This window comes from Chloracidobacterium sp. (assembly GCA_016715795.1).
In the GTDB taxonomy this organism is placed as follows: domain Bacteria; phylum Acidobacteriota; class Blastocatellia; order Pyrinomonadales; family Pyrinomonadaceae; genus OLB17.
On the sequence record JADJXP010000001.1, the window covers coordinates 57,143 to 172,485 of the forward strand.

Genomic DNA, 115,343 nt, shown 5'->3' on the forward strand with positions numbered 1-115,343 from the left:
GATCGATCTGACATTTGCTGTCGGTAATGGCCGGATCGAGGTGACCGTGACCAATCGCGGCCTACGGCTCGCAGATACTCAGGCGGCCGCGGCAAATGACGACGACCGTCGCGGATGGGGCCTCAAGCTCATGCGTTCGCTGATGGATGACGTCAGGATAGAGCCGACTGACGACGGGACCCGCATCGTCATGGCAAAGTCATTTGTCCCTGAATGATCACTACCGCAAATAAAACTCTTTCCGTCGTGCAAAATTTGTGCTATAACAATATCGAATCGCTCCTATAAGCAATGGCGATTCCAGGCATCCTGATCGGCCGAACCACGATCAAAATGCTGTCGGTTCAAAAGGCGGAACAAGATGGCCGAAAATCTGGTATATTAGTAAGATCATTGCCGCTATCGGCAATGGCCCGCCCTAAAGGAAACCAGCACCCATGACGAGAGCCTTCGAGACAATAAGATATCTGCTTGTCACCGCGATCCTGCTTGCGCCCTGCATTGCAAGTGCTCAGGAGCGTCCGCCGCTGCTGCAGGATATTCAGGTCAGGAAGGAAACTTCGGGGCCGCAGGCTTCGGCAACGCCATATGTCAAAAAGACCGGCAGTGCCGTGCCCATTCCAATGCCGGGCAGCAGCATTCGCACGGCATTCCCTGCCCTTGCCGAGGTTCAGATACCTGGTTATTCCGGCGTCCTCGTCGAATCGCTGGACGGTGGTGTGGTCATTGAGAGCAATGCGGCACTTGCCTTTAACCCTGCGTCGAACGTCAAGATCGCGACCGCCTATGCCGTTCTAAAGACGTTTGGACCGGAATTTCGATTTATTACGAACGTTTACACCGACGGCGTGATCGACCGCCAGACAGGAACGCTCAACGGCAACCTCTACGTTTCGGGCAAGGACCCCGTATTTGGCTACCAGCACGCCGTCACGCTGGCACACGAACTCAATAAAATGGGCATTCTCACCGTTGCCGGTGATCTGATCGTGACGGACAATTTCGCGATGAACTACTCGGCGTCGCCCCAGACTTCGGCACAGGCCTTGTATGCGACGATGGAGGCCTCGGCACGCACGCCCGCAGCGACCAAGGTCTGGCTGAATCACCTTTCGTATTCAGGTAAGTTTGCCCAGGTCCGCGGCGTGCCGAGCGTGACTTTTGGCGGGGCCGCATACGTCCAGCCGATCGCGAGCAACCTGACGCATCTCTTCACGCACGAGTCGGCGCCGATCCGCGAGATCCTAAAGGCCACGCTCTGCTATTCGAATAACTTCCTTTCTGAGCGGCTGGGTGATCTTGTCGGCGGCCCGTTTGCAGTTGCGCGGCTTGTTCACCTGAACGCAGGCGTGCCGGCGGAGGAATTTTCGCTTGCGACCTCCAGCGGGCTGGGCCACAATCGCGTTACACCCAACGCGATGATGAAACTGCTCCGTGCGCTTCGCAAGGACCTTGCCTGGTACAAGATGACCTTTGCCGATATCATGCCGGTCGCGGGCGTTGACGTGGGAACGCTCGAGGAACGGTTTGATGGCGATTTCTCGCGCGGCAGCGTCGTCGGCAAGACCGGCACAATGGCCAACACCGACGGCGGGGTCAGCGCCCTCGCTGGCGAGGTCAATACGCGTAACGGCCGGCTGTTGTTCGTCATCTTCAACCAGCGCGGCAGCGTTCCGCGATTCCGTGCTTTTCAGAATTCCTTTGTCTCGCTTGTTCAGGGCCAATTCGGCGGTGCCGTCTCGATGGCTTACAAAGCGATGCCCCTCGAAACGCGCCTCGCCCGTTCTCGCGTGAGCTACCCGAACGCCCGCCGCAGGAACGAGGAATAACCCCTAGTCTGTTAGCTTTCGATAGAGTTGTACAAGTTGATCTCCGCAGCGTCGCCACGTAAATTCTGCAGCGCGCGAGCGGGCCGCATCAGCATCAAAATCGGCATTGAGCGCGGCATCAATGCCCTCCGCCATTGACTCGATCGAGAATGGATCGGCCTCTACGGCCGTTCCGCCCGCGATCTCAGGCGCAGCCCCACGGTTACCAATTAGAACAGGCAGGCCATAGGACATCGCCTCTAAAATGGGCCGTCCAAAACCTTCGTAATAAGTGGGAAAGACAAAGGCCGCGGCGTTACGATACAGCGCGGCAAGCCTCGTTTGGCTTACGGAGTCCGTTAATACCACCGACGAACCGAGTTGTTCGCCGCACGCACGTATCTGTTCGCTTCCCATCGACATCGGCCCCACAAGCACAAGCTTTAGGCCACGCCGAGCTTGTGATCGCTCAAAGGCCCGGATCAAACCCAACAGGTTCTTTCGGATCGAGATCACACCTACAAAAAGCAGATACCCCTGCGGTCGAAGCCCCGATTCGGCGATCGCATCCTTATCTTGCTCGGTCTCTACGGCCGGAGGTTCAATGCCCTGATAAACGACGCTGACTCTCGAAGGCTCTACCGACAGCAGGCTCGACAGGTCTCTTTTCGTCGTTTCGCTCACCGCGATAATGTGGTCGGCCTTGTCACACATTCGCTCTAGCACACGGTGTTGTTTCTCGCGAAACGCTGCGCTTGTGAATCCCGGAATGTCGTTCTCCGGCAGAAAGATCGCAACGTCATGTACCGTCGCAATATTTATCTTTCGCGGCTTGTAGAGGAACTTATTGTCGGTCGAATGAGTGATAACCGCCTCACCGACCCGTGCCAGTGACGGATGCAAGTATGCAGTCGAGCCGGAGACAACGGCGGAGTGTAACTCGGACCTTTTGAAGGGCTTGGTAACGTGAAACGCTCGAACAGAGACTTCGTCAGGCCGGCGCGAAAGCTCTGCAAAAATGCCCTCAGTATAAAGCTGCACACCCGACCGCACGCGCGAGGCCAACGCCGACACGTCAAGGGCTATCGGTATCGGCCCTTTCATGCTGTCCGCCTGAGCAGAGATCTCGACCATCAGCTTATCAAGCTCATAAACAAAGCGATCTTTGTTACGTTGAATAATCACCGATATGACCGCTCATGTCCATTCACCATTTGCTGAATGAACATTCATTCAGTTATAATTTCTTCGTTTCCAGCCACCTCATTGCTGGATGGATCATTTATGACAAATACCGGAAATGCAGCAGCGCTAAAGGACGGCCAACCGGCCGGAGAGGGCAAATTGACTATTGCGATGGCGGCCGTGCTCGGTGCAGGTACAATGGGAGCTGGTATCGCGGCGCACTTGGCAAACGCGGGAATTCAGACGTTGCTGCTCGACATTGCCCCGTCCGAGCTCACACCGGATGAGGCCGCTAAAGGCCTGTCTCTCGAATCGTCGCTGGTGCGAAACCGCATCGTCAATTCCCTGTTCGATGCGGCAAAGAAACTAAAGCCCGCACCGTTCATGCATGGCGACAATGCTCGGCTGATCACGACGGGCAACTTCACCGACGACATCGCAAAACTCAAGGAATGCGACCTCGTGATCGAGGCCGTCGTCGAGAATCTCGACATCAAGCACAAGCTCTTTGCCGAGGTCGAAAAGAACCGCAAGCCGGGGGCCGTGATCGCCTCGAACACCAGCGGCATTCCGATCGATGCCATCGCCGGCCCCTTTTCGGACGATTTTAAGCGGCATTTCGTCGGCATTCATTTCTTTAATCCGCCGCGCTACATGAAGCTCGTCGAAGTGATCCCAGGCACGGCAACCAGTGGCGAGATCGCGTGTAAAATATCCGGCTTTCTCGACCAGCGGCTTGGCAAGGGCGTTGTTCCGGCAAAGGACCGGCCGAACTTTATCGCTAATCGCATCGGCACTTTCGGAATGATGGCGACCGTTCACGAGATGCTCGAGATGGGCTTTACGCCGACCGAGATCGACCAGATCACGGGAAAAGCGATCGGCCATGCGTCATCGGCGACATTCCGCACTTCGGATCTTGTCGGACTCGACGTGCTGGTTCACGTCAATAAAAATCTCTACCCGGCCGTCCCCGACGACGAGGACCGCGATGTGTTTCTCGTGCCCGACGTCATTAACACGATGCTCGAGAAAAAGATGCTCGGTGACAAAACGCAGGGTGGATTTTACAAGAAATCAAAAGACGCCGAGGGCAATCGCCAGATCCTCGAACTCGATCTAGAAACATTCGGATACAAGCCCCAGCAGAAGAGCAAATTCCCCTCGCTCGATGCGGCAAAGGCTATCGAGGACACCGACAAACGTATCAATAAACTCGTCTGGGGCGACGACCGTGTGGCGGATTTTCTTTGGAAAACAATGTCACGCACGTTTCGCTATTCAGCCAACCGCATCCCTGAGATCGCCGATACGGTTGTCGAGATCGACAATGCGATCAAGTGGGGCTTTGGCTGGACGATCGGCGTTTTTGAATCGTGGGATGCGATAGGCGTCGTCGAATCCATCGAACGAATGAAGGCCGAGGGCCAGGCCGTTCCTGCGAATATCGAAAAGATGCTCGCATCAGGAGCGACATCGTTCTACAAACGGGAGAACGGCGAGACGAGTTTTTACGATCTCAACGAGGGCGCATACAAACCTGTTCCCAAACGCCCCGGCGTCACGATCCTCAAAGATGTGAAGGAACGCACCGGTACGATCAAGACGAATCCCGGCGCATCGCTCATCGACCTCGGCGATGGCGTCGCGTGCCTCGAGTTTCATTCAAAGATGAATTCGATCGGCGGCGATACGGTGCAGATGATGAACTTCGCGATCGATGAGGTCGAGCGGAACTTCGCCGGTCTCGTCGTCGGCAATCAGGGCGGGAATTTCTCGGCCGGAGCCAACATCATGATGCTCCTGCTTGCCGCCCAGGAAGAGGAATGGGACGACATCAACATGATGGTCGCCGCTCTGCAAAACTCCGTGATGCGGCTCAGGTATTCACAAAAGCCCGTCGTTACGGCCCCGTACGGCCTCACGCTCGGCGGCGGCTGTGAGATCGCCATGCACGGTAACAAAGTTCGCGCGGCGGCGGAAACTTACATCGGCCTCGTCGAGGTCGGCGTCGGCGTCATCCCGGCGGGCGGCGGCACAAAGGAGATGACCATGCGGGCAATGGATGCATGGGCAAAGGCTCCCGATTCCGATCCGCTGCAGTTCCTCAAGAAAACGTTCGAGACGGTTGGCATGGGCAAGGTCGCGACGAGTGCTCAGGAAGGACGAGCGTTCGGCTTTCTACGCGATAGCGATGCGATCTCGATGAACGGTGACCGGCTCATTCAGGATGCGAAACAGGTGGTGCTGAATCTCGACGCCGCCGGCTGGGTCGCGCCCGTCGAGCGGACCGACATCACGGTCCTCGGCGAGGCGGCCGAGTCCGCGCTGAAGCTCGCCCTGCATATGATGAAACGCGGCGGCTACATCTCTGACCATGACGAACTGATCGGCCGAAAGCTCGCTCACATCATGGCAGGCGGCACGATCAACCATCGAACGCAGGTGACAGAGCGTTACCTGCTCGATCTCGAACGCGAGGCTTTCGTCTCCTTATGCGGCGAGCGAAAAACGCAAGAACGCATCGCTGCTATGCTCAAGACCGGCAAGCCGCTGCGCAATTAGTCTTCTTTGCGGCTTTGCGGGAACCTCTTTATTTCCCGCAAAGCCGCAAAGACCGCGAAGGAAGAAAGAAGGTGGAAATGGACGAACGCTGCACCTGGCCAAAAAATGACCTCGCGATCAAGTATCACGACGAGGAATGGGGCGTGCCGTGTCATGACGACGCGAAGCTCTTTGAATTCATCATCCTCGAGGGTGCGCAGGCCGGGCTGAGTTGGGACACGATCCTGCGGAAACGCGAGAACTATCGCAAGGCGTTCGACGGCTTTGATGTCCAGAAGGTCGCGCGATACACGGACAAACGGATCGAAAAACTGCTGCTCGATCCCGGCATCATTCGCAACCGGCAAAAGGTCGCGGCGGCGGTGAAGAATGCAAAGGCGTTTATCGCGATACAAAGGGAATTCGGCTCGTTCGACAAGTACATCTGGGCGTTTATTGGCAACAAACCGATCGTGAACCGCTGCAAGGTCGATACCGACATCGCGGCAAAGACTGAGATGTCCGACCGCATCAGCGCGGACCTCAAGAAACGCGGCTTTTCATTCGTCGGCTCGACCATCATCTACGCCCATATGCAGGCGACGGGAATGGTCAACGATCACCTAACAGATTGTTTTCGACATAAGGAGTGCCGATAGTGTCTGAAATGGCCGAGGATATCGAAATAGAAGATCCGTATGCGGACGGCGACTTTCTTCCGTTACGGAGCGACGAACAATGGTTCAAATACGAAATGCTGAGTCTGGTTTACGCATTGACCGTTGACACGTCGCGCTCGCCCGAGGAACTGAAGAATCTGGCCATTGTAAGGCTCGCACTTGAACGTCTTCCCCGGACGACACCCGCAGTGCATATGGAGATGGGCATCGTTTTGGAGAATGGCGGCGAGATGAGTTACACCAATTTATCGATCAGCGAGGAGCGGATGAGCATCTCTGTAGGCGGCTATGTGCGAGGGGATTTTGGGGGTGACAGCTACAGCACCACATTATTTGAATGCGAATCGAACGGGTTTCGCGACGGGTCGTTGGATCCTTACGAGATCGGCTCATGGCAAGCCCAGACGCAAGAACTGATTAACCTTGGAGCCCGACTTTCACTAGGCGATTGCGGCGAAGAAAGCGAGATCGAATGGGAAAGCGAGTTCGATGAAGATCAATTCGAGGTTCTGGAAGAGAAGATTCAACGATGGGAAGAACAAACATGAAAGAAGCAGTAATAGTATCAGCCGTTCGAACGGCTGTCGGAAAAGCCCCAAAAGGCACGCTTAGGAATACGCGTTCGGACGAATTGGGCGCGGCGGCCATTAGGGAATCGGTTGCGCACTCAGGAATTGAAGCCTCGATGATCGACGACGTCATTATGGGCTGCGCGTTTCCCGAGGCGGAGCAGGGTATGAACGTCGCTCGGACGGCAATGATAGCGGCGGGCTTGCCGGTCGAGACTTCGGCGATGACGGTGAACCGGTATTGCTCGTCGGGTTTGCAGACGATCGCGCTTGCGGCTGATCGTGTTGCGACGGGCGGCGCGGATGTGATCGTTGCGGGCGGGCTTGAGACGATGTCGATGATACCGATGGGCGGTAACGTATTCCGGCCGAATCCGGCGCTCACCGACACGTATCCCGATTACTACCTAAACATGGGCCTGACGGCCGAGAATCTTGCGCGCAAATACGAGATCACTCGTGAACAGGCAGACGAATTCTCGATGCAGTCGCACCACAAGGCCGCCGCCGCGATAGCAGCGGGTAATTTCAAGGACGAGATCGTCCCCGTGAATGTCTTTGTCGATGAGTTTGATGAAAAAGGCCGTGTTCGCCGCAAAGAAGTCGTTTTCGCGCAGGACGAAGGCGTCCGCGCCGACACCTCGATGGAAGGTTTGGCGAAGCTCAAGCCTGCGTTTCATGCGGCCGGGACCGTAACCGCCGGTAACTCTTCGCAAATGTCCGACGGGGCCGCCGCGGCCGTTGTAATGTCTGCAGATAAAGCCAAAGAACTCGGCGTCACACCGCTGGCGCGTTTCGTCTCGTTCGCCACCGCCGGCTGCCTGCCCGAGGAAATGGGCATCGGCCCGGTCTATGCCATTCCAAAGGCGCTCAAGCTCGCGGACCTAACGCTCGATCAGATCGACGTGATCGAGCTGAACGAAGCCTTCGCCGCCCAGGGCCTGTCAGTAATGAAACTCCTCGAAATGGACCCGAGCAAGGTGAACGTCAACGGCGGAGCAGTCGCCCTCGGTCATCCGTTGGGCTGCACGGGAGCAAAGCTCACTGCGACGATATTACAGGAACTAAAACGCCGCAACGCCCGCTACGGCATGGTCACCATGTGCGTCGGCGGCGGCATGGGCGCCGCTGGGATTTTTGAGAGGATTTGAACCGCAGAGACGCGGAGATGCAGAGAGGAAAGGACAACCAAAAGAGGTGAAGTAGCCATTGATCGCGACGGATGAAGGCAGAGATATTGGTTTCGGTTTTCTCTGCGTCTTCTCGTCTCTGCGGTAAAAAAAACGATATGGAAACGCAAATGGAAAAGGAATACATGAAAGGCGGCGAGTTTTTGATCGCCGAGACGACTGAGATCTTTACACCCGAAGACCTCTCAGAAGAGCAGCGGATGATCGGCGAGACGACGAAGGAATTTGTTGATAATGAGGTCGCGCCGCAACTACCGGCGATGGAGCAGCACGCCTGGGAGGTCGCTCGCGACCTAGTGCGTAAGGGTGGCGAACTTGGCCTGCTCGGCGCGACTATTCCGGAGGAATATGGCGGGCTGGCCTTGGACCAAACCTCCGGCGTCGTTATCGCCGAGATGGTGGGACGCGGCGGCGGGTTTGGCACGACATTCGGGGCACAGACGTCGATCGGCGTGCTGCCGATACTTTATTTTGGCTCCGAGGAGCTAAAGAAGCGCTGGATACCGCCGATCGTTTCGGGTGAGATAGTGACAGCGTACTGCCTGACCGAGAGCGGCTCCGGCTCGGATGCACAGGCAGCAAAAACAACGGCCAAACTCACTGAGGACGGCGAATATTACATTCTCAACGGCGAGAAGATGTTCATCTCGAACGGCAGCTTTGCTGACGTTTACATTGTCTTTGCAAAGGTCGACGGCGAAAAGGATAAGTTCTCCGCTTTTGTCGTTGAACGCAGCGACTCCTGTCGCCCCGGTGCCGAGGAACACAAGATGGGCATCAAATCGTCCTCGACCACGCCGCTGATCCTGAGCGATTGCAAGGTTCCGGCGACAAACCTCATCGGGAATATCGGCGACGGCGCCAAGATCGCGTTCAATATCCTGAATGTCGGCAGATTCAAGCTTGGCGCATCGGTCACCGGCGGAGCGAAGCTCGCTATTCACGAGACGGTTCGTTACGCGAATGAGCGGCAGCAGTTCAATAAACCTATCTCCGGTTTTGGAGCGATCAAGCACAAGCTTGCCGAGATGGCGATCCGCACGTGGGTCTCGGAATCGATCACCTACCGAACCGTCGGCATGATCGATGCCCTGATCGGCGACGGTGCCGACAACGCCAAAAAGATGCAGTCGATCGAGGAATACGCCGTCGAATCGTCGATTAACAAGGTCGCGTGTTCAGAAGCTCTCGATTACGTCGTTGACGAGATGGTCCAGATCTACGGCGGCTATGGCTATTCCGCCGATTATCCTGCGGAAAAGGCGTATCGCGACTCGCGAATCAACCGTATCTTCGAGGGCACGAACGAGATCAACCGAATGCTCATTCCCGGCCAGTTGATGAAGCGGGCGATGAAGGGCAAGCTCGGCTTGCTGCAAGCCGCTCAGGCTTTGCAGGACGAGATACTGAATCCGCAGATGTCGTTTGATGAGGACACGGGTTTACTTGCCGCCGAAACGAAACTCGCGGCAAACGCCAAGAAGATCGCCCTAATGGTGCTCGGCACCGCGGCCCAAAAATACATGATGGGCCTCGCCGAACAGCAGGAAGTCCTTCTCAACTGTGCCGACATCATAATGGACGCCTATCAGATGGAATCGGCGATCCTGCGGGCCAGAAAGCTTGCAGATGCAAACGGAGAAGAGGCCGCTGCGAGACAGGTAGATATGGCCGCCGTCTTTTGCAACGATGCCATTCAGCGGATCGAGATGAAGGCTCGCAACACGCTCGCCGCCATCGCCGAGGGCGACGAAGGGCGGACGCTATTGGTCGCGCTAAAGCGCTTTACCAAGAACAATTCACCGATCAATACGATTGCCGCCCGCCAGCGGATCGCCGACGTGCTGATCGAGGCGAATACGTACCCGTTTTGACGGTAGATCGTTAGCGGAGATCAGCCGACGGCTCAGTAGCAGCGACTCGTGGAGTGAACGATTTGGTCTATCCGGCCGCCAAGCTACCGATCAGGTAAAGAGCACTGAGTATGAAAACCGGGAGCAGGTTCAGTGCTATTCCAAGACCGGGAAATAGGTTCGTTCGGCTCCTGCTGAGTAGGCCGATTACCCCAAGGATCAGGCCGACAAGGTGTCCGATCACGGGGATGAAAAAGAAGATCACCGTGTAGATCACGATTGCCATTCCCATGCCGCTCAGGTCGGTCATGCCGCGAGACTCGGCAATGAAAAGATCAGCTAGTACTCGATTTGTGCCGTCAAGATAGAATACCAAGTAGAACGCGGCGCCAAAATAGACCCAGATCGCGAGAGCGATCAGACACGATGCCTGTCCTAATAGAGAATGGTGCTTCATGCATTACCAAGTTAAGTCACCGATGCGATCAGGTCAACCGACCTGCTAGAATCCGAGTGAACTCAAATGCTTAAGAATCCGATCCACGAACTCACGCTCTTCTTCGATATGGAATGGGTCCCCGATGCGACCGGTGCCCGACGGCTCTTTGACCTTGCAGACGACGTTGCCGAGCTCGATGCAATGCAGGCGCTTTGGGAACATTCATCCCATTACGACGCCGACAAGAATCCGCGGCCGTTCCTCAAATACATGTTCTCCCGGGTCGTCTCAATCGCGTTTCTCTCTCGCAAGTCATACTACAACACGAACAACGAACGCGTGATCGAATTTGGCCTGAATTCGTTTCCTGCACTTCCATTGGAAGAAACACCACCGACCGAGGCCGAGATCATCGAGCGGTTTCTCTATTCCGTAGGCAAACGCAAGCCGCAGTTAGTCGGCTATAATTCAGCCGAATCTGATATGCAGGTGCTCATTCAGAGGGGCATGATCAATGAGATATCTGCTCCGGCGATCTGCTCGCGTCCTGATAAGCCCTGGGAGGGCATAGACTATTTCAGGCGATGGGATAACGAGGACCATCTCGACCTGTTGAAACTCTTTTCTTCTCGCGACATGACACCGAGGCTCGACGAACTCGCGAAACTGTGCGGCTTTCCGGGTAAGATCGACGTAAAAGGCGATCAGGTCACCGACCTCTGGCTCGCCGGCGATCTGACAAAGATCGTCGAATACAATCAGATCGATGTCCTAAATACCTATCTAGTCTGGCTTCGGGTCGTTCGCTTCTGCGGAAAGCTCGGGGATGAAGAGTACTTTGAGGAACAAGAGCTGTTTCGTGAGTTCCTTGAGGCCGAATCGCAAAAGCCGGAAAAGGCCTTTATCGCAGCATTCCTGGAGAAATGGCAGTAAGCGGCAGCGTCAAAAAAAGGTTTGACAAATGCGCGCGCGGATGTTTAACTTCCTTAAGCGCAACTCTTTACGCGCCATTTTCTGATAAATGGGTTAAGGGGAGCACATCGCTTAAGTCCTCAGACCGGAATATCCCAAGAACACCTGCATGGAACTCAACCGTATCTATACAGAGAACTGCATCGAGACGCTTGAACGGATGTCGGATGACTTTCTGGATATGACTCTGTGCTCGCCGCCGTATGACGATCTGCGGGCCTACAACGGTTACGATTTGCCCCTCGACACGCTTATTCACTTGCTTTACCAAAAGACCAAACCGGGTGGTGTGGTGGTGTGGGTGATAGGCGATAAGACACAGAAAGGCAGCGAATCGCTCAGTAGTTTTAGGCAGGCGATCAAGTTCGTCGAGGTCGGCGGATTCAAGCTTTGGGATACGATGCTCTACGTCAAAAACAACCCGATACCGAGCGATTGCGGCAAGCGCTACCGGCAGTCGTTTGAGTATATGTTCTGCTTCTCAAAAGGAACGCCGAAAACGTTCAACCCGATAAAGGAACCAACAAAATCAGCGGGCAAAAAGATAAAGGCGTTTCGTATCACTCAGGGCGGCCGCGGTAATTGCCCTGACGAGGATATTGGACGTGAGATAAAAGCCGAGCGTAAGGCAAGCAACATCTTTACCTACAACGTAGGCACTTCGTCTGCTACGGATCGCATAGCTTTCCGACACCCGGCGATCTTCCCTGAGCGGCTTGCAGAAGATCAGATCGCAACGTGGACCGACGAGGGCGATATTGTCTATGACTGCTTTATGGGAAGCGGAACGACGGCAAAGGCCGCCGGCGACCTTGGGCGGAGCTGGATCGGCTCTGAGATCTCACCTGAGTACGTCGATATTGCTCATAAGCGTCTCGCGGGCATCGATCAGACTCAAGATTCCCTTGTCCATGCATCCCTCGCCTTTACAAAGATTTCGAATCTTGCTGATCCTACCGGTCGGAACGGCCGTCGACCCATGGATCTGTAAACTATCCGATCAAGGAATAACAACCAAAATCGCGTCTGAAGCGTCTACTAGTTATAAGGCCTTCTGCCTGATCTTATTGGTATGAAAAGAGGTTTGTTCATCGCTCTTGCCCTGTTGTTTGCGTCGACGACGCTCATCGGTCAGCCAAAGCCGATTGAAAAGGAAGCCCCCTCGCCGGCTAGCTTGCCGCCCGCATTCGAGGCGCGCTACGAAGGCGGGATCTTTGGCTCTGCCGGTAAGGAAACTGGCCTGTTAAAGTTTGACGACACCAATCTCCGTGTCGTTTTCTACAAAAAGAGCGGCACCGAGATGTTTGCCATACCGTACGATTCGCTGATCGTGGTCTATCCTGACTCAAAAGAAGGAATCACAAGGACCGGCAATGTCGCCAGTCGTCTGCCGGTGCCCGGGGCCGGGCTCTTTGGCTTGATGACCAAGAAAACGAAGTATCTTGTGCTGAATTTCAATGATCCGGACATCGAGGCAGCCGGAACCGCGAACTTCAAGTTTGATGAAAAGGACGACCTGCTGCTATTCATCAACGCCCTTGGCACAAAAGCTAAGATGACGCAGCGGGGCGATGCCTATTATCGGCCTAAGAGGCGAGATGTCTTCTAATTCAAGTCACCGAAGCGATGCTGTAGTATTGCCGCAGCAGTGATCGCTGCCGTTTCAGCACGAAGAATGCGCCCGCCGAGCGTCACCAGTATTGCATTGACCGACCGCGCGAGATCCAATTCAGATGCAGACCATCCACCGGCCGGGCCGACCACAACGGTTAGCGGTTTGCTTTCGAGCTTTTCAGGAAATCTTCCACCACCGCTCTCGGTGAATACGATCACTGTCTGATCAACGCCGAGAAGAAGGTCGGCGATGGACCGCGGTTCTCGAATCTCCATCAACTTCGCCCGGCCCGATTGTTTGCTGGCCTCAAGGATGACGCGTTTCCAGCGGCCGAGTTTCTTGGCCAGATCCTTGACCTTAACATCGCTTCGTTCCGTTTCGAGAGGCACAAGCCTCGTGATGCCTAGCTCGACGGCTTTCTGGATCACTAGTTCAAACTTATCACCCTTCAGTATCGCCACAGCCAGGGTCAGGTCGAGAGGAGATTCAGCCGCGGTCGGGGCGGCCGCCTCGATGATCGTCAGGCCGGCCTCCCTCTTCTCTATCGTGTCGATACGGCAACGCATCTCTCGGCCTTCGCCATCGATCACGTAGACCTCATCACCGATCCGCAACCGCAACACGTCACGCATGTGGCGCGTCTCGTCCTCACCGAGCGTGACCGTGCCATTTCTAACACTCGAAGCAGGTGCAAAGAACCTTCGCATCAGATGTGTCCGAACTTTTCCTTGAATTGCTGTGACCGCTGTCGCAACGTCACCCAACTCTCAAACACCTCGGGCGTTTGGAGCCATATCCTCAGCCACTCCGCTATCTCAGCGTGAATGAGCCTCGTAACGGTATCGGCCCGAGGACGATCTGCCTCGGCCTTTGCTGCATCCTTACTGCTCATGACCTCGGAGCGGATCGCTTGTAACCCGTGACGATCGTTATCCCTGAGCAACTTGAGCCTGAGGTTCTCGAGCCTCTTGAGCGAAGTCAGCGTCGACCTCAGATCATTGAACTTCAAAGAGCCTAGAAGGGCAGCATCGCGGCGTTGTCCCCCGGCGCGATCCGCGTACAACCTCATTACTTCGGCGTGGCGAAGATGAGCTCCCTCGTCGGCCAAGACTCGCGCCGTTATCATCGGCGAATCGACCGCCGCCTGTCCATAGCGATCCGCAACAACGACCTCGATGGCCTCGATCTCAGTTGCACCGACGCTTTCGCAATCGAGCTTTTCCCAAACCTCAATGATCAGGTCGGTCTTGCTTCGGGCCTTCCACTCCATGTTCGCGAGATAAATTCCGTCGAAGAATGGTCCTTCGGGTCGCCGACTATCGCAACCCGGCCACCACATTCTCGGACAATGTCCCTTTCCGGCACGCTGTCCTCATCATAATCCGTACCCTTCGCATGGATATCGGGGCGAATGCTACGTATCAGTGTCTCTGCCGTTGGCTGGTCGAAGACCGTCACAAGATCGACACACCCAAGAGCAGCGATCAATTCGGCACGCTCAGCCTCCGGCATGAACGGGCGGCCTTCACCCTTTAGCGCCCGCGCCTGTCGATCAGAGTTAATACCAACAATCAAGACGTCTCCTAACTTCTTTGCTTCAGTAAGATACCTGACGTGGCCGACGTGTAGTAGATCAAAGCAGCCGTTAGCAAGCACGATCGTCTCACCGGTCGCCTTTGCGGCAGTTGTCAGTTCGACAAGCTCATCGATGCCAACGATCGGTGCAGTATCCTTCGGCATAGCCTATTTCGCCGCCAGCGAACTGGCGATACGGTTGAGTGAGCCGGCAAGCTCCTCGGCCGATACGCTCGCTGTCCCTTTCTTCATTACGACCAGGCCTCCGGCATGATTCGCGACTTTCGCCGACTGAACAAAGTCCAGGCCCGATGCCAAGCCTAGCGCGTATGTCGCAATGACCGTATCACCCGCGCCCGTGACGTCGACGGGCTCTTTTGAACCGACAGCTTCGATATGCTGCGGCTCAGTGCCTTTCTCAAACAGCGTCATACCTTGATTACCGTTGGTCACCAGCAAGGCCCGCATGCCAAGCCGATCGCAGAGTTCCGTGCAGTCTCGGTCATTGAAATCCGGGCCAAGGACGGCCTCTACCTCTTCACGATTCGGCGTTGCGCTAGTTGCGCCAGTGAACTGCGACAGACGACGTCGTGAATCAACGATCACCGGAATAGCATGCTCGGAAGCCATACTCTTGGCCATCTCAAAGGCATCACGGGACACTGAACCGCATCCGTAGTCGGAGACCACGATCGCGTCGGCGGCTGAGATCACCGTCCGCAGGTTCTCGACCAATGTCGCGGCAGCATCAGCCGGGAGAGGACTCTCACCTTCGTAATCGATCCTTAGGATTTGTTGCCTGGGTGCATAGTTTTGGGCCGCAAGAACACGAACCTTGGTCGTTGTGGTCATTCCTTCTACCGTCACGAGCCGATCGGTGACGACGCCGGCAGCATCAAGCCGTTCCCTGAGGACCGTTCCGTTAACGTCATTGCCGATCGCTCCGATCAGAATGGCTTTGCCGCCTAAGGATGCGACATTTGCGGCCGCGTTTGCCGCGGCACCTGGAACCGTCATCGTTGACTCGTGTTTAAGAATGAAAACCGGGGCCTCCCGCGAGACCCGCGAGATCCTCCCGCCCAGGAACTGGTCAGCTACCGGATCACCGAGGATAAGGATAGTTTTCCCAATAAAGCCGTCGATCATCTGTCCTCAAACTACCTGTCACAGCCGCTAAACAAAAATGGTTGAAGGCAACGGCCTCCAACCATCTTACTAAAGACCCGAAACCGTTCGATCAATGAGTGTCGTAGCTCGCGACCGGATAGTCGTTCGGCGAGCCCCACTGCGCGGCATTAAAGCTGCCGTCAGAACTCTTGAGGTAGTAGAACGAGCCGACCGAGTCGCGCCACACCGCAACGTCCGTCTTGCCATCGCCGTCGTAATCGCCCTGAACATTAAGATCAGTTCCTGTCGTGCCAAAGAAGTTGATCTGCGGCTGGCCGTCCGAACTGCGAAGGATATACCAAACGAGTTGAGCTGCCGGTGTCGCGCCCTCGCGAACGACCGCAACATCCGTCTTGCCGTCGCCGTCATAATCGCCCGGGATCACAAGGTCATTACTAAATCCCCAAGGCACCTGCATCAGACCGCCGTCCGAACTGCGGAGAGCATAGAATGTCGCCTGGCTGGTCGGGTTTGCACCGGGACGCTGGACCGTCAGGTCAAATTTCCCGTCGCCGTCATAATCACCCGGAGCCGTATAATCGGTAGCTACGCCCCACTGGGCCGCCGTGAATCCGCCATCGGAACTCCGCGAGATATACCAAAAAAGCAGTCCGTTTGACCGGCGCACGACCGCAACATCGGTCTTGCCGTCGCCGTCGTAGTCACGGGCAACAGGTTCGTCGCCGGTCACACCGAACGAGTAACCGACAAATGTCCCATTACTGCTGTTGAGGCGGTACCAGGCACCATCAGTATCCCGCCAAACCGAGATGTCGCCCTTCCCATCGCCGTCATAATCGCCCGGCGTCATAAAATCGGTGCTGCCGTTGCCGAACTGCGTTGCGGTAAAGCCGCCGCCGCTCTTGTTGATATACCAGACGCTGTTGCTCGGGCGAAAGACCAGGAAATCGGCCTTGTTGTCCGCATCGAAATCCAACGCCTTTCTCAGCGAGACCTGAGAAATACCCGGAAGCGTCGCCAGCAGTGAAAAGACCGAAAGGGCGGCAATGTGAGCTCCCTTGGTGATGTACTTTCTCATCGTAATAATCCTTCTTAAAACATTCATCGAACGGGTGGCACCCTGATCAGTGCCCTGACTGACAAGTATCCTAAAATATACCACGTACTGACAAACTAGCGCAATAAAAAGCTATTACCGCTCGATTGTCAAAAACCCCAATAAAATCACGGGTTCCCGGCTTTTCAAGATCTAGTGGCTTAGACGCTGCTGCTAAGAAAAAGGTTGAAAAACCTCGCCACTCATCCAATTAAATTTCGCGCCTGTCGGACCGTGATCGTCTGGCCGCCAACTACGATCGTTCCGGTTCGAACGATCGTCGGGTTGACCGTAACCCTGAATATCACCTGACTCGATCCGCTCGCGGTGTCACTGCTCATCACCTTTAGCCATGAAGACGAACTCCTGACCGTATAGTCGCAGTTTATAGGAGCGGCCACGTCCATCGTAAACACGCCGCCCTTTGTCGGCACATTTATCAACTTGCTGTCAGGGGTATAGCTGCAGACCGTCTGGTTTCGCAACGCCCTGTCGACATTGATCCGGCCGTTTGTCCTGATAGGCGTTGATGTCCAACCGCTCAATTGGTCAACGGTATTCATAAGTGTCGCCTTTAGTGACGCCGGCGACAACGAAGGATTATATGCCGAGAGCAGTGCAGCAGCGCCGGTCACGTGCGGTGTCGCCATCGATGTTCCGCTCATCGTCCCGTAGCTCGAATTCGATCCCCATGTCGTACTGAGAATCCCGGATCCCGGTGCCGCAACATCTACGCTTGTGGCTCCCCAGTTAGAGAATCCTGACCTGATATCGCTCTGATTGCTGGACGCCACCGCAATAATGCTTGGGCTCGTGTAGCTCGCAGGAAATGAAGGGGCCGCCTCGATATCACGCGAGTCATTACCAGCCGCAAACACGTTCAGAATGCCGGCAGCTCCCATTGCGTCAATGCCGTCCTTGGTCGCCTGATCGTAACCGCAAGCCTCGTCGCACCCACCGTACGAGTTATTTGTGACGCGAATATTGACACCACGCAGTTTCATCATGCGGATGTAATTGTATGCATTGACGAGCATTGCCGACGTGCTGCCGTAACCGTCGTTGTCATAGATCTTGATCGTCATGATCTTGACCGACCAATTGATCCCGGTCACGCCAAGGAGGTTGTTGCCAACCGCGCCGATGGTCCCTGCGGTGTGGGTGCCGTGACCGTGCTCGTCGGCGGGATTTCCGTCATTAAAGAAGAAATCCGCCCCATAAACATCATCGATATAGCCGCTCGCATCGTCATCGATCCCGTTATTCGGTATCTCGTCAGGATTGGTCCACAAATTTGGAACGAGATCCTCATGGGTAAGCCGAGTTCCCGTATCAATATCGGCCACCACCACTGCCGAACTTCCCGTTGTAAGGTCCCATGCCGACGGGGCAGAGATCTTTGTAAGGCCGTACATGCCGGCCGCATTAAACTGCGCATCGTTCGGCGTTACGAGTAGCGAATAGTAAAAATTGGGCTGTGCATACGCAACACCCTCAATTGCTCGATACCTCGCCTCACCGTCGGCAACCGACAGCCCTGCCGGAAGCCTCACCCGCTGCCAGCCGAGGTCGCCAAGGGTTTCGAGCACCGTCGCTCCGACCATGCGATTAGCGGCGGTGGCAGACCGGGAAGCCGTTCCCTCTGAAAATTTGACAAGAAGTTCGCCCGGAACGAACTTTGACGCGTTCTGGGCCGCAGCATTAGCGACAAAAACCGATGCGAGAGCGCCAGCTGTCAGCATCATACGTCGAATGTTCGCGATCGCGCGCTCCATGTTCATACCGTGCTCCGGAACCGGGTATAAAGACAACAGTAACGGGTGGGGCGGCTAGAGGGATTCGAACCCTCGACATCCTGAACCACAATCAGGCGCTCTAACCACTGAACTATAGCCGCCACATTTCAAATTCGCCCCCGGCAGGACTCGAACCTGCGACCCACAGCTTAGAAGGCTGTTGCTCTATCCGGCTGAGCTACGGGAGCATGCCAAAAAGCAATCTTTAATCTTATCGGCCCGCACGCTTATAGTCAAACAAAATCCTGGTCCGGCGAGAAGGCGCCGTTCCGGAACATAACGGAACGCAACATTCTCGACGGAACGGCCTTAACTCGTTTGTTCAGTCCACTTAGGACTACTATCGATCTTCCGGCGGTCCGGGCGTTCCGCTCGTGTTCCACTGCCCTGTGGAACGCTGTAACTGTTGCAACTAAATACAGTTAGAACCCGTTTCTTGGGTGTGTTCCGTGAATTTCGCGCAAAAACGCGATCTGTCGACAATTCGTCGGACGCTACTATGTCAAACACCTAAAATGGGTGTTGCAAAGATAGCACGGCTATGCACAAAAGTCAAGTGGTTTCTTCTCTGCAGCCTCGCGACTTAGAGGGAGGAATCAGGATGAAGCCCTACCCTTCGATGCCGTTTCGCTCTCGCCGATCTTGGCGAGCATCGCTTCGAAAACCTCACTCAGATCGAGTTCACTGGTATCAATGACAACTGCATCATCGGCAATGGTAAGCGGTGAATCCTCACGCGAGACGTCGCGTTCGTCGCGTTCGTTTATTTCGGCGAGAGTGTTTTCGTATGTCGAGACGCGGCCCTTTGCCTGGTCTTCGAGATAACGTCGCCGCGCACGGGCCTCGGGCGTGGCGGTGAGAAAGAACTTGATGTCGGCGTTCGGAAAAACGACGCTCCCGATGTCGCGGCCCTCGAGCACGCAGCCCGACTTCGACGATAGCCCGATCTCGCGCTGATGCTCGACCATGATCCGACGGACATCCGAGATGGTTGATACCACTGAAGCGGCTTGGGCGGCATCAAGCGTGCGGATCTCGACCGAAACGTCCTCACCGTCGAGGAGGACCTTCATCGCGTCGGGCTCCCCCACAAGTTCGATCTTTACGCTATCTGCGATCACAGCGATCCGATCGATATCGCGAAACGGCACATTCGCCCGTCTCACAGCCAGGGCAACGGCACGATACATCGCACCCGTGTCGAGATAGAGCAGGCCAAGTTTCTTGGCGATCATTTTGCCGAGCGTCGATTTGCCCGCTCCGCTGGGGCCGTCGATGGCGATTATCATTGGCTGGTAGTTTATCAGAAGTGCACCAAGCGAAAAAAATGCTTGACATGGGCGTGGCTCTTGCTTAAAGTATGCATATACATTGCAAAGGGGAAACAAATATGTCAGTCAAACCAATACCTGACGGCTATGAGGGCATCACGCCGTATCTTATCTGCAGAAATGCCGGGGCCGCGATCGATTTTTACAAGCGCGCATTCGGGGCGGAAGAGCTTTTTCGCATCGGTGAAGGCGACTCGGTTGGCCACGCAGAGTTGAAGATCGGCAACTCGATCATTATGCTTGCGGACGAGTTCCCGCAAATGAATGCACTCAGCCCCGAGACTATAGGTGGTTCATCGGTAAGCCTTTACATTTATGTCGAGGACGTCGATACATTCACCGGCAAGGCCATCGCCGAAGGGCTAGAGGTTATAAAACCGGTCGCCGACCAGTTCTATGGTGACCGCTCGGGCCATTTCAAGGATCCGTTCGGCCACCTATGGGGATTCGCAACACACGTCGAGGACCTAACGCCCGAACAACTAGACGAACGGGCCAAAGCGGCACACGGCGAATAAACTCACCGCGGAACCCCGCGCGGTCAAGGACTAAGGTTCAGCTCTGAGTATTTCGCCCTTACTGACGTTCTGGCACCTGCAGCGTAATGAATACCGGTGCCTGGTGATATTTTTTATCGCTGGCACCGGTCACTTTTTTGACCTCTTTGGTGCGGTAGTTCATTAGGTAGATATCGTAGCGCCCCGTCGCGGTGTCGCGGCTGTCGAACGCCAGCCACTCGCCATCGGGCGACCAGTCATGCCAGCCGGCGTCTTGTTTGCCGTCGGTAAGCCGCCACTGATTTTTACCGTCGGGAGTCACGGCAAAGATGCTCTGGCCGCCGCCTTGATTTGACTGGTAGGTAATGAACTTGTGCTTGGCGTTCCAATGCGGCGGGCCGACCTTGTAGCCGCCGTCTTTTGCCAGCGGATCGCCGGCCGGATACGTCGTCAGCTTGCGGCGATTGGTGCCGTCGGCATCCATTATGTAGAGTTCCTCGATCTCGCTGCGGTCGGTGCGGTTCTTTTTGTAGACGTAAATTATCCGCTTTCCGTCCGGTGAAAAACTCGGATCGCGAAACGCCGCTGCAGGCTCGTTCGTCAATTGGCGATAGTGCCCGGTCTCGCGATCAACGATGAACAGCTGATACCTCGCCCGCGTATCGATCCGGCCCGCGACGACCAATTCCCTGCCGGCGTTCCGGCTGCCCATCCACGAATCCTCAAGCTGGAGGTTTGTGACCTTTCGCGGATTCGAACCGTCTATTTCGGATTCGTAGAGGAAGTAACACCTACGACACGCGCCGCGGTCGCTGATGAATCGTAGCTTTCCGGGAATCGAACTGTAAGTCCATGCAACGTCCCTATTGTTTGTGACGTTCCGCATCCCGGAGCCGTCGAGCCCAATGGTGTAGACCTCGTAATCATCGGCCTTCTGGTCCTCGAGGACGTTGAACGCGATCTTAAGGCCGGACGGCTGGGCGGCGGTTTCAAGCACGGACAGGAACGCGATTGCCAGGGCTAGGGCTAGGCATTTTTTCATATTCTTAGTGACATCTCGCATGCGACTGTTTCAATAGGTCGACCAATTCACCGTCAAAACGACTCGCGTCGGTAGCGACGACCATGTGCGATATCCGCGGCATCGGGCCGGTTAGTTTCGCCTTTTCGACCTTTTCGTCAAACGGCCGGTCGCCGAGGTCGAGGCCGATGCGAAGCTCGGCTTTTTTGACATTCACGGCGCCGAATTCACGGTTTTCGAGGACTGATACATATGTCTTCTTAGGCAAGAACGTGGCATTCGGAAAGTTTTTACCGATGAACGCCACAAACTCGTCGTACAACGTCCGCATATCAGCAGCTTTTGCGAATTGATCGTCGAGCAGGCTGTCCGTGCTCTGATAGACGAGCTTGCCGCCATTCGCGTGAATACCAGCGAGCAGCGAGGCATTCATGTGGCCAAAACCGTGGTTTTCCTTGAGCCAAGCGATGATCTCGTTGCGCTTTTTGGTGCCGCAGGTGTCAATCGATTTCATCCATGCCGCGAGATTGCTGCCGGTCGAGGCTTCGAGGCCGTCGACAAACTCTTTTTCAAATTCACCTGATGTTTTCTGTGCCATTTCTTATCTCCTGAAGTGTCAGTAGCCCGCACGTAAGTAAGGGCTCGAGTTTCGTTTGTTGAGCCCTTGCTCACGTGCGGGCTACTGACACGATCATCTCCAGATACCTAAGATAAATCCTATCACCGCAAAATACGCGACCATATAGCCGCAATTGATCGCGATGTATCTGAACGACCGCTGCTCAAAGAGCGCGATGATGACGAACATCCCCACAACCCAGACCGCGGCGAGCAGTCCGGCCGCGACGCCCCATTGCCACGTCGTGCCCGGCGCGGCGAGGAAGAATGCCAGATTGTACGACATCACGTAGGCTATCAGGAACGCCAGGCCAAAGTTCTTGAGCGGGTTGGCCTTAGCAAGCTGCTCGTCGGTCAGGCCGTTCTCGATCTGCCACGATCTCGCGAACATAAGAGGGGACCACCAGACGCCGCCGATGACAAGGCTCATCACGGCACAAACCAGCACGGCGATGTGATTGATGTAAAAGTTTTCCATAATGTGACCATGCTAAAGGTCACGCGGATCGGGAGTATTGGAAAAAATTTACCTGTTCTGCCTCTGCGTACTCGGCGTCCTCTGCGTTTCGAATTCGAATGACGATACTCAACGCAGAGGCCGCAGAGAACGCAGAGTATCAAAGGTAGTTAGCCAACAGGGACGTAATTCTGGTAATGCGTGTGGATCGTCGCGTAGTGTTCGGGCGTGAAGCCGGAGAAGTGTTTGAAATCGTTGATGAAGTGCGACTGATCGTAAAAGCCGCATTCGAGGGCGATTTGGCCCCAGTCGAGGTCGGGGCGGTCGTCGATCGTCTTCACAGCTTTTTGAAAGCGCATGATCTTGAGGTAGGCCTTTGGTGTGACGCCGACCGCCCGGCGAAAGATGTCGGTGAAGTGTTTCTGGGAATAACCGATTTGATGGTTCATTCGGGCGATGCTGAGAGCGTCCGGCCGCTCGGTCATCTCGCTGATCGCAAATGCCACGCACGGGTCGATCGCGAGTTGCGACTGGAATTCGCTCAGCAGGAAATTCTCGACGATGCAAAAGCGCGTATCGATGTCGGACGTCGCAAGCAGCCTTTCTCTCAGCAAACCAAAATCCGTGCCCCACACGAGGTCGGCATCGACGACGCTGTCGGCGATCTCCTGCATTGGGAATGGAAAAAACGACGCGGCCATTCCCTTTTTGAACGAAATGACCATCATCTCCGACTTGTTGCCCGCCGGTATCGTGATCGGCTCGGTCCTCAGGCCTGACGCCCACACGCGGTTGCAGGCCTGGATCTCTTTGAGGCTGTGATTGTCGTAGATGAACTGCGGCGCGTCGTGAAAATCGATGAGTATCTCGGTGTCGCCATTCGGCAGAAAGCGGTCAAAGTTGTGTTGGTGCTGCACGTCGTCAAAATAGATCATCGCAGCGATGAATCTATCGAGCGGCGGTCGCGGGATGTGCATTCGGAAGATCATTCGGGTTCGATCTTTTCAACTCGACGTTCGTGGCGGCCGCCTTCGAAATGGGCACCGAACCAAGCCTTTAGTATCTCATGCACGTCGTTGTCAGAGAGGAACCTTGCAGGCAATGCGAGCACGTTTGCGTTGTTATGTTCACGGGCGAGGCTTGCGATCTCGGGGCTCCACGCGACTGCAGCGCGAATGCCGTGGACCTTGTTCGCGGCGATGGCCATTCCCGTACCTGAGCCGCACAGCAACAAGCCCTGATCGTATTCACCCGATGCAACGGCCTGAGCGGCCTTTCTTGCGAAATCAGGATAATCGACCGACTCGCACGAATCTGTGCCCATGTCGGAATAATCGACACCGAGTTCATGGAGGGTCTTTTTGACCTTTTCTTTTTCCTCGTAACCGGCGTGGTCGGCAGCAAGTGCGATCTTCATAGCGTGATTCGAGCTTGATCCATTCTAACCCAAATTGACAGATCTGGCCTGCCCTTGCATGCCAAAAACTTGGGTTACGCCGTCAAACGGCTTATAATCTGGCTATTGATGCCAAGGGTTTCTTTAAGAGGTCTGGTCTCGTATATTTTGCCTCTCGTGTTTTTCGTAGGCACGGTCGCCGCGCAAGACTTTCTCCCGGACCTGGTAAGACGCATAAAGCCCTCAGCCGTCGCGATCGAGACGTTTGATCCGCACGGCAATACCGTTTCCCGCGGAAGCGGCTTCTTTATCGCCACGGACCGTGTTATCACTAATCGCCACGTTATCGAACGCTCGACACGAGCTGAGGTCCATCTGCTCGACGGCAAGAAATTTCCTGTCCGTGGCGTGATCGCCGTGGATGGCGAAGGTGATCTCGCACTGCTCCAGGTCGATGTACCTCGCGATCTGGCCGTGCCGCTGCCGATCGTGCGGGCCGTCCCGCAGGAAGGTGAGTCCATCGTCGTTATAGGCAATCCATTCGGCCTTGAAGGTTCGGTCTCTAACGGTATCGTCTCAGCGGTCCGCGAAATATCGGGTTATGGCAAGATCATCCAGATCACGGCATCGATCTCGCCCGGGTCATCCGGCTCGCCGGTAGTAAATATGGGCGGCCAGGTGATCGGCGTGGCATCGCTGCAGGCCGCCGAGGGGCAGAACCTTAACTTTGCCGTGCCTGCTGAGCGAATCCTTCAGCTTCGCATCAGCGATGTGCAGAGTTTTTCTTCGTTAGCCGCCGAGACACAGAAAAACAAGCGCTCCGCGGCCGAACGGCTTTACTCGCAGGGCCTCGCCCAATTATCTCGCGATGACTACAATCGGGCAGCCGGCTATTTTGAAAAGGCGGTCGAGATCGATCCAAATTATGCAGAGGCTTGGTATCAGGCGGGCTACTGCTATGGTGTCCTTGGCCGCCATCAGGACTCGCTGCGGGCCACAAAACAAGCCGCGAAGCTTCGCCCCGAGTGGGCCGAGGCACACATGAATATCGGGGCATCAAGTTATGCCCTCGGGCAATTCAAGGAGGCTGCTGACGCCTATAGGCAAGCCGTCAGACTCGACGAGAGCAACGCCGAAACACAGTACGCATTGGGCATGACACTCGGCAAGCTCAATCGCACGGACGAAGAGATACTCGCCTATCGGCGGGCGATCGCACTGCGGCCCGATCATGCAAATTCCATAGAGAAGCTCGGCTTAGCACTCTTCAAACAGCGTCGCTATGCCGAGTCCGTGGCCTATTTTGAACAGCTGAAAGCCTACCGGCCGGACGCCAAGACCTACAACGCTCTGGGCGAGAGTAACTTCGAGGCCGGCAAGGTCGATGAGAGTGTCGAGGCATTCAATAATGCCCTCAGCTACAACCCCGACCTTGAGAAAGCCCGCTACAACCTCGGACGTGCGTATCTTAAGCTCGGCAACCGCGAGATGGCCCAGGTCCAATACGAAATACTGCGAAACTCGCGTTCCGAGTGGGCCGACCGCCTGCTGGTCCTCATCAATCCTTAGATGGAACTAACCTTTGCAATTACAGGAGCATCCGGCAGCATCTATGCTCATCGAACGCTGCAGTTGCTTGCCGCCAGCGGAGTTGTCGAAACTATCAACCTCATTCTATCTTCGACTGCCGCTACAGTTGCCCAGGTCGAGATGGGCATAAACCTGAAGGACGCCAATGCCGAGCGGATCAACGAATGGCTCGGGCTCGACCGGGATTCGAAACTGATCAGGCTATGGCGGCTCGATAATCTCGCCGCGAAGCCATCGTCCGGTTCAAACAGGCAGGCAGGCATGATGATCGTCCCGTGCTCGATGGGCACACTTGGAGCTATTGCGTCGGGCGCGGGCACAAACCTGATCCACAGGGCGGCGGACGTGTGCCTAAAGGAGGGCCGCAAACTCCTCGTCGTGCCGCGTGAGACACCGTATAATGCCATCCATCTTGAAAACATGCTCCGGTTAAGCCATGCCGGTGCCTGCATTTTGCCGGCCAGCCCTGGCTTTTATCACCGACCGCACACGATCGACGAACTGGTTGAGCATTTATGCTTCCGCATCCTTGACCAGTTCGATATTCCACACTCCAAGAAACTGCAATGGACCGGTGAAGAGGTGAAATGACCGATACCGTCGAACGCTTCTCGAACCGCGTCGAGAATTACGTCAAGTACCGGCCCGGATACCCGAGGGAGATACTCGCCTACCTTGCTGAGAAAGCGGGCCTTACGTCCGAGTCGGTCATCGCGGATGTAGGCTGCGGCACGGGCATCTCGGCCCGGCTCTTTCTCTCGAATGGCAGCACCGTCTACGGTATCGAGCCAAACGCCGCGATGCGTGCGGCTGCAATGCAACAGCTAGGCGATTTCGCGGCGTTTAGTCTGATAGACGGCACAGCGGATGCGACCAAACTGGCTGATGCATCGGTCGATCTCGTCGTGGCAGCACAGGCTTTCCATTGGTTCGATCCTGAGCCGACGCGACGAGAATGGTTGAGGATATTGCGGCCGGGCGGCCGGATCGTCCTGATCTGGAACGAACGTCAACTTGATACGACACCGTTCCTGATCGAATACGAGGCGTTCCTACTCAAATACGCGACCGATTATTCAAAGGTCCGCCATGAGAATGTCGATGCGCTGCGGCTTAACGAATTTTTCGACGGTGAATATCTCGCGGCTACTTTCGCAAACATTCAGGTCTTCGATCTCGAAGGCCTAAGGGGCCGAATGCTGTCGTCATCATACATGCCGGCCGAGGATGACGAGGCATTTTCGGCGATGAATGCAGAATTGCGGTCTTTGTTTGCCAAACACGCTGAAAACGGTAGAATAAATCTTCTTTACGACACGAATGTGTTCGTTTCGGCGACCTGAAGTATGACCACAACCGACGCTCCCGCCATCCGCACAATTACCGTTGCGCATTCGCCCGATTCGGACGATGCGTTTATGTTCTATGGGCTGGCGACGGGCAAGCTAGCGACAGACGGACTCAAATTCGAGCACACGCTAAAGGACATTCAATCACTGAATCACGATGCTCGAAACGGCGTCTTTGACGTAACGGCGATCTCATTCCACGCCTATGCTTACGTTGCCGACAAGTATGCCCTGCTGCCGCACGGGGCCTCGATAGGCGATAAATACGGGCCGATTGTAGTCTCGAAAGAGCCGCGAGATGCCGGCGAGATCGGCCAGATGAAGATCGCCGTGCCGGGCGAATTGACCAGCGCATATCTCGCGTTGCGGATCTATAACAAGGATTTTCAGCACATCGTAGTGCCGTTTGACGAGATCATCGACGCGGTGCAGAGCGGGATCGTCGACGCAGGCCTGCTTATCCACGAAGGCCAGCTATTCTATAACCAGCTAGGCCTCGACAAGGTGCTCGATCTCGGGGAATGGTGGCACGATAAGACGGGCCTGCCGCTGCCTATGGGCGGCAACGTGATCCGCCGCGATCTGGGCAAAGACCTGATGCAGCAGGTCTCAAAACATCTGCTAAACTCGATCCAGTACTCGATGGACAATCGCGAGGACGCGCTCGCCTATGCGATGCAGTTCGCCCGCGACATGCAGCCCGAACTCGCCGACCGCTTCGTCGCGATGTGGGTCAACGACCTCACACTCGACTACGGGATGCGTGGCCGCAAAGCCGTCAAACGCCTCCTCGACGAAGGCCACAAAGCCGGTATCATCCCCCACAAAGTCAAGGTCGAATTCGCGGATTAGCGGCCGTTCTGTATCGACAAACACACCGTTTGTATCGACAAAACTAGTCGGTTGTATCGACAATTTTCCCTGCCGGGCGGGCGAAATGGCCGTTACCGTGCGCGACGATGCTTTGGCCGGTACGATGGTGAATCGCCATTTTTGTCAGGTGGAACCACACCGAAAAAAGGGGATGGTGTCTTAGTTCGGGCTTATTCGTGCATTCGTGGCTTATCTTCCGGATGTGCAATTAGACACGAATGCACGAATCAAGACATTATGCAGCGAGTTGCAGACTTGACACGTTGGGCGTTATGTGATATTCTCCTTTGAGAATTGGAGAGCATAAAATGATAAGTTCGGAATGGAACTGGGTCGAATTTACCGAGGCGCCTGTCCGCGAATCCAGCCGCGACAAGATATATGCGTCGCTGAACGAGCGCGGCAATTTTCTGCTTAACCGAAAGGGCTACGATGAGTTGGAGCGGCCCGCGGCCGTTGTCCTGCTTATTGACGTGCAGCGGAGCGCAATCGGCATCCGCCCGGCCGCGCCTGGGGCGGTAAATGCTATCAAGGTGCGAAAAAAAGGAATAGCCGACAACTGGCTCGTCCACGCCTGGCGGTTTGTGCGAAAGCACGACATCCGTATTAAGGGCACCGTCAAATTCCCCACCGCCCGCATCGAACACGGCGTCCTCATCCTCGAACTAAAATACCGCGTCCCCGTAAGCTACAAAGCCGGCACGAAGTGAACCGTTCGTCGGAGCGCAGACATGCGACCGAAACGCAAAGTCAAAATGATTCAACGCATCGGAACCCGGGCACCCTGCCCGCACGTGACGTTCGTAATTTTGAACGCGGATCGAGCGGATCGAGCGGATGAGGACGGGTAAGAAATAGAGTTCATATCCGGCTTTTTCTGCCCGATCCGCATAGTCTGCGTTCAAATGTGTAGCGAGCACACGCGGGTAGAGATGCCGCGTTCCGACACGACGGGTGCACTCTCCCTGACGGCCGCGGTGCGGACGTGAAAGCGGCAGGTGCGGTATACTTGCTGAGTAGGGCGCAGATCGCATTCCATTGGGCCATTCGATCTGTTGACACACCAGCAAAGATGAGAATTTCCCGGCTATCTTCCCGACCATCGTTGACCGTAAGCTCCTTGGTTACTGCGCTTTTCGGCGTGGCTTTGATGATCGGTGCGGCGATCATTACCGGGTCATCGGCCGACGCTGCGGACGGCCTTACATCACGCTTGGGCGAGACGGGACCGACGCCGACGCCGTCGTGCACGCCGTTTGGCTTTAGTGAAGGCTTTGAAAGCGGCTTGCCGTTGACGGGACCGTTCCCGACGCACGCGCCGCCGGGGTCATCGCTGATGCTCGCTTCTGGCATGTGGCATGCGTTGAACAATAGCTTACCAATAGGTGAAGTGGGCGTTTTTGGCAGCCAGACGTCGGTGTTTCCGCCGCATTCGGGGCTGATATTTGCGGGGATGAATTTTCGCAACGGCTCGGGGCTGGCAGCGATCGATACATACCTGATGAGTCCCGTTGTGACGTTCAAGAATGGCGATTCGATCACATTCTGGACACGAACGGTCGCGACCCCGGCATTTCCAGATCGGATGCGGCTCCTGCTTAGCACCAACGGGGCGAGCACCGCCGCCGCGGATTTTTCGACCGTTCTGCTCAGCGTAAACGAGAGCCTGACGACGGCCGGATATCCAAGCGACTGGACACAGTTTACGGTGACGATATTTGGCCTCGGCGGGCCGACATTAGGTAGATTCGCGTTCAATTACAACGTGCCGAATGGCGGCCCTCTCGGAACCAATTCGGACTTTATCGGGATCGACGACGTGGTCCTCACACAGCCAGTAATTTGCCCCACACCAACTCCGACACCGACACCGACGCCAACTCCGACACCGACACCGAGTCCTTCTCCGAGCCCAAGTCCGAGTGTGTCGCCGACGCCTTTGTATACGCGGGGTGACTATGATGGCGACAACAAGACGGACACTACCGTGTGGAGGCCGACAGCGTTTGCTCCGAATCTGAGTGCGTTCTACACGCAGTTTTCGGGCAATGGGAGCTTCTTTGGCATACAGTTTGGGAATACGGGCGATGTTGCGATCGCGGGTGACTTTGATGCCGATAATAAAACGGATTTTGGCGTGTCAAGGTTTACGACGGCCGATGGCGTCGATCTGATCTATCTCGAAAGCTCGACAAACACGGCAAAGTTCCCTGTCTGGGGCAACACCGGAGACATCTTCGTCTCAGGCGATTATGACGGTGACAAGAAGACAGACGTGATGGCATGGCGTCCAAGTGACGGGACTTGGTATATCGTCAATTCATCAGGTGCGAATGGCGGCTTTACGTTTATCACGCACGGCCAGAACGGCGACAAGCCGTATGCTATGGACACGGACGGCGACGGCAAGGCCAATCTTGTGTATTTCCGCCCGTCAACCGGCGATTGGGTGGTGCGCAACAACGACGGGAGCAGCACGACAACGAACTTCGGCCTGCCGGCGGACATACCAGTGCCGGCTGACTACGACGGCGACAACAAGGACGACTTCGCTGTATTCCGTGACGGGCTGTGGATCGTCAAGAGAAGCTCTGACGGCCAGGTGCAGTTCGATCCGTTCGGAACAACGGGCGACATCCCTGTCCCGGGCGACTACGACGCGGACAACAAATACGACCGAGCCGTCTATCGCGGCGGCATCTGGCACATGCTCCGCTCGACGCAAGGCTACACCGGCGTCCAGTTCGGTGCCCCGACCGATACGCCTATGCCGAAGGCTTATATACCGTAAGGAAATTAGCCGCGGATCACGCGGATAAGCGTGGATAGGAGAAGATTTGACAGATCTTCTCTTCTCCGCTCTATTCGTTTATCTGCGGCCAATGTGCATGCCACACGGGCGGGCAGGGTGCCCGCGTTCCGATGTCTTCCGCATGATTGCCGTTGGCTTCAGCCAACGGTGAATGGTTCAAACCACCGGCGGGCTTTAGCCCAACCAGTCGGTTGGGCTAAAGCCCGATCTTATTGTCCCGGCCAACCGTTGCTAGTGTCATAATTCGTGCATTCGTGGCTAAGTACGCGTTCAAAAGAGTTGGCCACGAATGCACGAATATATCCAAATTGAGACACTACCCAACCGTTGCCTGAAGGCAACGGCAGGCGACACGAGCGGGCAAGGTGCCCGCGTTCCGACAGAAACACGCGGGCAGAGTGCCCGCTTCCGACCCAGGACGGGCTAACCGGTCTTGGCGGGCGCCGGCATGGTGTGGGCCGGTTGGATGCCGGAAAGGGACATCAGGCCTAGCCGGGTAAAGTTAATCGATTCGCCCAAGATACGCACCGCCTCGGCCGGGGCGTGAAAGCCCATTGAGTTCTCGGCCTCGACAAAATCGAGATAGAACTGCGCCTTTCGCTGGTATTCGCGCGGCTGCAGCAGGTCGCTCTCCGGGCGGCCGTTATTCTTAGCAGCCTCGATCTGGTTGATCAGGTCGATAAGGGCGTTCATCGCCAGATCACGCATCTGATATGTGCGCGTCTGAATAGCCTCAGCGCGGAATTTTAGCTCCGCTTCGTCTCCTTTGTGGCAAGTCTGGCAGGATTGATTGATATTGAGCAGCGGGCTGCGAACATGATGGTCGCTGATCTTCATCGAGCCCTCGCGCTTATAGGGCATATGGCAATCCGCACAAGAGACGCCGGCACGAGCATGGATGCCTTGGCTGAACATCTCAAACTCAGGATGCTGTGCCTTTAGGACGTCGGCTCCGGTGCGTTTGTGCACCCAATCCTTGTGTTTGACCTCGTCGTAATAGGCGAGGATGTTCTCGATCTTGAGGCCGTTCTGCCACGGGTAGGTCAGCGTCTTGCCCTCACCCTTAAAGTAATATTCGACATGACATTGGGCACACACATAGGTGCGCATCTCTTGCCGCGTGGCGTCGCGATTGACGTCATAATCCTTCACGCCCTGCGAGGCCTTGAAGGCCTTAAGGCCGTTCATTAGGGCCGGACGCGTAACACGAAGCGCCATCGTCATCGCGTCGTGGCAATCGAGGCACGAAACGGGATGGCTGACCTCGCGACGGGCAACACCATAGCCAAGCGCATTGAGAGCGTCAAAACCCTTGAAAATATCACCGTTGCCGAGCCGTTTATATGCCGTGTATGCGGACGCGTGACAATTCACGCACGAGCCCGGCTGCTTAACGACATCCTGCCGCTGCGTGAACGTCTGGTCCTCGAGCATAAATGCGTGGCCGCGTTCCTCGCGAAAATCAACAGCAAATGCGTAGCCGTCCCACATGGTCTTGAGGCGTGGATCCTCTTCAAGCCGCGACTGAGCCACGAGCGAGCGAGGGTCTGATTCCTTTGGCGTCTTGGCGATCGCCTCACTGCCGCCGTAACGCGTGCGGACCTGATCTACGGTGCGCTTGTAGCCGTCATACTGAAGCGGAAAATTCTTACCCCATATCGCCGGGTCCTCGGTGTCGTCGGTCAACTCAACGACACGGAAGAATGGGTTTCGCCCCTCCTGTTTGCGTTCAAAGATATTTGTCAAAAGCGCGGCCCCTGCGATCGATCCGACAGCGGCGATCAGTGCGACAAGCACGATCAGGCGCAGATTGTGGCGGCGTTTAGGCTGTGCGGCAGTTGTCTCTTTCTTTTCGTCTTCCATGGCTTTGTCTAGTGCATATGCCCGACCGAGCGGTGACAGCGTATGCATGAGAGATCATCTTCGCGATCAGCGCGGTGCGGCGTGATCGAATCGGTCAGGTCTTGATGGCAATGACGGCACGATGCCTCGGTCACCTGCCGATTTCGTTCAGTGATCTGGATCGGCTCGTGAAAATTGTTAAACGTGAAATAGTACGAATGCCAGAAGCCGTTCGATGCCTTAGTGTAATACTTGCCGAGAAGCGAATCCGGCGGGGTGTGACAATCGTTACAGCTGGCCACATTCTTATGAGAGGATTTGAGCCAGCCGCTGTACTGGTCACTCATTATGTGGCAATTGGCACATGCGGCGGCGTCATTGCTCAGATACGAATAGCCTTTGGCATATACGAAAGTGAACATTCCGATGCCGACCGCGGCTCCGATGGCAAGGCCGACGAGGCTCAGCTTTACGATCTGAATATTCATTACCCTCAAAGCTAATCTTCTCTCAAAACACGCTGGGAATCAAGCATCATTGGTTGTCGGTAACTGTTGCAATAGCTAATGTTTTGTGACATCTATCACATCACCTCACCGGTTCGCGAAGGAGGGCTTCGGAGGCGTCGCGGGCGAGGTCCGCGACTGCTTCGTCGTAGGTGCGAAGGTTGGCAAGCTGCCTAAGAGCTTCGCCGGTTCGTGATATCAGGCGGACGAGGTCGCCCTCCTCGGCGCGAGTTCGATCCACAAGTTCGTCCCAACTCATCCCGCCGGCCCAGCGTTCGGCGGCGGCGGCGGCAGAGTAGTTTAATTCCTCGACCGGCTCGACCCCGTTGCGCAATTCAACGCTTGCGACGGCGAATGAGACATCTTCAAGCTCGCCCAGATACTCGTTCATCCGACGCGAAGTTCGCATCTCGCCGTAGCTGCGGTCTGCATCCGACGCGACCGAAGCCATCAGCCCTGCAATGTGAGGTGTCGAAAGGCCGCTGAAGATACCGGTCTTCAACGCCTCGCCGACAAGCAGCGGACGATCGATACGAAGGTCGGCCAGCCATTTGCCCGCGTCCGCAACAGTCTCGGCGTCAAAGTCGATGTATCCGAAGTGAGCAAGCACGCGTGCCTTTTTTTCGAACGGCTCCCAAATTTCAGTAAGCGTGCGGCGACTCTTGCCATGGTTGCTGCGAAAAGCGTAACTCTTACCGGCGATCTCGCGAACCTGCTCAAAGCTGCCGAAGGCGTCAAGCAGGTTGAGCAGGCTGATGTAGGTGGAGCGAAACCGGCTTTCGAGCCGGTCGGGCGGAGCTTTTAGCAATTCTGCGATCTTCCGCGGATTCTGAAATTGGCCCGGAACGAGCACGACAAAGCCGACATTGTCACGCCCGCGACGGCCTGCCCTGCCGGTCATCTGCTGAAGCTCGCTCGCCGTCAGCGGCCGCCAGCCATCGTTTCCGCGCGTGTCGGCATTACTAATAACCACCGTGCGCGCCGGAAAATCAACCCCCGCAGCGACCGTAGATGTCGCAAAAAGGGCGTTGAGCAATCCTGCCGACATCATTCGTTCAATGAGTAACTTCCAGGCTGGGATGTGGCCTGCGTGGTGGGCTGCGACGCCTGCGTCGACGATCACCTTAGCGTGCTTGTGGTCCACGACCTCGGGATTTTCGGTTATGAATTCCTCAAATATCGCCACTCTACGCTGATGCCGATCCGGATCACGTCGCTGCGACTTGTCCCGCGCAACTTCGGCGGCCGCCTCGTCACAACGCCGCCGCGTCGGCAGAAAAGCGATCGCCGGCAACAGATCAAACCGCCGAAGCGTGTTGATCAGCTTCGGCATTGGGATCTCGGGTAGGCGTTCGGGCATTTTGGGGCTAGTATACAGCAACGGAGCGCATTTGCGGATCGCGGCAGCCCGAGCGACAACTTTGCGTGCAAAATCTGCGACCAAAGACGACCGACGCGCGTCTAGTTCTAAATAGCTCGACTTATCAATCAATACTGAGGACTAAACAAATGAAACGACTTTCGGCAGCGATCTCGATCATTATCGTATCGTCCTGCGCCGCCGCGGCGCAGATAATCAAACTTCCGAAGATCCCGACAAGACCGACGCCGGCGCCTGTCTCGACGCCGGTCATTGGCCCTAATAAGGGGCCGACCGTGCCAACAAACAACGGTGCCGCCCAGCCGCCGCAGGCAACCGACAAGCCCGCGTTGATGAAAACTTCGCTCGATATCCGCTGCGATACATGGAACAAGTATTGGAAGCTGCCGAACGAATCGAACTACACAAGTTGGGTGCCGCAAGTGCGGTTCAAGGTGCTGTATGCCGGGACGGTCAAGCTGAGGCTCAATGCCGAGTACTTCACGCCGGACGGCAAGCCGTGGTTCAGCGAGACCCTGAAGCAGGATCGAATCGACAATTTGGCCAAGACCGTTGAGATCATCACCGACCGCATTCCCAACCGACATGACGGTAAGGCAACGATCGCGACCGGCCTCTTCGGCGTCAAGATCGTGGACTCAGGCGACGGCAGCGTGCTGTTTCAGGGTAAGTTCAAGGTTGGCAAGTTCAAGTGGGGCCCGGCAATACCGATGTTCAAGAATCAGCATGACTTCTTTGTTGACCAGGACTGGAACCTGCCGATCGGCTACGTTTGGCTCAACTGGAAGGACAAGAATGCTCCCGCACCGACGGTGAGCATGTGGATAAAGGGCGAGACGCGACTTGATGATCTCGAGGCGAGGCTATTCTACAACGGCGAACAGATCGCGACGACAGACGATATGGGAGCGGCTCAGTCTGTCCAGCAGAGGTATCCGAATAGCCTTGAGAACAAGGAAACACACCGCTGGGAACTCTTCGATTTCGAGTGGTATAAGTACAAATACGCGGCGACCAGCACCGGGCGAAATATGTTCAAACAGGCCCGATTCATGAACGATATGGACGGCGATTACACCGTCAAGGTCTTTCACAAAGGCGTGCAGGTACGCGAGGCGTCATTCAGCGTCTCAGGCGGCGTTCTGGCCGACAATGGCGTTGCGAAGGGCAATAACTTCCCGGATGGCAAGGTGCTGATCCCCGTCAAGGTAATGGGCGATAAGGACAAATGGAACGGGGCAACATGGAAGGCTGACGCGTTCTATGCCAATCCACTTACTGGTTTTCCGGCACAGTGAGCCGGTCGAGCCGTTCGCTGAGCATCTGTAGGCCCTTCAGCAGCAGATCGTCGTCAACTACGTCGATCACATTGCTGTGTTCGGAGACCATCCGAGCGAAGCCGCCGGTAGCGATGACCTTGGCGTCGGTGCCTACCTCAGTTCTCATTCGTTGGACGACGGCCTCGACGAGGCCGACCTGCGAATAGAGCAAGCCGGCCTTTATCGATGTTTCCGTTGTCTGATTGATGACGGTGTTGATAGGCCCAAGCCGTACCTCTGGCAGACGGGCCGCATTCAGGTGCAGCGCCCTGGCGGCCGTTGCCATTCCCGGTGCGATAAGCCCGCCGAGCAATTCCCTGTCACGGTTAACAATGTCGATCGTCGTGGCCGTGCCAAAGCTGCAGACGATCACCGGCACGCCAAAGAGCTCCGCTGCTGCAAAGGCACTGACAAGCCTGTCGGTTCCGGCCGCGTCCAGAGGTTCATAATTGATCCTGAGGCCGAGATCGTCATGATTCGTCAGCAGACGAACCTCGATACCGATCCTCTCTAGGATCGCGTCAGACACGTCCTTGGTCCTTGCCGGGACAACTGAACAAATGATCGCCGACGACACATCGCCGAGCGAAGCGATCGCCTGTGACAACTCTGCCGCGGTGGTCGGAATTGAATTCCGGCTCATGAGGCGATCGCCGGCAAAGACGCCGAATTTGATGGATGTGTTGCCGATGTCGACGGCGAGAAGCATAAACAGGTTAAAAGTGGAAAAGTGAAAAAGGGGGAAAGTTAAAAAGCTCCTCGATGCCTCGGTATCGCTTTTTCACTTTTTCACCTTTACCCTTTTTCACTTTTATCCTTGTAGTGGGAGGCCGTCGTAGATCACGTTCCAGCCATTCTTGCGGCTCGTGCTGAGGCTGCGGGTGAACCATTCCACGGCGGCGTTCGGATCGTCGTAGATCTGCACGGCGGGGCGCTCTTCGCGGGGATCGACGCGGCAAATGGCGGCGCCGACCGAGGCTGTTTTGATGCACAGCAGGGCGATCATCTTGTCTTTTTGCATCACGGCCGTGCGCATCGAGACGTTGTCGATCTCGGCGTCAAACTCGTCGAATTCGGCAAGTTCCTCGTCAAAATCCTCGTCGAGATCCCAGTCAGGCGGGTTGTCGTACTCGTGGCTCATAAGGCAAAATGCGTAACCTACACGTTACACGCTGCGGCCGCAAAGTTCAATTCGTACTTGACCTCAGCGTGGTTTTGCACGAGCAATTCCTCAGCGATCCGGTTGCCGGTGCGGCGATCGATGACCTCGCGCCATATCTCATTCTCACGGTAATTCTTGCCGTTCTTGCTCAGGAAGCGATGGTTACGCTCAAAGACGTGATAGCTGTAAAGCGGTTCGGTGTCGGTCAGTATCGCACCTTTCAAATGCTCGTCGCCGACGCGGACGCGAAGTTGAAAGGTCATATCCGTTGAATTGAAAAACCGCAGGTCGATGTAGTTGTAAAACACGCCGCAGCCCGAACCGAACGGCAGCGTACGGTTCTCGTCGGGGAACGGGTCAAAGCTGTGGTGATGCCGCTCGACGACCTCAAGCGGCGTATGCAGGGCCATCCAATACAGCAGATTCGACAGCTGGCAAAGCCCGCCGCCGACGCCGCGCACGACCTCGCCGCGTGACAACTGCATTCCCTCGAGATAGCCTTTTTCGGCGGTCGTCTCACCGACCGCTCGCCAGAATGAAAAAGTCTCGCCCGGGCGTATCAACAGTCCGTCGAGATGCGGCACCGCGAGGCGAAGGTTATGCACCTTATTCTCCTGCAATTGCGGATCGCTGTCGCCGAGACGGCGGCGGAGCAGCGATTGGTGCTTCTTACAGGTGTATTTGAGGTCGTCATCGGACCGCGTCGATGCGAAGCGTCCGCTCACGGCATCGGTGATGCGCCGCGTCAGGCGTTTTTGCCAGATACGCGTGTGATAGAACGCAGGATGAATCTCCGATAGACGCATTCGAACGTGATGGACAGCCACGAATGCACGAATGAAGATGTCTTATTCGTGCATTCGTGGCTATTTCTTCTCTCTCAATCTCTCGACATCGCCGGCCTGGACGATACTCACCGAGCCGTCGGCAAGTTTAACACGCAGTGCGCCGTTCGGTTCAAGCCCGTCGGTCGTGCCCTCGATGATGCCGTCAGATATGGTCACGCAGACGTGCTTGCCGCGGAAATATGACGAGCGGCGGGCCCATTCGTCGATGATGGCCGCCCGGTCGTCGCTGAGCGTTTTGTACCAATTAATCAACTTCTCGATTAGCGCTGTCTCGACCAGCCGCATTGAATCCGCTTCTTGTGACCGGAATCCGGTCGCTACCGCTCCCGGTTCTGATAGCTCGGTCTCAATGGAGGTCGCGATGTCCAACGTCGATGTGTCTTTTACATTGATGCCGATGCCGAGGATCACGGCCAGGCCCGTGGGCGTTTCGACAGCTTCGCCGAGGATGCCGCTGATCTTCCTTTCATTGACGAGAATGTCGTTGACCCATTTAATATCGGGCGAAAGGCCAAATTCGCTAAGCGTGTCGTGCACGGCAATGCCCGCCATCAGCGTGAGCAACCCCAATTGCTCGCGGGCGATCTTTGGCCGTAGGACGCTACTGAAATACAAACCGGCGTCGGGCTCCGAGGCCCAACTGCGACCCATTCGGCCGCGACCGGCGGTTTGCTGCCGCGCGATCACGCATAGGCCCTCAACCGCACCTCGACGGGCGTGATTCGCAGCCTCGTCGTTGGTCGAGCCGAGCATGTCAAAGCGGAGGATCGTAATGTTCATAAGAAGGTTCTCAGTTCAAGCTTTAGCTTGTCTCCCTTGAGTGCACGAAACAAGCTAAGGCTCGAACTCAGAGCGGCCGCCACAAGGAATCGCAGTAATATCGACGGCTATCAAAGAAATTGTGCGCCACTTCAAAACCGCTCTCGGCGGCGAGCGATCCGATCATGGCCAGCGAATATTTCTGCGATATCTCCATAAACACCGCTTCCCATTGATCGAACTCAAAATCGCGGCCTAGTGCGGCGATGTGGACGGTTTGCTTTTCGCGGCTGATCAGGTACGAGCGGGCGGAACCCTCGATAGGGCGATAGTTCGCGTAGTGAGTAAAGCCGTCGATATCAAAGTTGCCGCCAAGCTCGCGGTTTATTCGCGTCAGCAAATTAAGATTGAACTGTGCGGTCACACGCGCGGCATCGTCATACGCTGCGGCGATCACGTGCGGGTCCTTCTGCAGGTCAAAGCCGATGAACAGCAGGTCGTCGTTATTCATCACGCCGCGCAGCGAGCGAAAGAATGCTACCGATTGCTCGCGCGAAAAGTTGCCGACGTTTGAGCCGAGGAACATCAGCACCTTGCGTCGCCCGCGAATGTTCTTTAGCTCGCCGAGTATCTTGAAATAATCGCCATTGCGCGCGGCGATCTTGAGCGTTGGAAACTCGGCATTGAACTTCGCCGCCAGCGCGACGAGGGCTACCTGCGAGATATCGATCGGTGAGTACAAAATGTCCGCGCCGCGTTCGAGAAAGTGTCGGATAAGGATTGCCGTCTTTGTGCCGTCGCCTGCACCGAGTTCGATCAAGTCGAAATCTCGGCCGTCGGTGAACGCCTGATGTATCGCTTCGGTCTGAGTCTCGAATATCTCCTTCTCGCAGCCGGTCAGGTAGTATTCGGGCAGCTTCATGATCTCCTGAAACAGCCGCGAGCCTTCGTCGTCGTAGAAATACTTTGACAACAAATACTTCGGCGTCGCCGACAGCCCCCCGAGCACGTCGCCGGCAAATTGGGTTCTCTCTGGTGTTGATGATTGCTGCATTAGAAATTAACCACAGATGGACACAGATAAACACAGATAACAAGATTGCCTGCTTCTGATCTGTGTCTATCTGTGTTCATCCGTGGTTTCAAGTCCTTATCCTGCCAACCGTATGCCTGTGAACTGCCACCTTAGATGCGGCTGGAAAAAATTCCTGTATGTCGGGCGGCTGTGACCGGGCGGTGTGGCGACGGACGCGCCGCGCAGGACCATCTGGTTGACCATAAATTTGCCGTTATATTCGCCCACCGCGCCGGCGGCCTTCTTGAATCCCGGATAGGGCAGGTAAGCGGAATTTGTCCATTCCCAACGCAGGCCCCAAGTGAATTTGTCGCTCGCCGCTTCCCACTCGAACTCGGTCGGCAGCCTCATTCCGCTCCACTCGGCAAACGCTGCGGCCTCATAGAACGACACGTGACAGACCGGTGCCTGCGGCGGCAGCGGCCGCAGGCCGCCCAGCGTAAAATGCATCCATTCCCCATCACTTAACTGCCAGTAAAGCGGCGACGTAACCACATTCTCATTTACCCAATCCCAACCATCCGAGTGCCAAAGGCGATGATCGTGATAGCCGCCGGATTCGATGAATTCGACAAATTCTTCGTTCCTCACCAACCGGTCGGAGATCGTGAAGTCGTTGAGATAGACCTTGTGCCGTGCGAGTTCATTATCAAAACAAAACCCGTAGCCCGCGTAGCCGATCTCGTAGATGCCCGACCTGTCAGAACCGCCTGCGTCAGCGGGCGGCCGGTTCCTCTCAGAAGACTCAGCCTCAACGAACTCACCGCCCGCTGACGCAGACGGTTCTGACCTTTCCTCCGGCACCCAGTCGTTCCTATACGCAGGTAATAGCGGATTGACGCTGAAAGCATATTTCAGATCGGTCAGAAACAGTTCCTGATGCTGCTGCTCATGATTCATGCCGAGAATAACAAGGTCGGGCAAGTCAGAACCGCCTGCGGTAGCGGGTGGTTGAACGCTAGCCTGCTCGGCGGTGGATGACAAGAGACGCCCCATCGCTTCATCCACATATCGACGATACTCAAAAACCTGAGCAACTGTTGGCCGGCTGAGGTCGCCGCGATGTTCGCGTTTTGTGCGATCGCCGATGGTGTTGTAGTAGCTATTGAATAAAAACCCGAACCGCTCGTCAAAGACCTTATAGTCCGGTGCGAACCGCTTCAGGACCATTTCCTCAAAGAACCATGTCGTGTGAGCGATGTTCCACTTCGGCGGCGACGCGTCGATGATCGGCTGGGGAATGTAATCCTCGATCTCAAGCGGCTTGCAGAGCTGCTCGGTGTAGGCCCTGACCTCGCGATACTGCGTCGCCAGATCGGCTTGGTTTTCGGTCCTTTCCTTAGCGGCCTGCATAGTCAAATTTCCTTGTTCTGTTCCGGAACGTTCCGTTAGTGTTCCGCCCGTGTTCCGCCTCGGGCGGAACGCTGTAAACCCTTCTGTCCATTGAGCTTAACATCGATTTTGGTGCGGTGTTCCACGAATTTCGCGCAAAAAAGTGATCTCCGCTCCGTCCTGTCTCATTTTCGCAACAGCGTAGCACAAAAGCCTGCAAAAGTCAAGGGTTCTTCGCTTTCTCGGCGTTCTCTGCGAAATTCTCGGCGGTCTCTGCGTGGAAGATCTGTTCCACGCAGAGGTCGCAGAGCAGAATCGCGGAGGACGCGGAGAAGAGGTTGAATGTTAAACTACCGTTTTGAACTACTTCAACTACTTCACTGAGATCGAAGACACGTTCGTGCGACGGCGGCAGAAGCATCTGCTGCTGAGCCCGCTCGACTGGGCCATGATGGAATCGTGGCAGGAGCGAGGCATTCCGCTGCATATTGTCATTCGGGCGATCGAGTCGGTGTTTGACGTTTTTGACAAGCAGCCGCCCGGAACGCGCACGATCAAAAGCCTCTTCTACTGTCGCGAGGAGGTAGAGGCGCAATACGCCGAATGGGTGACGTCGCAAACAGGGAAGAATCGGGAGACGGGAGACGAGAGCCGGGAGATTGCATTTTCGACGGAGAAGATCGCGGCACATATAGCTGACGCCATCGAACGGCTAAGAGAGAACGAGGACGAATTCCTTCAAGAGGACATCATCCGCGCCGTCGCTCGGCTGCACGAGCTTGCCGGAAACCTATCGGATGACCCCGAAACGGTCGATGCCACGCTTGGCGATATCGAGAAACTACTCGACCGAGCGATGCTCGCGAATTGGGACAAGACCCGACTGAAAGCGATCGAACGCGACGTAGCATCGCAGCTTCGGGGCTACAAGGCCGATATGGAACCCGAAGCGTATCGCACGACCTACGAACTGATGCTCCTCAAACGCCTTCGCGAAGAAGCCGGAATTCCACGACTCGGGCTGTTCTACCTTTGAGATCCTTACTTATCACGTCTGACTTTTCGGAATAAGTGATAGGTGATAAGTGAAAAGTGTTAACGGGCGGCCGCGCGGAATGACTGGCGTCGCAGGCGTTCCCATTCGCTGACCTGGCGGGCGCGGCGGTTCTCCGGCGCATTGGCGAGCGCCGTTAGCACGTCGTCAGAGAGGCGCGGCTTTTGAATTGTCAGGCGGTTGAGGTCGGACTTATTGAGAGCGTCGATGCGGCGGGCGGATTGGGTATTATGACGGTCGGCCATCGTGTTTGCCTCCTGTTTTTGGGGGCAGACGGCCTAACGCGTGACTGAGATCAAGTATCGGCGGTCTGCAGATCTATTAAAGTGATCATTCAGTAAATCTTCCTGTAAACTCAGCGGTCTATCAGGTTCTGCGATAGTAGCACGAATCGGTTGTATAGCAAAGAAAAATTGGACATGCTGACGGCGTTTAACTAAACTCTTGATATGTCGTTCGGCAAGAACAGCCTCGCTCTTAGATAGCCGCTCGCGATCTCTCGCGAAGCGGCGTCCCAGCAGATAATTAATAATTAGTAATTACTAATTGGGTTTCAGAAGGGTATTGGCGTATCCAGATATGGACGAAAAGTATTTTGCAAAAAAGGTCGAGCAGCGGTGGCAGAAGAAGTGGGCCGATTCCGGGGCTTTTCATGCCGAGGCGGGCGATCCGCGGCCGAAATTCTACCAGCTCGAGATGCTGCCGTATCCGTCGGGCAACCTGCATATGGGCCATGTGCGCAACTATTCGGCGGGCGACGCGATGGCCTGGTACAAGCGGCTGCGAGGCTTTAACGTGCTGCATCCGATCGGCTGGGACTCGTTCGGGCAGCCGGCTGAGGACGCGGCGATCAAACGCGGCGTCAACCCGCGCGAGTGGACCGAGCAGAACATCAAGGCAATGCGCGGCCAGCTTGAGCGGCTCGGTCTGAGCTATGACTGGCGGCGGCAGATGTTTGCTCACAGGCCGGATTATTACAAGTTCGATCAGTGGTTCTTCCTGAAGATGCACGAGATGGGCCTGGCGTATAAGAAGGTTACGCAGGTCAACTGGTGCTCTACCGACCAGGCCACGCTGTCGAACGAGCAGGCGAGCGGCGGCCTGTGCTGGCGATGCGGCAATCCGGTAACGAAGAAGGAGATCGAGCAGTGGTTCCTAAAGACGACCGCCTACACAGACCAGCTCCTCGACGACATGACCGAGATCGCCGATGGCTGGCCGGCGAATGTGCTCAAACGCCAGAGCGACTGGATTGGCCGCAGCGAAGGCGCGTTCGTCGATTTTGAGATCAGGCCGGCGGGCGATTCGCTGTTCTACTGCCCGCTGGTGAGCGGCCTCACAAGCACCACCGATCTCGGTAAGCATCGGGTCCGCGTATTCACCACGCGCATCGACACGATCTACGGTGTGAATGCTCTTGTCCTGGCTGCGGAACATCCGGTGATCCAGGCCAACATGGACAACTTCGCGGAGGATGTCGCGGCAAAGATCGCGATGATCCGCGTCGAGAATGCCCGGCCCGCCGACCATGAAGCAGAGATAGAAAAGGACGGCATCGACACGGGCCTGAAGGCGATCAATCCGTTCAGCGACGAGGAAATTCCCGTCTGGGTCGGCAACTACGTGATGATGGAATACGGCACGGGAGCGTTGATGAGCGTGCCGGCGCACGACGAGCGGGATTTTGAGTTCGCCAAGAAATTCGATCTGCCTATCCGACAGGTCATCTCAGAGCCGCACATGGAACATGCTCATCACACGATGCAGGCGATGGCGTTGGAGGTGGCGTTGGAGGACGAAGGCGTCCTGGTGCATTCCGATTTTTGGAACGGCAAGACAAGCGAGAAGGCCAAGAAAGAGATGGCCGAATACGCCAAAAAACATCTCTTCGGTGAGGCCGCGATCACCTATCGGCTACGCGATTGGGGGATATCGCGGCAGCGTTTTTGGGGCTCGCCGATACCGATCGTTTATTGCGATTCGTGCGGCGTCGTCCCTGAGAAATTTGAGAATCTACCGGTCGAACTGCCCGAAACAGCGGATTTTTCAGGCACCGGTGAATCGCCGCTGGCAAAACTACCGGACTGGTTTCAGACGACGTGCCCCAACTGCGACGGCCCCGCGCGCCGTGAGACGGACACGATGGACACGTTCGTTGACTCAAGCTGGTATTACTATCGCTACACCGATCACGACAACGAGATACTGCCCTTCGGCCCCGAGGAGGCGGCCTACTGGACGCCGGTCGATCAATATATCGGCGGTGATGACCATGCCGTTATGCACCTGATCTATGCACGGTTTTGGACAAAGGTGATGCGCGACATGGACTTGGTCCAGTTCAACGAACCGTTCAAGCGTTTATTGACACAGGGAATGGTCGTCGGCGAGACGTTCTTTGACGACTCGAGCGGCAAGCGTGTCTATGTTCAGCCAGATCAGGTGACGGTCGAGCGTGACGGCAAAGGCAAGATAACAAAGGCTTTATCCTCCGACGGTAAACCGCTCAGGCATGCGATCGAGCGAATGTCGAAGTCCAAAGGCAACGGCGTCGATCCCGATGAGATGGTCGAAATCTACGGCGCCGATGCGGCGCGGCTGTTCGTGATGTTCGCGGCGCCGATCGAAAACGAACTCGTTTGGAACGAGGCCGGCATCGAAGGGGCCGTCAGGTTTTTGCAGCGCGTTTGGCGTTTGGTTTATAAGTGGCAGCAGGCAGCAGGCTCGACGCATTCGAGCGTTCAAACACCCGCTACCGCAGGTGGTTCTGACTCGCGTCGGCTCCGACAAAAAACACATCAGACGATCAAGCGGGTCGGCGACAGTTTTGAGAGTTTGCAGTTCAATACGCCGGTCGCGGCATTGATGGAATTGTCGAATCAGATCGGCGACATCGAGACCCAGCGGGCCGATGACGAGACGATCGCGGCGGTGCATGAAGCGTTGACGGCGCTCGTGCTGATGCTGACGCCGTTCGCACCGCATACGGCGGAGGAATTGTATGCCGTGCTGACGGCTAACGACGCGGGAATGATCGCCCAGGGTGCCCGGTTCCCAGAATACAACGCCGAACTCGCCAAAGCCGACGAGATCGAGATCGCTGTCCAGATCAACGGCAAGCTGCGCTCGCGACTGATGGCGTCGCCCGAGGCGACAGACCAAGAGCTTGAGTATCAGGCCTTTGCGGATGCAAAGGTCCGTGAATACACCGACGGAAAGGATGTCGTGAAGATCGTCGTCGTGCCAAAACGGCTCGTAAATATCGTTGTCCGATGACCGACGGGCCGCCGCGCAGCGTCAGCTTACTGCGGGTTCTTAACCTCGGTCCATTTATTGTTGACCATCCACCACGTTCTGCCCGAGATCTTGTCGAACCGTATGACCGCAGCAAAGTCGGCAGTGGAGGCAATCTTCGCCTCATAGTCACCTGCAGGTACAGGTGCATCGTCATCTATCTTTTTCCAAGTGCCGGCATTTGAAAAGAATGATTCACCGGTCGAATTATTCATCCTGACAAAGTTGTAGCTCTTGACCGGATTTCCCCAGCCGTAGGGCGTAAGCGTGTATTTCGCGGCGGGCGGAGCGGCCTCAGCGGCCCCGATGCCAACCTTTGTTTGTGAGGTGACTACCCACATTGCCAGCACCGTAAGTACGACCACATTAATAATGACTCTCATTGAAGTTCCTCCTTAAGATCTAGATCGGGCGAACCGGCATCGTGCCGGCAGATCGGAAACTCGTTGACGTGATTCCGTGACAAGCGTATCCCACCTTGCGGACACCTGCAAGCTCACCGGATGCGGCAGGCGAGGAACTCAAACTGGCGGATCCCATTGACAATAAAGTCGGTGGATACACCGGCGGCAGAGACCATACCGCAGCTACTGCGAGGCTATCGGTATATCGCCATTCGCACCGAACTGGACAGAGTAGAAGCTGCTCGTAAGACTGCGGATCACATACCAAATGCCCGTCGATGGCCGCCAGACGGCGATGTCGGCCTTGTTATCGCCATCGTAATCGCTCGCGACCGGAACATCGCCTGCAGAACCGAATTGAAGCGCGCTAAACTGCCCGTTCTCGGTATAGGTGAAATACCACGTCCCGTTTGACGGCCGGAAAAGCGCGAGGTCGGCCTGCCCGCCGCCGTTAAAATCGCCTCGGACGGGCACGTCTCCGTTCGTCCCGAAGCCGAACGGCACAAACTGTCCATTGCTGCTGTGGATCCTGAACCACGAACCCGACGACGGCCTGAAAACACAAACGTCGCTGCGTCCGTCACCGTCGTAATCGCCGACGACCGGCTTGTCGCCATTCGCGCCAAATTGAACGTAGGTAAAGCCGCCGGTGCTCTGGAGAATGTACCAGATGCCGTTCGACGGGCGGAATAGCGCGAGGTCGCTGATGCTGTCGCCGTCATAGTCGCCGACGACCGGTATGTCTCCGTTAGCCCCGAATTGGAATCCCGAGACGTTGCCGGTCAGGCTTTCCATTCGAAACCATGTTCCGTTCGACGGCCGGAAAATTGTAAGGTCCAGGATACCGTCACCGTCAAAATCGCCAGGAGCGGGAATGTCGCCATTCGCACCAAATTGAGTGAGTTGAAAGCTGATGTTGCGAAAACTGTCGAATCGGTACCATGTGCCATTCGACGGCCGAAAGATCGCAAGATCGGCCTTCAGATCGCCGTCAAAATCGAGCGGCCGGTTTCCGTAAAAGATCTTTTGCAGATAGGGCCGGACGCCGACGCACCCGTTGGCATCCGCCGCTCGGATCGCGACTCGATTTGTCCCCGCGATGCCCGTGTATGTGCCGCTAAGCAATCCACTCGACGAAAGTGTGATCCCGGACGGCAGTTGGTTAGGTGCAAATCCCGGGAATACCGAGAAGCTGTAAGGCCCGGTGCCCCCAGTGGCCACCAATTGCTGGCTATAGGGACGATTGCGGACGATCACTTTTGACGGCTGCGGATCTATGGTGATCGCGGGACAATCACCGCCCGCGAGGCTGACCTTTGAGATGAAGGCGTTGCCGAGTAAGGTGTTTTGGTTCACGGCCTGGGGTGCACCGGCAGTAACAGGAAAGTTCGTCTCGGTTGTTGCTCCTGTGAGGTAGGAGTTGCCATTCGCATCAACGGCGATGTCGTAGATCGCGGTGCCGTTGCCGGCAGTCCCGTTGAGATATGTGCCGAAGAACAGCCCTGTTCCGGCGGTGTTGAACCTGCCAATAAAATTGGTTTGTGACGGGGTGATCGGCAGCGCGATCTGGTTCACCGGAAAGACCTCCGTGGCGCCGTTACCAGCGACATATGCTCGTCCGCTGCCATCGACGGTGATATTGCTGGTGTAGCCAACGGTTGCCGTGCTGAAGCCTGTAAAGGTCGAGTAGATCATCGATCCCGCAGGGCTCAGCTTGGTAAGCGCCGTTGAAACGCTAAAGCCTGTGCTTGGAGCGAACGGCTGAAACGATGTGGCCGTCGTCGGGAAGTTATTTGATTGGGTGTTTGTAGCAATATATACGTTGTTCGAGGCATCGACGGCAACATTAGCTGGCTCGGCGTCACGGCCCGAACCGCCGAGATACGTCGAGAAGAGCACTCCCGTGCCGGTGGAGTTGAGCTTGGTCACAAAACCGTCACGAAATCCGGAATACTGCGACTGGACCGCGCCCGCAGTGACAGGAAAATTTGTCGCCGTCGTATGTCCCGTAACGACGACATTGTTTGATGAATCAAGCGCGATCGACTGTGCCACCGAACTCTGCAGCCCGAACGCATCGGCAGCATTAAGGTTGCCGCCGCCGAGGAAGGTCGAGTAAACGAGGCCGGTTCCCGCCGGGTTGAATTTCATCACAAACCCATCAGCTCCAGAACCGGGAGCCGGAGCCGGACGGAACGCCCCGGCCGTCGTCGGGAAGGTCGAAAGTGAATTGAAGCCCGCAACATAAGCACTGTTCGATCCGTCGACGGCAACGGCCAACATTTCACCGTTAAAGCCAAAGGCGGGATCGCCGATATATGTGCTGTAATCCAAGCCATTCCCGGCCGTGTTTAGTTTGGTCAAAAAGCCCTTGAAGTTACCGCCGCAGCCCGGCGCGGTTGACGGTAGGAATACCCCTGGCGTCGTGGGGAAATTACAGGCCTGAGTAATACCCGTAACAAATGCGTTTCCGCCGGCGTTGACGGCAATGGCAGCCGCGAGCGTATTCCCGCCCTGAGGAATAGCGATCCCATTCAGATAGGTCGAATAGAGAAAGCCCGTCCCGGCGGCATTGATCTTTGTGACAAATGCGGAGGCGCCGCCCGTTATCTGTGTTTGAAAGGGATTGGCGGTCGGGAAGGTGGACGACGTTGTCGTCCCGGTCACGTATGCGTTGCCGCTCGGATCGAGGGCGATCCCGGTTGCCCGGTCACCGATGTTAAAGCCTCCTGTCCCCGGCGTTCCGCCCAAGAAAGTCGAATACGTCAGCACGGGATCGATGATCAGCGGCCGTGAACCGTCGTATTCACCGACCACGAAGCTAATTCTCCGTTTTTCGGCCGAGTCTGCGCGTATCGAATATCTTGCGGCGACTTCGAGCCTTTCGCCGTTCAACTCCTGATAGGCAAAAGGCTTACGCTGCACGATCTGCGTCCCGGCGACCGAGATCAGAAGATCGCCGTTCTCCGCCAACGCAAGTTCGTCGGCACCGGAGAATTCGAGGGCGATCGTATCGGGCGAAGCGTCAGAACTTACGACAAGGTCGAACTCAAGCTCTTGCTGGTTGCCGTAGAAAACCAGGTCTATCCCGCGATATATCTCCCGATATCTGACTTTTTCAAAGGTTGCGATGTCCGTCTTCCAATCAGAGGGATCGGTCCCGATCAGATAGTTGACCTTGCCTTCAAGCTCGTTCTCGGCCGTGATCGCCGCTTCAGCCTGCCTGCCGGCAAATGACATTTCAAGAAGGCCAGACCTATTGTCATTTTGAAGGGCGACCAAGGCACGGTCACGAGCCAGCATCATCGAATAGCCGCGGCCGCGCGCCGTATATCGCACCTCGGCGTCGCTTTGGCCGACATTCTCCTCAAAGTGAAGCGGGATCTTTCCATAATGGGCGACGGCGGCCGTTTTGGGATCCGTGGGCAGTGGGACCGATCCAGCGTCTTTCAGATACAAAAAACCTGCGGCAACCACAACGGCTGCGATGATAAGTGCGAGACGTTTTGACATACCTTTTCTCCTCCGAAAAATGGTTGAACCACCTGATGTTTGGGTCTATAATTCGAGTATCGACAATTAGGGCTTTTGCAGAGGATACTCCGATAGCGGTTCCCAAACAGGACAAAATTCGGAAGAATTGGTGAATTTTCCTCAATGGCAGAGAACGGTGACTTCCAGTTTCAAGGTTTCCGGATGCGGCAAGACGCGCAGGAGTTGAGCCGGAATGGTGACGAGGTGCATCTGGCAAAAAGGCCATTCCAGGTACTGAATTTCCTGATTCAGAACCGCGACCGCATCGTAGAACGCCGCGAACTCCTCGACCGCTTCTGGGACGGACATGACGTGTATGACGACGCCCTGCGCAAGTGTGTCGGCTCCATTCGCACGGCCCTCGGCGACACAAAACGTCCCGCTCGGTTCATCGAAACGCGCTATGGCAGCGGGTATCGATTCATTGCACCATTGGAGAACGGACACGCTCCGTTGCGATCCGATAAACGACACGATCAAGGTTGGCTATCGGACCTCGCAAATAGGCGCGTGTTCCTAGTCGCGCTCGCGGTCATTCTGGCTGCATTCATAGGGATGGGGCCCTATCTTGCCGTATCTGTCGGCCTCGTGACCGGACCTGCTCCTGAAACGGTGTCAGGTGTAAGGTCGATCGCGGTTCTTCCGTTGAAGAATCTTACTGCAAACCCGGAAAACGACTACATTTGCGAGGGATTGACCGAGAGCATCCTTAACGATCTTTCCAGGATCGACGGGCTTAGAACGGTCGGAAGCGGTTCGACGTCGGCGCTGAGCTACCGCCATGAGGATCCGCGTGAGATCGGACGGCTCCTTGGTGTTGATGCACTCCTGCAGGGCAGTATTCAGTCTCACGGCGACCTTGTTGGTCTGAGCGTCAGACTGGTAAGTGCTGCGGACGGAAGTGTTTTGTGGACAGCGCCCGACATTCAGCGTCCAACTGATAAGACCCAAGACCTCCAAGGCACCGTAGCGCGTTTCGTTGCCATCGCATTAAAGTCTCGAATCAACGATGGGCAGGCAAGTAGGAGCACAGCGGTTGGCGAGGCTTATGAAGCCTATCTCAAGGGACGCTTCTTTTGGAACAAGCGAACGGGCGACGGTATCAAGAAAAGCATCGAGCTCTATGAGCATGCCACCGCACTAGACCCGGAATTTGCACTCGCGTATGCCGGGCTCGCCGAGAGTTATGTTCAGGGCATTTGGCACGTTCCGTTTGACCCGGCCGACGCTCTTGCTCGGGCTAAGAGTGCCGCGGAACGCTGCATTGCGATCAATGCCTCTCTGCCGGAGGGCTACGTCGCACTGGCTAATGTGACCGCATTGGCATGGAAATGGCACGAGGCCGACCAACAGCTGCAAACTGCCATCCGCCTCGATCCGCGGTTTGCCCGCGCCTACCATACGAGGGCGTTCGTTCTGTTGATCTTGGGGCGAAACGATGAGGCGATCGAATCTATCGAAATGGCGCGGAGCCTCGATCCGCTCAGTCTCGTAATCAGCACTGACAAGGCGATGATCCTGTTTGCTTCGCATCGCGACGATGAGGCGATCCGTCAATGGCGAACGACGATCGAACTCGATCCGAATTTTGTCCTCGCTCACGAACACCTGGCCATGGCCTACGGTGTGCTCGGGCATGAGTCAGCCGCCATAGATGAAATGCTGCGGGCTATGGAGTTGCGCGGTTCGACGAACGACGATATCTCGCGGTTTCGAACCCTCGCGAGCGGTGGACTGCGCGCCATCCACCGGCGTAACCTCGACGATATGCTTGCGGCTGAGTCCCGTGGTGAGAAGATCTCTTCGGTTCAGATAGCCGCACGATATCTTATGCTCGGTGAGCGAAATAAGGCCATCGACTGGGTCGAGCGTGCATTTAATGAGCATGCTGCAGACCTTGTGATAGCGCGCACGAGCCGGGAGTTTGACGCCTTATGGGCAGAGCCTCGGATAACCGAGGTTTTTCGAGGCTCGGGGATGGTCGAATAGCTTTTTTGTGTCCCGCCGCGGCGAGCAATTCCTTGCTTGAGACCAACAAACAAATTAGAATCTTATGGGACATCTCTAACGCGCCGGCGCTGTGAAACTGGAGGTCGTGGCGCGGTTAGGTATTGTGTCCCTGCGAAAACGCTCAGCGGGCCCTAGATGAAAGAATGCCAGCAATGTAGAAATTGTTTCCCGGACAGCGTGGAGACATGCCCGAATGATGGTGCGGCTACGACGCACACCATCGCGGGTGAGCCCGTGCTGGAGGGGAAATATCATCTCGAATGCCGCCTTGGCCAAGGCGGAATGGGAATCGTCTACAAGGCCCGTCATGCGTATCTAAAGACGCAGCTTGCGATCAAAGTCATTCTTCCGGACCTCGTCGGCAACGACCCACAGCTCGTGACGCGGTTTCGACAGGAAGCTCTTGCGGCGGCGGCAATCCGTCACCAAAACGTCGTCAGCGTAACGGATTATGGCGTGATCGACGGAACGCTGCCGTTCCTTGTCATGGAGTACGTCGAGGGCGAATCGCTCCACGACGTGCTTGCACGCGAGCAATCGCTCTCGCCCGAGCAAGCATTGGAACTAATGGCGGCCGTTTGCGCAGGCGTCGGTGCCGCACATCATCAAGGCATCGTCCACCGCGACCTTAAGCCCCTCAATATCATGATCTGCAGCGACAAGCCCGATATGTCGCAAGCTGTCAAGATCCTTGATTTTGGCCTGGCAAAGATAAAATCGGGTGAATTGCTCGGATCGTTTGTGCAGGCGCAGACGACCGGATTGATGGGCTCGCCCTATTACATGGCACCCGAACAATGGGCGGACGAGGAACCGGATTCACGCGCGGATATCTACAGTTTGGGCGTGATGTTCTTCCAAATGCTCGCGGGTGACGTGCCATTCAAGGGCTCGTCGATACCGGCGATAATGAAAAAGCATATCTCGGATCCGCCGCCGACACTCGCCGATGCCGGCGTCAGCGTCTCACCCGAGATCGAACAAGCCGTAAGGCACACGCTCGAAAAGAACCCCGAAAAGCGGACGCCGTCAGTCGAAGCGTTCATCAGTGAGCTGCGGGCTGCGATATATCCGGGCGTTGGGATCCACACCACGTCAGGCCAGTCGCTGCCGGTCTCGACGCTCAAAATAAGGTCAAGACCGGCCCAATCGAGCGTGTTCATCGACAATGTCTCGGTTGGCGAAACAAAGACAAACGGCCTCTTAATGCTCGAGGGCATCCAGAGCGGTAACCACCATCTGCGCGTAAGCCACGATGGCTTTCACGACTGGCTTGGCGATGTCGTATGCGACGGGCGCCCGCAAGAGGTGTATGCGGAACTGCGTGAGGGATCATTCGATTCGAAGACGGCCATACCTAAGCCGCAGGTTGCGGTAACCATACCGCCGAAGGGCCGCCCAGCGGACAAAACGCTTATCAACCCGGCCGATGCAATGGCCCGGACCGTTCAGCAAGAATGGAATACCGGGCATTACGGAGCCGACGCCGACGGGAAGGCCGACAAGAAGCGTTCCACATCGCCGTTGCTTTTGGGAATCGGCGGCCTATTGGGACTCTTACTGATCGGGATCGTTGGCTTCGGTTCGGCGTGGATGCTCGGCCTGATAGGCGGCCCGAAACCGGGCGGAAATGTCAACGCTACGCCGACACCCGACGTTCCGGCGTTCAAAGCAGACCTTGCGTCAATACCCGGTGGAACGTTCAAAATGGGCCGTGACGATGGCCGCGAGAATGAGCGTCCGGCAAACTCGGTCAATGTTCAGGCGTTTCGCATGGACAAGACCGAGGTGACAAATGGCGAGTACTTCGCCTTTGTCAATGAAACGGGCTATCGGCCGGTCCCGGCACACTGGGTGAATGACAGGCCTGTATCGGGCACGGAAAAAATGCCTGTGCGATTCGTAAATGTCGATGACATCAATGCATTTGCACGTTGGCGGTCAAAACGGGACGGCGTGACATACCGGCTGCCGACCGAGGCCGAGTGGGAGTATGCAGCCCGAAACGGGCCTAAAGACAACCTTTATCCGTGGGGCGATGAATTTCAGTCGAAGTGTGCCGTTACCGATAAGGAGAACACTGAGCCCGATGCCGTAGGCACCGCCTCATGCCCGAACGATTGGGGCGTTATGGACCTGATTGGAAACGTGTATGAGTGGACCGGTTCAAAAGCGAGTCTTTATGCGGGCAGCAAGGGCTCGATGCGTGAGTCGAAAGAACCGCGAAATATGATCCGTGGTGGAGCGGCATACAATAAGTCCACCGGCGAATTCGCCATTACCGCTACGTTCAGAGCCGATGTTGATGCCACGCGCAGGGACAAGGAGTTGGGTTTCAGGCTGGTTACTCAGTAGCCGCGTGTGCAGTATGTTTGGCATCAATGCAGTCCGATTTGCCGTCTTTACGGGAACACTTGCCCTGACGGCAATGGCCGTTACCGGACAGGACCTCGGCAGCAGCAATAAGCTTTTTGGCGGCGGCAGCACAAAGAAAGCACCCGCGAAAAGCACCACCAGATCGTCTAAACCAAAGCCTGTAGTTACGAAAAAGAGGTCATCGGCTAGGCGGACTGCGACCGCGGCAAAAGCGGCCAAGCCGACGCCAAAGACCTCACAAAAGCCGACAAAGAAACCTTCGACACCGACCAAGACAACGGCACCGGACGAGAGTTGGGCATGGCAAGACGAGATCAGACCGGCCGAACCGCCGGCACAGCCAACGGTTACGGGGAATGCCGCAAACGATCTCTTTGAGGACCTGATCGAAGAGGGCAAGCGTGCCCGAGATGACAGGAATTATGAGGCAGCGGAGGCTGCCTACCGAAAGGCACGTCCGCTAAAGCCGCGTGATTCGCGTGCGATCTACGGCCTTGGCAACCTATTTAGCGATCAGCAGCGTTGGGCCGAGGCTGAGGCCGCCTATCGCGAAGCTCTGCAGATAGAAGCCGGATTCGCTACTACGCACATTGCTCTGAGCTACGTCTTGACCCAGCCTATTCCGGCCGAGAACCTAAGCGAGCGTTACGAGGAAGCCGAACGGCTGGCCCGAAAAGCGATCCAATACGCCCCGTCGAATGCTCTCGCTCACGATCAGCTTGGTGTGGCCATGGAGCTTCGCGGTTTGATATCTGACGAGACGGAGAATGCTTATCGGCGTGCCATACAGCTCGATCCGGGCTTCGCTCCGGCCTACGCGCATCTCGGCCGGCTGTTGCGTCGGCAAGGCCGCACGTCCGAATCGTCCGCAGCATACGCCGAGGCGGTACGGTTGGCGAATGACGAACCGACAATGGTCCTTGTCGCTGAAGTGATGCAGTCGGAGCAGCGGTTTGCGGAATCCGAAAAGCTCCTCTCCAGGGCCATCGCCAATGATCCTCGCAACACGGCCGCCCTCATGCTGCTGGGCCGTGCATTGCTCGCTCTTAATGATCTGGATGAGGCAGAAAGTGTGCTCAAGCGCAGTATCGCCGTGAGCCCAAATGCGTTTTCGGCAAACAGCCTGCTCGCCTCGCTGTATCTGCGGCAGGGACGGTTAGAACTCGCAGAGAACGCGCTGCTCCAGGCCGCGAGGTTTGTCCCCGTGTTTGAACGGACGACATTGGGGCGGCAATTCGAGGCTCTGGGCGATGCATTCCTGCGGTCGTCAAATTCACGTGTGGCGGAGCGCAATTATAAACAGGCGCAAGCGCTTGATCCCAATAACGCAGGCCTCGCAACAAAATTGGCACGGACGAAGCAGGGCTCATAGCAGCCGTATAGGGAAGGTTATCGATCTTGATGGAAGTCTTTTGTCCAAAGTGTGGTCAGAGTTTTGAGAAGGGGTCGCGCCGTTTCTGCCCGACTGACGGACGGCGCCTCGTCGCTGAGGAACTTGCCGCTGAGGGCCAGAGCAAAGGCGTCTTTGCCAATCTGATACCGCAGATCGAGGCCATAAGCGATTTGGAGAAGACGCTTCCCAATCTCACACCTCCTGCGCCGGCACCCCATACATCTGAGAGTCTCTCCGGTGCCTTCTTTGAGTTGGACGATCCCGGGCTCGATCCGTTCGCTCCGGATGCGTTGCCTGCCATACGACCGGCCGAGCCGTCCGTCAGGAAGGTCGATCCGAGCAAAATTCCCACGAGCCACATTGACCTGGCCGACAACGAACGGCTGCCGCCGCTGGAATTCAACGAGAATAAACCCGAAGAGTTCATCGGCCGGATCGTAAAAGGACGCTACAAGGTCGTCGACCTGCTTGGCGGCGACGATAACGGACTTGCCTATATTGCCGACGACAAGCTCGTCGAGGACAAGAAGGTCCTTGTCCGGATACTGACCGACGAGGGACATGACGAGATCACCGAAAGCCTGTTGGCAGAGGAGCGCGTGTCGCTATCGCATCTGACACACCCGAACATCGCACGCCTCGTGGACTCCGGACAGTTTCTCGACGGCACACCGTTTTTGATCAGCGAGTATGTCGATGCCCTGTCCGTTCGTGACATCCTCGGCATACACGGCCGGTTTGAGCCACAGCGGGCGGCGCGCATTATCCGCCAAGCCGCGAGTGCCCTGAACGAGGCCCATCAGCAAGGCGTCCTGCATCGTGACGTCCGGCCCGAGAACCTGATAATAGATGCATCCTCGGCAGAATCAGAACATGTAACGGTTGTAAACTTTGGCTCCTCTGAGTCAAAAACGTCGCCGCATCATCTTGCCTTCAGGGCGCCTGAGGTTCTTGAGGGCCGCGCGGCTACGGCATCGAGCGACATTTACTCGCTCGGTGCAGTAGCGTTTGAGATGCTCACCGGAAGTAAGCCGTTCTACGGCGACAGCGTAAAAGAAGTATTGCGTGCCCAGAGTGCCGGCGTTGCCGTCAATGGGCCTGCAGCAGCTGCCGAACTGCCCCGCTCCGTCGCCGACGTCCTTCATCGGGCTCTGGCCTATAGTTCGTCCGAGCGGTATGTCAAGGCCCGCGACTTTGGCGACGCATTCGTCGGCGCCCTGTCGTCGGCAGGCGCCGACGAACCGGTCGTCGATGCTCCGCCCATCGAACCTGCCGTTGCTGTTCCTGCGGTCACTGCTCCGAAAGTGGTACGCACGGAAAAACTGCCGCCCGCGGCCGAGCCGGCGTGGAAGGCCCGTTCGCCGGAGCCGCCGGCCGAGGAAACATCGCGGTTCAAACTCTTTGCCGGGATCGCCCTTGCCGCCCTTGTCGCCATGCTCGTTCTCGGGTGGTACCTTTGGGTTCGGGAACCGGCCGTTCCTGAGACGTCGATAGATGCGAATATCGCCGCCCCACAAGCAAATACGATCGTACCCACTACTGAGATGCCGCCGCTTGCCCGCACGATCCCGCAGCCGCCGAATACAAATTTCTACCAGAACAGCAAGCAGAATCTTAAGGGCGACCTGCTCAGAAACTTCGTCGGATTCACACTCTATTATCCAAAGGAATGGAAGGTAAACGGCCCCCAACAGGGCGAGAGTGCCGAATCACGCGGCAAGTTTCTCGACATCTCGCGGAACACACCGGACGACCGCATGCAGGAGCAGATGCTGATCAGCTACTATCCGAGCAAGGGGACATTCACGGAGGACGCCGAAAAATTCCCGATGATGGTCAAGGAGACGAACGAGACCCTTAAGAAGATTCTGCCCGGCTACATGGAGATCTCTGAGGGCGAGATAACCGTGAATGGCGGCTGGCGGGCCTACGAGGTCCGATTTCAGGCCGGCGGCCGGTCACCGGCGGGCGAGGCCCTGACCGTCTGGGGCCGGCGGTTATTCATCCCGGCCGCACGGCCCGGAGTAAAGAGCGGTTTTGAGATCACGATGCTGGCAACGTCACTCGCTGACGGCATTCAGGGCGTTGACGACGTAGGTGTCCGCGGCGAACTGGCATCGGTCCTCTACAGCTTCGAGCCGACCCAGAACTTCTAAATTACGAGTACTTTTCTCTTTACCTTTGTTGGTTTTCGGACTAGAATCTCAGTAAATAGTGCAACGGTTCGCCGGCAACCGCTCATCAAAGGACAAGCTAGGTTTACACGATCCGAAAATAGTGCATTAGAGGCCACCATGGAGCCACACTCTGCGGTAATAGAGCAAGACCTCGGTATCGGTGTCGCAGACGCCCACGGCGTTGCTGCTGCCTCCCATTTTGACGAGGCGACACCCGACTTAGACCTGTGCCGGCTTGCCTCGAACGGTGACTTGGCGGCATTTGAGATCCTATACCAGCGCTATCATCGGCGGACCTACAGTCTTTGTTTCCGAATGACAAACAACCAGACCGAGGCTGAAGATCTCACGCAAGAGGTCTTTATCCAGTTGTTTCGCAAGGTTGGCAGCTTTCGCGGTGATTCGGCGTTCTCGACGTGGCTGCATCGGATGACGGTGAATCAGGTGCTGATGCACTTTCGCCGCCGCAGCACAAAGAACGAAAAGACATCGGAGACCGGCGATATGCCGGAGCAGACCGTAACCGGCAGTGCAAATCCTAACAGGATGCAGGTCGTTGACCGCATCGCTCTCAAGAATGCGATCGCTGAGCTGCCGAATGGCTATCGCAAGGTATTTATCTTGCACGACGTTGAAGGCTTGGAACACGAGGAGGTTGCCCGCACGTTAGGTATCTCGGTCGGCACCTCGAAATCGCAGCTGCATAAAGCAAGACTGAAGCTGCGTACTCTGCTATTTAAGGAGCAGACGTAGACTGCAAAAAGCGAGCGCAAACACGAGCATGAGCCTTCGGCTGTGTTCGTGTTTTTTTATGGTAAGAAGATCATGTTGCGCCCGACAGCAAGGCAACGTATATCCTGCCCTGTTAATCTATCAGTATGCAGCCGATCGCGGCATTTTGGTTAGATGAACTGTGAAGAGTGCAAACTTCTCCTAAGCCGATTTATGGACAACGAGCTTGACGGGGTGACGTCGTCAAGTGTTCGTGGCCATCTGGCCCTCTGTGAGGAATGCGGCCGGCATTGCACCGACCAGGCGGCCCTGCTGCAAGCGGCGGCTGATAAGCTCATCGACGATCTGCCCCCAAATGAATCCAAGCACATGTGGCTGCGGATCCACAATGTGATCGAGGCTGAGACCAAGGCGGCCACGCCGACCGAGCCTGAACGGCACGGCCGTTGGAGGTTCTCCTGGCTGCGACTAAGTGCGGCGATGGTCTCGATCGCTCTCGTGAGTTCCCTGCTTACAGTTGTTGTCCTGCGCCGTTACGATGCCCCGCTTTCGGCCGATGATGTAGCTGCCCGTGCCGCGACAAAGCCTTCGGTATTTGAGAAACTTCTCAGTACGGTCGGTCTTATCAAAACGCCTCAACAGGATCGTGAACAGCGGATCCGCGAACAGCAAGCCGCGATAGACTACTGGAACACGCGTGTTCAGGTTCGGCGTCAACAGTGGGACGCGAGAACTCGTGAAGCATTTGATCGTAACCTGAGGGTCATTGACGAATCTCTCGCAGAATATTCGACGATCCTTGCCCGCGACCCCGATGATGAACTCTCCGGCGAGATGTTCGATTCGGTGCTGCATGAGAAGATGGACCTTTTGCGTGACTTCTCCGACCTCTAGGCCTGAATGATGTGGAGATCAGATTCCGGCCGGCTCGACGGCATCGCAAAAACTACGGCCCTCTTGAGCGTAGTTTTTTTCTTTGCGCTCTCGACTGTTGAGGTTTTCGCGCAGAAGAAATTTTCCCGCACCTACGCGGCCGGCCAAAATGTTCGTCTGCAGCTGCTGAATAGGACCGGCACCGTAACGGTCGAAGGCTGGAACCGTGCCGAGATCAATCTCACGGCAACGCTTGAGGCACCGGCGGCAAATATCTCGCCCCAGACCCTCAGCGGCACGATCGTGATCAACCTGGTTCGTGATAACCAAGGCCGAAATGAGGTTGGGAACGTGAACTTTCGGATCCGCGTTCCATATACGACCGTGGTCGATATCGAGACGAAGATCGGCAACCTAAACGTGAGTAACGTCCGCAGCGGGCTGGTCCGGGCCCACATATCGAGCGAGGGCGACATCACGCTGACAAATATCGGGGCAAGTGCCGTGTCGGCCGAGAACGTGATCGGTGACATCTTTTACGACGGTGAACTTCAGCCGGGCGGCAACTACCGCTTTGCATCCATGCGCGGCAACATCAATCTGCGCATTCCCTACGAATCCTCCTTTCGCATGGTCGCGACCGCACCATCGACACGAAATATTTCTCTTGGAGTATTCGGCAGCGGAAACTTAAACTATTTGGGTGACGGCCGTCGAGTCGTCGGACGATTCGGCGATGGAAGCGCTACGCTGTCGGTCACAAACCAGCGCGGAGCGATCGCATTTCTTAGACGCTGAGGCCACAGCCTCATCACTAACATCTCACTCACAATGAACCGCAAACTCATCTTGGCAATCGGCTTGGCTTCTATTCTTTGCGCGACCGCTTCGGCCCAGGAACTGCTTACGCGTCGGATCACTAAGACCGATCGTTTTGACTTCGGCGCCGGCGGCACAGTAGCGGTAACAGGAGCGCCCAATGGCTCGATCCGCGTATCCGCCTCGGCCTCGAATGAGGTCGTGATCACGGCGGATATCGAACTTCGCGCCCGCACTGAAGCCGACCTTGACCGTCTCGCCAATGTCACCGGCTTTATTACGGACGAAACCATCGGCCGCGTAGGTATCGTAAGTTTCGGTACCAACAACAAGCTTGGCGATAAAAAGCTATGGAAGAAATTTCCTAAGGCCCTGTTAGGGCTTCCTTTTCGCATCGACTACACGATCACGGTTCCACGATATTCCGACGTCGAGATCGACGGAGGCAAGGGCGATCTGGCTATCACGGGCGTAGAGGGCTCGATCCGCGTGAACTTTATCGAAACGAATGCCAAGGTCGAGGTTATCGGTGGCTCATCTTCGCTGACCTTTGGCAGCGGCAAGGCAGATGTCTCGTATGGATCGCGCGGATGGCGCAACCGGACGGCAGCCGTCCAGATGGCAACCGGCGACTTGACCATTCATCTGGCATCGACGGCAAGCGCACAGGTCGATGCCCTGGTTCTGCGGACCGGGAAGATCGTGAACACGTTTCCTGACCTTAAACCGCGCGAGCGCAAGACGCCATTCACGGATCACGCTATGCTGGCAAAAGCCGGCGTCGGCGGTGCCCCGATGAAGTTCTCCGTCGGCGACGGAACTCTGGCCATCAAGCCGCTGACACTTCCCTTCTGACCTCACGGCATCAGGTGATAGACTTAGTTCATCATCTGACGCTTATGACTATCAGATCCGATATTTGGCTCAGGCAGATGGCCGAGGCCGGAGGTATGATATCGCCGTTTCTTCCCGAGCTTGTTCGCGAAATTGACGGGCGCAGGATAATCTCTGCCGGGTGCTCGAGCTACGGTTATGATATGCGCCTGGCTGACGACGGGTTTCGCATCTTCTCGTCCGTCCATGCAAAAGAGATCGACCCAAAGCGGTTCGATGAGCAATTCTCGCTGATCGAACCGGTGATGCAGACGGCCGAAGACGGTTCCCAATACTATCTGCTGCCGCCGCACCATTATGGCCTCGGCGTAACCGTTGAGACGTTCAAGATGCCGCGAAACGTGACCGGTGTTGCACTCGGCAAATCAACATACGCCCGAGCAGGCCTGCTGGTAAATACCACGCCGCTCGAGGCCGGCTGGACCGGCCGGCTGGTCGTGGAGATCGCTAATCTCGCGAACCTGCCGCTTCGCGTCTATGTCAATGAAGGTATCGGCCAGATATTGTTCTTCGAATCAGATCAGGACTGTGCCGTCTCGTATGACGACCGCGGCGGAAAATACCAGGGCCAAACGGGATTGACGTTTGCAAAAGTCTGAGTCAGAACCACCCATGGTAGCGGGTGGTTGACCATGGATTGAACACAAGCTACCGCAGGTGGTTCTGACATGAACATCGACAACTACATCGGCGGCGATCTCGTGACGCCGGCATCGGGCGAATATTTTGATAATTTCGACCCGTCGATCGGACAGGTGTATTCGCACGTGGCGGATTCGGACGGCCGTGATGTGCATCTGGCGGTCGAGGCGGCGAAGGCCGCGTTTCCCGAATGGTCGCGAAGCTCGGCGGAGTTTCGACACGATGCGATGATGCGTGTCGTCGCTCTCATCGAGCGTGATATGGAACCGCTTGCTCGTGCCGAGAGCATAGATCAGGGTAAGCCGCTCTCGCTCGCAAGAAGCGTGGATATCCCGCGTGCGGTCTCGAATTTTAAGTTCTTCGCGACCGGAGCGATGCACACCGAGAGCGAATCGCACGATTCGCCGCATCTGGGCGCGGTCAATTACACGCTCCGACAGCCGCTCGGTGTGGCTGGCTGTATCTCACCCTGGAATCTGCCGCTCTATCTCTTTACCTGGAAGGTCGCTCCCGCCATCGCCGCGGGCTGCACCGTTGTCGCAAAACCGAGTGAGGTCACGCCAATGACGGCCTTCCTACTGTCAAAGCTTTGCATCGAGGCGGGCCTGCCGCCGGGCGTTCTGAACATCGTCCACGGCACTGGCCCAAAGGTCGGCTCGGCTATTGTCGCCCATAAAGACATCAAAGCAGTCTCGTTCACCGGCGGCACAAAGACCGGCGAAGAGATCGCACGCACGGCCGCACCGATGTTCAAGAAAATGTCGCTCGAACTCGGCGGCAAGAACCCGAACATCATCTTTGCCGACTGCAATTACGAGGAAATGCTGGCAACCACGGTGCGTTCGTCGTTCTCAAACCAAGGTGAGATATGCCTATGCGGCTCGCGCATCTTTGTCGAACGGCCGATGTATGAGCAGTTCAAGGGCGATTTTGTCTCGCGTGCAGCGGCCCTGAAGGTCGGCGACCCGCTCGATGCCGACACGGATGTCGGCGCGATCGTCTCGAAACCGCATTTTGACAAGATAATGTCCTATATCGACCTCGCGCAGAAAGAAGGCGGGACGGTTTTGACCGGCGGCGAGCAAGCTAATTTAGACCGCCGATGCGCGGACGGCTGGTTCATCAAGCCGACGATCATCGAGGGGCTGCCATTCGATTGCCGGACGAATCAGGAAGAGGTGTTTGGCCCGTTCGTCACGATCATGCCGTTCGACACCGAGGACGAAGTTCTCGGCTATGCCAACAGCGTCCGCTACGGCCTGTCGTCGTCCGTCTGGACCGAAAACCTTTCGCGGGCCCATCGCGTAGCATCGCAGATCGAGGCAGGCTTTGTCTGGATAAACAGCTGGATGCTCCGCGACCTCCGCACCCTATTCGGCGGCTACAAAGACAGCGGCATAGGCCGCGAAGGCGGCTTCGAGGCGTTGCGGTTTTTTACGGAAGAGAAGAATGTATGCATAAAGCTATAAATACCCTGCTCGTGTTGGCATTTGTCGCAAGCACTTCATTTACCCAATCGAATCCTCCGACCGAATCCGCCATGTCGCGATTCCTGCGGTACGTCAAGATCGACACGCAGGCGGCCGATGACCAGCCGGCTCCGCCGTCGACGAAAAAGCAGCTTGATCTGGCGAGACTGCTTGAAAAAGAGCTGAACGACATGGATCTGCTTGATGTGCGCATCAGCGAGTGGGGCATTGTTTACGCCTTTTTGCCGTCGAATATTCAGGGAGCGGACAAGACGCCGACGATCGGGTTTATCGCGCACATGGACACGTCACCGGCCGTTTCGGGTGCGAATGTTAACCCGATCATTCATAAGAATTACCAGGGCGGCGATATAGTCCTGCCAAATGACAAGTCGCAGGTCATTACCGTGGCCCAGAATCCTGATCTCAAGAACCTGATCGGCGATGACATCATCACGGCGGATGGCACGACGCTGCTCGGTTCTGACGACAAGTCGGGCGTTGCCGAGATCATGACGATGCTAGACGTTCTCAAACAGAATCCACAGATCAAGCACGGCGGCATCGCCATTGCGTTTACGCCCGACGAAGAGGTCGGCGGCGGCATCGAGAAATTTGAGATCGCCGAGTGGGGAGCAAAGTATGCGTATACGGTAGATGGCGAACAACTCGGTGACATCTCAAATGAGACGTTCTCGGCCCGCACGGCAACCGTGACCTTTCGCGGGCTCTCGACGCATCCGGGCACCGCTAAGGGCATAATGATCAATTCCGCATACGCTGCGGGCGATTTCTTGTCTAGATTCTACAAGGCCGTTCCGAACCGGCCCGAAACGACCGCGGGCCGCGAACCGTATCTGCATCCCTACGTTGGCACGCTCGATATCGAGACATCGGTCGTTAAGGTTCTAATGCGCGATTTCGACATCAGTGGCTTTTCGGTACAGGAGAAGGTATTGAAGAAGCTCGTCGCCGGAACGCAGCGAAAGTTTCCTAAAGTGAAGATCGAATTCAAGACCGAGCTTGGATACCTCAATATGAAGGAGGTTTTGAAGGACTACCCGCAGCTTACCGACTATGCGATCGAGGCAGCCAAGCGGGCTGGTATTACAGCAGAGCTGAGGCCGATCCGCGGAGGCACCGACGGCTCGCGGCTTACCGCCATGGGGTTGCCGACGCCGAACCTGTTTACCGGCGGCCACAACTTCCACGGAAAGCTTGAGTTCAATTCGCGAAAAGGACTGGAAAAATCGACGGAAACGTTGGTGAATCTCGTCCAGATCTGGGCGGAAAAGAGCAAATAGGGCAGAACCGCCTGCATAAGCAGGTGGTCGAGACCGCAAGTAAATCTCAACGCGGGCCTTAAGGCGATGCGTGTGCCTATTAGCCAACCGCACTGCACGAATCAACGCGAATGCCACCGCTTACACGGGCGGTTCTGCCCTGTATAGATCGGGAAATCGCTTTTTCAACGCTTCGAGTTTTGGCAGGTCGTGGTAAACAATGTAGCCGTCGGTCGGATTTTTACGAGCGTAGTCCTGATGATATCGCTCCGCCCCGTAAAATTCTTTCAGAGAGCTGACCTTGGTCGCGACCGGTTTCTTGAACACCTTTGAATTGTCGATTGCGGCAATATAATCCGTCGCGAGTTTCTTCTGCTCGTTGTTCACGTAAAAGATCTCAGACCGATACTGCGGCCCGATGTCGGGCCCCTGCCGGTTGACCTCGGTCGGGTCGTGCGCTACGGAAAAGAACACGGTCAGAAGCTGAACATAACTTACCTTGGTTGGGTCGAAGATCACTTTAACAGCCTCAGCGTGGCCCGTAGTGCCCGAGCTGACCTTGCCGTAGTCAGCAGTTTCCTGCGTTCCGCCGGCATAGCCTGCGCTCGCATCGATCACACCTTTGACGTGTTCAAAGACGGCCTCAATGCCCCAGAAGCAACCTCCCGCAAATACGGCCGTCTGAAGGCCGGCCGGCTGAGATGGATTCGCCTCAGGTGTCGGAGCGAGCGACGATAGATCGACATTCACATGATCCGCCGACGTCGGCGGGACGACACAAGCGATCAACGAAAGGACGAGTGTAACGATGAGTAGTTGCATAACCAAAAGAGATGTCTTCATGGCCGTCGTGGACATGTAAATAATTCGCCGTCTCCGGAGTATCAGATGCACCTGCGGGCGAACACAGAGTAGTTTTTGATAGAATATCACCATCAAACGATGAACGACGGCGCGATCGAATCTACTCGAGCACCCGAGCCTGTGGGCCTGTATCCGCATGCCCGGCGCGTGGGAAATTTGCTGTTTCTTTCCGGCGTCGGCCCGCGTGAGCGTGGGACGAAAAAGATCCCGGGCGTCGAGCTGAATGACGCAGGCGAGATCATCTCATACGACATCGAAACGCAGTGCCGGTCGGTATTCGAGAACGTCAGGGCCATTGTCGAGGACGCCGGTTCTTCGTGGGAGAATATCGTCGATGTCACCGTCTTTTTGACAAATATGAAGGATGATTTTGCGGCGTATAATCGCGTTTATGCCGAGTATTTCGCGGATAATCGTCCGTGCAGAACAACGGTCGAGGTCGGCTCGCTGCCAACGCCGATCGCGATTGAATTGAAAGTGATCGCACTAATTTGAGGAGACAATAATGATAGGAACAGAAACATCTGGTATAGCGACAAAAGGCTTCGCAACGCACAGCAACGAGGCCAAATTTGAGCCGTTCAACTTCGCCCGCCGCCACGTCGGTCCGCACGACATACTGATCGACATCGCGTATTGCGGCATTTGCCACTCGGACATTCACCAGGCCAAGAACGAATGGCCCGACCTGATGCCTGCGAGGTATCCAATGGTCCCGGGCCACGAGATCATCGGCCGCGTCGCCCAGGTCGGCGACCAAGTAACGAAATTCACCGAAGGAGACGTCGCCGGTATTGGCTGTTTCATCGACAGCTGTCGCGAGTGCACAGCCTGCACCGGCGGTATCGAACAATACTGCATTAACGGTTCAGCATTCACCTACAACGGCACCGAAATGGACCGCGTAACGCCGACTTTCGGCGGTTATTCGGACAAATACGTTATCGACGAAAATTATGCGCTAAAGGTCAATAGCGACCTGTCGCCCGGTCTCGCTCCGCTGCTGTGTGCCGGCATTACGACATATTCACCGCTAAAACGGTTCAATGTTGGCCCGGGCACAAAAGTCGGTGTCGTCGGGCTCGGCGGGCTCGGCCACATGGGCGTGAAGCTTGCCAAAGCAATGGGTGCCGATGTAACGGTTTTCAGCACATCACCGGGTAAAGAGGACGATGCTCGATCACTCGGTGCAGACCATTTTGTCGTGAGCAAGGACGCAGAAGCAATGGTACCGCTGGCGAATTCGTTCAATTTTATCCTGGACACCGTTTCGGCGGCACACAACCTGATGCCCTATCTAGGCTTGCTCGGCTACGCCGGTACGATGGCCGTCGTTGGCGTGCCGGCGGAACCTACGATGTTCCACCAGGGTTCGCTCATCATGGGGAATCGTGCTCTTGTCGGATCGCTGATCGGTGGCATTCCGGAAACGCAGGAAATGCTCGATTTCTGCGCCAAGCACAACATTACTTCAGACGTCGAAGTGATCTCGCCGGATCGGATCGAAGAAGCGTACGACCGGACAATCAAAGCTGACGTCCGTTACCGGTTTGTGATCGATATGGGCAGGGCTTGATAAGAGGAATACGAACAAAAAGGTTGGCCGGGATGCTGAGCGCAGCCCGGCCATTTTCGTTTGTGTCTCCGATTCTAGTCAACCCGAAGGTTCGGAAGAGGCAGGTCGGTCGGGAGGCCAAACGGCTGGGCCGCTAGTCCCGACGTGCTCTGGTCCAGCCACCATGTCCCGTCGCGGTAAACTCCGAGATCGGCCTTGCCGTCGCCGTCGTAGTCAGCCGGAACCGGCAGGTCGGTCGCAATACCAAGGTAACCGTACCTAACCGAACCGCCGTTGGAGTTGAGGATATACCACACACCGTTCCTGAATACCGCCAGATCGGTCTTGCCGTCACCGTCGTAATCGGCCGGCACGAATGAGTCAGAAGCAAGGCCCCATTGAGCATAGCGAACGCTGGACGTGCCGCTTTCGAGAATGTACCAGAACCCGTTTGAGGGCCTGAACACAGCGATATCGGTCCTTCCGTCGCCATCGTAATCTCCGACAAGAGGTACGTCTCCATCGACGCCCCAGGGCGTCGTGACCCACGAGTCTGGAGGCGAACTTACCGAACGATAGAAGAAATAGCTCTGACCGCCGCCTGTGCCCGGCCTGAACACCGCTAGATCGGCCTTTCCGTCGCCGTTAAAGTCCCCCGAGATACTCGGATCGTCGCCGGTCCGGCCAAATTGCTGAATACTTACCGTCGAGTCTGAACTCTTGAGTATGTAGAAATTAGCCTTGTTCGGGTCGCTAGGTTCGTCACGCCAAACAGCGATATCTGTCTTACCGTCACCGTCGTAATCTGCGGGCGTGAGCACGTCAGTCGTAAGGCCCCAGTTCTGCGTCGCGACTGTGCCATTCGAACTTCGACGGATGTACCAATTGCGGTCGCTCGAACGAAATACGCCGAGGTCGGCCTTACCATCACCGTCAAAATCAAGGTCCGTCGGCCCTGCAGCGACCTCGTCTGCCAATGTGATACGGGCTATGCGATTGCGCGTTTGCCCATCAACTGATACAAACGAGCCGCCTACAAAGTACTTGCCGTCGCCGAGAGGGTCCAGAAATGCGGGACCATTGAAGCTGGACGCCGTCGTGCCGACGATCATGTCGCGAAACGTCGGGTCGAGCGTGCCGTCCGCGTTCAGGCGGGCCATATTCATTCGGTTTTGACCATTGACTGTCGGGAAGGCTCCCGCGATCAGGAGCTTTCCGCTGGGCAGGATCTCGGCCGCGTAAATGCCCGGATTGGTTCCCGGCCCAAATGCAACGGACGCAAATGTTGTATCCAGCGAAGCGTTACTGTTGAGACGAGCAATGTAATTCCTGCCTGTCTCCCCGCCGAGGCCCTGCACAGTGCCGGCCACATAGATCTTACCGTCAGGTAGCGGGACCATATCGTAAAAGGTTCCCGTGCCGGATATGGTAGGTGGCTGAAACGCGGTATCGACCGATCCGTCGAGGTTCAACCGCATAATGCCGCGTCGAGTCGAGCCATTCACCGTGGTGAACCCGCCGATGACATACATCTTATTAGAGGCCGCATCGTATACGACCTTGCTTGCAATACTATTCAATTCGGGCTCGACAAATGTGTTGTCGATCGACCCGTTAGTATTCAGTCTATAAACGCCCCACGAGATCGCGCTGCTGATACCGAGAACGATCTTTCCGTCCGGCATCAGGGCTCCGCGGCCCACGCCGTTACCGGACGTGATCCCGGCATCAAAAGTAGCGTCCACGGTAAAGTCTGCGTTCAGTCGCGCAACGCGCCGCCGAGTAAGGCCTCCGACGAGGTCAAAACCACCGGTGATAACAAACTTGCCGTCCGGAAGCGGAATGATCTGGTTAACGATGCCGCTTGGATTCGGTGAGACAAACGTCGCATCGCGCGTGCCGTCGGAATTTAGCCTCGCCAGATAGCCGGTGGTCACGTTCCCGATCTTGGTCACATTGCCGCAAATGAGGATCTTGCCGTCAGGTAGTTTATGAGCCTGATATACCGGCAGGTCGGCGTTCGGATTAAATGCATCAAGCGTCTGTGACACCGCCGTTGCCGCTGCCAGGGCAACAATTGCCACTATACTGATCAACACCGCTTTCTTCTTCATGTCTTGAGTCCTCCGTTGAAAAATAGTTGTCTTTGCATCTATATGCGGAAAAACTGTCGAAACCACGACAAGATTTTTGTTCGCGATGTCGTACTCTTTTCCGGTAATGTCTTAATTTGGATATATTCGTGCATTCGTGGCCAACTCTTTTGAACGCGTACTTAGCCACGAATGCACGAATTACGACACTATCTATTTTCCTATGCGGTATATCGCTCTGCTCCGCGGCATCAATGTCGGCGGAAACACGATGATAAAAATGTCAGAGTTGGTGGCCCTATTCGAATCGCTTGGATTCGTCGGGTTAAAGACATACATCAATAGCGGCAACATTAGGTTCGATTCACCAAAGGTCGCCGAAGAAAAGATTGTCGGAAAGATCGAAAAGGCACTAGAAGGGCGCTTTGGCCGGGCGATCTCGGTGATGGTTAGGGAACAAAGCGCGATCCGCGAGATACTCGCCGCGAATCCATTCGAAGGGCAGTTTGAGAGCCATAAGGAAATGCACGTGCTCTTTCTTAAGGAAAAAATGCCGGCGGATAGGGTTAGTGAATTGATGGACTCAGCACCGCCTCAGGAGCGTTTTGCTGTTCGGGGCAGAGAGATCTACTGCCATCTGCCGATGGGCGTGGCTGACAGCTATCTCGGCAGAGGACAGTTTGAGAAGAAACTAAAGGTTTCGGTGACGGCTCGCAATTGGCGAACTGTCGAAACCCTGGCAAATCTTTGAGCCTCTGCCTACGGACGGGCTTCCAGGATCAGATTGAACGGCGTCTCAGTCGCACGACGAAAACTCGAGAAACCACCATTCAATGCCACGTCACGCAGTCGCGACTCACCGGCCTGGGCCCCGAGACCGAGGCCAACCTCCTGCGACCGCGACGCCGGCGTGCAGATGATCGTCGAAGCAGAATAGTAAACGCGGCCGACCGGATTATGATTGTCCTCGTGACGGTCGTTGGCAAAGGGCTCGACTATCATCCACGTTCCATCATCCTTCAGTGCACCTTTTACATGCTCTGCCGCACCTACCGGGTCGCCCATGTCGTGCAAGCAGTCAAAGAATGTGACCAGGTCATAATCGGTCCCGGGAAAATCCTTTGACGCCGCCACTTCAAACCTGACCCGATCGCCTACGCCGGCGGCATCGGCCCGTTCGCGGGCCTGTTCTATCGACCTGTCGTGGTAGTCAAAGCCGATAAACTCGGAGTTCGGATATGCCTTAGCCATGATGATGGTCGATGCTCCAAGGCCGCAGCCCACGTCGGCTACCTTTGCCCCTGACTTGAGTTTCTCCTCGACCCCATCGAGCGCGGGTATCCACGAGCTGACCAGATGAGCATTGTAACCGGGCCTGAAGAATAGTTCCGTGCCGCAAAACAGGTCGGCATCGTGCTCGTGCCACCCAAGGCCTTCACCGGTCTTAAACCGCTCGACCATCTTGGGAACAGCCTTTAGTGCCGCAGCCGCAAGGACGAACGCTCCCGGAGCGTAGACGGGACTGGCATCACTCGTCATAATGAACGCCTGCTCATCCGTCATGTAGTAGGCGTCGTTCTCAGGGTCATAGCATACATAGCCGCTCGCCGCATTGGCATTGAGCCATTCGCGAATGTAGCGCTCGTTAGTGCCGGTTCGGCTTGCCAATTCTGCTGGCGTCACACGTTCGTTTGGCGTCCCCATCGCTCGGTAAAGGCCCAGCTTTTCGCCAATGATTATCGAGCCGGCACTGATCGTAGCTCCTACATCGGACACGAACCGCCCCAAAAGTTCGTTCAGTTTCTCTTCATTGATCTGAATATCGCTCATTTTTGCCCTCCCAAAAATGCGTTCGAGGTGCGTGAACGGTCCACACGCACCTGATTATCTGTAGTTGACCGTTTGGGTTTATAATAGCGCCAAACACTCAACAAGGATATGCAGATCCGAAGGCCATTCAACTTCAACCAGTGGATAGACGAGCATCGCCATCTGCTTAAGCCGCCGGTTGGGAATCAGTGTGTTTATGCGGACGATGATTTTATCGTGATGGTTGTTGGCGGGCCGAATTCGCGTAAGGATTATCATTGGGACGAGGGCGAGGAACTTTTTTATCAGCTCGAAGGCGATATAAAGGTGCAGATACAGGAAGACGGCAAGCCTGTCGAGGTGCCCATCCGCGAAGGCGAAATGTTTCTTTTGCCGCCGCGAATTCCGCACAATCCGATCCGCGGCGAGAATACGGTCGGACTCGTTATCGAGCGCAAACGCCGCGAGGGCGAACTCGACGGATTGATGTGGTTTTGCGAAAAGTGCAATAACAAGCTCTACGAAGAGTATTTCCAGCTTGGCGACATTACCACGCAGTTTCAGGGTGTTTTCAAAAGGTTCTACAGTGACGAAAGTCTCTGCACATGCAAAAACTGCGGTGCGGTGATGGAACCGCCGCCGGTCGTTAGCTAAACCGCGATGCTAAAGATAGACGTTCACACCCACATCCTCCCGCGCGATATCCCGCGCTGGAAGGACAGGTTCGGATATGGTGGCTTTATCTGGCTCGACCATTACAAGCCCTGCTGCGCTCGAATGATGCGTGACGACGGCGTTTCGTTTCGCGATATCGATTCTAATTGCTGGTCTGCCGAAAAGCGCATTGAGGAATGCGATGCGTCGGGCGTAACCGTTCAGGTCCTCTCGACCGTGCCCGTAATGTTCAGCTACTGGGCCGAGCCAGAGGACGGCGCCGAGATCGCGAGATTCCTCAACGACGACATCGCTGAGGCTATCGGGAAGTTCCCGGAACGCTTCGTCGGCCTCGGAACTGTTCCGATGCAGGATCTTGACCTTGCGATCCGCGAGCTTGAGCGGTGTAAGGAAATCGGCCTCGTCGGCGTCGAGATAGGAACCAACGTAAATCAGCTGAATCTCGGTGAGCCTCAGTTCTTTGACTTCTTCGCCGCATGCGAGAGGCTCGGCATGGCGATCTTTGTCCATCCATGGGACATGATGGGTGAGCAGGACATGCAGAAATATTGGCTGCCATGGCTCGTCGGGATGCCGGCCGAGGTTTCGCGGGCGATCTGTTCGCTGATATTCTCCGGCACGCTCGAGCGGCTGCCAAATCTGCGTATCTGCTTCGCCCACGGCGGCGGAGCGTTTCCCGCAACGCTCGGCCGCATCGATCATGGCTTCAACGTCCGCCCCGACCTTTTCGTCGACAATCAGCACAGCCCTCGGAAATATCTGAGCCGGATGTACTTCGACTCGCTCGTCCACGAGCCTGCGAAACTCGACTATCTCGTCAAACTTGTCGGAGCTGATCAGGTGATGCTCGGCAGTGACTATCCATTCCCGCTTGGCGAAGCCGAGCCCGGAAGGCTCATTGAATCAATGGATTATGACCAGTCGATCAAGGAAATGCTGCTCTACGGAGCGGCCCTTAACTGGTTGAATATCTCACAATAACTTTGACTTGACTAGCTAGTCTGACTAAGACCATAATCAAATTGTGAAAGTAAGCGTTTACGAGGCAAAATCCAAGCTCAGCCAGATGATCAATCGTGCCCTCGAAGGCGAAGAGGTCATTATCACTCGCAATGGTGAAGAGACCGTCCGACTGACCCCAGTCCCCAAAAAGAACAAGCGGGACTGGATCGGAATGTACGACGGACAGATCCACATACATGACGATTTCGACGATCCGCTGCCGGAATTTGAAGAATACTCGTGAGCATCCTCATCGACACGCACATACTGCTGTGGGCGGGCGGTATTGAAAGACGTCTTTCCACCGCAGCCCGTGGGCTCCTGGAAGATCCTGAACTACCGGTCTTTTTTTCGGCTGTCAGTGCGTGGGAGATAGCGATAAAATGGTCCAAAGGACGTTTGGATCTTCCCGGTCCGCCTTCTGAGATCGTTGATAATTTGGTTTCGGCTGCGGGCCTGACCAAGCTGGCAGTTACGCAGGACGACGCGTTGAGCGTCGCCGAGCTACCTTATCATCACAAGGACCCATTCGACCGGCTGTTGGTCGCCCAGGCACGTCGACACGGCCTTAGATTAATGACTGCCGACCCGGCCCTTGAGCGATATGACGTTGATGTGATCGCTCTCTGGCTCAATGATGACGATGAATGACCTTTGCCAGATAATGAACTCGGCAGAATCGGACACTCTTGATCCGCTTAAGAGTTTTCGCGACCGCTTTCATTTTCCTGAACCGGTGAACGGCATCGAGCCGATCTATTTTACCGGCAATTCGCTGGGGCTGATGCCTAAGAAGGCTCGTGAGTATGTCGAGCAGGAACTCGCCGACTGGCAGCGGCTGGCGGTCGAGGGACATCTGCATGCGCGAAAGCCGTGGCTGCCGTACCACGAATTCCTGACCGAACAGATGGCGGCGATCATCGGCGCTCAGCCCGTCGAGACCGTGGTGATGAACTCGCTGACTGTCAATCTTCACCTGTTGCTTGTCTCGTTCTATCGGCCGACAGCCGAACGGCACAAGATCGTGATCGAAAAGGGTGCCTTCCCGTCAGACCGTTACGCGGTCGAATCGCAGATCAAGTTTCACGGCTTTGATCCGGCCACGTCGCTCATCGAGGTCGCACCGCGCGAGGGCGAATCGACCCTTCGGACTGAGGATATCATTGCACTGATCGAGCGCGAGGGCCGGTCAATAGCCACGATCATGTTCGGCGGTGTGAACTATTACACAGGCCAGGCATTTGATATGCGAGAACTTACTGCCGCCGGGCATCGCATCGGAGCGACGGTCGGATTTGATCTCGCCCACGCCGCGGGCAACATCGAGCTAAGAATGCACGACTGGGACGTGGATTTCGCGGCGTGGTGCTGTTACAAGTACCTGAACGCCGGCCCCGGCGCGGTAGCGGGCGTATTCGTTCATGAGCGGCACGCCGATCGTGCTGAAATACCACGTTTTGCGGGTTGGTGGGGCCACGACAAGGCGACGAGATTCCAGATGGGGCCCGATTTTCATGTGCTTAGAGGCGCCGAGGGCTGGCAGCTCTCAAATCCACCGATCCTGCAGATGGCCGCTCTTAGAGCATCACTCGAGGTATTCGCGGAGGCTGGTATGCAGGCGTTGATCGTTAAGTCGAGAAAGCTTACCGGCTATCTTGAAAGCCTCGTTCACGAGATCGGTGATGATCGGATATCAATTGTTACGCCTTCGGATCCCGCCCAGCGTGGCTGCCAGTTGTCGATACGCGTTCGTGGCGGCGACCGGACGCTGCACGAGAGGCTCACGCAGAATGCCGTTTACGCCGATTGGCGCGAGCCGGATGTAATCCGCGTAGCGCCGGTGTCGCTCTATAATTCGTTCGCGGATGTTTCTCGATTTTCGCAAATCCTTCGGTCGGCGCTAACCTAGACAAAGAACCGCGGAGAGATCGGGATAACCAGCCATGATCCGGGCAAAGATCAACGGTATCGAAAGGGAGTTTGCCGACGGCACGAGCGTGCTCGCTGCGGCGCGCGAGCTTGGCATTAAGATTCCGACGCTGTGCAACGACGAACGCCTTGCACCGGTGGGCGCGTGCCGGATGTGTTTGGTTGATATAAGAGGGCGTAGCAACCCGGCAGTTTCATGCACGACGCCACTCGCCGACGGCATGGAGGTCGAGACCCACAGCGAATCGGTCGAGACCGCCCGCCGATGGAACCTTAGAATGCTCGCCCGCGATTATCCGGCAGCCTCCTTCGCCGCGTATCCTGAAAAACCTTTTCACAAACTGGCCAGAGAATATGGCCTTGCGGCGGGAGATTTTCGTTCCGATGAGGCCGGGCAGCCTGACGATTCTCAAACATACATCGCGGTCGATATGTCGCGCTGCATCAATTGTTATGCATGCGTTAGGATCTGCGCCGACGTCCAGGGGCAGTTCGTTTGGCATGTGGTTGGCCGAGGTGAAGATTCGCAGATCGTCCCCGACTCTTTCGGATCATTCGGTGACAGTACGTGTGTCTCGTGCGGAGCCTGTGCGGATGCCTGTCCGTCAGGTGCCATAGAGGACAAATCCGTGATCGCAAGCGGTTTTCCGACAGAATGGACCAAAACGACCTGCCCGTACTGCGGCACCGGCTGTGAGATGAATGTCGGCACGCGCGATGACCGAGTGGTTCAGATCCGCCCGGTGCTTGATGCACCGGTAAACTACGGCCACTTATGCGTCAAGGGCCGCTATGCGCATCAATTCATCGACGCCGAAGACCGCGTCACGGAGCCAATGATCCGTGAGAATGGCGAATGGCGCACGGTACCGTGGGATGAAGCGATCGCTTTTACTGTCGACAAGCTTAAAGGATTGGTCGCCGAATATGGCAAGGAATGCGTAGCAGTTCTAGGCTCGGCCCGGGCGACCAACGAAGAGAATTATCTCGCTCAAAAATTTACACGCGTCGTATTGGGCACGAACAATGTTGATTCGTGCGCCCGCGTCTGCCACACGCCAACGGCCGCGGCAATGAAGATGATGATCGGCACGGGCGCGATGACAAACTCGTTTGACGACATCGAAAAAGCGCGAACGATCATCATCTGTGGGGCAAACCCCAGCGAGAATCATCCTGTCCCCGGAGCCCGTATCAAGCAGGCTGTACTCAGACACGGAACTAATCTAATTGTGATAGATCCGCGAAAGACGGAACTCGCCCGGATCGCAACCGTCCACCTTCAGCTCCGGGCCGGAACTAACATTCTGATGTTCAATGCGCTGGCCCATACGATCATTGAAGAAGGCTTGGCCGACGAGACGTTCATTTATGAGCGCGTGGACGAGTTTGACCAATTCAAAGCCTTTGTCGCTGAGTATTCACCTGAGGCAGTCGCGGATCGCTGTCAGGTAGATGCCGAACTTATCCGAAAAGCGGCACGGATCTACGCAGCCGAAAAGCCGTCCATGGCCCTGCACGGCCTGGGCATGACGGAGCACCTGCAGGGGACGGAGGGCGTGATGACGATCGTCAACCTGGCACTCCTCACCGGTAACATCGGCAAGCCCGGTACAGGCGTCAATCCGCTCCGAGGACAAAACAATGTTCAGGGCTCTGCTCACATGGGATGCGACCCGGGCATTCTAACCGGATCGGTTGCCGTGGAGATCGGCCGCGAGCTGTTTGAGAGCGTGTGGCAGCGGCCGGTCCCATTGGCACCAGGGCTGAATCAACTTCAGATGATGGACGCCGCACGTGACGGCAAGCTCAAGGCCCTCTGGACCATCGGCTACGACGTCCTTATGTCAAACGCCAACACTCATGAAACGGCGAAGGCATTCGCCAATATGGACCTCGTGATCATTCAGGACTTCTTCATGAATGAGACAGCAAAAAGGTTCGGAACTGTTTTTCTGCCGGCAACCACGTCATTTGAAAAGGACGGCACATTCATGAATGGCGAGCGGCGCATCCAACGCATCCGGAGATCGGTATCGTCACGCGGCAGTTCGCGTTCGGACCTTGAGATCGTGTGTGATATGGGCCGTGCGATGGGCTTTGCCGCAGATTTCGCCTTTGAGTCGGCCGAGGATGTCTGGAATGAGATCCGTGAGGTTTGGCCGCCGGGATACGGGATCACATATGACCGAATTGAGGAAGCCGGGCTTCAGTGGCCATGTCCGGACCTGAACCACCCGGGCACGACTGTGCTGCACGGCGACACCTTCTCTAATGGCAAGACGGCGGCACTCCGAAGGATCAAGTATCGTCCCACAAAGGAAGTTGTATCAGACGAGTTTCCGTTCCTGCTGACCACTGGCCGTGTCCTCGAGCAATTCAGCGCCGGAACGATGACCATGCGAACGCCAAATCGCGAGATCCGGCCGACGGACACTCTGATGATCTCAAGGCCGGATTCTGAGCGGCTTTCCCTCACTACAGGAGAACTCGTCCGCCTCCGCAGCGCCTATGGCCAGGCAACGCTGCCGATCGAGATCAGCCATAAGGTCCGCGAAGGTGAGCTTTTTGCCTCATTCCACGATCCGGCCGTGGCCCTCAACTATGCAACCGGCCCGACGCGCGACCGTTTTACACAGGCTCCGGAGTTCAAGGTCACAGCCGTTCGCGTCGAGAAGCTCTGACTCGTCCGGCTCTTGGCGTTCAGCCGCCCTCTATGCTCAAATTGCGTTAAAGTATGCCGCATGTCGCGATTATCGGAGCCGGCCTTGCCGGTTCTCTGCTGTCGATCTATCTCGCAAAACGCGGGATCGAGGTCGATGTGTATGAGGCACGCGGTGACATGCGTAATGAAGAGGTCGCGGCCGGCCGCTCGATCAATCTTGCGTTATCCGATCGCGGTATCGCGGCGTTGAGCGGAGTCGGGATGGACGAATATATGCTCGCCGAAGCCGTGCCGATGTATGGCCGGATGATCCATTCGACAGCAGGCGAGACCAAGCTGCTGCCATACAGCGGCCGGCAGGGCGAATATATCAATTCCGTTTCGCGTGCCGGCCTGAATATCGCACTGATCAATGAGGCCGAGGAGCATGCGACTGTCAGGTTTCATTTCAATATGCGCTGTGTCGGTTTTGACTGCATCGCAGGCACTTCTAAATTCTCAGATGGGCAGGTGGTCTCGGCTGATACGGTTATCGCAACGGACGGTGCCGGCTCGGCCGTCAGGACAGCGATGCTCAACGGAGGCGTCGAGCGGTTCGATTTCTCTCAGGATTGGCTCGAACACGGCTACAAGGAACTGCATATACCACCTGCCGACGGTGGCGGTTTTCGCCTCGAGAAGAACGCCCTGCATATCTGGCCTCGTCATCAGTTCATGATGATTGCGCTGCCGAATTCTGACTGTAGTTTTACATGTACGCTGTTCCTGGCACATGCGAACGCCGATACCTCCTTCGATAAGCTGACGAACGACACAGAAGTGCTGAATTTCTTTGACCATCAGTTCCCGGACGCCCTGCCGCTGATGCCAACACTCGTTGAGGATTTTTTTCACAATCCGACCGGCAACCTCGGCACGATCAAGTGTTGGCCGTGGAATGTCAAAGGCAACGCGCTGCTCCTCGGCGACGCGGCCCACGCGGTTGTTCCCTTTTACGGTCAAGGAATGAACTGCGCTTTTGAAGATGTCCGCATACTTGACTCTCTCATCGCAACGCACGGCACCGATTGGCCGACGATCTATGAAGAGTATGGTGCTCTTCGCAAAGTCAATACCGATGCTATCGCGGACATGGCCGAAGAGAATTTCTACGAGATGCGCGACCGCGTCGCCGACCCCGTTTTCCAACGAAAACGTGAATTGGAGACGCGTATGGAACAAACATTTCCGGACTATTTTTCTAAGTACTCGATGGTCACCTTTCGCGAAGATATGCCGTATTCGATCGCGAAAGAGAAAGGTAATGCTCAAGACCGGTTGCTAATGCGGATCTGTACTGATGTCGCTGACGTAAGTTCGCTCGACCTTGATGCGGTGAGAGAACAGTTGGCAGGGCTAACGTGATGAACGACGGATACACGATGATAGCCGACCTCTCGATACCGATGCGGTTCGGAGGGCTGCAGCCAAATGCCTTTGGCGCTCCGGAGGCTGTCTCCACCCCACTGGGCGATACGCGAACAGGCTCCAGCGTGAACTACGAGCAATATACGCTGATCCCGCATTGTAACGGAACGCATACTGAATGTGTCGGCCATATAACCGACGAACGGATCTCCATTCTGGATTGTCTGCGCGACGTAATCATGCCCGCTCTATTGGTCTCGGTAGAGGCAAGTGCCGCAGAGAATGGCGACCTGGTGCTCACGGCGGATACCCTTCGCTCGGCCGGCCTAGAACGTGCTCCTGATGCGGCGGCGCTGATTGTCCGCACTCTGCCAAATGACGATGCAAAACTCTCGACGCGATACGATGCCGAGCATATCCCGCCCTATTTTACGGCTGAAGCAATGGAGTTGATCGTTATATGCGGCTTTACGCATCTATTAACTGATCTGCCATCGATAGATAGGCTGTATGATCAAGGTAAATTAGTAAACCACCGTATTTTCTGGAGTACTCCCACAGGGTCATCTATATATTCGTCTAGTCGTATATATGCGACGATCACCGAACTGATCTATGTCCCAAGCGAGGTTCAAGACGGCCGATATGCGCTAAATCTGCAGATCGCACCATTCGCAGCCGATGCAGCCCCGAGCCGTCCGATCCTATTGTCAGAGATGCTTACATAAACCGCTACGAGACGGCATGTTTGAGGGCTTCCTTAAGGCTTGGATATTTGAACTCAAACCCGGCATCCTGCAGCCGTTTTGGGATGACCCTTGTGCTGGTCAGAAGCAATGCGTCGCCCATCTCGCCCATCAACATTGAGACGGCAAATTCGGGCAGCGGGATAAATGTCGGACGAGAGAGCACTTCGCCCATCGCCTTCGTAAACTCTTCGTTCGTGGCCGGACCGGGGCTGACCGCGTTGACGGCCCCGCGAAGGTTCTCGTTCTCGATTACGTAATTGATCACGCGGACGTGGTCGTCGATCGAGATCCAGCTCATCCACTGTTTGCCGCTGCCGACCACACCGCCTACGCCCATCTTGAAAGGCGTGAGCATTGTGCCCAACGCTCCGCCGTCTTTTGACAGAACGATGCCAGTGCGCAGCAGGACCGTCCTGACGCCCGCGTCTTCGGCCCGGCGGGCCTCTGTCTCCCACTCCTTAGCAACGTCTGCAAGAAAGCCGTGCCCCGCTGTTGATGATTCGGTCATCTCCTCATCACCGCGTTCGCCGTAGAAGCCGATGGCCGAGGCAGCAACCAGCACCTTGGGCCTGTCATTGAGTTTTGAGATCGCATCTACGACACTGCGCGTTCCAAGTACGCGACTGTCACGGATCGCCTTTTTCTTCTCTTCGCTCCATCGAAGGCCGCTGACACTCTCGCCGGCAAGATGAACAACAGCGTCCAGTCCCTCGAGACGTTCCGGTTCGGAAAACCCATCCTCGACGGTCCAACGGATCTCGTTCGCTGCTTTCGGCTCGCTGCGTGAGGCGAGGAGCATCTCGTGACCCTTCTCAGAAAACGACCTCTGCAAGGCGGCCCCGACCAGACCGCTTGCGCCTGTAATCAGTATCTTCATAAGGCGATTGTAACAACGGATTCATGCGATTTCGCACAGATTTATCTTTTCCGTCCGCTCCGGTCGATCCGCTGTTTCTCCTACTTCCTCAGGTCGCGCATGACGAAATCCACCAGCATATTGATCTCGCGTTCCGTGAGCATATTGCGAAACGGCACCATGCCGTTACCGCCGTTGGCAATGTGATCGTGTATCTGCTGTGCCGTCGTGTATTTATGTTCGCCCGATCGAAGGTTTGGGATCACACGCCCGTCGGCCAAGGTCTTACCTTCAGCTTCGGGCCCGTGGCAAATTGTGCAGTTCTGTCGAAACAGGGCCGCCTCATAGCGTTTGTCGTCCTTGATCGAGACCCGTGCAGGCTTCGACCCGGGACAAGCGGCAGCGGCTGTGACGAATATGATGAGAACGGTGAGCTTCGCGTAAAACATCCTAGGATAAGTTTCACGCAACCAGCGACCGAAAAGCAAAAACACCCATTTCAGCCTGAGCTTTTCCCTGCGGCCTCCTCCTTCAATGCCCGCTTGAATATCTTGCCCGTTCCGCCGATCGGCAGGCTGTCACGAAACTCAACGTACCGCGGATATTTATTTGCGGCAAACTTTGTCTTGCACCAGTCGATAAAAGCCGCATCTGACAATTCGGCACCTTCTTTCAGGACGAGAAACGCCTTGACCTCCTCGCCCAGCCGCTCGTCGCTTACGCCGATCACGGCACACAACGACACGGCCGGATGCGTGATGATGACCTCCTCGAGCTCGCGCGGATAGACATTGTATCCGCCGCGAAGAATCATGTCCTTTTTGCGGTCAACGATCGCAAGATAACCCTCGTCGTCCATAACGCCGATATCGCCGGTGTGGAACCAGCCGGTGCGAAACGCCTCGGCCGTAGCATCGGACCGCTTATAGTAGCCCTTCATCACATTCGGCCCGCGAATTACGACCTCGCCGCGCACTCCCGCCGGAACCTCGTTATCGTCGTCGTCAAAACATCTCACCTCGACGCCCATGATCGGCTGGCCGACCGTGCCCGGCTTGGACGGACGCTCAAAATGATTGAAGGTCGCGAGCGGTGAAGTCTCGCTCAGGCCATAGCCTTCCAGGACACGGACGCCAAAGACCTCTATAAACTCCCGCATCACCTCGACCGGCATCGGGGCCCCACCTGACGTGCAGACCTTCATCGTCTCCCTTATCCGGCTGATGTCGTATCCGGTTTCCTGGACAAATCTAAGCAATGCCCAGTACATTGTCGGAACACCAACCCAGAAATTTACGCGCTCGGCCACCATCGCATCGAGAGTACCTTTGGCATCGAAGCGCGGCAGCAGGACGTTGCGGTTGCCGGCGTAGATGTTCGTGTTCATTTGCACCGTCTGGCCGGTGGTGTGAAACAGCGGCAGGGTGATCAGACAAGTTTTCTGCCCGCCGTCTGTAAAGTCGAGGACCGGCAGGTGGATCAAAAAGGTCGTTACGACATTGCTGTAAAGGTTAGCGTGCGTCAGCTCCGCCCCTTTCGGCTGTCCCGTAGTGCCCGAGGTGTAGAGGATCGCGCACGTATCGTCCGGCGAGGTCGCAACAATGTCAAACGTCTCGGCCATGTCAAATGTAAGCTCGGTCAGCGTCTTGTGTTCGCCAAACGGGCTCGGCCCCAGCAGGTCCTTCGTCATTACGATCAGATGTTCGCACGACGGCACCGTGTCAAAGGATCTCTTCGCCGTCTCGGCCAGCGGCAGGTCAGCGGTGCCCTCAAACACAAACAGGGCCTTCGCGTCAGAATCCCTGAGGTGATATTCGATCTCTCGATCGGTAAATAGGACGTTGAGCGGCACGACCGCTGCTCCGGCCTTAAGGATGCCGTAATACACGATTGGGAAAAACGGCAGGTTCGGACAACTGAGAGCGACCTTGTCACCGAGACTGATCCCCATTCCGACAAGGGCGTTTGCGACCCGGTTTGAGAGCTTGTCGAGTTCGCTGTATGTGAGGCGTACATCTCCCCAAACGACTGCCTCCTTCTCCGGTGCGAGCCGCGCGTGGTGAGCGACCATCGAAGACAGGTTTAGCGTTGTAGCCGAACTATTCATAGCCCATTACCGACACTGATTATTACGATCTGCGGTGAGATGATTCTAATCAAACCGGGCGTGCAGTGTCAAAATTCATTCGTTCGGCCGAGGAGATGACTTCGCCCCTTTGCTGGATGGAATGGCAGTGCCACTCGTCACGGGTCTCCGGAAAATCTGTGCGGTAATGGCCGCCGCGCGATTCTTCGCGCCAGAGTGCCGCCGCCGCTACCAGCGTGCCAAGGGTAACGAAATTTCGCGATGACGTGCTCAGACTGCCGGCAGCGATCTGTTCAAATTCTTGCTGGGCCCGGACGAGCCCGTCGCGGTCGCGGAGTATTCCGACACGCTCCCACATTATCCGCTTGACGCGTTTTCGTACTGCGGTGGCCAAGGTCGGCGACCCGTCAGGCGGCCGCCTTCGCTCCGAAGGATCGCTCGCGCGTTCCCACCGATCGTCAACTGCGGCGGCGCCGGCACGTGCTCCGAAGACGAGCCCTTCGAGCAGCGAGTTCGACGCCAGGCGATTTGCTCCGTGCACGCCCGTGCATGCCACCTCACCGGCCGCATAGAGCCCCGGCAAGGTTGTGCGGCCCCACAGATCGGTGCGCACGCCGCCCATGCAGTAATGCGACGCGGGTGAAACGGGCAGCAAGTCAGTCGCGAGATCGAGGCCATAGGCAGAGCAAGTCTCGTAGATCTTTGGAAATCGCTGCTTTAAGAACGCCGAATCCATGGCCGTCATATCAAGGAACACGGTACGCGTCCCGGTCCTTCTCATCTCGGCGACTATCGACCGCGACACGATATCACGCGGCGCAAGCTCGGCACGTTCGTCATATCGCGGCATGAATCGCTCGCCATACTTGTTTCGGAGAATACCGCCCTCGCCACGCATTGCCTCACTAAGGAGAAATCGGGGCGCATTCTCCACATTGAGCGCTGTCGGATGGAACTGTATAAATTCCATGTCCGCCATCTCAGCCCCGGCAAAATATGCCATCGCCATACCGTCGCCCGTAGCTACCGGCGGATTCGTCGTGTGCTGATACAGTTGTCCTGCCCCACCGGTGCAAAGGATCACAGCCCTTGCACAGACCTCTCGCGATGCCCGCAGGATCGGATCGAGATACGAAACGCCGACGCATCGGCCGCCGGAGACCAACAGTTGCTCGGTATTCGCGAATGGTGTCAGCGTGATCGCCTTCTCGGCTGCCGCCCTTGCTATCAGCGCCCGCACCAGCTCCGCACCCGTCGAATCACCGTGTGAGTGAAGAATGCGCCGGCGCGAGTGAGCAGCCTCCTGCGTAAACACCAGTTTCCCGGCCTCACGGTCAAACTCGGCGCCCCAATCGATGAGTTGTTTTATGTAGCGCGTGCCTTCCGTGACGAGGGTCTCCACAGCAGCCTCATCACACAAACCTGCTCCGGCGACGAGCGTATCTTCCTCATGCAGTTCGACATCGTCATCATCGGACAGGACCACTGCTACACCGCCCTGCGCATATTCCGTATTCGATTCGCTTGCTTTATCTTTGGTTAGGACCGTGACGCGAGCACCGCTTGCGGCCAGCTCGATCGACGCCCTCAGGCCGGCTACGCCGCTGCCAATCACCACGAAATCGGTTTCCAAGGCCATTACGACAAGACTATCAGCGCATGAAAAGCAAAAAAAGCCCGCCTGTCGAAACAAGCGGGCATCGGTACATTTGGCAGACGATCTACGCCCCCGGTATTTTCAGTTCCTGGCCCGGATGGATTAGGTCAGGATCCGAGATGATGTCGCGGTTCGCCTCGTAGATCGCGTTCCACGAAATGCCGTACTTCGCGCCGATCTTGCTCAGGTTGTCGCCCGGCTCGACGGTGTAGGTGTGGCCTCCGCCGCCCGCATCACCGGCGCCGGTCGAGATATTCAGCACAAGGTCGCCCGACTGATAATCGGGATCGATCCGTGCGTACTCGTCCCAGATCTGCTGCTTTGCCTCTTCGCTCGGGGCCATGCCGGTGATGTGCAGGACGCCCTCGCCCTCAGCCAATTCATAGGTCGTCCCGTTTGAATTGGCGAGTTCAAGAAGTGTTTGATATTTCTCCTGTAATGACATAATTCCTCCTCTGATCGCCTATTTAACGGTGATCTTGTTATTGACCTTCTTCGGCTTGGCCTCGTTCGCGGCCTGCATGACCTTTGCCAGATCGGCCTTCGCGACCTCACCGCTCAATGTGATCTCGCCGTCCTTTACCTCGATCTTCACGGTGTCAATGCCAAGCTTCTTGATACCCTCGGCCACCTTACCTTCGAGCATTTGGTCATCGGCCGATACCGGCGGCGGTGTCGGCAGCGGCTTAAGGGTCGTATTGTTCGTCACCGACTTGATGCCCTCGACGCCCTTAACGGCCGCTTCGGCTTTGGTCTTGACGGTGATATCCGCAACCTCGCCTGCAAGTGTCGCAACGCCGTCCTTAACCGTGACGGTCACGCCGGCCACTTTCTCGGCGGCCAACTTATCTGTCGCCGCCTTTTGCAGGTCGGCATCGCTCTTACCGCAAGCGCTCAAGAGCAGCGCCGCTGAGAGCACTAATACTGTCCACAATTTGAGTTTCATTTCTCCTCCTAAACTTTGATATTAACTCACACAATTATCGCCTTATGAATGCGATACCCGACACAGAAACATCCCTCGCTGCTACCAACGCCGGTATTTTCCGATGGTTTAATTTTGCAGGAAATCGCGAGAGTTAGCAAACAAAAAAGTACCTATGCAAAGACCTGGTCGACGATCTGACGAGCCAGATCGTAAGAGGTGTAGCCTTTCCGCACGATAAAATGCCAGTCGGCGAGGCAGTAGAGTTTTTGACGCTCCTCAAATAGCTGACGGGCCTTCTGCTTGTCGCGAGCCAGTGGACGGTCCTTGCGTGAATGCGTGATGTTGAGCCAGCAGTGCTCGAATGTTGACTCGAGCCAGATGGTCGTATATCCATGTGTCCTCAACAGGTCGCGGTTTGCCGGGATGGTCCAGGTTCCGCCGCCGAGGCTGAGGATCCGTGCGTCGGTCGTTTCCAGCAGACGTTCGAGGTTTCGCGTTTCGATCTCGCGGTAACGGTCGAGGCCTTCTTCGTCAATGATCGCGGCGATCTTTCGCCCCTCGCTCTCCTCGGTAAAGAAATCGAGGTCGATTCGCCGGCAGCGCAGCAAATTAGCCAGATGCCGGGCGACGCTCGATTTGCCGACGCCCATAAATCCGGTCAATGCGACTCGCTGCTCAACACCCATTTCACCTAGCTTACGACACTCTCAAGCACGTCAAAAAAGCCCGGGAACGAGATATCGACGCACTCGGCACGATCGATCTCCGTCTCACCGTCAGCAATCAGCGCAGCAACGGCCAAGGCCATCGCCATTCGGTGATCGCCAAAGGAATCGACCCGCGTGCCGCGCAGGCGTGAACGCTCAACGCGAAATCCGTCCTCGATTTCCGTCACGTCCCCGCCCATCGATCGCAAGTTCGTGACGAGCCCGGCGATCCTGTCCGATTCCTTCACTCGCAATTCCGCCGCATCCCGGACCTCGATACCGGCTGACAACTGAGTGCCGAGCACGGCGAGGACTGGCAGTTCGTCGATCAGAGCAGTCGTTCGGTCGTCCGCGATCACGAGTCGTTCATCCCGCTGTCGAAGGCCGCCCCGCACCCTCACATCCGCGACAGGCTCGCAGTTGATCTCTCGGCGGTTGCCTATCGTTACATCGGCTCCGATCTCGCCCAGCACATCAAGGATCGCCGACCGTGTCGGATTTATTCCAACATCCGGAAGATCAATATCCGATCCCTCGAGACAAGCTGCGGCTGCCATAAAAAAAGCCGCCGCCGAAATATCGCCGGGCACATGAATTTCGCGCCCGACCAGCTCGCTCTCATTCGAGATAGAGATATGATCTTGTCCTGCCGTTAGGCTGCCGCCGAACCATTGCAGCATGCGCTCCGTGTGATCGCGAGTCACGGCCGGCTCACTGACCGTCACTATCCCGTCCGCGAAAAGCCCGGCCAGCAGTACACACGATTTTACCTGCGCCGAGGCCACAGGGATGTTGTACGAGATCGCGGCCAATTGGCTGCGGCCGCGTATCGTCAACGGAGGACGGCCGCCGTTCGCCTCGATAGCAGCTCCCATCGCCTCAAGCGGTTCGACGATACGCTGCATCGGCCGTCTTGAGAGCGAATCGTCGCCCGTAAGTACGCATTCGAATGGCTGTCCCGCGAGAATGCCCGCAAGCAGGCGCATTGTGGTCCCGCTGTTGCCGCAATCAAGCGGCCCTGCGGGCGACCGCAAAGCCGCTCGTCCCGCGCCGTGAATTATCACATCGGCACCGCCGGCCTCGATCCTTACGCCAAGGGCCGACAGGCATCTCAGCGTCGCAGAGCAATCCTCGCTTGGCGAATAGTTCCTGATCCGCGTCGTGCCTTGGGCAATGGCAGCGATCATTGCCGCCCGGTGCGAGATCGATTTGTCGCCCGGCAGCACTATCGTGCCGACGATCCGATTTGCCTGAGCGATCATCATCGGTAGAATCTTGACAGAAATCGCCTGAAACCGATACCTTAGTCTGAACGTACCACTGTGACTGCGATCTGTGAAATAAAGCTTCCGAGTGTGATCGAATCGGTCGATGCCGCCGCGCGGGCGGCCGACGAATTTGCCCGCAGCCGCGGCTTTACGGACGAACACATGTTCGGCATCGACCTCGCGATCCGTGAGTCAGTGGCCAATGCTGTTAAACACGGCAATAAGTTCGATGAGACTAAGCAGGTAGAACTGAAACTCGCCGATTCGTCCGAAGGGCTCGAAGTAACAGTGCGTGATTTTGGCACGGGCTTTACAGTCGCCGACGTCCCGGATCCGACCGATCCTGAGAACCTGTTGAAATGCGACGGCCGCGGCATCCTTTTCATGCGTTCTTATATGGATGACGTCGCGTGGAGCAACCCGACCGGTGGCGGCATGGAAGTCAGGATGTTGAAGAAGAGGTGAAAGCCGGGCAGAGTGTGTTTTTTTTACATCTTTCACTTTTCACTTTTCCACGATATTGGTAAGATTTTCTTTCACCGCATTAAAGTAACAACGTAACGAGGAGATAAAAATGTCTGATATAACCATTTCTGAACGCCAGGCCGGCGATGTCACTATTCTTGATCTCGACGGAAAGGTAACCATTGGCGAGGGCAGCGTCGCTCTGCGTACCGCTATTCGCCGCCTTCTCGGTGAGGGAAAGAACAAGATCCTGCTTAACCTCGCCGGCGTAGGCTATATCGATTCGAGCGGCATTGGCGAGCTCGTCTCAAGCTATACGGCTGTCAAGAAAGAGGGCGGTGTCCTCAAGCTCCTCGGTCTCACGCAAAAGATCCAGGACCTGCTGGCAATTACCAAGCTCTTGACGGTCTTTGATTCATACGACGATGAGGGCGCAGCCCTGAGCAGCTTCTGACCTGCGGTTCGCTCATCTTGAGTTTCTTTTGCGCAAAGGATAGCGGCCACGTGGCGCTATCCTTTCCGTATTTTCGGGCAGAATCTGCGGTGCATCCATTGCATCGCGCTTCTCATCTCTATTCAGGTAAGTTTTACTGAGGATGATGCGTAAATTTTCGGGCCTCTTTCTTTTTGCATTCCTTGTCGCAAGCGTTGCGGGCCAGAATACTGCCGGTGTCGCCGACCTTTCGAATTACGGCGTCCGGATCGAACCCGACAAGCGGCTTCTAGCCGTGCTGGCAACGCTCGAGATGGCATCGGCGAAGTATGTTGGCGGCCCCGACGAACACATTATCAATACTCCGTTATCGGAGAGCGGCCGGGCGTTCCGCGATCAGATCGCGGCGGACAACGCAGCAGTGCCGGACGACCTCCGACGCCGCATATCGACTTTTGTTGCAGCCCACAGGAAACGAAATCCGTCAGCGACCGATTCACAACTCCTGAGCCCGTTCATCTCGATGGCATATTCGCTTTCGCCCGTGCCTGAGCTTGCCGATCCCGTGGTCACGCATGATCTGCCCGGCAGTTTGCTCGACGTGCTCGACTTTGCCCCGCTTGTGCGCGAATTCTATCGTCGCTCCGCTCTGTCCGCCAAAATGGACGAATATGTGCAGAGTTACAGACGCGAGTCTGACGGACGGCTTCGGTCATCTTCGAGAGAGATGGTCGGCGAGATACTTGATTACCTGCATACGCGGCCCATCCTTGTTGTATCGGAAAAGGTGAAGACGCAGACTCAGAAAGGCAATAGCAAGCGCTCGGTGATCGAAAAGGTCGAGACGCGGACGCATGAACGAAACCTCTATTTTGTTCCTGAACGCCTGGCCGCCAGAGACACGATTACGTTCCTGAATATCCGCGATGACTATTACGTCATTGTGCCGCCTGATGCCGACGTGCTTTTTTCCGAAGCTCGAAGGGCGTTTATTCAGTTCGTGATCGACCCGCTCATAATCGGCAATTCCAGAGAGATTGCTCCGATGCGCGATTGGGTAAAACCGCTCCTCGATGAGCGACGCAAGACGTTGCCCTCACTTTCACCTGATGTATTCCTCGCTGTGTCGCGGTCGTTAGTGTCGGCTATTGATATACGCCAGGAAGAATTTGAACAGGTCAGGATCGCGACCGCGCAGGCTCGCGAAAAGATCGCCAGGATGAAAACTGACGATGAGAAACGATCCGTCTCGGCCGATCTTGATAAATTCAAACAGACAATGGCGGATGACAGCGCTTTGAGATTGTATGAGGACTACGAAAAGGGATCTGTCCTCTCATTCTACTTTGCCGAACAACTGAAGGGCATGGAGGATTCGGGCTTTGACATTGCCGCGTCGCTCCGCGAGATGATCGCTTCTTTTGATCCTTCGAAGGAATCTGGCCGTGTCGCCGCGACCGCTGATGCCCGACGCCGGGCCCAGGCGGCGCGTGACGAACGCAGGACCCACCCGGACGAACGAACCGTCGAGAATCCTGTAACGGCACGGCTTCTGGCGATCCAGCACACGATAGACGCAAAGGACTATTCTAAAGCGGCGGATGATCTGAAGCGGCTGAATGGCGAATTTCCCCGCGAGCCGCGTGTTTACTACAGCATCGGCCGCGTCGCGAGCCTACGTGCCGAAGCGATCACAGATCCGGAAACTCAGGCACGGACCCTGCTCGAAGCAAAGACCGCTTACAGCAATGTGATCGGGACAGCCAAGCCCGACACGGATAAGGCACTACTCTCTCTGGCGTACGTCGCCCTCGGCCGTATCTATGAGTTTGAGAACCAGAACGATTACGCGATCAAGCTCTATGACCGGGCTATCGAACTGAACGATATCGCCGGCGGTGCCTTCCGCGAGGCCCTCGCGGCAAAACAGCGGCTACTTAAGCCGCAATAGCATCTCGCGGCTGATTTCGCTAAAGTCTCACTTGATGTCCGACGGACCATTTCGCAGCGGCTATGCCGCGCTCATCGGCCGGCCAAATGCCGGCAAATCGACGCTTCTCAACCGCCTGGTCGGCGAGCGTATCGCCGCTGTCTCAAATAAGCCGCAAACGACGCGTCACCGGATTCAGGGCATCGTCACGCTCGATCAGGGGCAGATCGTCTTCGTCGATACACCGGGCGTTCACAAGCCCGGTCATCTCCTGAATCGTCGTATGATGTCCGCCGTTCACGACGCGCTGATGTCGGTCGATCTGGTCGTGCTGATGCGCGACGCAAGCGTATCGACCGGCAACGGCGACCGTTTTGTCCTTGACCTTGTAAAACGCGCCGCAAAGCCGGCCGTCCTCGTCCTGAATAAGACAGACAAGCTGGCGAACAAAGCCATTCTCTTGCCGCTGATCGATCTTTATCGCAATGAATACGATTTTGCTGAGATCATCCCGCTCTCGGCGCTAAAAGGCGACGCCGTCGACACGCTCCTTGCCGAGATCGTCAACCATCTGCCTGAGGGCGGGCCGATATTCGACGCAGACGAACTTACCGACCAGCCAATGCGCGTGATCGCCGCCGAGATGGTCCGCGAACAGATACTCGGCACGACCGGCGAGGAGATACCCTACGTGACTGCCGTTGTGCCCGAACTGTGGGACGAGAGCGACCCTGATCTGGTGCGTATTTTTTGCGCGATATATGTCGAGCGGCCCTCGCAAAAAAAGATAATCATCGGCAAGCAAGGCTCCCGCATACGCGATATTGGAACGCGGGCTCGCGCGCAGATCGAACAGCTTGTCGGCAGACAGGTCTTCCTGAAGCTTTTCGTAAAGGTCGTCGAGGATTGGCGCAACCGCGAACGCGACCTCGATGAAATGGGAGTTCGCGAATGACGCATGAGACGTGGTTCGCCGTCGATGTGACCGTGTCGCCCGAGGCCGCACCGGCAGTAGAAGAGGGCTTAGCTGCCGTATCTGACCTCGGCACGTCGCTCGACAGCCTCCGTAAGCACTCTGATGAAACGGTCGTCGTAACAGGTTTTCTATCAGAGATACCGGACATTACGGATGTTCGCCACATTCTCGATGCGATGCTCGCCGCTCATGGGCTCCCGACGAATGTCATCCATCAGGTCGCGATGCGAACGGTTGAGAACGCCGACTGGCTGGCCGAGTGGAAACGTCACTGGCAGCCAACTGAGGTCGGGCATTTCATCGTTTCGCCGCCCTGGCTCGATCCAGATGCCGGCGGTCGATCGCTGATACGAATCGATCCGAACATGGCCTTTGGGACCGGTACGCATGAGACGACGCAGCTTTGCCTTGAAGCGATCAGCGACATCTATACGCCCGACCAGTCAGTGCTCGATATCGGCACCGGCACAGGCATTCTCGCGATCGCGACGGCTAAGATCGGCGCAACCAACATCATCGCCTGCGACACCGACGCCGATTCGGTGGAGATAGCCCGCGACAACGCGGCGATCAACGGGGTTGCCAATCAGATACGCTTTTTCCACGGTTCGATCGACAGGAAGACACCGCCGGCCGACTTGGTTTGTGCAAACCTCACGCTCGATGTGATCACACCGATGCTGCCGCTTTTGCTAACAGCCGCCAGGCATCGCCTGCTTCTTTCCGGCATTCTCGCCGAACAGGGATCGACCATTACCGATCAACTCAACCGATCTGGCATTACGGACCTCAATTTCGAGATCCGCCGCAAGAGCGAATGGATCGCGGTCATTGTTTCTTTTCCGGCTTCTTGATCGGCGGGGCGGCGAGCGGAATGTCGCCGTCATCGGTAATCGTCACGAGCGGCTGGCGTGGCTTAGGTTTGGCACGGGGCGAGGTTCGCAGAGACGGCGGGCCAAGCGGGACGGAGACAGACCTCGGACTGAGGGGATCGATCCGTTTGAGCATGGTCCCGCCGCGGCCGCCTACCCAGAGGCGATTGCCGCCGCGATAAACGACCGTTTGCAGAGCCTTGCTCGTCGGTCCGGGCTGCACCTGCCATGTCTTGCCGCCATCCTCGGTTATCAAAACGGTTCCCAGTTCGCCTACGGCGATTGCACTTGCCGGCCCGAAGGCCTGGACAGCAAAGAGATTATTGGTGAATGCGGATTCCTCGTCAGCCCATGTCACGCCGCCGTCCGTCGTCCTAAGTGTGATGCCGCCGGAGCCGACGGCAAAGCCGTTCATATCATCGTAAAAGCTTACAGCATATAGGTTTTCGCGAACGTTCGTCTTGACCTTTTCCCAGGTCATCGCGCCGTCCGACGTTCGGAGGATCGTGCCGCCGTCGCCGACAATGACGCCGCGTTTGTCGTCAAAGAACTGAACATCCTCAAGCCATTGTCGTGTTCCGGACTCGAACTGTTCCCAATACGCACCCGCCGAATCTGACCTGAGGACCATTCCATTCGCACCGACCGCAAATCCGATCTTCTCAGATACGAAATAGACGCCCATCAAGTCCTCAGTGATGCTCGTAATGCCCTTGCCCCAACTCGCGCCGCCGTTGATCGTCCGCAGAACGGTCCCGCCGTCGCCGACGATCCAGCCTCTATCACCGTCAAAGAACGAGATATCATTGAGCCCTGCCTGCGTATCGGTAAATACTGCCTGCCACGCGCGGCCTCCGTCGTTTGTCAGCCACACTCGGCCGCGCGAACCAGCCGCAACACCGATCTCGTTGTCGAGGAACGTAATATCGTTGACATCCTCACGTCCGCCTTCGCTCAGACGCTGCCAGCTTATGCCGGCGTCGTCAGTGCGCAGTATCAGCCCGTTTTCGCCTACAGCCCAGCCGGTGAATCGATCCGCCATCGAGACCGCAACAAGTTTCGGATTAGTGCGAACGTTGAACGGCAGCCACGAACGCCCGCCGTCACCTGTCAGCCAGACCAAGCCGTTCGTGTCGCTCATCGTCCCATGCATACTGTCTGAAAAGCTCAACGACAAAAGGTCGCTGCGGCTAAAAATATTGACCCTTGCCCAGGTCTCACCTGCGTTCTCGCTGCGGGCAACGCACCCGCCAACGCCCGCAACGACAACCGTCGTCGGGCCCAGGAACGCCGCATCAGCGACAGTCGCTCCCGCACACGGGTCGGACGTCCTCCACGCGGCCCCGCCGTCAACCGTTGTCAACACAGCACCATTCATCCCGACCGCGACCGCTCGATCAGCATCGAAGGCGTCAATATTGAGCAGTTGCTGCTCCGTGCCCGAGGTCAACACCTTCCAGGTCACGCCGCCGTCGGTGCTCCTGAGAAGCCGTCCGTAGGTACCTGTGATCCAGCCTGTTTGGCGGTCGGCCCCGGAGAAGGTGACAGCCGACAGATGATCGCGCGTCTCGACCGGAACAACGCTCCAATCCTTGCCTCCATTGATCGTCGTGAGTACCGTGCCGCGTGCACCAACGAGAAACGCACTCAATTTGTCCCTTACAAATACGCCCGCCAACGCGGTATCGGTAGGCACCTCTTGCCGCCGCCACTTGAACCCGCCGTCAACCGTACCGAGCACAGTGGCATCCGACCCGACCGCCAAGCCATGTTCTTTGTCAGCCGCAAAGCTTATCGAATAGAGCGGATTTCCCTGCGGCAACGGATTCTGCCACTGCCAGCCCGCCGACGACCGCAACTGCGCGGAAGAGGGAACCGCGAAACATACGGAAATCACGAAAGCAAGAAATTGAGCCTTTGGGAAACTTCTGATCATCCAACAGCGGGGCTTTTAGTTAGTTCATTTCGCGTATTTCGCGGTTAAATCTCCTTCACGCCGAGGTCAGCGGCAGCATCATCCAGCAGCGTCTCATCGACCGTTCCCAAAGTCGCTATCCGTCTAGCAAGGTCGTCGGCTGCCTCTTGTATCTCGTGCCCGGCGTGGCCGCGCGTCCATTCCCAGTCGATTTGATGCCGTAAAGCCGCCCTTTCGAGCCGTCGCCACCAGTCGTGGTTGGTTTTTTTCTTCCACGTCCCGCCCATGGTCTCGACCACATAGCGCGAATCCGATACTAGATGCACCTCGCACGGTTCCTTCAAAGTTTCGAGCCCGACCGCCGCCGCCGCGATCTCGGCCTGTTGATTGGTCGCATTACCCAGATACTCACCGACAGCCTTCCAAAGTCCCTTGAAACCGAGCAATGCCACCGCGGCGGCACGCGCATTTCCCTTGCCATTGCCCAGGCTCGAACCGTCGCAGACAATAGTGACTTTCTTCATAACGCGATCACGTTATCGACAAAATTATCGAATGTCTCGTCATGCGAGATCACGAACAACTGGTCAAAATTCGTTATCCGGCTGACTTGCATTGCAAGATTCTCACGACGTTCGGCGTCCATGTTGGCCGTCGGCTCGTCGAAGAATGCGATGCGAATATCGGTCAACTGCTTTAGTAACGCCAGCCTCACCGACAATGCCGCCGCCATTTGTTCGCCGCCCGACAAGCTGACAAAGGGCCGCCGGTGGCCGTCTTCCTCAAGCATTATCGCGTAATCTTCGCCCCATTCAAGCGTTCGCTCCGCATTGCCCGTGATCTCGCGAAACAGCAGATTGGCCTCAAGCGAAACGTGATAAACATAATTGCGGGCGACGCGCGGGGCCGCCTCTTTTAGCGTGTCGCGGATGAACGTCGTGGCCTCGGCAACCTTTTCAAGCTTCTCTTTCTCCTTGAATTCGCCGGCAAGTGAGTTCCTGAGTTGGCCAAACCGAGCGATCTCAGCCGTCAATTGCTCGACGCGTCGTCTTGCAGCCTCGTGCGTGGCACGCATCTCGGCTGCACGCCGTTCCACGCCGATCAACGCGTTGCGCTCGTTCTTGTGGAGTTCGGCATCGTAATTGATGCCCACCGCAGCTAATTCACGTTCTGCAGACTCGACTGCGACGGTGGCGGCGGCCAAGGCTGATTTGGCCGCCTCGGCATCGGCCGTTCTTTTGTCCAGCGTTGCTGCCTCAGCCTCGTTCGCAATAAACTGCCGGTGGGCCTCGGCTGTTTCATCACGCTCCGCCGACAGCCTCGTCCAATGCTCATCGAGGTCCTTAAACTCGTCAAGCCTTTCGTCGATCTGCTTACGGTCACTCTCAAGCCGCTCCAGATTGCCCTCGATGTCGCCGAGGCCCGACCGCAGGTCGCGATCCCTCGCAACCTCGCGCTCAAGCACCCGAATACGAGCCGCCGGATCGGCGAGTGCTTTCAACCTCGCGTCGAGATTCACTATCCGCTGCTCGCTCTCACCGAGCCTCTGCCGCTCTTCGTCCAGCGTTGCCCGTTTCGCCGTGAGTTCCTTACCCTCGTCCGTGAGTTCCGTCTCGCGTTGTCTAAAGGTCTCAAGGGCCGCCATCAATTGCTGGCCCTCGCGAGCCCTTGCGAGATCGCCCGAGACAGCGAGACGCTCAGTGTCGAGTGCGGAGATCCTCTCTGTCAGGTCCTCGAACTGGTTCGACAAGAAGCCCTCAAGTGTCTCGCCATCCTTTAGATTTAGACATTTCTGCGACAAGACCGGGCAAAATCCGTCCTTGATCTCGCTCTGGAATTTTCGGTCACGTTCGAGCCCTGCCTGCAGGGCCGCGATCTGGGCGACGATCTCAGATTCTCGTTTTTCCAGCTTTGAGAGTTCCGCGGTGGCAGCGGTCTTCTCCTCGGCGTCACGGATCTTCTGCTGATTCTTACGGAATTTCTCCCTCAGCCTCTCAAGCTCCCGCTCGATGCTGCGGATGCGTTCGTCGGCGTTGCGGGCATTGGTCACGAGCTCACGAAGCTCACTGATCTCCTTTTCAATACCGGCCTGCTCCACGGCGCTCTGCTTGAGTTTCTCGATCTCGGCCCGGGCATCCTGCAGCTTCATCAGTTCATCGCTGAGTCTCTTTTGGTCTGCCTTAACGTTAGCGATAGCGGTTGCGATCTGAGATGACTCGCCACGAAAGCGGTCGCGTTCAAGTCTCTGACGTTCGAGGTCCTTGGCTCGGCCAAGCGCAGCCAGATGACGTTCGTGCCCCGGTTTGGCCCTTTCGAGTGTTGCCGCCGCCTCGGTTGCCTTTCCCAACGCTTTTTCGGCCTGCGCAAGCAGTAACCCGGCCTTCTCCTTATCACTGCGGCTTCGCTCGACCGACGAAGTAAGCCCCGACACCCGTCGTTCCTGTTCGTCCAGGTCCTTTACTCTCTGCTGCCTTGCGGCCAGATCGTCCGCGAGCGGTTCCATCTCGGCTGCCAGCCTCGCCGCCTGCTCTGCGACCTCCGCGTGCTCGGCCTCGACCGTCTCAGAGCGTGATAGTTCGCCCTCAGCACGCGCAACATTCTCACGAATATCGCTGATCTGCAGATCGACGTGACGCGACGTCTCGCGGAGCTTTTCGGCGGCCTGGCGATATTCCTCAACCTTCAGCAGCTTGTCAAAGGCGGTTTTGCGCTCGGTCGCTCCTTCGAGAAAGATCGCTGTAAACGTCCCTTGCGGCACGCCGATAGCCTGACGAAACAGCGACCTCAGGTCAGTTCCCGGCTCAAGGCCCAGATGCTGCCACAGAAATCGCGTGACCTCGTCCTTCTTGTCGGCAAGCCGTCGCTGCAGCCGTGGATCGGTGACATGATAGCCGGTGCCCGTGTCGCGCGTGACAACATATTCCCTTTCGTCAAGGCCGCTCTCGATGGTAACGGAGGCGTGTCCTTTCTTCGCCCCGCGGCGGAGAAAATCCTCCTTCTTGTATTCGAGCAGGTCAAACAGCACCCAGGCGATCGCCTCGATGATCGTGGTCTTGCCGGCCCCGTTATCGCCCGTAATAGCTGTCGTGCCGCGTTCGAATCGGAAACTCGACCTCGCATGGGATTTAATGTTCTCAAGCTCGATCCCAATGATGTGCATGCCTTACCAGTAAACCGTAAACAGTGGCTCGTAACAAGTGAACACGTCGTTCACCTGCCACCTCTCACTTGTCACGATCCACTAGTTTTTTCGGATGCCGATGGTGCCGTTGTTCGTGGTGACCCTGACCACTGCCCCGTTGCCTGAACCGAATTCGCCGACAATACTCTTGCCGTTCTCCTGTAGGTTTTCGGTCAGTAGTTTGAACGGGAGTTCAGAAGAAAAACTGCCCGACGCGAAGGTGGCCGCGAGCTTAAAAGCTGCCGCCGAAGGGAGCGCGAGCCGAATAGAGCCGTTCGATGTGCCAAAACTGTAGTTTGCCCCGCTGAGGATCGGCCCCGTAAACCCGACGGTGCCCGAGATCGAGCCGACCTCGACCTGGCGATACTTGACCGCTTGCATCGAGATGGTCCCGCTGTTGGTCTTTGCGGCAAAGGTGTCGCCGATCTCGCTCGGGCCCGCCTCGAAGACGACGATGTTGCCCGTCGTGCTTTCAAGCCGCAGAGAGCCTCGTGACTCCTCGACCGTAATATCACCCTGATACGTGGATGCCGACACGCCGCCTGAAACATTACGAATGACGATGTCGCCGCCAACATTCTTGACGCTCGCCTTTCTGACGCGATCGACCACGGTCCGCGTCTCCTGGCCCTTTACGCCGACACTTGATCCCTCGGGCACGTCGATCTCTATCTCGTCGCCCCAAAGACATTCGGAAAACGCCTTGAAGACCCGTTTTGGGTCTTCACCGGTTGCCATCAGCCATACGGGCTGCTGGTCAGGCGTGCGTTCGAGTACCTTGAACGTCACGGGGCTGCCCTTCTTGACAAAGACCCTTACCTCGTTACGCTTCCAACCATTGACGCGGAGCAGGCCCTGCACCACGCATAGCGAGAGATTTGCGTTCGGGGCGACCTCGATCGATCGCTCATGATCATCGCCACGCCAAAGATGAGGAAACGTCGGCTCCGCCGGCTTCGGAGCTGAAACGCCCGGTTTCGGAGCGGCGGGAGGCTTTGGCGTAGACGGAGACCGGGCGCCCTGGCCCCAGGCAGAAATGACACCGAGCACCGCGCAGGCGGCCACGATCTGAAGGAATTTTCTCAGGAACTTGCTCATCAGTACAGCCTATTTGATGCTAGCGATCAATTCTTCCTGCTGAGACACCGAATTGAGCAGGTCGATCTTATTCTGGTACGACGCGTAGAGCACCTGCCGCGCCGAGCCATTCTGAGGATTACGCCGGACCTCTTTCTTCATCTTAGCGATCGCGTCGTTAACTACAGCCATGTCGCGTTCAAAGGCGACACGCTGCGAGGGCCGCAGCACGCCCGCCTCCTTCTGCTCATCGACCGTTTTTGTCAGGCTGGCGATAGTCTTGACGTAACTTTCCTCGCCCGGCAGATTTACCCTCGCCGGATCACTCGGGACGGTCGAACGCACACTTCGCCGAGTCTCATGCCGATAGGCCGCGCGCTCGATACGAGGTGCATTGAGAATACCGCCGGTATCGATATCGCCGACTGTCGATCTGGCCGGCGGCGTCTGCATGACCGGAGCCGTCACTGACGGCTGAGTGCCAAGCGTCGCCCGCGGCTCCTCGACCGTGACGCCCCGATTCATCCATACGGCGGCCGCAATACCAATAACAATCAATAAACCCGCTGCTGCCGCGATCGACGGACTAATGAACGCCGCAGCCAAAAATGACCTCAATCGGGCCCAGGCCGGCTGCCTTTCCGCAGCTATCGATTCATTGATCCGTGACCACAAACGCTGCGTCGGGACAAGCGTATCAAATTCGCTTGCCAGCGCCGGAAAGACAATTGCTGACTCATCCTCGGCCTCAGCGAGCAAAGCGGCACACGCGTCACAGCCTGCTATATGGCCGGTGACCTGCGCCGACTCGTCAAGCGATAGTTCGCTGTCGAGTAGTGCCTGAATAGTCCCGATCTTGAGATGTTCCGTGATCATTTCTGCTTACCGTAGTGGCGGGCAAATTCCGCCCTCGCCCTTGCTACAAAAGTCCCAATACTCGTCTCGTTCAAGTCCAAACTCGCCGCGATCTCTTTATACGAGAGGCCCTGCTGTTTAAGCAGCAGGCAGCTTCGGTGGGGCTCCTTCAATTTGTTCATCGCCCTCAATATCTCGCTCACGCCCGCACTCTGCTCATATTCGTCCTCGACCGAAACCGTCTGATCGCCCGTCGATTTGACGTAATTCTCATCCCGCGTGTTCGCCCTAACCTGACCGCGAATTGTGTTCTTTGCAAGGTTTATCGCCACACGTATCAGCCATGGGCGGAGCATTTCATCCGATGTTATCGAGTCGAGATTTTTGTAAAGCCGCAAAAACGCTTCCTGCGTCACATCCTCAGCCATTCCGGCATCTCGCACGACCGAGCGCGCCGCCCGAAAGACGGTGCGGTGATGAAGCATGAACGCCTCTTCAAAACCGATCCTGTCTGTCGCTGATGCCGCCGCTGTTTGCTCGGACATTATGTCCACAAGAATGTCGGTAACCTCGCTCATTTCTCAGCATCGAATGCTCATCAATGTTAATACACCGCAAGCACGCCGTTAATGACACGAATTTACCCCTAAAACCAATGAATTTCAATCATTTGAGCGTCTACAGAATTGCAATACGCCTATGACATCCGCTTGGTTCGCGATTGCGCCCGTAACGTCCGATGCGTTAAACTTTTGAAACTAAACACGCCTGCATCCGTGAGAAGTTGGGGACGCGCAGGGACTTTGTAGTTATGAGCAATCTAAGAGCACGGTTTCGCGACCAGCGGGGCTTTAACCTGATCGAGTTGATGATCGTGATCGCCATCATCGGCCTGCTGATCGGCGTCGGCAGCCTGGCGTGGCAAGCCGTTATCCGCAGCGGCAACGAAACCACGGCCGCACAGACGCTGGACAATATGCGCAAGTATCAGGCCCAGTTCGCATCGCGCAATCGCGGCAATTTTGCGACCTTTGACCAGTTGATACAGACGGCGGGGCTTGATGAGAAATTCGCAGGTGAGAATCCTGTCGTCAACGGCTATATTTTTAAGCTGACCATCACGCCATCAAGCGCCAGCCAGCCGGCATTCTATTCGATAAATGCCGACCCACAGGTCGCCGAAGGCGTAACCGCTACCGGAACGCGCCATTTTTACACCGATTCGTCGCTCAGCACAATAAAAGGCACGGACGAGAACCGCCCCGCCAAAGCCGATGACCAATCGATCTGATATGTTGCATTTTTCATTTTGAATTTTGACTTTTGCATCTTGAATTCTGAATTTTTGGTTTTGACTTTTGAATTTTGAATTTTGAATTTCTACATGTCATAGCGCCGTCTTAGCTCAGTGGTAGAGCACACGCTTCACACGCGTGGGGCCACAAGTTCAAATCTTGTAGACGGCACCATTTCCTTTCAACAACTTACGGGCATCCTAGCGATGCCTTTTTTTGCGATCAAGGCTTGATAAACAGCTCCTCAATATTCCACAGGGAATACGGCATGATGCTGCTTGGGGAGGCGTTGCCGACGCGGGGATTGAGGGCCGTTACGACGTGACGGGCTACGAGCGGGATCGTCGGCATCTGGTCGCTCATGATCTGTTGTATCTCGTAAAAGGCTGCCAGCCGTTTTTGCTGGTCGCGTTCGACGGACTGTTGATCGAACAGCTCATCGATACGTTTTTCCCATTCGCTCGCCGGGGCCTTTTGTCCCGGCTGCCACTGATGTGTGGCGGCGGAAGAGAGCAGAAAGTTAGAGTACGATGACGGTTCGAGGTCGGTTTGTGAGAGGCCGAAAAGCGCCGCGTCGTAGTCGTAAGTTTTGGCTGTCTTTTCCTGAAGCTGAGCGGTCTCCACCGGCGCGACCTGCATCTTAATGCCCAGTTTCGCAAGGTCTTCCTGGACGACGGCAGCCATCAGCTTACGGGCTTCGTTCTCGGCCTGGACGATCAGCGTAAACTCGACAGGCCGCCCCTGAACGTCGGCCAAGATAGGCGCCTCGGCCGTGCCGCCTTTTTTGAATCCGGCCTCCGTCAACAACTTTTCGGCGTCGGCGAGGCTGTATTTGATCTTAGGCAGCGACGGATCGAGCCAGACCTTGTTGGCAGGCGAGACGAAGCCGTAAAGCGGCGTCGCCAGGCCCTGAAGCGTAACGCTCGCGATCGTTTCGCGATCGACCGCCGCGGCGACGGCCTGCCGAAAACGCTTGTCAGCGAACCATGAACGCTTGACCTCGTTCGCCAAGGGCTTGCCCGACCTGTCAGCCGGGCTCAAATTGAACCAGATATGGTCGATGCCCAGTCCCGGCCCGGCGTCGTATGCCCGCGTTGCCTGCTGGGCCTTTGACAGCGAGACGTAATCGTTCGTTCGAATGCGGTCGGCAATATCGAGCGAGCCCTGCGTGAGCCGAACGAGAGCATTGTTAGCGTCAGGAATGACCTCGATCGTGAACTTATCGAGATACGGCAGCTGCGTGCCGGCTGCGTCCCTTTTCCAGTAATGCGGGTTTCGTGCAAAATCGACCCGTTCGCCCGGGCTGACAGCCTCGACAATGAACGGGCCGCTTGAGACGATACTCGCGGGTGGGCTTGTCATCTTCATCGCTTCTGCCAGCTTGCCCGCCTTTTGCTCGGGAGCCAAAATGTGCGCGGGCAGAACGCCGAGATTGATCAAATAGTTTTCCGCACTGGCGACGGCGTGCGGGAATATCATCTGCATCTCTGTCTCAGAAATCTTCTTTGTGGCGATCGGCTTATCATCGACAAGCATGGCATCGCGAAAAGCTGTGGCCTGTGTCTTTTCGTCATAGATCGCCTCGAGCGAAAAGATGACGTCGTCCGTGGTCAGCGGGTGGCCATCCGAGAATTTGAGCCCATCGCGCAGTTTTACGTCGAGCGTCTTGCCGTCGGCCTGCATAGTCCATGTCTCGGCGAGGCCGCCAACGTATTTCAGGGTCGAATGGTCAAAATCGATCAGCCGGCTTGTCAACGTAAAACCGGCCCCGATCAACGTCGGTTCATCCTCGGCAAGCATATAATTGAACGTCTTCGGGGCTGCGGCCATGCGGTAAGAAAGCTTCCCGCCCCGCGTGCCAGTCGTTCTGGACTCGAGCTTTGGCTCGCGTGAAGCATTGGGGGCAGGCGCCGGGCCACCACAACCCGTCAGGAGTGAAGCGGCCAGGGCTATCAGGCAAAAATATCTTGATGTTCGAGGCATTTTATTCGATCTCCGTGACGAGTGAAGATTCCGGGCCAAGTGTGCTTTAGGAGTTTAGTTTCTTTCGGGCACCAAATCAATGCCGCGAAAATCCAGAACGCAAACAAAAAAGGCAGCCGTTTCGTTCGGCTGCCCTCGCTTTCATCTCGTCGTTTGTCAGGCCGACTCGCCCGCTTCGCTTTTCCAAATCGCGTCTGCGTAGCCCGGCTTTTTCGGGCTAGGCGTCGGCTGCGGCTTTGGCTGTGGTGTGATCACCGGCGGATTGCCTTTCGGTGGCGGCTTTTTGTCGCCGTCCTTCTGAGCAAATGCTGCGACGGCAAAGGCTGCCAACATCGCAAAACTCATCAATGTATATCGCAAAACTCTCATCTCAACTGAACTCCCTTTCTATCATATTCACGCCTTGCGGGGAAAGCGGGAAAGAGCGTCCTCATTTCTGCCTACGCAAACGCAGTGCCATAGCCGGACTTTTGACGCCCCAAGCCTGTTTTTGGTTGGAAAAGAACTCTCTCGCATCGTGGGTGCCTTTACAAAACTTTACGTTTTCGCATCTCGCCATACGATATCGTGAATTAAATGCGATAATCGCCTTATGCCTGACGAAAAAAGGCCCGTAAGCACGACGGACAGGATCAGTTCGTTTCTCGTACTCGTGGCGACGGGCGGAATGATAGGTTTCAACGTTCTGGCAACGACCGGATATATCAACGGCGTGCTGACAACCGATGTCTCGGAACGTTATCCGTCGGTAATGACGCCTGCCAGCTGGGGGTTTACGATCTGGGTCGTCATTTACGCCGGGCTGGCCGGCTTTGCGATCTACCAGCTGCTCCCGGCAAAGCTCGCTCAATATCGCAGCGTCCGGACGCTTTACATGGTAAGTTGTCTTCTCAACTGCCTCTGGCTCTGGTTGTGGTACAACTTTCAGATCGCCGGCACGGTTGTCGTTATCCTCGGGCTGTGGGCCGTGTTGCTGATGCTGGCTGCCAGATTTCGCGAGGCGTCGTCCTTTCCCGACGCGCTCTTTGGCAAAGGCGCGTTTGGCCTGTATTTCGGCTGGGTTACGGCCGCCGCCATGGCCAATATCGCGATCCTGTTGGTCAACCAGGAAGTTGCGATTCCCGCCGTTGCGTTCAGCTCCATCGGCGCTTTGATGCTGCTCATCGCTGCGGCCGCGGCGGTGCTTGCCCGATTCAAACTGCGCAATTATCTCTTTCCATTGGCGATTGCCTGGGCCGCCGCCAGCATTGGGGTCAAGCAGAGCGGAAATACGATCATCGTTGTCGCGTCCGCTGTGTGTTTGGTTACCGGCCTGGTAATGGCTATCAGCTTTGTAATGGACCGGAAAGGCACGTTTGAATGAACAACGGCAAGCTCTGCATCTCGGTCGCCGCCAAAACCGCGAAAGAGATGGCTGCACAGATCGAGCGTGCCGCCGCGATGGCCGATATTATCGAGATCAGGTTTGACGGCCTCGATCCAACGGCGATATCTCAAATCTCAAATCTGGAATGTGAAATTCCGCTGATCGCCACCTATCGCTCCGAATCGAGCGCGGCCCGGTGGGCGTTTTGGCGCGATCAGGCCTCGTCATTCTGGGCATGCGATCTGGAAGAGGACATTCTCGCATCGGTCGATCGTCAACGAAAGATCGTCTCGTTCCATGATCACGACGGCCTGCCTTTGGATCTGAACAGCATCTACGACCGCCTTGCTGCAACCGATGCCGATATAGTTAAGATCGCCGTCACGGCCAACGACATCACCGATGCCATTCCCGTGTGGAAACTACTCGGCCGGGCCAGTGCGGACAATACGGCGATCATCCCCATTGCCATGGGCGAGGCTGGCAAATGGACACGCATTCTCGGTCCCGCACACGGAGCATTCCTCACCTACGCATCGCTTGATAGCGGCCGTGAGACCGCCGTTGGCCAGATCAGTGCCGACGAGATGCTTGAGGTTTACCGAGTTAAGAAACTCGACCGCGAGACAGGTGTCTACGGTGTCATCGGCGAGCCCGTCTCACGATCACTGTCGCCATATATGCAGAATGCCGCCTTCGATGTCTGTGGCGAGGATGCCGTGTTCATTCCATTTCTTGTCAAGGACCTTGACGAATTCGTTACGCGGATGGTCAGGCCCGCATCCCGTGAGGTCGAGCTGAATTTCGCCGGATTCTCTGTCACAATGCCGCATAAGCAGGCAATAATGCGCCATCTTGACACCATCGATCCGATCGCTGAGGCTGTCGGGGCGGTCAATACTGTCAAGATCGCTCCGGACGGCCAAATGGCCGGCTACAACACAGATGTACACGGGTTTATTGCACCGCTGAGAACACATTTTGGCGATCTTGCACGTTCTCGTGTAGCCGTCGCCGGAGCAGGCGGAGCGGCACGGGCCGTGGCCTACGCATTGAAACAGGAAGGCACCGATGTGGCCGTTTTCGCCCGTGATCCGCGCAAGGCGGAAGGTTTCTCATTCGACGCCAGGCCAATTTCAGATCTAAAGGTTGAGGTCTCGAATTTCGACATCCTCGTCAACGCCACGCCTGTGGGAATGAAAGGCGAGCGTGATCAAAGTTTCTTTACTGCCGATGAGCTTTCGGGTGTAAGATTTGTTTATGACCTCGTAACCCGTGTTGACGGAACGCCGCTGCAGCGTGCTGCGGCCGACGCGGGTATTCCGTGCATCGGTGGGCTCGAAATGTTGATCGCCCAGGGTGCAAAGCAGTTTGAGCTCTGGACGGGCCGCAAAGCCCCGCTCGAGTTGATGCGAGACGCGATATTCCGACGAATAGGAGGTTAAATGTATGTCTGCTGAGGCACTTAACTGTCCCAACTGCGGTGGCGGCGTCGAGAGCAACGCCGCGGAATGCGAATTCTGTAAGGTCCGGCTAAAGACGGTCGCGTGCCCAAAATGTTTTGGGTTGATGTTCGTCGGCAGCCAATTCTGCGGTCATTGCGGAGCGATCGCCGCCCCGCTCGAGGTCTCGCTTCACGATGAGACCGGTGATTGTCCGCGGTGCCGCCAACCGCTCGAGGTGATGAAAGTCGCCGACACGCGCCTTCGCGGCTGCAATAAGTGTGACGGGCTGTGGATGGACGTGGCGACATTTGAATCCGTGTGCGCCGAGCGCGAACGCCAATCTGCGGTTCTGGGATTTCTCGATGACCGCACCGTCCGCGGGGTGCCGATGACAAAGGTCGCGTACGTGCCCTGCCCCGATTGCGGAGAACTGATGAACCGTAACAATTTCGCCAAGGCGTCGGGCGTGATCGTCGATATCTGTCGTGATCACGGCGTATGGTTTGACGCTGACGAACTGCCGTCGATCATCGAGTTCATTCGTAAAGGCGGCATGGAAAAGGCCCGCGATCGGGAGCGAATCGAACTCCGCGACGAGCGTGATCGCCTCCGCGACCAGCAACGTCAACAGGCCGCGATGGACGCCCGTTACGGCGATATCGGCGAGCGTGACGGCATTCGCAGTTTTGTGCAGTCGCTATTCGACCTATGAACGAGCGATACAGCCGGCAAATTCTCTTTCCAGAGATCGGCCACGAAGGCCAAGAGAAGCTTCTTAATGCTCGCGTTTTACTCGTCGGCTGCGGCGCTCTTGGCTGCGCACAGGCCGAGATGCTGGCACGCGCAGGCGTCGGCCACTTGAGGATCGTTGACCGCGATTTTGTCGAGTTCAGCAACCTCCAGCGACAGACGCTTTTCAAAGAATCCGACGCCGCTGAACGCCTGCCAAAGGCCGTTGCGGCTCAAACGCGCATCGCCGAGATCAACTCCGAGATCGCCGTCGAGCCGCTCGTAGCCGACATTAATAATTCAAACGTCGAATCGCTCATCGACGACGTCGATCTCGTGATCGACGGCACCGACAATTTCCAGGTTCGATACTTGCTCAATGACGCCTGTGTCAAACATGGCCGAACCTGGATCTACGGCGCCGCCGTCTCAAGTTACGGGACAACGATGACCGTCCGCCCGCACCAGACGCCGTGCTTGCGATGCATCTTTGACGAAATGCCCGACGCCGGTTCGTCGCCGACCTGCGACACCGCGGGCGTGATTATGCCGATCATCGCCACCGTCGCCGCCACGCAGGTCGCCGAAGCACTAAAAATTCTCGTCGGCGATCTCGATTCGCTGCACGCCTCGCTGATGCAATTCGATCTCTGGGCCAATGATAGGCAGCGAATAAAGCTCAGCGAACCCAAGCCAGACTGCAAATGCTGCGGCAAAGGCGTTTACGAATTCCTCGACGCCGCCGCACAGGAATTCTCCGCAGTCCTCTGCGGCCGCAACGCCGTCCAGATCGCCCCGCCGTCGAGCACAAAGATCGATCTCGCCGAACTCGCGTCACGTATAAGTTCTGTCGCAGCCGTAAAGCAGAACGAATATCTGGTTAGATTCGTGACTGGCGAGAACGAAATGACTCTGTTTGCTGACGGAAGGGCAATAATCAAAGGAACCGATGATATCTCGGTTGCCCGTTCACTCTACGCTCGATTTGTTGGAGTGTAACAACTAATCGCTCTCAAGCCAGATGATATCCGCGCGATCTTTCGCCCGATTCATGGTTCGTTTGTTCTGAAGCAGATCGGACTTTGCTATGACGGGGATCTTCAGCCCGTCAAACTTAACAAACAACCGACTTGGCCACGCATCGTCAAAATCGATCCCGTCAACCGCGTTAATTACATCGATTCGATAGGGTGGCATCCCCATCTGAAAAACCATGCCCGGAGTCATCAGGTCTTCTTTCTTCAGATCAAAAAGCGGGGCCCCAAAACTAACCAGAGCTTTCCATACGCGTTCGGCATTCTCCTCGGAGATGCGGATCCATAGGTCAAAATCGCCGGTTCCACGCACAAAGCCATGAAACGCGACTGCGTAACCGCCAACGACCATGAACTCAACTTTTTCTTCGGAAAACGCTGACAGTATGTCGATGAAGTTCTGGTTCAGCAACCCGTTTCTCCCTGAATTCGTAAAGGCTTCGCGATAGTTCCCACGTCATTTCAAAACGCTGTTCGGGAGTTGTCGACGTACGAAGATCACCAGCATCGTCGCTTTCGTCGAGCGTCGTGACCTTCGTGGGCATTTGGCTTCTATCGACAAGGTTCATATGCTTATTATATCACGGTTTCGTTGATATATTTGGGCATAATACGGATGAAAGCAACCCCCAAAATCGTGGTAATCGGCGGCGGCTTCGGCGGGCTTTGGGCGGCGAAGGCGTTGGCCAACAAGCCCGTCGAGGTCACGCTGATCGACCGCAAGAACCACCACGTATTCCAGCCGCTGCTGTATCAGGTCGCAACGGCTGTGCTGAGTCCGGGCGAGATCGCACAGCCGATCAGGCGAATTTTGGCGAAAGCGAGGAACGTCGAGGTCATCCTCGGCGAGGCGGTGAATTTTGACAAAGAAAGACAAAAGGTAGTTCTTGCCGACGGCAGCGAGATCGGCTATGACTATCTGATCGTCGCGGCCGGTGCGCGGCACGCCTACTTCGGCCACGACGAATGGGAAACATCAGCTCCGGGGCTGAAAACCATCGAGGACGCCGTAGAGATACGCCGCCGCGTCCTGCTGGCATTCGAACTTGCCGAGCGTGAGGCGTATCTCACAGGTAAGCAAAAACAGCTCAATTTCGTCGTCGTGGGCGGCGGCCCGACGGGTGTCGAGCTTGCCGGAGCGATCGCGGACATCGCCCGAAAGGCGTTGGCGAATGATTTCAAGGCCATCGACACGCGGAAGGCCAACGTGATGTTATTCGAGGGCTCGGACAAGATACTCGGCACGTTCGGAAAGGACCTTTCGGCTAGTGCAAGAGAACAGCTCGAATCCCTGGGCGTTGAGGTTCACCTCAACGGTTTTGTTACCGACATCGAGCCCGGACGAGTCCGTGTCGGCGACAATTGGGTCGAATGCGATGTCGTTCTCTGGGCCACCGGCGTCGCCGCATCGCCGCTCAGCAAGGCATTAGGCGTTGAGACCGATAACGCCGGCCGCGTCGCCGTCGAGAGCGACCTTTCGATCAAGGGCTCGCCCAGTATCTTTGTGATCGGCGATATGGTGCATTTGCTGCAAGAGAGCGGCGAGCCAGTCCCCGGCGTCTCGCCCGCTGCGATGCAAATGGGCGAGGCCACGGCGAAGAATATCCTCAACGAGCTAAAAGGGAAGCCCCGCGAAAACTTCGTCTATTGGGACAAAGGCTCGATGGCCACCATCGGCCGCAAAAAGGCCATCGCGCAGGCCGCCGGGATGAAATTTCGCGGCATTATCGCCTGGTTTATGTGGCTGTTCCTGCACGTTTATTTCCTGATCGGCTTTCGCAATCGACTCGCCGTGATGTTCGCGTGGTTCTGGGCTTACCTGACGCGAGAGCGCAGCGCACGGTTGATCACCGGCGACGCCCACGAGTTAAAAGACGCGATGAATTTCATACAGGCAACGCAAGTCAAGAAACCGGCTAAGAAAACCTCCAGATCAGCAGGTCTGTGATAACCTGTCGTTTGCGATTATGAGGCCCGTTTCCATCCTTGGCTCCACCGGCTCTATCGGCTGCAGCACGCTAAAAGTGATCGAACATCTCGGCGATATTCGTGTCGTCGCGATGGCGGCCGGACGGAATATGTCAAAATTCGCCGGGCAGATCGCCGAATTTCGGCCCGAACTGGTGTCGTGCGACGACCAGACCTGTGCCGAGGAACTGGAACGCGAACTTCACGCACGTGGCGTCGTTCCGCCCAGTATCGAGTTGAACACAGACGGTATGATCGCCGTCGCGACGCACCCGCAGGCAGAAACAGTCGTATCCGCAACGGTCGGAGCGGTCGGCTTCTTGCCGACACTGCGAGCGATCGAGGCGGGTAAACGCGTTGCTTTGGCCAACAAAGAAACGCTCGTGATGGCCGGCGAATTGATGACAAAAGCTTCTCAGGCATCCGGCGCGGAGATATTACCGGTCGATAGTGAGCACAACGCCATTCACCAGTGCCTTCGTGGCGAGAAGCGTAACGAGGTCAAACGCCTCGTTCTCACCGCCTCAGGCGGCCCCTTTCGCACATGGTCAAAACAGCAGATCGCAGCCTCAACACGCGACGAGGCCCTCGCTCATCCAAACTGGGACATGGGCGACAAGATCACGATCGATTCCGCAACGCTAATGAACAAGGGGCTTGAGGTCATTGAGGCCAAATGGCTTTTTGGCTTTGACGCCGACCAGATCTCGGTCGTGGTGCACCCGCAGTCGGTTATCCACTCAATGGTCGAGATGATCGACGGCTCGGTCATCGCTCAGATGGGCGTGACCGACATGAGTCACCCGATACAATATGCACTCACGTATCCCGAACGCCGCGCGGGATGCCTGCCGCCGCTCGATCTCGCCGGGGTGGGCCGATTGGAGTTTGAGGAGCCTGATGTCGAACGCTTTCCATGCCTCGATCTGGCCTACACGGCACTTCGCACCGGTGGGACGATGCCCGCCGTTCTGAACGCGGCCAATGAGGTTGCGGTCAGGGCATTTCTCGACGGCCGCTGCACTTTGCCCGACATCGCCCGAGTGAATGAGGCCATAATGTCCGCTCACGAACCGATCGCAGCGGACAGTATCGACACAGTTCTCGCGGCCGATGGCTGGGCGAGAAGCGCCGCCGCCGAGGTGCTCGCGGCCGCCGCCGGTTCGGCTGCGATACCTGCATGATTGACCTGTTATCTCAACGGTTCTAGACTTTTTATGACAACTCGCGGTTGCGACGCGAATTCTAATAGCCGAATGAGGCAGTTTTCTTGATGAGCGATATCCTTATTTCGATTCTTGCGATACTTTTTGTGCTCGGCGTGGCGATCAATATCCACGAGCTCGGCCACTTTTTCGTCGCGAAATTCTTTGGCATGCGCGTTGAGGCGTATTCGTTTTTCGGCCTTGGCCCACGGCTGTTTGGCATCAAGGTCGGCCACACCGACTATCGCGTCTCAGCCATACCGCTCGGGGCCTACGTAAAGCTCTACGGCGACGAATCCAACGCCGGGCTCGAAGGCAAAGACGATACCACCGAGCCGGTGCCCGAAGGTGAGCTTTACGAGCTTCGTCCGCGATGGCAAAAATTCCTCGTGATGCTCGGGGGGCCGTTTATGAATATCGTACTGGCGTTGGCGATACCGTTCGGCCTCGCCCTCGCGTATGGTGTTCCGTCAAATCCGGCACCGATCGTCGGCTTTGTAAAGCCCGGCGGCGCAGCCGATGTGGCGGGCATCAAGCCAGGCGACAGGATCGTTGGCTTTGCCGGGATCGAAAGCCCCTCGTGGGACCGCATCGAGGACGAGGCTCTCCTCATCCCCGAAAAGCAGGTTCCGATCATAGTCGAGCGCGCCGGACAGCGGACTGATCTCACGATTGCGCCAACCAAGGTCACCGAAAAGGGTCAATCGGGCGGTTTCCTCGAAATGACGCCGGACGCCGGCACCGAGCCTGTCGTCGTCGGAAGTATCGATCCGACGATGCCCGCTGCGTCGTCAGGCATTCAAAAGGGCGACTGGATCACATCGGTCAACGGAAAGCCCATTCGCAACAGCCAGGAGATGAAAACGCTCATCGGCGAGGCAAAGGACCAGCCGATCAACCTTGTGATCAATCGCGGCGGACAGCGTGTTGAGATCGCGACGAACGCCGTGCAAAAGGACGAAGACTGGCGTATCGGTATTGCTTTCGACCCAACACTGATGAACACCCGCGACAGCGTCGGCATCGTCGGCGCGGCTGTATGGTCGGTGGACCAGAATTTGCGGATCCTGCGTATGACCGGCCGGGCACTGGGCCAGGTCGGCTCGGGTGAGCGTTCGGCACGCGACACCGTATCGGGCCCGATCGGCATCGGCCAGATCATTGTGACGACGGTATTCGCCAGCGGATTTCTCGGCCTGCTGTCGGTGCTGATGGCAATTTCATTGAGCCTCGGCGTGATGAACCTACTGCCGATCCCGATGCTCGACGGCGGCCAGATCATGGTGCTCGGCATCGAGAAAGTGATGTCCTGGTTCGGCAAGACCTTGTCACTGGTCGCACGCGAACGCATCCAGCTTACAGGCCTCGCGATCGTCCTCCTGCTGATGGTGACCGTGATGTTCTTTGACGTGTCGCGGTTGATAGGAAAGTGATCGACCCTTTTTCAAATTTCAAATTTGAGATCTGAAATTTGAAACAAAGCACGAGAATGAAGTATTCAACATTCGAAGACCTTCCTGTCTGGAAAGCGGCGATCGATTTTGCCGTGAGGGTCTTCGAATTCACGGAGAAAGTTGATTTCCGAGGTTTAGGAGATACCAAAAATCAACTTGAGCGGGCAGCCTTGTCGATCTCGAACAACATGGCCGAAGGATTTGAACGAGGCACAACGGCTGAATTGATAAACTTCCTCTACATCGCCCGCGGTTCTGCAGGTGAGTCCCGGTCCATGCTGCGGCTGTGCGAGCAGCAAAGCCGCTTCTCAGATCTCAGATCTGAAATTTCAAATTTGATCGGCAAAGCCGTCAATATCTCAAAACAACTGCACGGTTGGATAGACTCGCTGAAGAATTCGGATATCAAAGGTGTTAAATTCTACAACGAAAAAGAAAAGGCGCGACGGAGACGGTCGAAAGAAGACGAAGAATTCGACCGCGAGATGGCCGAGTTCAAAGCGAGGCATGAAAATTGGCTGATCCGGCGGCAGACGGACCCGAACGCGATACTTTAATGGGACGAAATACAAGAACAGTCAAGGTCCGTGACATCCATATCGGCGGTGGTGCACCCGTGGCTGTGCAGTCGATGACAAAGACTGACACGACCGATGTTGACGGCACCATCAAGCAGATCGAGGAAATGGTCGAGGCAGGGTGTGAGATCGTTCGCATCGCCGTGCCCGATGACGACGCGGCGGCGGCGATGTATGAGATCCGTAAACGCACCGAGGTGCCGATCGTTGCGGACATACATTTTCATTACAAGCTCGCCTTGAAAGCCCTTGACGCGGGCATCGACAAGCTTCGCATCAATCCCGGCAACATCGGCTCGATCGACCGTGTTCGCGAGGTCGTGCGGGCAGCAGAGGCGAGGAAAGTGCCGATTCGCATTGGCGTGAATGGCGGTTCGCTCGAAAAGGACCTGCTCAAGAAATATGGCTCGGCGACGCCCGAGGCGATGGTCGAGAGTGGCATGCGGCACATCCGCATCCTTGAGGACCTCGGCTTTTCCGACACGATCATCTCATTGAAGGCGTCTGACGTTAACCGGATGGTCGCCGCCTATCGGCTGATGGCAGGAAAGGTCGATTATCCACTGCACCTGGGTGTGACCGAAGCCGGCACGCCGTTTGGCGGCACGATCAAATCGGCGATCGGCTTAGGCATCCTTCTGCACGAGGGCATCGGCGACACGATCCGCGTCTCGCTGGCCGCCGAGCCGCACGAGGAGGTTCGAGTCGCGTGGGAAATACTCAAATCTCTCGAACTCCGCAAACGAGGCGTAACCGTCGTCGCGTGTCCAACCTGCGGACGGCTCGATATCGACAACTTCGTCGAGATAGTAACCGAGGTCGAACGCCGCCTCGCTCATGTAGAAGAGCCGCTCCATCTATCGATCATGGGCTGCGCGGTAAATGGCCCCGGCGAAGCACACGACAGCCAGCTTGGCATCACATTCGGCCGCAATGTAGGGATGATATTCAAGGACGGCGTTCCGATGCGCCGTGTCGCCGGAGACGATATCGTGGAAGAGTTTGTCAAAGAGGTCGAACTGTTGCGCAAACAAGGTTCGAATGCCACGCCGGCGGCCGCCGAAAAACCGCTCGTCCAGATCACGTAAAGACAGATTCACCACAAAGATACGGAGGGCACAGAAAAGCCATCATTGTTCTGTTCTCAGTGCTCTCTGTGTCTCTGTGGTGAATTTCCTATGGATAAAGGATCGTCAACGGCCACCACGGCAGGTTTCGCAGCACGCCAAAGACAAGGAGCACGATCACAAAGCCGGCCAGGAACTTCGGAGATGTTGGCCACATCGGCAGCCCGCGGCCGCGAATGGCCGTGAGCAGCAGCGATACTCCGACATAGCCAAATATCACCGCCCAGAACGGCACGAGCAGGTTAAAGTCGATCGCCGGAATGACATCGCCATGAAAGAGGGCGTGAAATCCTCGGGTGAGTCCACAGCCCGGGCAGGCAAAGCCGGTCATCGAATACAGTGGGCAGAGAGGAAAGAAAGTCGACTGGGCCGGATCGAATGCGGCAACATAGCCGGCTCCCACCGCACCGCCGAACACAGCCGCGCCCGCCGTCACGCGTTCGACCGTGGGCGATATGCCAAATCCAGGAAAATTCTCCTGCAGCTGCATCGTATTCAGACTTTGCCGGCGGCCATGGCGGTAAATAATGCGTCCGTCGCAACGCGTCTATTGATATTCACCGACAAATTTCGCCTAAGCTCTTCAATATCCGCGAGCCATGACGCAAGGTCGGCGCGGCCGGAGCGTTCTGCCATCTCCGCAATGCCGATGGCGATATCGCCATTGACGATCTGCGACGCCTCGCCGCCGTACCGCAGCCTCCATACATCGTGAATGACCGATTCCAGAATATCAAGGTTTTCCTCAAATCGTTCCTTGTTCTTCGCGTCGTTCAGCCCCTCAGAGAAGCGGATCATCGCTGCGTTGTCACCGGCTGTGATCGCATTGCGAATGACATCGAGCATCTTGCTCCGTCGCTCGCGAAACTCCTCGACCTTGACCGCAAGTGCCCGTCCGACGCTGCCTCTCGACAGGCGGGCCGCGAGTCGTGCCTCATCAACCGGGAAAGCCCGATCCTCGACCAGGAACCGCTCGATCATCTCGGTCTCGACCGGAGCAAACCGAAGTATTTGGCAGCGTGAGCGAATGGTCGGCAGCAACGCATCAGGCCGGGAGGTCACGAGAAAGATGTATGACGTCGGCGCCGGTTCCTCGAGTGTCTTTAGGAGCGCATTCGATGCCGCATCATTCATCTTGTCAGCATCATCAATGACAAAAAAGCGTACTTGCCCCTCGAAAGGCCTGAAGTTCGCTTCCGCCTCCAGATGGCGGACGGCATCAACGAGGATGTTCCGGTTGTATGGCACCACGATGCCAACATCGGGATGCTTGCTAAAGATAACCCGCTTGTGAGCGTCTTTGTCATCCGGCTTGGGAAAGACGAACATCGGGATACGGGAACAGACGGGACAATTACCGCAGCCCTCGCCGGCCTCCGGCGTCTTGCATAGGAACGCCTTGGCGATCGCCAAGGCAAACTGCCGTTTACCGACCCCTTCGTCACCGGCAAAAAGCAGTGAATTCGGCAATCGCCCGGCACCCAGCAGCCGGTGCAAACGGAGTTTGGCCTGCTCATTCCCTATAAGGTCGCTAAACATCGAGCATGGTGAGAACGACATTGGCCGCTCGTTCGTGGATCTCAACCGGCGTTCCTAAGGCGTCAACGACCTTGAAGCGGCCCGGTTCGCGTTCTGCAATGCCGAGATAGGCATCACGAACGCGAGAATAAAATTCGGCGGTCTCATCGTCCATGCGATTCCGCTTCGTATGGCCCTCGTCGCGGCCTGCCATCCTCACGATCGCTGTCTCGACCGGAATATCGAAGAACAAGGTCAGGTCCGGCCTCAGGCCGTCCGTCGCCAATTCGATCACCTGCTTGACCTTGTCCTCAGAAAAGCCGCGGCCTGCTCCCTGATACGCAAACGTGGCGTCAGCGTAGCGATCAGAGATGACGATCTTGCCCGCGGCCAGCGACGGCCTGATCAGCTGCTCGACATGCTGGGCACGGTCCGCGGCAAAGGACAGCAACTCCGCCATCGGAGCCACCGTCTCGGTCGTCTCAAGAAATGCCGCCCGCAATGCCACTCCCAACGGCGTGCCGCCCGGCTCACACGTTGTCACAACATCATAGGCGCGCTCGCGCACCGTAGCCGCCAGCATTCCCATCTGCGTGGATTTGCCGCTGCCGTCGATGCCCTCGAGCGTGATAAATCTACCTTTCAACTGGCCGGGGGCTCCGGAGCGGGGCGACGCTCGTGTGATATTGAGGAGATCGCGTGTTTGAATATCAGCACGTCAGGGCCGCCGACATCGAGCAGGACCGAGAACTTATCAAAGCTCTTGATCCGCCCGGCGACCGTTGCGCCCTGAAGCAGATGGATCACGACATTGACCCGTTCGCGCCGGGCCGAGTTCAAAAAGGCATCCTGAATATTCTGGGCAGCCTGCTTTTCCATGGTCCTCCCTCAAATAGATTATTTTTTTGTCAATTATAGCAGATTTGGCGGTCAGGACAATCGCTCTGCCTCGACGAGGCACTGAAGGCGTTCCCGCACAGCTTTGTCAGCCCCAAATCCATCCAGCCAATCGGCATCCGCCTCTCGCCTGAACCACGTCAATTGCCGCTTTGCATAATTGCGAACGTCCTGTTTTGACTGATCGACGGCTGACTCAAGGTCGCGTTCGCCCCGCAAATATTCGCACACGCGTCGATAGGCATGGGCCCCGAGTGCGTTGGTATCGTCTCTAACGCCTGCCGCACGCAATTGTTTCACTTCATCCACCAGCCCGGCAGCAAAATGAGCTTCGGTCCGTGCGTTGATCTTGTCGTAAAGCTCGTCGCGAGGCGGATTGAGCACGAAGAGCCGTATCCGCGACGCAAATTCGGGCGGTGCGGCCCGATGAGGCTGTTTTTCACTTATCCGTTCGCCTGTTTGGAAAAAGACCTCCAACGCACGTATCACGCGAACAAAATCCCGTGGTTCAAGCCTGTGAGCCGCGTCAACATCAACGCGTTCCAGCATCTCGTGGAGATGCTCGGCCCCGTGCCGCTTCTGTATCTCACGCAGCCGCTCACGCAGCGTCGCGTCTGTCTTCGGACTGTCAAACAGCGGCTGTCGCAGCGTTCTAAGATAGAAACCTGTGCCGCCGACAAGTATCGGCGTCGTCCCCCGCGATTCGACCTCAACTATTTTCGCCGCCGCATCTCGCGCCCAGTCCGCCGCAGTGTAATTGACTCGCGGATCGACGTAATCGATCAGGTGATGCGGCACGCCGCGTTTCTCTTCGTCGTTAGGCTTTGCGGTGGCTATCTTGATCCCTTGATATACCTGAACGGAATCAAAATTAATGACCTCACCGCCGAGATGCAGAGCCAGTTCAACCGCAAGGGCCGTCTTGCCCGAACACGTTGGCCCGGCGATAGCGTAGATACGTTGGGACACGAGTTTTAGACTACCACGAAGGAAACACGAGGTATCGGGCAAAGCCGAGGGCCAAAACGAAGCCAAGAAAGACGAGAGCTCCGATAACCTGTTGCTTGGATAATCTCATTTTGCGTCAAATAACAGTGCGGGATTTATCTTGAACTGCAGCATTTTGGCCGTCTCGCGGCCACCGTCGCCGCCCTTTCGCTGCATAGTGATACGGCCGATCTTTAGGTTGCCGGTGCGGGTGATCTCGATCTTGCCTTC

At 56.4% G+C, this 115,343-nt stretch carries 109 protein-coding genes and 3 tRNA genes (2 of these 112 running past the window's edge); 58 read left to right on the top strand and 54 right to left on the bottom strand.

Annotated features, from left to right (window positions below; translation table 11 throughout):
- Both IPM59_00310 and IPM59_00315 read left to right on the top strand, forming a co-directional pair.
- Nucleotides 1–217, top strand: the end of a protein-coding gene (locus IPM59_00310; GenBank protein MBK9214036.1) for an ATP-binding protein. Its footprint begins 2,057 nt before the window's first position; only the last 217 of its 2,274 coding nucleotides appear in the window; the start codon falls outside the window, past its left edge; the stop codon is at nt 215–217.
- Between the two features lie 220 nt (nt 218–437).
- Nucleotides 438–1,829, top strand: a complete 1,392-nt coding sequence (locus tag IPM59_00315; protein ID MBK9214037.1) for a D-alanyl-D-alanine carboxypeptidase — start codon at nt 438–440, stop codon at nt 1,827–1,829.
- A gap of 3 nt (nt 1,830–1,832) precedes the next feature.
- Here IPM59_00315 and IPM59_00320 read toward each other — a convergent pair whose 3' ends face one another.
- A complete protein-coding gene (locus tag IPM59_00320; GenBank protein MBK9214038.1) occupies nt 1,833–2,993 on the bottom strand; it encodes a glycosyltransferase family 4 protein in 1,161 nt (386 codons plus the stop codon).
- A gap of 171 nt (nt 2,994–3,164) precedes the next feature.
- On the opposite strand from IPM59_00320, the gene IPM59_00325 reads away from it, so the two are divergent.
- From IPM59_00325 to IPM59_00345, 5 genes are all read left to right on the top strand, one after another.
- Nucleotides 3,165–5,558 carry a 3-hydroxyacyl-CoA dehydrogenase/enoyl-CoA hydratase family protein gene (locus IPM59_00325; protein MBK9214039.1) on the top strand — a complete coding sequence of 798 codons (2,394 nt, stop codon included), beginning with the start codon at nt 3,165–3,167 and terminating at the stop codon, nt 5,556–5,558.
- Between the two features lie 77 nt (nt 5,559–5,635).
- On the top strand, nt 5,636–6,196 hold the full coding sequence (locus IPM59_00330) for a DNA-3-methyladenine glycosylase I (protein MBK9214040.1): 561 nt from the start codon (nt 5,636–5,638) through the stop codon (nt 6,194–6,196).
- Nucleotides 6,197–6,204: 8 nt separating this feature from the next.
- Complete coding sequence (locus IPM59_00335) at nt 6,205–6,765, top strand: hypothetical protein (protein MBK9214041.1); 561 nt, start codon at nt 6,205–6,207, stop codon at nt 6,763–6,765.
- Nucleotides 6,762–7,937 carry an acetyl-CoA C-acyltransferase gene (locus IPM59_00340; GenBank protein MBK9214042.1) on the top strand — a complete coding sequence of 392 codons (1,176 nt, stop codon included), beginning with the start codon at nt 6,762–6,764 and terminating at the stop codon, nt 7,935–7,937. Before IPM59_00335 ends, IPM59_00340 begins: the two co-directional genes overlap by 4 nt.
- Nucleotides 7,938–8,086: 149 nt before the next feature.
- Entirely contained in the window at nt 8,087–9,850 is a 1,764-nt protein-coding gene (locus IPM59_00345) for an acyl-CoA dehydrogenase family protein (protein MBK9214043.1), read from the top strand.
- A gap of 67 nt (nt 9,851–9,917) precedes the next feature.
- Here the strand turns inward: IPM59_00345 and IPM59_00350 are convergent, their stop codons facing one another.
- Nucleotides 9,918–10,286 carry a hypothetical protein gene (locus IPM59_00350; protein MBK9214044.1) on the bottom strand — a complete coding sequence of 123 codons (369 nt, stop codon included), beginning with the start codon at nt 10,284–10,286 and terminating at the stop codon, nt 9,918–9,920.
- A 66-nt stretch (nt 10,287–10,352) separates the two neighbouring features.
- Between IPM59_00350 and IPM59_00355 the strand changes: the two genes are divergently transcribed.
- The 3 genes from IPM59_00355 (at nt 10,353) to IPM59_00365 (ending at nt 12,849) form a co-directional block, all read left to right on the top strand.
- The gene (locus IPM59_00355; GenBank protein MBK9214045.1) at nt 10,353–11,201 is read left to right on the top strand and encodes a 3'-5' exonuclease; all 849 of its coding nucleotides are present in this window, start codon (nt 10,353–10,355) and stop codon (nt 11,199–11,201) included.
- A gap of 148 nt (nt 11,202–11,349) precedes the next feature.
- The gene (locus IPM59_00360) at nt 11,350–12,231 is read left to right on the top strand and encodes a site-specific DNA-methyltransferase (protein MBK9214046.1); all 882 of its coding nucleotides are present in this window, start codon (nt 11,350–11,352) and stop codon (nt 12,229–12,231) included.
- Nucleotides 12,232–12,312: 81 nt separating this feature from the next.
- Nucleotides 12,313–12,849: a hypothetical protein gene (locus IPM59_00365; GenBank protein ID MBK9214047.1), complete on the top strand. Its 537-nt coding sequence runs from the start codon at nt 12,313–12,315 to the stop codon at nt 12,847–12,849.
- On the opposite strand, the gene IPM59_00370 is transcribed toward IPM59_00365, so the two are convergent.
- The 9 genes from IPM59_00370 to IPM59_00410 form a co-directional block, all read right to left on the bottom strand.
- Nucleotides 12,846–13,562 carry a 16S rRNA (uracil(1498)-N(3))-methyltransferase gene (locus IPM59_00370; GenBank protein ID MBK9214048.1) on the bottom strand — a complete coding sequence of 239 codons (717 nt, stop codon included), beginning with the start codon at nt 13,560–13,562 and terminating at the stop codon, nt 12,846–12,848. The two genes, IPM59_00365 and IPM59_00370, sit on opposite strands and share 4 nt — an antisense overlap.
- Entirely contained in the window at nt 13,562–14,125 is a 564-nt protein-coding gene (locus IPM59_00375; protein MBK9214049.1) for a hypothetical protein, read from the bottom strand. Before IPM59_00375 ends, IPM59_00370 begins: the two co-directional genes overlap by 1 nt.
- Nucleotides 14,092–14,595 carry an adenylyltransferase/cytidyltransferase family protein gene (locus tag IPM59_00380; GenBank protein MBK9214050.1) on the bottom strand — a complete coding sequence of 168 codons (504 nt, stop codon included), beginning with the start codon at nt 14,593–14,595 and terminating at the stop codon, nt 14,092–14,094. The genes IPM59_00375 and IPM59_00380 overlap by 34 nt, the downstream gene beginning before the upstream one ends.
- Before the next feature lie 3 nt (nt 14,596–14,598).
- The gene (locus IPM59_00385) at nt 14,599–15,576 is read right to left on the bottom strand and encodes a sugar kinase (protein ID MBK9214051.1); all 978 of its coding nucleotides are present in this window, start codon (nt 15,574–15,576) and stop codon (nt 14,599–14,601) included.
- Between the two features lie 91 nt (nt 15,577–15,667).
- Nucleotides 15,668–16,636 (bottom strand): VCBS repeat-containing protein, encoded by a 969-nt coding sequence (locus tag IPM59_00390; protein ID MBK9214052.1) that lies wholly within the window; start codon nt 16,634–16,636, stop codon nt 15,668–15,670.
- 221 nt (nt 16,637–16,857) lie between these two features.
- On the bottom strand, nt 16,858–18,435 hold the full coding sequence (locus IPM59_00395) for a S8 family serine peptidase (protein MBK9214053.1): 1,578 nt from the start codon (nt 18,433–18,435) through the stop codon (nt 16,858–16,860).
- Between the two features lie 40 nt (nt 18,436–18,475).
- A tRNA-His gene (locus IPM59_00400) sits at nt 18,476–18,551 on the bottom strand.
- A 13-nt stretch (nt 18,552–18,564) separates the two neighbouring features.
- Nucleotides 18,565–18,638, bottom strand: a tRNA-Arg gene (locus IPM59_00405).
- A gap of 408 nt (nt 18,639–19,046) precedes the next feature.
- Nucleotides 19,047–19,739, bottom strand: a complete 693-nt coding sequence (locus tag IPM59_00410; GenBank protein MBK9214054.1) for a (d)CMP kinase — start codon at nt 19,737–19,739, stop codon at nt 19,047–19,049.
- Between the two features lie 101 nt (nt 19,740–19,840).
- Here IPM59_00410 and IPM59_00415 point away from each other — a divergent pair, with 101 nt between their 5' ends.
- Nucleotides 19,841–20,299, top strand: a complete 459-nt coding sequence (locus IPM59_00415) for a VOC family protein (protein MBK9214055.1) — start codon at nt 19,841–19,843, stop codon at nt 20,297–20,299.
- A 58-nt stretch (nt 20,300–20,357) separates the two neighbouring features.
- Here IPM59_00415 and IPM59_00420 read toward each other — a convergent pair whose 3' ends face one another.
- From IPM59_00420 to rpiB, 5 genes are all read right to left on the bottom strand, one after another.
- Nucleotides 20,358–21,320: a PD40 domain-containing protein gene (locus tag IPM59_00420; protein ID MBK9214056.1), complete on the bottom strand. Its 963-nt coding sequence runs from the start codon at nt 21,318–21,320 to the stop codon at nt 20,358–20,360.
- Between the two features lie 4 nt (nt 21,321–21,324).
- Complete coding sequence (locus IPM59_00425; protein ID MBK9214057.1) at nt 21,325–21,897, bottom strand: DUF4287 domain-containing protein; 573 nt, start codon at nt 21,895–21,897, stop codon at nt 21,325–21,327.
- A gap of 93 nt (nt 21,898–21,990) precedes the next feature.
- Nucleotides 21,991–22,395: a DUF1761 domain-containing protein gene (locus IPM59_00430; protein ID MBK9214058.1), complete on the bottom strand. Its 405-nt coding sequence runs from the start codon at nt 22,393–22,395 to the stop codon at nt 21,991–21,993.
- A 149-nt stretch (nt 22,396–22,544) separates the two neighbouring features.
- Complete coding sequence (locus IPM59_00435) at nt 22,545–23,363, bottom strand: AraC family transcriptional regulator (protein ID MBK9214059.1); 819 nt, start codon at nt 23,361–23,363, stop codon at nt 22,545–22,547.
- Nucleotides 23,360–23,791: a ribose 5-phosphate isomerase B gene (rpiB, locus tag IPM59_00440; GenBank protein MBK9214060.1), complete on the bottom strand. Its 432-nt coding sequence runs from the start codon at nt 23,789–23,791 to the stop codon at nt 23,360–23,362. Before rpiB ends, IPM59_00435 begins: the two co-directional genes overlap by 4 nt.
- 156 nt (nt 23,792–23,947) lie before the next feature.
- Here rpiB and IPM59_00445 point away from each other — a divergent pair, with 156 nt between their 5' ends.
- The 6 genes from IPM59_00445 (at nt 23,948) to IPM59_00470 (ending at nt 30,373) form a co-directional block, all read left to right on the top strand.
- A complete protein-coding gene (locus IPM59_00445; GenBank protein MBK9214061.1) occupies nt 23,948–25,339 on the top strand; it encodes a tetratricopeptide repeat protein in 1,392 nt (463 codons plus the stop codon).
- Complete coding sequence (locus IPM59_00450) at nt 25,340–25,951, top strand: UbiX family flavin prenyltransferase (protein ID MBK9214062.1); 612 nt, start codon at nt 25,340–25,342, stop codon at nt 25,949–25,951.
- On the top strand, nt 25,948–26,703 hold the full coding sequence (locus IPM59_00455; protein MBK9214063.1) for a class I SAM-dependent methyltransferase: 756 nt from the start codon (nt 25,948–25,950) through the stop codon (nt 26,701–26,703). The genes IPM59_00450 and IPM59_00455 overlap by 4 nt, the downstream gene beginning before the upstream one ends.
- A 3-nt stretch (nt 26,704–26,706) precedes the next feature.
- Entirely contained in the window at nt 26,707–27,561 is an 855-nt protein-coding gene (locus tag IPM59_00460; protein MBK9214064.1) for an ABC transporter substrate-binding protein, read from the top strand.
- 329 nt (nt 27,562–27,890) lie between these two features.
- Nucleotides 27,891–28,292: a hypothetical protein gene (locus IPM59_00465; protein MBK9214065.1), complete on the top strand. Its 402-nt coding sequence runs from the start codon at nt 27,891–27,893 to the stop codon at nt 28,290–28,292.
- Between the two features lie 431 nt (nt 28,293–28,723).
- Nucleotides 28,724–30,373, top strand: a complete 1,650-nt coding sequence (locus IPM59_00470; protein ID MBK9214066.1) for a VCBS repeat-containing protein — start codon at nt 28,724–28,726, stop codon at nt 30,371–30,373.
- A gap of 444 nt (nt 30,374–30,817) precedes the next feature.
- Here IPM59_00470 and IPM59_00475 read toward each other — a convergent pair whose 3' ends face one another.
- The 3 genes from IPM59_00475 to IPM59_00485 all read right to left on the bottom strand — a co-directional run bounded on the left by IPM59_00475 (nt 30,818) and on the right by IPM59_00485 (nt 34,102).
- Entirely contained in the window at nt 30,818–32,257 is a 1,440-nt protein-coding gene (locus IPM59_00475; GenBank protein ID MBK9214067.1) for an ammonia-forming cytochrome c nitrite reductase subunit c552, read from the bottom strand.
- Nucleotides 32,258–32,265: 8 nt separating this feature from the next.
- Complete coding sequence (gene nrfH / locus IPM59_00480; GenBank protein ID MBK9214068.1) at nt 32,266–32,724, bottom strand: cytochrome c nitrite reductase small subunit; 459 nt, start codon at nt 32,722–32,724, stop codon at nt 32,266–32,268.
- A 100-nt stretch (nt 32,725–32,824) separates the two neighbouring features.
- Complete coding sequence (locus tag IPM59_00485) at nt 32,825–34,102, bottom strand: hypothetical protein (GenBank protein ID MBK9214069.1); 1,278 nt, start codon at nt 34,100–34,102, stop codon at nt 32,825–32,827.
- A gap of 149 nt (nt 34,103–34,251) precedes the next feature.
- On the opposite strand from IPM59_00485, the gene IPM59_00490 reads away from it, so the two are divergent.
- Nucleotides 34,252–35,421 (top strand): hypothetical protein, encoded by a 1,170-nt coding sequence (locus IPM59_00490; protein MBK9214070.1) that lies wholly within the window; start codon nt 34,252–34,254, stop codon nt 35,419–35,421.
- Here IPM59_00490 and IPM59_00495 read toward each other — a convergent pair.
- From IPM59_00495 to IPM59_00520, 6 genes are all read right to left on the bottom strand, one after another.
- Nucleotides 35,399–36,151, bottom strand: a complete 753-nt coding sequence (locus IPM59_00495) for a type III pantothenate kinase (GenBank protein MBK9214071.1) — start codon at nt 36,149–36,151, stop codon at nt 35,399–35,401. The two genes, IPM59_00490 and IPM59_00495, sit on opposite strands and share 23 nt — an antisense overlap.
- A 102-nt stretch (nt 36,152–36,253) precedes the next feature.
- Entirely contained in the window at nt 36,254–36,583 is a 330-nt protein-coding gene (locus IPM59_00500) for a hypothetical protein (GenBank protein ID MBK9214072.1), read from the bottom strand.
- 17 nt (nt 36,584–36,600) lie between these two features.
- Nucleotides 36,601–37,410 carry a VanW family protein gene (locus tag IPM59_00505; protein MBK9214073.1) on the bottom strand — a complete coding sequence of 270 codons (810 nt, stop codon included), beginning with the start codon at nt 37,408–37,410 and terminating at the stop codon, nt 36,601–36,603.
- A gap of 60 nt (nt 37,411–37,470) precedes the next feature.
- Nucleotides 37,471–38,232 carry a biotin--[acetyl-CoA-carboxylase] ligase gene (locus IPM59_00510; GenBank protein ID MBK9214074.1) on the bottom strand — a complete coding sequence of 254 codons (762 nt, stop codon included), beginning with the start codon at nt 38,230–38,232 and terminating at the stop codon, nt 37,471–37,473.
- A 67-nt stretch (nt 38,233–38,299) separates the two neighbouring features.
- Nucleotides 38,300–39,265, bottom strand: a complete 966-nt coding sequence (egtD, locus tag IPM59_00515; protein ID MBK9214075.1) for an L-histidine N(alpha)-methyltransferase — start codon at nt 39,263–39,265, stop codon at nt 38,300–38,302.
- A gap of 96 nt (nt 39,266–39,361) precedes the next feature.
- The gene (locus IPM59_00520) at nt 39,362–40,639 is read right to left on the bottom strand and encodes an ergothioneine biosynthesis protein EgtB (GenBank protein ID MBK9214076.1); all 1,278 of its coding nucleotides are present in this window, start codon (nt 40,637–40,639) and stop codon (nt 39,362–39,364) included.
- A gap of 337 nt (nt 40,640–40,976) precedes the next feature.
- Between IPM59_00520 and IPM59_00525 the strand changes: the two genes are divergently transcribed.
- On the top strand, nt 40,977–41,654 hold the full coding sequence (locus tag IPM59_00525) for a hypothetical protein (protein ID MBK9214077.1): 678 nt from the start codon (nt 40,977–40,979) through the stop codon (nt 41,652–41,654).
- 59 nt (nt 41,655–41,713) lie between these two features.
- Here IPM59_00525 and IPM59_00530 read toward each other — a convergent pair whose 3' ends face one another.
- Entirely contained in the window at nt 41,714–41,917 is a 204-nt protein-coding gene (locus tag IPM59_00530) for a hypothetical protein (GenBank protein ID MBK9214078.1), read from the bottom strand.
- A 334-nt stretch (nt 41,918–42,251) separates the two neighbouring features.
- On the opposite strand from IPM59_00530, the gene IPM59_00535 reads away from it, so the two are divergent.
- Nucleotides 42,252–44,948 (top strand): leucine--tRNA ligase, encoded by a 2,697-nt coding sequence (locus IPM59_00535; protein MBK9214079.1) that lies wholly within the window; start codon nt 42,252–42,254, stop codon nt 44,946–44,948.
- A gap of 26 nt (nt 44,949–44,974) precedes the next feature.
- Here IPM59_00535 and IPM59_00540 read toward each other — a convergent pair whose 3' ends face one another.
- Together IPM59_00540 and IPM59_00545 are read right to left on the bottom strand one after the other, a co-directional pair.
- The gene (locus IPM59_00540; protein ID MBK9214080.1) at nt 44,975–45,349 is read right to left on the bottom strand and encodes a hypothetical protein; all 375 of its coding nucleotides are present in this window, start codon (nt 45,347–45,349) and stop codon (nt 44,975–44,977) included.
- Between the two features lie 204 nt (nt 45,350–45,553).
- Nucleotides 45,554–48,883, bottom strand: a complete 3,330-nt coding sequence (locus IPM59_00545; protein MBK9214081.1) for an SBBP repeat-containing protein — start codon at nt 48,881–48,883, stop codon at nt 45,554–45,556.
- A 144-nt stretch (nt 48,884–49,027) separates the two neighbouring features.
- Here IPM59_00545 and IPM59_00550 point away from each other — a divergent pair, with 144 nt between their 5' ends.
- The 11 genes from IPM59_00550 to pepT all read left to right on the top strand — a co-directional run bounded on the left by IPM59_00550 (nt 49,028) and on the right by pepT (nt 63,593).
- Complete coding sequence (locus IPM59_00550; GenBank protein ID MBK9214082.1) at nt 49,028–50,893, top strand: winged helix-turn-helix domain-containing protein; 1,866 nt, start codon at nt 49,028–49,030, stop codon at nt 50,891–50,893.
- 198 nt (nt 50,894–51,091) lie between these two features.
- Nucleotides 51,092–53,269 carry an SUMF1/EgtB/PvdO family nonheme iron enzyme gene (locus IPM59_00555; GenBank protein ID MBK9214083.1) on the top strand — a complete coding sequence of 726 codons (2,178 nt, stop codon included), beginning with the start codon at nt 51,092–51,094 and terminating at the stop codon, nt 53,267–53,269.
- A gap of 13 nt (nt 53,270–53,282) precedes the next feature.
- Complete coding sequence (locus tag IPM59_00560) at nt 53,283–54,662, top strand: tetratricopeptide repeat protein (protein ID MBK9214084.1); 1,380 nt, start codon at nt 53,283–53,285, stop codon at nt 54,660–54,662.
- A gap of 29 nt (nt 54,663–54,691) precedes the next feature.
- Nucleotides 54,692–56,839, top strand: coding sequence for a protein kinase (locus IPM59_00565; protein MBK9214085.1), 2,148 nt, complete (start codon nt 54,692–54,694; stop codon nt 56,837–56,839).
- A 138-nt stretch (nt 56,840–56,977) separates the two neighbouring features.
- Entirely contained in the window at nt 56,978–57,613 is a 636-nt protein-coding gene (locus tag IPM59_00570; GenBank protein ID MBK9214086.1) for an RNA polymerase sigma factor, read from the top strand.
- 192 nt (nt 57,614–57,805) lie between these two features.
- Entirely contained in the window at nt 57,806–58,486 is a 681-nt protein-coding gene (locus tag IPM59_00575; protein ID MBK9214087.1) for a hypothetical protein, read from the top strand.
- A gap of 6 nt (nt 58,487–58,492) precedes the next feature.
- Nucleotides 58,493–59,263: a hypothetical protein gene (locus tag IPM59_00580; protein MBK9214088.1), complete on the top strand. Its 771-nt coding sequence runs from the start codon at nt 58,493–58,495 to the stop codon at nt 59,261–59,263.
- A gap of 33 nt (nt 59,264–59,296) precedes the next feature.
- Nucleotides 59,297–60,139 carry a hypothetical protein gene (locus tag IPM59_00585; protein MBK9214089.1) on the top strand — a complete coding sequence of 281 codons (843 nt, stop codon included), beginning with the start codon at nt 59,297–59,299 and terminating at the stop codon, nt 60,137–60,139.
- Nucleotides 60,140–60,183: 44 nt separating this feature from the next.
- Nucleotides 60,184–60,777 (top strand): dCTP deaminase, encoded by a 594-nt coding sequence (locus IPM59_00590; protein ID MBK9214090.1) that lies wholly within the window; start codon nt 60,184–60,186, stop codon nt 60,775–60,777.
- Nucleotides 60,778–60,846: 69 nt separating this feature from the next.
- On the top strand, nt 60,847–62,289 hold the full coding sequence (locus IPM59_00595; GenBank protein MBK9214091.1) for an aldehyde dehydrogenase: 1,443 nt from the start codon (nt 60,847–60,849) through the stop codon (nt 62,287–62,289).
- Between the two features lie 71 nt (nt 62,290–62,360).
- A complete protein-coding gene (gene pepT, locus IPM59_00600; protein MBK9214092.1) occupies nt 62,361–63,593 on the top strand; it encodes a peptidase T in 1,233 nt (410 codons plus the stop codon).
- Between the two features lie 120 nt (nt 63,594–63,713).
- Here the strand turns inward: pepT and msrA are convergent, their stop codons facing one another.
- Nucleotides 63,714–64,394, bottom strand: a complete 681-nt coding sequence (msrA, locus tag IPM59_00605; GenBank protein ID MBK9214093.1) for a peptide-methionine (S)-S-oxide reductase MsrA — start codon at nt 64,392–64,394, stop codon at nt 63,714–63,716.
- Between the two features lie 120 nt (nt 64,395–64,514).
- On the opposite strand from msrA, the gene IPM59_00610 reads away from it, so the two are divergent.
- On the top strand, nt 64,515–64,931 hold the full coding sequence (locus IPM59_00610) for a RidA family protein (GenBank protein MBK9214094.1): 417 nt from the start codon (nt 64,515–64,517) through the stop codon (nt 64,929–64,931).
- A 10-nt stretch (nt 64,932–64,941) separates the two neighbouring features.
- A complete protein-coding gene (locus IPM59_00615) occupies nt 64,942–66,012 on the top strand; it encodes an NAD(P)-dependent alcohol dehydrogenase (protein ID MBK9214095.1) in 1,071 nt (356 codons plus the stop codon).
- A 74-nt stretch (nt 66,013–66,086) separates the two neighbouring features.
- Here the strand turns inward: IPM59_00615 and IPM59_00620 are convergent, their stop codons facing one another.
- A complete protein-coding gene (locus IPM59_00620) occupies nt 66,087–68,105 on the bottom strand; it encodes an FG-GAP repeat protein (protein MBK9214096.1) in 2,019 nt (672 codons plus the stop codon).
- A gap of 202 nt (nt 68,106–68,307) precedes the next feature.
- Between IPM59_00620 and IPM59_00625 the strand changes: the two genes are divergently transcribed.
- Nucleotides 68,308–68,835 carry a DUF1697 domain-containing protein gene (locus tag IPM59_00625; GenBank protein ID MBK9214097.1) on the top strand — a complete coding sequence of 176 codons (528 nt, stop codon included), beginning with the start codon at nt 68,308–68,310 and terminating at the stop codon, nt 68,833–68,835.
- A gap of 8 nt (nt 68,836–68,843) precedes the next feature.
- On the opposite strand, the gene IPM59_00630 is transcribed toward IPM59_00625, so the two are convergent.
- Nucleotides 68,844–69,905, bottom strand: coding sequence for a class I SAM-dependent methyltransferase (locus IPM59_00630; GenBank protein ID MBK9214098.1), 1,062 nt, complete (start codon nt 69,903–69,905; stop codon nt 68,844–68,846).
- Between the two features lie 117 nt (nt 69,906–70,022).
- On the opposite strand from IPM59_00630, the gene IPM59_00635 reads away from it, so the two are divergent.
- From IPM59_00635 to IPM59_00670, 8 genes are read left to right on the top strand one after another with little or no spacing between them, the layout of a single operon-like run.
- A complete protein-coding gene (locus tag IPM59_00635) occupies nt 70,023–70,547 on the top strand; it encodes a 3-hydroxyanthranilate 3,4-dioxygenase (protein ID MBK9214099.1) in 525 nt (174 codons plus the stop codon).
- A 6-nt stretch (nt 70,548–70,553) separates the two neighbouring features.
- Nucleotides 70,554–71,549, top strand: a complete 996-nt coding sequence (locus IPM59_00640; protein ID MBK9214100.1) for an amidohydrolase — start codon at nt 70,554–70,556, stop codon at nt 71,547–71,549.
- 43 nt (nt 71,550–71,592) lie between these two features.
- Complete coding sequence (locus IPM59_00645; protein ID MBK9214101.1) at nt 71,593–71,814, top strand: type II toxin-antitoxin system Phd/YefM family antitoxin; 222 nt, start codon at nt 71,593–71,595, stop codon at nt 71,812–71,814.
- Nucleotides 71,811–72,221 (top strand): type II toxin-antitoxin system VapC family toxin, encoded by a 411-nt coding sequence (locus IPM59_00650; GenBank protein MBK9214102.1) that lies wholly within the window; start codon nt 71,811–71,813, stop codon nt 72,219–72,221. Before IPM59_00645 ends, IPM59_00650 begins: the two co-directional genes overlap by 4 nt.
- Nucleotides 72,205–73,479 (top strand): kynureninase, encoded by a 1,275-nt coding sequence (gene kynU / locus IPM59_00655; GenBank protein ID MBK9214103.1) that lies wholly within the window; start codon nt 72,205–72,207, stop codon nt 73,477–73,479. The genes IPM59_00650 and kynU overlap by 17 nt, the downstream gene beginning before the upstream one ends.
- 34 nt (nt 73,480–73,513) lie before the next feature.
- Entirely contained in the window at nt 73,514–76,183 is a 2,670-nt protein-coding gene (gene fdhF / locus IPM59_00660; protein ID MBK9214104.1) for a formate dehydrogenase subunit alpha, read from the top strand.
- 53 nt (nt 76,184–76,236) lie between these two features.
- Complete coding sequence (locus tag IPM59_00665; protein ID MBK9214105.1) at nt 76,237–77,568, top strand: FAD-dependent monooxygenase; 1,332 nt, start codon at nt 76,237–76,239, stop codon at nt 77,566–77,568.
- On the top strand, nt 77,568–78,299 hold the full coding sequence (locus tag IPM59_00670; protein MBK9214106.1) for a cyclase family protein: 732 nt from the start codon (nt 77,568–77,570) through the stop codon (nt 78,297–78,299). Before IPM59_00665 ends, IPM59_00670 begins: the two co-directional genes overlap by 1 nt.
- Nucleotides 78,300–78,303: 4 nt before the next feature.
- Here the strand turns inward: IPM59_00670 and IPM59_00675 are convergent, their stop codons facing one another.
- The 8 genes from IPM59_00675 to aroA all read right to left on the bottom strand — a co-directional run bounded on the left by IPM59_00675 (nt 78,304) and on the right by aroA (nt 85,819).
- A complete protein-coding gene (locus IPM59_00675) occupies nt 78,304–79,197 on the bottom strand; it encodes a TIGR01777 family protein (GenBank protein MBK9214107.1) in 894 nt (297 codons plus the stop codon).
- 80 nt (nt 79,198–79,277) lie between these two features.
- Complete coding sequence (locus IPM59_00680) at nt 79,278–79,625, bottom strand: cytochrome c (GenBank protein MBK9214108.1); 348 nt, start codon at nt 79,623–79,625, stop codon at nt 79,278–79,280.
- Between the two features lie 50 nt (nt 79,626–79,675).
- Complete coding sequence (locus tag IPM59_00685; GenBank protein ID MBK9214109.1) at nt 79,676–81,283, bottom strand: long-chain fatty acid--CoA ligase; 1,608 nt, start codon at nt 81,281–81,283, stop codon at nt 79,676–79,678.
- 49 nt (nt 81,284–81,332) lie between these two features.
- Nucleotides 81,333–82,901 (bottom strand): L-aspartate oxidase, encoded by a 1,569-nt coding sequence (locus IPM59_00690; protein MBK9214110.1) that lies wholly within the window; start codon nt 82,899–82,901, stop codon nt 81,333–81,335.
- An 82-nt stretch (nt 82,902–82,983) separates the two neighbouring features.
- Nucleotides 82,984–83,364, bottom strand: coding sequence for a LysM peptidoglycan-binding domain-containing protein (locus IPM59_00695; GenBank protein ID MBK9214111.1), 381 nt, complete (start codon nt 83,362–83,364; stop codon nt 82,984–82,986).
- Nucleotides 83,365–83,382: 18 nt separating this feature from the next.
- Nucleotides 83,383–83,865, bottom strand: coding sequence for a BON domain-containing protein (locus IPM59_00700; GenBank protein MBK9214112.1), 483 nt, complete (start codon nt 83,863–83,865; stop codon nt 83,383–83,385).
- 152 nt (nt 83,866–84,017) lie between these two features.
- Entirely contained in the window at nt 84,018–84,533 is a 516-nt protein-coding gene (locus tag IPM59_00705) for a shikimate kinase (protein MBK9214113.1), read from the bottom strand.
- 5 nt (nt 84,534–84,538) lie between these two features.
- The gene (gene aroA, locus IPM59_00710; GenBank protein ID MBK9214114.1) at nt 84,539–85,819 is read right to left on the bottom strand and encodes a 3-phosphoshikimate 1-carboxyvinyltransferase; all 1,281 of its coding nucleotides are present in this window, start codon (nt 85,817–85,819) and stop codon (nt 84,539–84,541) included.
- A 57-nt stretch (nt 85,820–85,876) separates the two neighbouring features.
- On the opposite strand from aroA, the gene IPM59_00715 reads away from it, so the two are divergent.
- The 5 genes from IPM59_00715 to prmA all read left to right on the top strand — a co-directional run bounded on the left by IPM59_00715 (nt 85,877) and on the right by prmA (nt 90,480).
- On the top strand, nt 85,877–86,287 hold the full coding sequence (locus IPM59_00715) for an ATP-binding protein (protein ID MBK9214115.1): 411 nt from the start codon (nt 85,877–85,879) through the stop codon (nt 86,285–86,287).
- A 109-nt stretch (nt 86,288–86,396) separates the two neighbouring features.
- The gene (locus IPM59_00720) at nt 86,397–86,741 is read left to right on the top strand and encodes an STAS domain-containing protein (GenBank protein MBK9214116.1); all 345 of its coding nucleotides are present in this window, start codon (nt 86,397–86,399) and stop codon (nt 86,739–86,741) included.
- 142 nt (nt 86,742–86,883) lie between these two features.
- On the top strand, nt 86,884–88,671 hold the full coding sequence (locus IPM59_00725; GenBank protein ID MBK9214117.1) for a hypothetical protein: 1,788 nt from the start codon (nt 86,884–86,886) through the stop codon (nt 88,669–88,671).
- Nucleotides 88,672–88,705: 34 nt separating this feature from the next.
- Entirely contained in the window at nt 88,706–89,605 is a 900-nt protein-coding gene (gene era / locus IPM59_00730; GenBank protein MBK9214118.1) for a GTPase Era, read from the top strand.
- Nucleotides 89,602–90,480: a 50S ribosomal protein L11 methyltransferase gene (gene prmA, locus IPM59_00735; GenBank protein MBK9214119.1), complete on the top strand. Its 879-nt coding sequence runs from the start codon at nt 89,602–89,604 to the stop codon at nt 90,478–90,480. The genes era and prmA overlap by 4 nt, the downstream gene beginning before the upstream one ends.
- Here the strand turns inward: prmA and IPM59_00740 are convergent.
- The 6 genes from IPM59_00740 to IPM59_00765 form a co-directional block, all read right to left on the bottom strand.
- Nucleotides 90,455–92,356 carry a hypothetical protein gene (locus IPM59_00740; GenBank protein MBK9214120.1) on the bottom strand — a complete coding sequence of 634 codons (1,902 nt, stop codon included), beginning with the start codon at nt 92,354–92,356 and terminating at the stop codon, nt 90,455–90,457. The genes prmA and IPM59_00740 overlap by 26 nt on opposite strands.
- 122 nt (nt 92,357–92,478) lie before the next feature.
- Nucleotides 92,479–92,937 (bottom strand): ribonuclease HI, encoded by a 459-nt coding sequence (locus IPM59_00745; protein ID MBK9214121.1) that lies wholly within the window; start codon nt 92,935–92,937, stop codon nt 92,479–92,481.
- A complete protein-coding gene (locus IPM59_00750) occupies nt 92,934–95,573 on the bottom strand; it encodes an SMC family ATPase (GenBank protein ID MBK9214122.1) in 2,640 nt (879 codons plus the stop codon). The genes IPM59_00745 and IPM59_00750 overlap by 4 nt, the downstream gene beginning before the upstream one ends.
- A gap of 81 nt (nt 95,574–95,654) precedes the next feature.
- On the bottom strand, nt 95,655–96,692 hold the full coding sequence (locus tag IPM59_00755; protein ID MBK9214123.1) for a DUF4097 family beta strand repeat protein: 1,038 nt from the start codon (nt 96,690–96,692) through the stop codon (nt 95,655–95,657).
- A gap of 9 nt (nt 96,693–96,701) precedes the next feature.
- Nucleotides 96,702–97,547: a zf-HC2 domain-containing protein gene (locus tag IPM59_00760; protein MBK9214124.1), complete on the bottom strand. Its 846-nt coding sequence runs from the start codon at nt 97,545–97,547 to the stop codon at nt 96,702–96,704.
- Nucleotides 97,544–98,104, bottom strand: coding sequence for a sigma-70 family RNA polymerase sigma factor (locus tag IPM59_00765; protein MBK9214125.1), 561 nt, complete (start codon nt 98,102–98,104; stop codon nt 97,544–97,546). Before IPM59_00765 ends, IPM59_00760 begins: the two co-directional genes overlap by 4 nt.
- Before the next feature lie 233 nt (nt 98,105–98,337).
- Here IPM59_00765 and IPM59_00770 point away from each other — a divergent pair, with 233 nt between their 5' ends.
- The gene (locus IPM59_00770; GenBank protein ID MBK9214126.1) at nt 98,338–98,817 is read left to right on the top strand and encodes a prepilin-type N-terminal cleavage/methylation domain-containing protein; all 480 of its coding nucleotides are present in this window, start codon (nt 98,338–98,340) and stop codon (nt 98,815–98,817) included.
- Between the two features lie 103 nt (nt 98,818–98,920).
- Nucleotides 98,921–98,995 (top strand) — tRNA-Val (locus tag IPM59_00775).
- A 48-nt stretch (nt 98,996–99,043) separates the two neighbouring features.
- Here the strand turns inward: IPM59_00775 and IPM59_00780 are convergent.
- On the bottom strand, nt 99,044–100,804 hold the full coding sequence (locus IPM59_00780; protein MBK9214127.1) for an ABC transporter substrate-binding protein: 1,761 nt from the start codon (nt 100,802–100,804) through the stop codon (nt 99,044–99,046).
- Nucleotides 100,805–100,960: 156 nt separating this feature from the next.
- Nucleotides 100,961–101,173 (bottom strand): hypothetical protein, encoded by a 213-nt coding sequence (locus tag IPM59_00785; GenBank protein MBK9214128.1) that lies wholly within the window; start codon nt 101,171–101,173, stop codon nt 100,961–100,963.
- 223 nt (nt 101,174–101,396) lie between these two features.
- On the opposite strand from IPM59_00785, the gene IPM59_00790 reads away from it, so the two are divergent.
- The 4 genes from IPM59_00790 to IPM59_00805 are packed head-to-tail and all read left to right on the top strand — an operon-like array spanning nt 101,397 to nt 105,343.
- Nucleotides 101,397–102,167, top strand: a complete 771-nt coding sequence (locus IPM59_00790; GenBank protein ID MBK9214129.1) for a tryptophan-rich sensory protein — start codon at nt 101,397–101,399, stop codon at nt 102,165–102,167.
- On the top strand, nt 102,164–103,615 hold the full coding sequence (gene aroE, locus IPM59_00795; protein MBK9214130.1) for a shikimate dehydrogenase: 1,452 nt from the start codon (nt 102,164–102,166) through the stop codon (nt 103,613–103,615). Before IPM59_00790 ends, aroE begins: the two co-directional genes overlap by 4 nt.
- Before the next feature lie 4 nt (nt 103,616–103,619).
- On the top strand, nt 103,620–104,327 hold the full coding sequence (locus IPM59_00800; GenBank protein ID MBK9214131.1) for a zf-TFIIB domain-containing protein: 708 nt from the start codon (nt 103,620–103,622) through the stop codon (nt 104,325–104,327).
- Entirely contained in the window at nt 104,324–105,343 is a 1,020-nt protein-coding gene (locus tag IPM59_00805) for a ThiF family adenylyltransferase (GenBank protein MBK9214132.1), read from the top strand. Before IPM59_00800 ends, IPM59_00805 begins: the two co-directional genes overlap by 4 nt.
- 3 nt (nt 105,344–105,346) lie before the next feature.
- On the opposite strand, the gene IPM59_00810 is transcribed toward IPM59_00805, so the two are convergent.
- Nucleotides 105,347–105,790 carry a hypothetical protein gene (locus IPM59_00810; protein MBK9214133.1) on the bottom strand — a complete coding sequence of 148 codons (444 nt, stop codon included), beginning with the start codon at nt 105,788–105,790 and terminating at the stop codon, nt 105,347–105,349.
- A 204-nt stretch (nt 105,791–105,994) separates the two neighbouring features.
- On the opposite strand from IPM59_00810, the gene IPM59_00815 reads away from it, so the two are divergent.
- The 5 genes from IPM59_00815 to ispG all read left to right on the top strand — a co-directional run bounded on the left by IPM59_00815 (nt 105,995) and on the right by ispG (nt 111,671).
- Nucleotides 105,995–107,326 (top strand): NAD(P)/FAD-dependent oxidoreductase, encoded by a 1,332-nt coding sequence (locus IPM59_00815; protein MBK9214134.1) that lies wholly within the window; start codon nt 105,995–105,997, stop codon nt 107,324–107,326.
- A gap of 19 nt (nt 107,327–107,345) precedes the next feature.
- Nucleotides 107,346–108,530: a 1-deoxy-D-xylulose-5-phosphate reductoisomerase gene (locus IPM59_00820; protein ID MBK9214135.1), complete on the top strand. Its 1,185-nt coding sequence runs from the start codon at nt 107,346–107,348 to the stop codon at nt 108,528–108,530.
- Nucleotides 108,531–108,619: 89 nt separating this feature from the next.
- The gene (rseP, locus tag IPM59_00825; protein ID MBK9214136.1) at nt 108,620–109,984 is read left to right on the top strand and encodes an RIP metalloprotease RseP; all 1,365 of its coding nucleotides are present in this window, start codon (nt 108,620–108,622) and stop codon (nt 109,982–109,984) included.
- A gap of 56 nt (nt 109,985–110,040) precedes the next feature.
- Entirely contained in the window at nt 110,041–110,562 is a 522-nt protein-coding gene (locus tag IPM59_00830) for a four helix bundle protein (protein ID MBK9214137.1), read from the top strand.
- Entirely contained in the window at nt 110,562–111,671 is a 1,110-nt protein-coding gene (gene ispG / locus IPM59_00835) for a flavodoxin-dependent (E)-4-hydroxy-3-methylbut-2-enyl-diphosphate synthase (protein ID MBK9214138.1), read from the top strand. The genes IPM59_00830 and ispG overlap by 1 nt, the downstream gene beginning before the upstream one ends.
- A gap of 88 nt (nt 111,672–111,759) precedes the next feature.
- Here the strand turns inward: ispG and IPM59_00840 are convergent, their stop codons facing one another.
- From IPM59_00840 to IPM59_00865, 6 genes are all read right to left on the bottom strand, one after another.
- Entirely contained in the window at nt 111,760–112,200 is a 441-nt protein-coding gene (locus IPM59_00840; protein ID MBK9214139.1) for a DUF2752 domain-containing protein, read from the bottom strand.
- 5 nt (nt 112,201–112,205) lie between these two features.
- Nucleotides 112,206–113,249 carry a DNA polymerase III subunit delta' gene (locus IPM59_00845; protein ID MBK9214140.1) on the bottom strand — a complete coding sequence of 348 codons (1,044 nt, stop codon included), beginning with the start codon at nt 113,247–113,249 and terminating at the stop codon, nt 112,206–112,208.
- Nucleotides 113,242–113,874: a dTMP kinase gene (gene tmk / locus IPM59_00850; GenBank protein ID MBK9214141.1), complete on the bottom strand. Its 633-nt coding sequence runs from the start codon at nt 113,872–113,874 to the stop codon at nt 113,242–113,244. Before tmk ends, IPM59_00845 begins: the two co-directional genes overlap by 8 nt.
- Nucleotides 113,871–114,107 carry an RNA chaperone Hfq gene (hfq, locus tag IPM59_00855; protein ID MBK9214142.1) on the bottom strand — a complete coding sequence of 79 codons (237 nt, stop codon included), beginning with the start codon at nt 114,105–114,107 and terminating at the stop codon, nt 113,871–113,873. Before hfq ends, tmk begins: the two co-directional genes overlap by 4 nt.
- Before the next feature lie 51 nt (nt 114,108–114,158).
- On the bottom strand, nt 114,159–115,094 hold the full coding sequence (miaA, locus tag IPM59_00860) for a tRNA (adenosine(37)-N6)-dimethylallyltransferase MiaA (protein ID MBK9214143.1): 936 nt from the start codon (nt 115,092–115,094) through the stop codon (nt 114,159–114,161).
- 105 nt (nt 115,095–115,199) lie between these two features.
- Nucleotides 115,200–115,343: the end of a type II restriction endonuclease gene (locus tag IPM59_00865; protein ID MBK9214144.1), read on the bottom strand. Its footprint extends 693 nt past the window's final position; 144 of the gene's 837 nt are visible here — the last part of the coding sequence; the start codon falls outside the window, past its right edge — the gene reads right to left on this strand; its stop codon occupies nt 115,200–115,202.

Excerpts from the sequence above, each read along its gene's own strand:
- IPM59_00315 (MBK9214037.1), top strand. The coding sequence starts at position 438 with ATGACGAGAGCCTTCGAGACAATAAGATATCTGCTTGTCACCGCGATC.
- IPM59_00325 (MBK9214039.1), top strand. The coding sequence starts at position 3,165 with ATGGCGGCCGTGCTCGGTGCAGGTACAATGGGAGCTGGTATCGCGGCG.
- IPM59_00330 (MBK9214040.1), top strand. The coding sequence starts at position 5,636 with ATGGACGAACGCTGCACCTGGCCAAAAAATGACCTCGCGATCAAGTAT.
- IPM59_00335 (MBK9214041.1), top strand. The coding sequence starts at position 6,205 with ATGGCCGAGGATATCGAAATAGAAGATCCGTATGCGGACGGCGACTTT.
- IPM59_00340 (MBK9214042.1), top strand. The coding sequence starts at position 6,762 with ATGAAAGAAGCAGTAATAGTATCAGCCGTTCGAACGGCTGTCGGAAAA.
- IPM59_00345 (MBK9214043.1), top strand. The coding sequence starts at position 8,087 with ATGGAAAAGGAATACATGAAAGGCGGCGAGTTTTTGATCGCCGAGACG.
- IPM59_00350 (MBK9214044.1), bottom strand. The coding sequence starts at position 10,286 with ATGAAGCACCATTCTCTATTAGGACAGGCATCGTGTCTGATCGCTCTC.
- IPM59_00355 (MBK9214045.1), top strand. The coding sequence starts at position 10,353 with ATGCTTAAGAATCCGATCCACGAACTCACGCTCTTCTTCGATATGGAA.
- IPM59_00360 (MBK9214046.1), top strand. The coding sequence starts at position 11,350 with ATGGAACTCAACCGTATCTATACAGAGAACTGCATCGAGACGCTTGAA.
- IPM59_00365 (MBK9214047.1), top strand. The coding sequence starts at position 12,313 with ATGAAAAGAGGTTTGTTCATCGCTCTTGCCCTGTTGTTTGCGTCGACG.
- IPM59_00370 (MBK9214048.1), bottom strand. The coding sequence starts at position 13,562 with ATGCGAAGGTTCTTTGCACCTGCTTCGAGTGTTAGAAATGGCACGGTC.
- IPM59_00375 (MBK9214049.1), bottom strand. The coding sequence starts at position 14,125 with ATGGAGTGGAAGGCCCGAAGCAAGACCGACCTGATCATTGAGGTTTGG.
- IPM59_00380 (MBK9214050.1), bottom strand. The coding sequence starts at position 14,595 with ATGCCGAAGGATACTGCACCGATCGTTGGCATCGATGAGCTTGTCGAA.
- IPM59_00385 (MBK9214051.1), bottom strand. The coding sequence starts at position 15,576 with ATGATCGACGGCTTTATTGGGAAAACTATCCTTATCCTCGGTGATCCG.
- IPM59_00390 (MBK9214052.1), bottom strand. The coding sequence starts at position 16,636 with ATGAGAAAGTACATCACCAAGGGAGCTCACATTGCCGCCCTTTCGGTC.
- IPM59_00395 (MBK9214053.1), bottom strand. The coding sequence starts at position 18,435 with ATGAACATGGAGCGCGCGATCGCGAACATTCGACGTATGATGCTGACA.
- IPM59_00410 (MBK9214054.1), bottom strand. The coding sequence starts at position 19,739 with ATGATAATCGCCATCGACGGCCCCAGCGGAGCGGGCAAATCGACGCTC.
- IPM59_00415 (MBK9214055.1), top strand. The coding sequence starts at position 19,841 with ATGTCAGTCAAACCAATACCTGACGGCTATGAGGGCATCACGCCGTAT.
- IPM59_00420 (MBK9214056.1), bottom strand. The coding sequence starts at position 21,320 with ATGAAAAAATGCCTAGCCCTAGCCCTGGCAATCGCGTTCCTGTCCGTG.
- IPM59_00425 (MBK9214057.1), bottom strand. The coding sequence starts at position 21,897 with ATGGCACAGAAAACATCAGGTGAATTTGAAAAAGAGTTTGTCGACGGC.
- IPM59_00430 (MBK9214058.1), bottom strand. The coding sequence starts at position 22,395 with ATGGAAAACTTTTACATCAATCACATCGCCGTGCTGGTTTGTGCCGTG.
- IPM59_00435 (MBK9214059.1), bottom strand. The coding sequence starts at position 23,363 with ATGATCTTCCGAATGCACATCCCGCGACCGCCGCTCGATAGATTCATC.
- rpiB (MBK9214060.1), bottom strand. The coding sequence starts at position 23,791 with ATGAAGATCGCACTTGCTGCCGACCACGCCGGTTACGAGGAAAAAGAA.
- IPM59_00450 (MBK9214062.1), top strand. The coding sequence starts at position 25,340 with ATGGAACTAACCTTTGCAATTACAGGAGCATCCGGCAGCATCTATGCT.
- IPM59_00455 (MBK9214063.1), top strand. The coding sequence starts at position 25,948 with ATGACCGATACCGTCGAACGCTTCTCGAACCGCGTCGAGAATTACGTC.
- IPM59_00460 (MBK9214064.1), top strand. The coding sequence starts at position 26,707 with ATGACCACAACCGACGCTCCCGCCATCCGCACAATTACCGTTGCGCAT.
- IPM59_00465 (MBK9214065.1), top strand. The coding sequence starts at position 27,891 with ATGATAAGTTCGGAATGGAACTGGGTCGAATTTACCGAGGCGCCTGTC.
- IPM59_00475 (MBK9214067.1), bottom strand. The coding sequence starts at position 32,257 with ATGGAAGACGAAAAGAAAGAGACAACTGCCGCACAGCCTAAACGCCGC.
- nrfH (MBK9214068.1), bottom strand. The coding sequence starts at position 32,724 with ATGAATATTCAGATCGTAAAGCTGAGCCTCGTCGGCCTTGCCATCGGA.
- IPM59_00485 (MBK9214069.1), bottom strand. The coding sequence starts at position 34,102 with ATGCCCGAACGCCTACCCGAGATCCCAATGCCGAAGCTGATCAACACG.
- IPM59_00490 (MBK9214070.1), top strand. The coding sequence starts at position 34,252 with ATGAAACGACTTTCGGCAGCGATCTCGATCATTATCGTATCGTCCTGC.
- IPM59_00495 (MBK9214071.1), bottom strand. The coding sequence starts at position 36,151 with ATGCTTCTCGCCGTCGACATCGGCAACACATCCATCAAATTCGGCGTC.
- IPM59_00500 (MBK9214072.1), bottom strand. The coding sequence starts at position 36,583 with ATGAGCCACGAGTACGACAACCCGCCTGACTGGGATCTCGACGAGGAT.
- IPM59_00505 (MBK9214073.1), bottom strand. The coding sequence starts at position 37,410 with ATGCGTCTATCGGAGATTCATCCTGCGTTCTATCACACGCGTATCTGG.
- IPM59_00510 (MBK9214074.1), bottom strand. The coding sequence starts at position 38,232 with ATGAACATTACGATCCTCCGCTTTGACATGCTCGGCTCGACCAACGAC.
- egtD (MBK9214075.1), bottom strand. The coding sequence starts at position 39,265 with ATGCAGCAATCATCAACACCAGAGAGAACCCAATTTGCCGGCGACGTG.
- IPM59_00520 (MBK9214076.1), bottom strand. The coding sequence starts at position 40,639 with ATGCAGGCCGCTAAGGAAAGGACCGAAAACCAAGCCGATCTGGCGACG.
- IPM59_00530 (MBK9214078.1), bottom strand. The coding sequence starts at position 41,917 with ATGGCCGACCGTCATAATACCCAATCCGCCCGCCGCATCGACGCTCTC.
- IPM59_00535 (MBK9214079.1), top strand. The coding sequence starts at position 42,252 with ATGGACGAAAAGTATTTTGCAAAAAAGGTCGAGCAGCGGTGGCAGAAG.
- IPM59_00540 (MBK9214080.1), bottom strand. The coding sequence starts at position 45,349 with ATGAGAGTCATTATTAATGTGGTCGTACTTACGGTGCTGGCAATGTGG.
- IPM59_00545 (MBK9214081.1), bottom strand. The coding sequence starts at position 48,883 with ATGTCAAAACGTCTCGCACTTATCATCGCAGCCGTTGTGGTTGCCGCA.
- IPM59_00550 (MBK9214082.1), top strand. The coding sequence starts at position 49,028 with ATGGCAGAGAACGGTGACTTCCAGTTTCAAGGTTTCCGGATGCGGCAA.
- IPM59_00560 (MBK9214084.1), top strand. The coding sequence starts at position 53,283 with ATGTTTGGCATCAATGCAGTCCGATTTGCCGTCTTTACGGGAACACTT.
- IPM59_00565 (MBK9214085.1), top strand. The coding sequence starts at position 54,692 with ATGGAAGTCTTTTGTCCAAAGTGTGGTCAGAGTTTTGAGAAGGGGTCG.
- IPM59_00570 (MBK9214086.1), top strand. The coding sequence starts at position 56,978 with ATGGAGCCACACTCTGCGGTAATAGAGCAAGACCTCGGTATCGGTGTC.
- IPM59_00575 (MBK9214087.1), top strand. The coding sequence starts at position 57,806 with ATGGACAACGAGCTTGACGGGGTGACGTCGTCAAGTGTTCGTGGCCAT.
- IPM59_00580 (MBK9214088.1), top strand. The coding sequence starts at position 58,493 with ATGATGTGGAGATCAGATTCCGGCCGGCTCGACGGCATCGCAAAAACT.
- IPM59_00585 (MBK9214089.1), top strand. The coding sequence starts at position 59,297 with ATGAACCGCAAACTCATCTTGGCAATCGGCTTGGCTTCTATTCTTTGC.
- IPM59_00590 (MBK9214090.1), top strand. The coding sequence starts at position 60,184 with ATGACTATCAGATCCGATATTTGGCTCAGGCAGATGGCCGAGGCCGGA.
- IPM59_00595 (MBK9214091.1), top strand. The coding sequence starts at position 60,847 with ATGAACATCGACAACTACATCGGCGGCGATCTCGTGACGCCGGCATCG.
- pepT (MBK9214092.1), top strand. The coding sequence starts at position 62,361 with ATGTCGCGATTCCTGCGGTACGTCAAGATCGACACGCAGGCGGCCGAT.
- msrA (MBK9214093.1), bottom strand. The coding sequence starts at position 64,394 with ATGCAACTACTCATCGTTACACTCGTCCTTTCGTTGATCGCTTGTGTC.
- IPM59_00610 (MBK9214094.1), top strand. The coding sequence starts at position 64,515 with ATGAACGACGGCGCGATCGAATCTACTCGAGCACCCGAGCCTGTGGGC.
- IPM59_00615 (MBK9214095.1), top strand. The coding sequence starts at position 64,942 with ATGATAGGAACAGAAACATCTGGTATAGCGACAAAAGGCTTCGCAACG.
- IPM59_00620 (MBK9214096.1), bottom strand. The coding sequence starts at position 68,105 with ATGAAGAAGAAAGCGGTGTTGATCAGTATAGTGGCAATTGTTGCCCTG.
- IPM59_00625 (MBK9214097.1), top strand. The coding sequence starts at position 68,308 with ATGCGGTATATCGCTCTGCTCCGCGGCATCAATGTCGGCGGAAACACG.
- IPM59_00635 (MBK9214099.1), top strand. The coding sequence starts at position 70,023 with ATGCAGATCCGAAGGCCATTCAACTTCAACCAGTGGATAGACGAGCAT.
- IPM59_00640 (MBK9214100.1), top strand. The coding sequence starts at position 70,554 with ATGCTAAAGATAGACGTTCACACCCACATCCTCCCGCGCGATATCCCG.
- kynU (MBK9214103.1), top strand. The coding sequence starts at position 72,205 with ATGATGACGATGAATGACCTTTGCCAGATAATGAACTCGGCAGAATCG.
- fdhF (MBK9214104.1), top strand. The coding sequence starts at position 73,514 with ATGATCCGGGCAAAGATCAACGGTATCGAAAGGGAGTTTGCCGACGGC.
- IPM59_00665 (MBK9214105.1), top strand. The coding sequence starts at position 76,237 with ATGCCGCATGTCGCGATTATCGGAGCCGGCCTTGCCGGTTCTCTGCTG.
- IPM59_00670 (MBK9214106.1), top strand. The coding sequence starts at position 77,568 with ATGAACGACGGATACACGATGATAGCCGACCTCTCGATACCGATGCGG.
- IPM59_00675 (MBK9214107.1), bottom strand. The coding sequence starts at position 79,197 with ATGAAGATACTGATTACAGGCGCAAGCGGTCTGGTCGGGGCCGCCTTG.
- IPM59_00680 (MBK9214108.1), bottom strand. The coding sequence starts at position 79,625 with ATGTTTTACGCGAAGCTCACCGTTCTCATCATATTCGTCACAGCCGCT.
- IPM59_00685 (MBK9214109.1), bottom strand. The coding sequence starts at position 81,283 with ATGAATAGTTCGGCTACAACGCTAAACCTGTCTTCGATGGTCGCTCAC.
- IPM59_00690 (MBK9214110.1), bottom strand. The coding sequence starts at position 82,901 with ATGGCCTTGGAAACCGATTTCGTGGTGATTGGCAGCGGCGTAGCCGGC.
- IPM59_00695 (MBK9214111.1), bottom strand. The coding sequence starts at position 83,364 with ATGTCATTACAGGAGAAATATCAAACACTTCTTGAACTCGCCAATTCA.
- IPM59_00700 (MBK9214112.1), bottom strand. The coding sequence starts at position 83,865 with ATGAAACTCAAATTGTGGACAGTATTAGTGCTCTCAGCGGCGCTGCTC.
- IPM59_00705 (MBK9214113.1), bottom strand. The coding sequence starts at position 84,533 with ATGGGTGTTGAGCAGCGAGTCGCATTGACCGGATTTATGGGCGTCGGC.
- aroA (MBK9214114.1), bottom strand. The coding sequence starts at position 85,819 with ATGATGATCGCTCAGGCAAATCGGATCGTCGGCACGATAGTGCTGCCG.
- IPM59_00720 (MBK9214116.1), top strand. The coding sequence starts at position 86,397 with ATGTCTGATATAACCATTTCTGAACGCCAGGCCGGCGATGTCACTATT.
- IPM59_00725 (MBK9214117.1), top strand. The coding sequence starts at position 86,884 with ATGATGCGTAAATTTTCGGGCCTCTTTCTTTTTGCATTCCTTGTCGCA.
- era (MBK9214118.1), top strand. The coding sequence starts at position 88,706 with ATGTCCGACGGACCATTTCGCAGCGGCTATGCCGCGCTCATCGGCCGG.
- prmA (MBK9214119.1), top strand. The coding sequence starts at position 89,602 with ATGACGCATGAGACGTGGTTCGCCGTCGATGTGACCGTGTCGCCCGAG.
- IPM59_00745 (MBK9214121.1), bottom strand. The coding sequence starts at position 92,937 with ATGAAGAAAGTCACTATTGTCTGCGACGGTTCGAGCCTGGGCAATGGC.
- IPM59_00750 (MBK9214122.1), bottom strand. The coding sequence starts at position 95,573 with ATGCACATCATTGGGATCGAGCTTGAGAACATTAAATCCCATGCGAGG.
- IPM59_00755 (MBK9214123.1), bottom strand. The coding sequence starts at position 96,692 with ATGAGCAAGTTCCTGAGAAAATTCCTTCAGATCGTGGCCGCCTGCGCG.
- IPM59_00760 (MBK9214124.1), bottom strand. The coding sequence starts at position 97,547 with ATGATCACGGAACATCTCAAGATCGGGACTATTCAGGCACTACTCGAC.
- IPM59_00765 (MBK9214125.1), bottom strand. The coding sequence starts at position 98,104 with ATGAGCGAGGTTACCGACATTCTTGTGGACATAATGTCCGAGCAAACA.
- IPM59_00770 (MBK9214126.1), top strand. The coding sequence starts at position 98,338 with ATGAGCAATCTAAGAGCACGGTTTCGCGACCAGCGGGGCTTTAACCTG.
- IPM59_00780 (MBK9214127.1), bottom strand. The coding sequence starts at position 100,804 with ATGCCTCGAACATCAAGATATTTTTGCCTGATAGCCCTGGCCGCTTCA.
- IPM59_00785 (MBK9214128.1), bottom strand. The coding sequence starts at position 101,173 with ATGAGAGTTTTGCGATATACATTGATGAGTTTTGCGATGTTGGCAGCC.
- IPM59_00790 (MBK9214129.1), top strand. The coding sequence starts at position 101,397 with ATGCCTGACGAAAAAAGGCCCGTAAGCACGACGGACAGGATCAGTTCG.
- aroE (MBK9214130.1), top strand. The coding sequence starts at position 102,164 with ATGAACAACGGCAAGCTCTGCATCTCGGTCGCCGCCAAAACCGCGAAA.
- IPM59_00800 (MBK9214131.1), top strand. The coding sequence starts at position 103,620 with ATGTCTGCTGAGGCACTTAACTGTCCCAACTGCGGTGGCGGCGTCGAG.
- IPM59_00805 (MBK9214132.1), top strand. The coding sequence starts at position 104,324 with ATGAACGAGCGATACAGCCGGCAAATTCTCTTTCCAGAGATCGGCCAC.
- IPM59_00815 (MBK9214134.1), top strand. The coding sequence starts at position 105,995 with ATGAAAGCAACCCCCAAAATCGTGGTAATCGGCGGCGGCTTCGGCGGG.
- IPM59_00820 (MBK9214135.1), top strand. The coding sequence starts at position 107,346 with ATGAGGCCCGTTTCCATCCTTGGCTCCACCGGCTCTATCGGCTGCAGC.
- rseP (MBK9214136.1), top strand. The coding sequence starts at position 108,620 with ATGAGCGATATCCTTATTTCGATTCTTGCGATACTTTTTGTGCTCGGC.
- IPM59_00830 (MBK9214137.1), top strand. The coding sequence starts at position 110,041 with ATGAAGTATTCAACATTCGAAGACCTTCCTGTCTGGAAAGCGGCGATC.
- ispG (MBK9214138.1), top strand. The coding sequence starts at position 110,562 with ATGGGACGAAATACAAGAACAGTCAAGGTCCGTGACATCCATATCGGC.
- IPM59_00840 (MBK9214139.1), bottom strand. The coding sequence starts at position 112,200 with ATGCAGCTGCAGGAGAATTTTCCTGGATTTGGCATATCGCCCACGGTC.
- IPM59_00845 (MBK9214140.1), bottom strand. The coding sequence starts at position 113,249 with ATGTTTAGCGACCTTATAGGGAATGAGCAGGCCAAACTCCGTTTGCAC.
- hfq (MBK9214142.1), bottom strand. The coding sequence starts at position 114,107 with ATGGAAAAGCAGGCTGCCCAGAATATTCAGGATGCCTTTTTGAACTCG.